At 57.8% G+C, this 99,646-nt stretch carries 91 protein-coding genes, 3 tRNA genes and 2 pseudogenes (1 of these 96 running past the window's edge); 65 read left to right on the forward strand and 31 right to left on the reverse strand.

The features are described 5' to 3' along the window. Positions 1-1,337: the 5' portion of a nucleotide 5'-monophosphate nucleosidase PpnN gene (gene ppnN, locus SK62_RS04005; protein ID WP_003862748.1), read on the reverse strand. Its footprint begins 28 nt before the window's first position; 1,337 of the gene's 1,365 nt are visible here — the first part of the coding sequence; its start codon is at positions 1,335-1,337; its stop codon lies beyond the left edge, outside the window. Between the two features lie 116 nt (positions 1,338-1,453). Further along, positions 1,454-2,296 carry an NADPH-dependent 7-cyano-7-deazaguanine reductase QueF gene (queF, locus tag SK62_RS04010; protein ID WP_015571734.1) on the reverse strand — a complete coding sequence of 281 codons (843 nt, stop codon included), beginning with the start codon at positions 2,294-2,296 and terminating at the stop codon, positions 1,454-1,456. A 69-nt stretch (positions 2,297-2,365) separates the two neighbouring features. On the opposite strand from queF, the gene syd reads away from it, so the two are divergent. From syd to SK62_RS04050, 8 genes are all read left to right on the forward strand, one after another. Next, positions 2,366-2,911, forward strand: a complete 546-nt coding sequence (gene syd, locus SK62_RS04015; RefSeq protein ID WP_017382836.1) for a SecY-interacting protein — start codon at positions 2,366-2,368, stop codon at positions 2,909-2,911. A gap of 632 nt (positions 2,912-3,543) precedes the next feature. Further along, on the forward strand, positions 3,544-3,873 hold the full coding sequence (locus tag SK62_RS04020; RefSeq protein WP_017382834.1) for a YqcC family protein: 330 nt from the start codon (positions 3,544-3,546) through the stop codon (positions 3,871-3,873). Then, positions 3,870-4,655: a tRNA pseudouridine(65) synthase TruC gene (truC, locus tag SK62_RS04025; protein WP_015571733.1), complete on the forward strand. Its 786-nt coding sequence runs from the start codon at positions 3,870-3,872 to the stop codon at positions 4,653-4,655. Before SK62_RS04020 ends, truC begins: the two co-directional genes overlap by 4 nt. 15 nt (positions 4,656-4,670) lie before the next feature. Then, the gene (locus SK62_RS04030) at positions 4,671-5,120 is read left to right on the forward strand and encodes a flavodoxin (protein ID WP_023295346.1); all 450 of its coding nucleotides are present in this window, start codon (positions 4,671-4,673) and stop codon (positions 5,118-5,120) included. A 308-nt stretch (positions 5,121-5,428) separates the two neighbouring features. After that, entirely contained in the window at positions 5,429-6,784 is a 1,356-nt protein-coding gene (gene gudP / locus SK62_RS04035) for a galactarate/glucarate/glycerate transporter GudP (RefSeq protein WP_003862734.1), read from the forward strand. Then, on the forward strand, positions 6,784-8,124 hold the full coding sequence (locus SK62_RS04040) for an enolase C-terminal domain-like protein (RefSeq protein ID WP_045347792.1): 1,341 nt from the start codon (positions 6,784-6,786) through the stop codon (positions 8,122-8,124). Before gudP ends, SK62_RS04040 begins: the two co-directional genes overlap by 1 nt. Before the next feature lie 15 nt (positions 8,125-8,139). After that, on the forward strand, positions 8,140-9,477 hold the full coding sequence (gene gudD, locus SK62_RS04045; protein WP_047719242.1) for a glucarate dehydratase: 1,338 nt from the start codon (positions 8,140-8,142) through the stop codon (positions 9,475-9,477). 77 nt (positions 9,478-9,554) lie between these two features. Continuing rightward, positions 9,555-10,700 (forward strand): glycerate kinase, encoded by a 1,146-nt coding sequence (locus tag SK62_RS04050; RefSeq protein WP_017382830.1) that lies wholly within the window; start codon positions 9,555-9,557, stop codon positions 10,698-10,700. A gap of 50 nt (positions 10,701-10,750) precedes the next feature. Here the strand turns inward: SK62_RS04050 and barA are convergent. Then, positions 10,751-13,508: pseudogene (gene barA, locus SK62_RS04055) on the reverse strand (two-component sensor histidine kinase BarA). A gap of 57 nt (positions 13,509-13,565) precedes the next feature. Here barA and rlmD point away from each other — a divergent pair. From rlmD to eno, 5 genes are all read left to right on the forward strand, one after another. After that, the gene (gene rlmD / locus SK62_RS04060) at positions 13,566-14,864 is read left to right on the forward strand and encodes a 23S rRNA (uracil(1939)-C(5))-methyltransferase RlmD (RefSeq protein ID WP_047719243.1); all 1,299 of its coding nucleotides are present in this window, start codon (positions 13,566-13,568) and stop codon (positions 14,862-14,864) included. Between the two features lie 51 nt (positions 14,865-14,915). Continuing rightward, positions 14,916-17,147 carry a GTP diphosphokinase gene (gene relA / locus SK62_RS04065; protein ID WP_048249297.1) on the forward strand — a complete coding sequence of 744 codons (2,232 nt, stop codon included), beginning with the start codon at positions 14,916-14,918 and terminating at the stop codon, positions 17,145-17,147. 67 nt (positions 17,148-17,214) lie between these two features. Beyond that, positions 17,215-18,006: a nucleoside triphosphate pyrophosphohydrolase gene (gene mazG / locus SK62_RS04070; protein ID WP_017382826.1), complete on the forward strand. Its 792-nt coding sequence runs from the start codon at positions 17,215-17,217 to the stop codon at positions 18,004-18,006. 223 nt (positions 18,007-18,229) lie between these two features. Further along, positions 18,230-19,867 carry a glutamine hydrolyzing CTP synthase gene (pyrG, locus tag SK62_RS04075; RefSeq protein WP_003862718.1) on the forward strand — a complete coding sequence of 546 codons (1,638 nt, stop codon included), beginning with the start codon at positions 18,230-18,232 and terminating at the stop codon, positions 19,865-19,867. Between the two features lie 82 nt (positions 19,868-19,949). Further along, on the forward strand, positions 19,950-21,248 hold the full coding sequence (gene eno / locus SK62_RS04080) for a phosphopyruvate hydratase (protein ID WP_013098515.1): 1,299 nt from the start codon (positions 19,950-19,952) through the stop codon (positions 21,246-21,248). Positions 21,249-21,300: 52 nt separating this feature from the next. Here eno and SK62_RS04085 read toward each other — a convergent pair whose 3' ends face one another. Continuing rightward, on the reverse strand, positions 21,301-22,125 hold the full coding sequence (locus SK62_RS04085; protein WP_015571725.1) for a MurR/RpiR family transcriptional regulator: 825 nt from the start codon (positions 22,123-22,125) through the stop codon (positions 21,301-21,303). Between the two features lie 166 nt (positions 22,126-22,291). Between SK62_RS04085 and SK62_RS04090 the strand changes: the two genes are divergently transcribed. From SK62_RS04090 to queE, 3 genes are read left to right on the forward strand one after another with little or no spacing between them, the layout of a single operon-like run. Continuing rightward, positions 22,292-23,851: a maltose/glucose-specific PTS transporter subunit IIC gene (locus SK62_RS04090; RefSeq protein ID WP_047719255.1), complete on the forward strand. Its 1,560-nt coding sequence runs from the start codon at positions 22,292-22,294 to the stop codon at positions 23,849-23,851. Beyond that, entirely contained in the window at positions 23,851-24,558 is a 708-nt protein-coding gene (locus SK62_RS04095; protein WP_047719244.1) for an N-acetylmannosamine-6-phosphate 2-epimerase, read from the forward strand. Before SK62_RS04090 ends, SK62_RS04095 begins: the two co-directional genes overlap by 1 nt. 54 nt (positions 24,559-24,612) lie before the next feature. Continuing rightward, the gene (queE, locus tag SK62_RS04100; RefSeq protein ID WP_006811780.1) at positions 24,613-25,284 is read left to right on the forward strand and encodes a 7-carboxy-7-deazaguanine synthase QueE; all 672 of its coding nucleotides are present in this window, start codon (positions 24,613-24,615) and stop codon (positions 25,282-25,284) included. 17 nt (positions 25,285-25,301) lie between these two features. On the opposite strand, the gene SK62_RS04105 is transcribed toward queE, so the two are convergent. Next, positions 25,302-26,699: an MFS transporter gene (locus SK62_RS04105; protein WP_047719245.1), complete on the reverse strand. Its 1,398-nt coding sequence runs from the start codon at positions 26,697-26,699 to the stop codon at positions 25,302-25,304. Between the two features lie 27 nt (positions 26,700-26,726). Next, positions 26,727-27,896, reverse strand: coding sequence for a M20 aminoacylase family protein (locus tag SK62_RS04110; protein ID WP_047719246.1), 1,170 nt, complete (start codon positions 27,894-27,896; stop codon positions 26,727-26,729). Positions 27,897-28,067: 171 nt separating this feature from the next. Here SK62_RS04110 and SK62_RS04115 point away from each other — a divergent pair, with 171 nt between their 5' ends. Beyond that, positions 28,068-30,422: a helix-turn-helix domain-containing protein gene (locus tag SK62_RS04115; protein ID WP_017692755.1), complete on the forward strand. Its 2,355-nt coding sequence runs from the start codon at positions 28,068-28,070 to the stop codon at positions 30,420-30,422. On the opposite strand, the gene queD is transcribed toward SK62_RS04115, so the two are convergent. Then, the gene (queD, locus tag SK62_RS04120; protein ID WP_006811776.1) at positions 30,407-30,772 is read right to left on the reverse strand and encodes a 6-carboxytetrahydropterin synthase QueD; all 366 of its coding nucleotides are present in this window, start codon (positions 30,770-30,772) and stop codon (positions 30,407-30,409) included. The genes SK62_RS04115 and queD overlap by 16 nt on opposite strands. A 303-nt stretch (positions 30,773-31,075) precedes the next feature. On the opposite strand from queD, the gene cysJ reads away from it, so the two are divergent. From cysJ to cysH, 3 genes are all read left to right on the forward strand, one after another. Then, positions 31,076-32,881 (forward strand): NADPH-dependent assimilatory sulfite reductase flavoprotein subunit, encoded by a 1,806-nt coding sequence (gene cysJ, locus SK62_RS04125; protein ID WP_032619140.1) that lies wholly within the window; start codon positions 31,076-31,078, stop codon positions 32,879-32,881. Further along, positions 32,881-34,593, forward strand: coding sequence for an assimilatory sulfite reductase (NADPH) hemoprotein subunit (gene cysI / locus SK62_RS04130; RefSeq protein ID WP_045349486.1), 1,713 nt, complete (start codon positions 32,881-32,883; stop codon positions 34,591-34,593). Before cysJ ends, cysI begins: the two co-directional genes overlap by 1 nt. A gap of 99 nt (positions 34,594-34,692) precedes the next feature. Continuing rightward, positions 34,693-35,427, forward strand: coding sequence for a phosphoadenosine phosphosulfate reductase (cysH, locus tag SK62_RS04135; RefSeq protein WP_017382820.1), 735 nt, complete (start codon positions 34,693-34,695; stop codon positions 35,425-35,427). Between the two features lie 93 nt (positions 35,428-35,520). Here cysH and SK62_RS04140 read toward each other — a convergent pair whose 3' ends face one another. Beyond that, positions 35,521-36,564 carry an aminopeptidase gene (locus SK62_RS04140; RefSeq protein WP_015571715.1) on the reverse strand — a complete coding sequence of 348 codons (1,044 nt, stop codon included), beginning with the start codon at positions 36,562-36,564 and terminating at the stop codon, positions 35,521-35,523. Between the two features lie 237 nt (positions 36,565-36,801). Here SK62_RS04140 and cysG point away from each other — a divergent pair, with 237 nt between their 5' ends. The 11 genes from cysG (at position 36,802) to SK62_RS04195 (ending at position 45,510) form a co-directional block, all read left to right on the forward strand. After that, positions 36,802-38,160, forward strand: coding sequence for a siroheme synthase CysG (gene cysG, locus SK62_RS04145; protein WP_047719247.1), 1,359 nt, complete (start codon positions 36,802-36,804; stop codon positions 38,158-38,160). A 9-nt stretch (positions 38,161-38,169) separates the two neighbouring features. Next, a complete protein-coding gene (cysD, locus tag SK62_RS04150) occupies positions 38,170-39,078 on the forward strand; it encodes a sulfate adenylyltransferase subunit CysD (protein WP_006811770.1) in 909 nt (302 codons plus the stop codon). A gap of 9 nt (positions 39,079-39,087) precedes the next feature. Continuing rightward, the gene (gene cysN / locus SK62_RS04155) at positions 39,088-40,512 is read left to right on the forward strand and encodes a sulfate adenylyltransferase subunit CysN (RefSeq protein WP_015571714.1); all 1,425 of its coding nucleotides are present in this window, start codon (positions 39,088-39,090) and stop codon (positions 40,510-40,512) included. Continuing rightward, complete coding sequence (cysC, locus tag SK62_RS04160; RefSeq protein WP_015571713.1) at positions 40,512-41,117, forward strand: adenylyl-sulfate kinase; 606 nt, start codon at positions 40,512-40,514, stop codon at positions 41,115-41,117. The genes cysN and cysC overlap by 1 nt, the downstream gene beginning before the upstream one ends. Before the next feature lie 58 nt (positions 41,118-41,175). Further along, the gene (locus SK62_RS04165; protein WP_023304328.1) at positions 41,176-41,502 is read left to right on the forward strand and encodes a DUF3561 family protein; all 327 of its coding nucleotides are present in this window, start codon (positions 41,176-41,178) and stop codon (positions 41,500-41,502) included. A 79-nt stretch (positions 41,503-41,581) separates the two neighbouring features. Further along, positions 41,582-41,893, forward strand: a complete 312-nt coding sequence (gene ftsB, locus SK62_RS04170) for a cell division protein FtsB (RefSeq protein ID WP_003862095.1) — start codon at positions 41,582-41,584, stop codon at positions 41,891-41,893. Positions 41,894-41,912: 19 nt separating this feature from the next. Then, on the forward strand, positions 41,913-42,623 hold the full coding sequence (gene ispD, locus SK62_RS04175) for a 2-C-methyl-D-erythritol 4-phosphate cytidylyltransferase (RefSeq protein WP_017692759.1): 711 nt from the start codon (positions 41,913-41,915) through the stop codon (positions 42,621-42,623). Beyond that, on the forward strand, positions 42,623-43,102 hold the full coding sequence (gene ispF, locus SK62_RS04180; RefSeq protein ID WP_048249299.1) for a 2-C-methyl-D-erythritol 2,4-cyclodiphosphate synthase: 480 nt from the start codon (positions 42,623-42,625) through the stop codon (positions 43,100-43,102). Before ispD ends, ispF begins: the two co-directional genes overlap by 1 nt. Beyond that, a complete protein-coding gene (gene truD / locus SK62_RS04185) occupies positions 43,099-44,148 on the forward strand; it encodes a tRNA pseudouridine(13) synthase TruD (RefSeq protein ID WP_017382817.1) in 1,050 nt (349 codons plus the stop codon). Before ispF ends, truD begins: the two co-directional genes overlap by 4 nt. After that, positions 44,129-44,890: a 5'/3'-nucleotidase SurE gene (surE, locus tag SK62_RS04190; RefSeq protein WP_017382816.1), complete on the forward strand. Its 762-nt coding sequence runs from the start codon at positions 44,129-44,131 to the stop codon at positions 44,888-44,890. The genes truD and surE overlap by 20 nt, the downstream gene beginning before the upstream one ends. Next, the gene (locus SK62_RS04195; RefSeq protein ID WP_015571709.1) at positions 44,884-45,510 is read left to right on the forward strand and encodes a protein-L-isoaspartate(D-aspartate) O-methyltransferase; all 627 of its coding nucleotides are present in this window, start codon (positions 44,884-44,886) and stop codon (positions 45,508-45,510) included. The genes surE and SK62_RS04195 overlap by 7 nt, the downstream gene beginning before the upstream one ends. A 94-nt stretch (positions 45,511-45,604) precedes the next feature. On the opposite strand, the gene SK62_RS23110 is transcribed toward SK62_RS04195, so the two are convergent. Next, positions 45,605-45,745, reverse strand: coding sequence for a peptidase (locus tag SK62_RS23110; protein ID WP_223230135.1), 141 nt, complete (start codon positions 45,743-45,745; stop codon positions 45,605-45,607). On the opposite strand from SK62_RS23110, the gene nlpD reads away from it, so the two are divergent. Both nlpD and rpoS read left to right on the forward strand, forming a co-directional pair. Further along, positions 45,678-46,751: a murein hydrolase activator NlpD gene (gene nlpD / locus SK62_RS04200; protein ID WP_223259309.1), complete on the forward strand. Its 1,074-nt coding sequence runs from the start codon at positions 45,678-45,680 to the stop codon at positions 46,749-46,751. The two genes, SK62_RS23110 and nlpD, sit on opposite strands and share 68 nt — an antisense overlap. A gap of 59 nt (positions 46,752-46,810) precedes the next feature. Next, complete coding sequence (gene rpoS / locus SK62_RS04205; protein WP_013098493.1) at positions 46,811-47,803, forward strand: RNA polymerase sigma factor RpoS; 993 nt, start codon at positions 46,811-46,813, stop codon at positions 47,801-47,803. Between the two features lie 50 nt (positions 47,804-47,853). Here the strand turns inward: rpoS and SK62_RS04210 are convergent, their stop codons facing one another. Both SK62_RS04210 and SK62_RS04215 read right to left on the reverse strand, forming a co-directional pair. Further along, positions 47,854-48,231, reverse strand: a complete 378-nt coding sequence (locus tag SK62_RS04210; protein ID WP_045331246.1) for a DUF4440 domain-containing protein — start codon at positions 48,229-48,231, stop codon at positions 47,854-47,856. Continuing rightward, positions 48,228-49,430: an MFS transporter gene (locus tag SK62_RS04215; protein WP_045333214.1), complete on the reverse strand. Its 1,203-nt coding sequence runs from the start codon at positions 49,428-49,430 to the stop codon at positions 48,228-48,230. Before SK62_RS04215 ends, SK62_RS04210 begins: the two co-directional genes overlap by 4 nt. Positions 49,431-49,539: 109 nt before the next feature. Between SK62_RS04215 and SK62_RS04220 the strand changes: the two genes are divergently transcribed. After that, positions 49,540-50,427 carry a LysR family transcriptional regulator gene (locus SK62_RS04220; protein WP_047055856.1) on the forward strand — a complete coding sequence of 296 codons (888 nt, stop codon included), beginning with the start codon at positions 49,540-49,542 and terminating at the stop codon, positions 50,425-50,427. On the opposite strand, the gene SK62_RS04225 is transcribed toward SK62_RS04220, so the two are convergent. Next, positions 50,424-50,831, reverse strand: a complete 408-nt coding sequence (locus SK62_RS04225) for a MarR family winged helix-turn-helix transcriptional regulator (protein ID WP_047719248.1) — start codon at positions 50,829-50,831, stop codon at positions 50,424-50,426. The genes SK62_RS04220 and SK62_RS04225 overlap by 4 nt on opposite strands. Before the next feature lie 173 nt (positions 50,832-51,004). Between SK62_RS04225 and SK62_RS04230 the strand changes: the two are divergent. The 3 genes and pseudogenes from SK62_RS04230 (at position 51,005) to SK62_RS04240 (ending at position 53,257) form a co-directional block, all read left to right on the forward strand. After that, a pseudogene (locus SK62_RS04230) lies at positions 51,005-51,608 on the forward strand (non-oxidative hydroxyarylic acid decarboxylases subunit B). Then, positions 51,598-53,025 (forward strand): non-oxidative hydroxyarylic acid decarboxylases subunit C, encoded by a 1,428-nt coding sequence (locus tag SK62_RS04235; protein WP_015571702.1) that lies wholly within the window; start codon positions 51,598-51,600, stop codon positions 53,023-53,025. Before SK62_RS04230 ends, SK62_RS04235 begins: the two are co-directional and overlap by 11 nt. Positions 53,026-53,035: 10 nt before the next feature. Continuing rightward, positions 53,036-53,257: a non-oxidative hydroxyarylic acid decarboxylases subunit D gene (locus tag SK62_RS04240; protein WP_003862116.1), complete on the forward strand. Its 222-nt coding sequence runs from the start codon at positions 53,036-53,038 to the stop codon at positions 53,255-53,257. Between the two features lie 140 nt (positions 53,258-53,397). Here the strand turns inward: SK62_RS04240 and mutS are convergent, their stop codons facing one another. Continuing rightward, positions 53,398-55,959 (reverse strand): DNA mismatch repair protein MutS, encoded by a 2,562-nt coding sequence (mutS, locus tag SK62_RS04245; RefSeq protein ID WP_048249302.1) that lies wholly within the window; start codon positions 55,957-55,959, stop codon positions 53,398-53,400. 113 nt (positions 55,960-56,072) lie between these two features. Further along, positions 56,073-56,303 (reverse strand): SymE family type I addiction module toxin, encoded by a 231-nt coding sequence (locus SK62_RS04250; protein WP_017692767.1) that lies wholly within the window; start codon positions 56,301-56,303, stop codon positions 56,073-56,075. 175 nt (positions 56,304-56,478) lie between these two features. Between SK62_RS04250 and SK62_RS04255 the strand changes: the two genes are divergently transcribed. Continuing rightward, positions 56,479-56,823, forward strand: a complete 345-nt coding sequence (locus tag SK62_RS04255) for a nitrous oxide-stimulated promoter family protein (RefSeq protein ID WP_022649174.1) — start codon at positions 56,479-56,481, stop codon at positions 56,821-56,823. Between the two features lie 61 nt (positions 56,824-56,884). Here the strand turns inward: SK62_RS04255 and flhA are convergent, their stop codons facing one another. The 6 genes from flhA to hypA all read right to left on the reverse strand — a co-directional run bounded on the left by flhA (position 56,885) and on the right by hypA (position 62,632). Then, positions 56,885-58,957 carry a formate hydrogenlyase transcriptional activator FlhA gene (gene flhA, locus SK62_RS04260; protein WP_017382808.1) on the reverse strand — a complete coding sequence of 691 codons (2,073 nt, stop codon included), beginning with the start codon at positions 58,955-58,957 and terminating at the stop codon, positions 56,885-56,887. 62 nt (positions 58,958-59,019) lie between these two features. Beyond that, positions 59,020-60,030, reverse strand: a complete 1,011-nt coding sequence (gene hypE, locus SK62_RS04265) for a hydrogenase expression/formation protein HypE (RefSeq protein WP_047719249.1) — start codon at positions 60,028-60,030, stop codon at positions 59,020-59,022. Further along, positions 60,027-61,148 (reverse strand): hydrogenase formation protein HypD, encoded by a 1,122-nt coding sequence (gene hypD / locus SK62_RS04270; protein ID WP_032671927.1) that lies wholly within the window; start codon positions 61,146-61,148, stop codon positions 60,027-60,029. The genes hypE and hypD overlap by 4 nt, the downstream gene beginning before the upstream one ends. Before the next feature lie 3 nt (positions 61,149-61,151). Beyond that, positions 61,152-61,424 (reverse strand): HypC/HybG/HupF family hydrogenase formation chaperone, encoded by a 273-nt coding sequence (locus SK62_RS04275; protein ID WP_015571696.1) that lies wholly within the window; start codon positions 61,422-61,424, stop codon positions 61,152-61,154. Next, positions 61,415-62,278 (reverse strand): hydrogenase nickel incorporation protein HypB, encoded by an 864-nt coding sequence (gene hypB / locus SK62_RS04280; protein ID WP_017382805.1) that lies wholly within the window; start codon positions 62,276-62,278, stop codon positions 61,415-61,417. The genes SK62_RS04275 and hypB overlap by 10 nt, the downstream gene beginning before the upstream one ends. Positions 62,279-62,281: 3 nt before the next feature. After that, a complete protein-coding gene (gene hypA, locus SK62_RS04285) occupies positions 62,282-62,632 on the reverse strand; it encodes a hydrogenase maturation nickel metallochaperone HypA (RefSeq protein ID WP_006811742.1) in 351 nt (116 codons plus the stop codon). A 210-nt stretch (positions 62,633-62,842) separates the two neighbouring features. Between hypA and hycA the strand changes: the two genes are divergently transcribed. The 10 genes from hycA to SK62_RS04335 all read left to right on the forward strand — a co-directional run bounded on the left by hycA (position 62,843) and on the right by SK62_RS04335 (position 71,918). Then, positions 62,843-63,307, forward strand: coding sequence for a formate hydrogenlyase regulator HycA (gene hycA, locus SK62_RS04290; protein WP_017382804.1), 465 nt, complete (start codon positions 62,843-62,845; stop codon positions 63,305-63,307). A gap of 72 nt (positions 63,308-63,379) precedes the next feature. Continuing rightward, positions 63,380-63,988 (forward strand): 4Fe-4S dicluster domain-containing protein, encoded by a 609-nt coding sequence (locus SK62_RS04295; protein ID WP_017382803.1) that lies wholly within the window; start codon positions 63,380-63,382, stop codon positions 63,986-63,988. Then, the gene (gene hycC, locus SK62_RS04300; protein WP_023304318.1) at positions 63,985-65,799 is read left to right on the forward strand and encodes a formate hydrogenlyase subunit 3; all 1,815 of its coding nucleotides are present in this window, start codon (positions 63,985-63,987) and stop codon (positions 65,797-65,799) included. The genes SK62_RS04295 and hycC overlap by 4 nt, the downstream gene beginning before the upstream one ends. Before the next feature lies 1 nt (position 65,800). After that, the gene (locus tag SK62_RS04305) at positions 65,801-66,724 is read left to right on the forward strand and encodes a respiratory chain complex I subunit 1 family protein (RefSeq protein WP_017382801.1); all 924 of its coding nucleotides are present in this window, start codon (positions 65,801-65,803) and stop codon (positions 66,722-66,724) included. 15 nt (positions 66,725-66,739) lie between these two features. Further along, on the forward strand, positions 66,740-68,449 hold the full coding sequence (locus SK62_RS04310; RefSeq protein ID WP_047719250.1) for a hydrogenase large subunit: 1,710 nt from the start codon (positions 66,740-66,742) through the stop codon (positions 68,447-68,449). A 9-nt stretch (positions 68,450-68,458) separates the two neighbouring features. Then, positions 68,459-69,001: a formate hydrogenlyase complex iron-sulfur subunit gene (locus tag SK62_RS04315; RefSeq protein ID WP_023295328.1), complete on the forward strand. Its 543-nt coding sequence runs from the start codon at positions 68,459-68,461 to the stop codon at positions 68,999-69,001. Beyond that, positions 69,001-69,768 (forward strand): NADH-quinone oxidoreductase subunit B family protein, encoded by a 768-nt coding sequence (locus tag SK62_RS04320; RefSeq protein WP_023295327.1) that lies wholly within the window; start codon positions 69,001-69,003, stop codon positions 69,766-69,768. Before SK62_RS04315 ends, SK62_RS04320 begins: the two co-directional genes overlap by 1 nt. After that, a complete protein-coding gene (locus SK62_RS04325) occupies positions 69,765-70,175 on the forward strand; it encodes a formate hydrogenlyase maturation HycH family protein (protein WP_017382798.1) in 411 nt (136 codons plus the stop codon). The genes SK62_RS04320 and SK62_RS04325 overlap by 4 nt, the downstream gene beginning before the upstream one ends. Beyond that, positions 70,168-70,623 (forward strand): hydrogenase maturation peptidase HycI, encoded by a 456-nt coding sequence (gene hycI / locus SK62_RS04330; protein WP_023295326.1) that lies wholly within the window; start codon positions 70,168-70,170, stop codon positions 70,621-70,623. The genes SK62_RS04325 and hycI overlap by 8 nt, the downstream gene beginning before the upstream one ends. A 140-nt stretch (positions 70,624-70,763) precedes the next feature. Next, positions 70,764-71,918 carry an IS481 family transposase gene (locus SK62_RS04335; RefSeq protein ID WP_080346137.1) on the forward strand — a complete coding sequence of 385 codons (1,155 nt, stop codon included), beginning with the start codon at positions 70,764-70,766 and terminating at the stop codon, positions 71,916-71,918. Between the two features lie 82 nt (positions 71,919-72,000). Here SK62_RS04335 and SK62_RS04340 read toward each other — a convergent pair whose 3' ends face one another. Both SK62_RS04340 and ascF read right to left on the reverse strand, forming a co-directional pair. Continuing rightward, entirely contained in the window at positions 72,001-73,425 is a 1,425-nt protein-coding gene (locus SK62_RS04340; RefSeq protein ID WP_047718556.1) for a 6-phospho-beta-glucosidase, read from the reverse strand. A gap of 18 nt (positions 73,426-73,443) precedes the next feature. Continuing rightward, on the reverse strand, positions 73,444-74,895 hold the full coding sequence (ascF, locus tag SK62_RS04345) for a PTS cellobiose/arbutin/salicin transporter subunit IIBC (RefSeq protein WP_047718551.1): 1,452 nt from the start codon (positions 74,893-74,895) through the stop codon (positions 73,444-73,446). A 189-nt stretch (positions 74,896-75,084) separates the two neighbouring features. Between ascF and SK62_RS04350 the strand changes: the two genes are divergently transcribed. The 4 genes from SK62_RS04350 (at position 75,085) to SK62_RS04365 (ending at position 80,048) form a co-directional block, all read left to right on the forward strand. Beyond that, positions 75,085-76,122 carry a LacI family DNA-binding transcriptional regulator gene (locus SK62_RS04350; RefSeq protein WP_328759124.1) on the forward strand — a complete coding sequence of 346 codons (1,038 nt, stop codon included), beginning with the start codon at positions 75,085-75,087 and terminating at the stop codon, positions 76,120-76,122. A gap of 133 nt (positions 76,123-76,255) precedes the next feature. Further along, entirely contained in the window at positions 76,256-76,801 is a 546-nt protein-coding gene (gene hydN / locus SK62_RS04355; RefSeq protein WP_017382793.1) for an electron transport protein HydN, read from the forward strand. A 6-nt stretch (positions 76,802-76,807) separates the two neighbouring features. Further along, on the forward strand, positions 76,808-79,024 hold the full coding sequence (gene hypF / locus SK62_RS04360; protein WP_047718546.1) for a carbamoyltransferase HypF: 2,217 nt from the start codon (positions 76,808-76,810) through the stop codon (positions 79,022-79,024). 1 nt (position 79,025) lies between these two features. Continuing rightward, a complete protein-coding gene (locus tag SK62_RS04365) occupies positions 79,026-80,048 on the forward strand; it encodes a HoxN/HupN/NixA family nickel/cobalt transporter (protein ID WP_033487574.1) in 1,023 nt (340 codons plus the stop codon). Between the two features lie 126 nt (positions 80,049-80,174). Here SK62_RS04365 and norW read toward each other — a convergent pair whose 3' ends face one another. Together norW and norV are read right to left on the reverse strand one after the other, a co-directional pair. After that, positions 80,175-81,308, reverse strand: a complete 1,134-nt coding sequence (gene norW / locus SK62_RS04370) for an NADH:flavorubredoxin reductase NorW (RefSeq protein ID WP_015571680.1) — start codon at positions 81,306-81,308, stop codon at positions 80,175-80,177. Further along, positions 81,305-82,753, reverse strand: coding sequence for an anaerobic nitric oxide reductase flavorubredoxin (norV, locus tag SK62_RS04375; RefSeq protein WP_015571679.1), 1,449 nt, complete (start codon positions 82,751-82,753; stop codon positions 81,305-81,307). The genes norW and norV overlap by 4 nt, the downstream gene beginning before the upstream one ends. Before the next feature lie 187 nt (positions 82,754-82,940). Between norV and norR the strand changes: the two genes are divergently transcribed. After that, complete coding sequence (gene norR, locus SK62_RS04380; protein ID WP_017382788.1) at positions 82,941-84,455, forward strand: nitric oxide reductase transcriptional regulator NorR; 1,515 nt, start codon at positions 82,941-82,943, stop codon at positions 84,453-84,455. Here the strand turns inward: norR and gutQ are convergent. The 7 genes from gutQ to srlA all read right to left on the reverse strand — a co-directional run bounded on the left by gutQ (position 84,452) and on the right by srlA (position 89,386). After that, positions 84,452-85,417 carry an arabinose-5-phosphate isomerase GutQ gene (gutQ, locus tag SK62_RS04385; RefSeq protein WP_015571677.1) on the reverse strand — a complete coding sequence of 322 codons (966 nt, stop codon included), beginning with the start codon at positions 85,415-85,417 and terminating at the stop codon, positions 84,452-84,454. The two genes, norR and gutQ, sit on opposite strands and share 4 nt — an antisense overlap. Next, complete coding sequence (locus SK62_RS04390; protein ID WP_015571676.1) at positions 85,410-86,183, reverse strand: glucitol operon DNA-binding transcriptional repressor SrlR; 774 nt, start codon at positions 86,181-86,183, stop codon at positions 85,410-85,412. Before SK62_RS04390 ends, gutQ begins: the two co-directional genes overlap by 8 nt. A gap of 63 nt (positions 86,184-86,246) precedes the next feature. Beyond that, positions 86,247-86,606 (reverse strand): transcriptional regulator GutM, encoded by a 360-nt coding sequence (gene gutM / locus SK62_RS04395; RefSeq protein WP_045333224.1) that lies wholly within the window; start codon positions 86,604-86,606, stop codon positions 86,247-86,249. Positions 86,607-86,697: 91 nt separating this feature from the next. Continuing rightward, positions 86,698-87,477 carry a sorbitol-6-phosphate dehydrogenase gene (gene srlD, locus SK62_RS04400; RefSeq protein ID WP_045338371.1) on the reverse strand — a complete coding sequence of 260 codons (780 nt, stop codon included), beginning with the start codon at positions 87,475-87,477 and terminating at the stop codon, positions 86,698-86,700. Between the two features lie 14 nt (positions 87,478-87,491). Beyond that, complete coding sequence (gene srlB / locus SK62_RS04405; protein WP_017692786.1) at positions 87,492-87,854, reverse strand: PTS glucitol/sorbitol transporter subunit IIA; 363 nt, start codon at positions 87,852-87,854, stop codon at positions 87,492-87,494. A 12-nt stretch (positions 87,855-87,866) separates the two neighbouring features. Beyond that, a complete protein-coding gene (locus SK62_RS04410) occupies positions 87,867-88,826 on the reverse strand; it encodes a PTS glucitol/sorbitol transporter subunit IIB (protein WP_023304307.1) in 960 nt (319 codons plus the stop codon). Beyond that, positions 88,823-89,386 carry a PTS glucitol/sorbitol transporter subunit IIC gene (gene srlA, locus SK62_RS04415; RefSeq protein WP_015571673.1) on the reverse strand — a complete coding sequence of 188 codons (564 nt, stop codon included), beginning with the start codon at positions 89,384-89,386 and terminating at the stop codon, positions 88,823-88,825. The genes SK62_RS04410 and srlA overlap by 4 nt, the downstream gene beginning before the upstream one ends. A gap of 251 nt (positions 89,387-89,637) precedes the next feature. On the opposite strand from srlA, the gene mltB reads away from it, so the two are divergent. From mltB to SK62_RS04475, 12 genes are all read left to right on the forward strand, one after another. After that, on the forward strand, positions 89,638-90,738 hold the full coding sequence (gene mltB / locus SK62_RS04420; protein WP_180255630.1) for a lytic murein transglycosylase B: 1,101 nt from the start codon (positions 89,638-89,640) through the stop codon (positions 90,736-90,738). 311 nt (positions 90,739-91,049) lie between these two features. Beyond that, positions 91,050-91,703 (forward strand): metal ABC transporter ATP-binding protein, encoded by a 654-nt coding sequence (locus SK62_RS04425; RefSeq protein WP_017382783.1) that lies wholly within the window; start codon positions 91,050-91,052, stop codon positions 91,701-91,703. Then, the gene (locus SK62_RS04430) at positions 91,700-92,560 is read left to right on the forward strand and encodes a metal ABC transporter permease (protein ID WP_015571669.1); all 861 of its coding nucleotides are present in this window, start codon (positions 91,700-91,702) and stop codon (positions 92,558-92,560) included. Before SK62_RS04425 ends, SK62_RS04430 begins: the two co-directional genes overlap by 4 nt. A gap of 14 nt (positions 92,561-92,574) precedes the next feature. Next, a complete protein-coding gene (locus SK62_RS04435) occupies positions 92,575-93,453 on the forward strand; it encodes a metal ABC transporter substrate-binding protein (protein WP_022649141.1) in 879 nt (292 codons plus the stop codon). A gap of 130 nt (positions 93,454-93,583) precedes the next feature. Continuing rightward, positions 93,584-94,081, forward strand: coding sequence for a nicotinamide-nucleotide amidase (gene pncC, locus SK62_RS04440; protein ID WP_003862172.1), 498 nt, complete (start codon positions 93,584-93,586; stop codon positions 94,079-94,081). An 89-nt stretch (positions 94,082-94,170) separates the two neighbouring features. Then, on the forward strand, positions 94,171-95,229 hold the full coding sequence (recA, locus tag SK62_RS04445; RefSeq protein ID WP_015571667.1) for a recombinase RecA: 1,059 nt from the start codon (positions 94,171-94,173) through the stop codon (positions 95,227-95,229). 68 nt (positions 95,230-95,297) lie between these two features. After that, positions 95,298-95,798: a recombination regulator RecX gene (gene recX, locus SK62_RS04450; RefSeq protein ID WP_047718544.1), complete on the forward strand. Its 501-nt coding sequence runs from the start codon at positions 95,298-95,300 to the stop codon at positions 95,796-95,798. Positions 95,799-95,929: 131 nt separating this feature from the next. After that, positions 95,930-98,557: an alanine--tRNA ligase gene (gene alaS / locus SK62_RS04455; RefSeq protein WP_048249306.1), complete on the forward strand. Its 2,628-nt coding sequence runs from the start codon at positions 95,930-95,932 to the stop codon at positions 98,555-98,557. 241 nt (positions 98,558-98,798) lie between these two features. Further along, positions 98,799-98,984 carry a carbon storage regulator CsrA gene (csrA, locus tag SK62_RS04460; RefSeq protein ID WP_000906486.1) on the forward strand — a complete coding sequence of 62 codons (186 nt, stop codon included), beginning with the start codon at positions 98,799-98,801 and terminating at the stop codon, positions 98,982-98,984. Between the two features lie 342 nt (positions 98,985-99,326). Continuing rightward, positions 99,327-99,419: transfer RNA gene (locus tag SK62_RS04465), tRNA-Ser, on the forward strand. A gap of 4 nt (positions 99,420-99,423) precedes the next feature. Next, positions 99,424-99,500 (forward strand) — tRNA-Arg (locus SK62_RS04470). A gap of 64 nt (positions 99,501-99,564) precedes the next feature. Next, positions 99,565-99,641: transfer RNA gene (locus SK62_RS04475), tRNA-Arg, on the forward strand. Positions 99,642-99,646 lie beyond the last annotated feature (5 nt).

The following is a 99,646-nucleotide window of genomic DNA, read 5'->3' on the forward strand; positions in this document are numbered from 1 at the left end:
TAGGCAGAGCCTGGAAGCTTCATGCGGTGCTGAGCGACAAAGCCCTGCAACATATCATCCATGCGGCGCATCATCTCCGGATCACCGTGGATCTTATACGGGCCAAACTCTTCAATTGCGCGTATCCCCACCTCTTTCACGTTCCCCGCCACGATGCCAGAGAAGGCGCGACGCAGGTCGGCAGCCAGCACTTCCACCGGCTGATCCGGATAGAGTTTGAGGTTCGCCATGTTCTCATGCGACGGCTCGAAGGGGATCTGAAGATCCGGTGCGATACGGATGGACCAGTTAAAGCTGTAGGCATCCCCGGTATCACGACGATTCTCTTTCACCAGCGGCATTGCTTTTTTCATCTGACGGGCCACTTCTGCGGCATCGTCAATAATAATGCGGTAGTGACGGCGCGCGTCTTCGCCCAGCGTATGCACGATAAACTCGTCCAGCACGCGGAAGTAGTCGGCGCTCTCTTTCGGGCCGGTCAGGATCAGCGGCAGAACCTGATCTTTGTTGGCCGGATTCATCAGGATCCCGAGCAGATAAAGCAGCTCTTCCGCCGTACCTACGCCGCCCGGGAAGATGATGATGCCGTGCGCGATACGGACAAACGCCTCAAGACGCTTTTCGATATCCGGCATAATAATCAGTTCGTTAACCAGCGGGTTAGGCGGCTCAGCGGCGATGATCGACGGCTCGGTCATGCCGATAAAACGGCCTTCTTTATAGCGTTGCTGCGCGTGACCTACTGCCGCGCCTTTCATTGGCGCTTCCATCGCGCCAGGACCGCAACCGGTACAGATATTCAGTTCGCGCAGGCCGAGCTGCGTCCCCACGCGGCGGGCATACAGGTATTCGGTTTCGTTAATGGAGTGACCACCCCAGCAGACGACCATGTTCGGCGCTTCGCCCACGTGCAGGGCGCGGGCGTTACGCAGAATGGAGAAGACCAGGTTGGTGATATGAACGGAACTTTCCAGGTCAAGATGCTGGAATCGTCCGGCGTTGCTGATCTGTCCGTTAACAAACAGAATGTCGCGCAGCACGGCAAACAGGTTGGCCTGAAGTGAGCGAATAATACGCCCGTCGACAAAAGCGTCTTCCGGCGGGTTGATCACTTCCAGCTTCACCCCGCGCTCGCGGCGCAGCACGTTGATATCAAAACTTTCGAAGCGGGACAGCAGCTCTTTACTGTTGTCGGTCAGGCTTCCGGAGTTCAGTACGGCAAGTGAACAGTTACGAAACAGTTGATAAAGGTCGCTACTGGCGGTGCGTTTAAGCATGTCCACTTCCAGCTGCGACAACATATCCATAGAGCCAAGCGGGCTAATATGTGTAATCAAGTGAGCTCCTTATGGGACGATTATCGTCTTTCCCTGTTGATTACAATAGCCCTGGCTTATGACGTTTCACAACACTTCGGGCGGAATACCGCCCGCATATTGTGAAAATATTTATCTTACTGGCGCACCAGCCGTCCGGTGGCAGGCACAAAATCGGTATTGGTGCGCCACGGATTGATATCCAGACCGCCGCGACGGGTGTAGCGGGCGTAAACGCTCAGCTTTTCGGGCTGGCAGAAACGCTGGATGTCGTTGAAGATGCGCTCCACGCACTGCTCGTGAAATTCGTTGTGATGACGGAATGACACCAGGTAACGCAGCAGCTTTTCACGGTCAATCTGCGGGCCGCGGTACTGGATCTGTACCGAGCCCCAGTCAGGCTGATGGGTGATAAGGCAGTTGGATTTCAGCAGATGGCTGACCAGCGTCTCGTTGACCACTTTTCCGCCCGCCGCGTTTTCCAGGTAGTCGGTGCTAAATTCATAGCTTTCCACCTCAATGTCCTGATCGTCGATGCAGGTGCCGTGGAAATGGGCGACAGGCTGTCCTTCCAGCTCATGCAGACGGTATAACGAGACGGTTACGTTCCCCTGCGCGCACGCGCTTAAATCACGTTCAAGCGTCTGTTGCACCTCGTCCCAGCTGTTGAATTTGGTCTGGTTAAAGCTGTTGAGATAGAGCTTAAAGCTCTTGGATTCGACCAGGTTTACGCTGGCGTAATCCAGCTCGACGTGGCCCACGGCCACCTGCGGCAGACCGCGCGCATTCAGCCAGGAGAGTTCGTACAGCGTCCAGATGTCGCCGCCGACAAACGGCAGCGCGTCAGCGTGCAGCCCGAGCGGATCGCGGTTCAGACTGCGCGGCACGCCCTGCAACAGGCTTGCATCGTAGGTGTCGCGGTAATCGGTCGATTTACCCAGCGTTAAGCCCGTTAACGCCTGATGATTTTCGTAAGACATGTTTCATAGCCACTTTACAGGTACACTTATGGGCTGAGTTTATCCTGTCTTACAAGAAGAGAGAAATCGGTGGATATCGAAACTGCAAATGCCCTGACGTCCTTCACGACCCGCTATTGCGATGCCTGGCATGAAAAGCGGGGGACGTGGCCGCAAAGTACTGACTTATATGGCGTGCCGTCACCGTGCATTATCGCTTCGCAGGATGATTACGTTATCTGGCAACCGAAACCGTTCACGGGCGAGCAGAATGTAAATGCGGTTGAACGCGCGATGGACCTTGTGATACAACCTGCGCTTCATGCATTTTATACCACGCAGTTTGCCGGGGATATGACTGCATGTATTGCAGGACAGCCGCTGACGCTGCTGCAAACCTGGAGCGAAGACGATCTGCAACGCGTTCAGGAAAACCTCATTGGTCACCTGGTCACGCAAAAACGCCTTAAGCTCTCTCCGACTCTTTTTATTGCGACGCTCGACAGTGAACTGGACGTCATTTCTGTCTGCAACCTGTCTGGCGAGGTCATCAAAGAGACGCTCGGCACCCGCAATCGCGACGTTCTCGCGCCTTCACTTGCGGATTTTCTTACTCAAATTGAGCCGCTTCTGTAATCCATGATGCTACTGGACGTGTGAGAGATCTCTTACACGCTCTGTGAGACATCGCCGAAACAGTTAGCGTTGCCTTAGGAATTTCAGATTAATATTAACTTTTCTTTCAACAGGTTAGTGGTTTTCTGAAAGGGAATCCCCCGTTTCGCCTGGCTTACATTGCTTACAAGGTGGGTTGTAAGACGAAGCAGAATAGCGGATTCTATCTGTGTCGACAGGATGCTGACACGAGAAACGAACATCAGGATGATGGCGTTTCTTACCAGGGACACGTCAGGATGACGCCGCAGGAAGGCTTCAGGATGAAGCAAAGTGGATCACGCAGGATGCGTAAGGGACACCTCCAGGAAGGAGAACGAGAGCCGGTCAGGATGGTCGGTGGGTCAGGATGGCCAGGACGTTTCAGGATGAAACCTACACATCAGGACGATGTGAGCAGGAAGCAAAAGGTAAAGGGATGACCAGGCCTTCGGGCATCAGGAAAAGTTGTCACGGATGAGCAGGGAGCACGTATTGTAGCTGGAATGCTGCGAAACGAACCGGGAGCACTGTTTTTACAGTGCTCCCTTTTTTTATTTCTGTCGTCCGCAATGCTATGCTTCGCGCCATTCCGATTTTCAGTTGAGGTATATATGTCGCATCATGACAACGTTCGTGCGCAGTTGCACGCCATCGAAGCCCTTATGCGCCAGCATCAGCTGTGGCAGGATAACGCGCCGCAGCCAGACGCGTTCGCCAGCACCCAACCGTTTTGTCTGGATACGCTGGCCCCGTTCGAGTGGCTCCAGTGGGTCTTAATTCCGCGTATGCACGCGCTGCTGGAAGGTGGTCACGCGTTGCCCGCGTCTTTTGCCGTCTCTCCCTATTACGAAATGGCGCTGGAAGCGACCCACCCGGCGCGTGCCATGATGCTGGTGGAGCTGGAAAAGCTCGATGCGCTTTTCGCCGGTGACGATGCATGACGCTTGAGATCCTTTATCAGGATGAGTGGTTAGTGGCGGTGAATAAACCGTCCGGCTGGCTGGTGCACCGTAGCTGGCTCGATCGCGATGAGAAAGTGGTGGTCATGCAAACCGTGCGCGATCAGATCGGTCAGCACGTCTTTACTGCTCATCGTCTGGATCGGCCAACCTCTGGCGTTCTGCTGATGGGGCTTTCCAGTGAGGCGGGTCGACTGCTTTCGCAGCAGTTTGAGCAGCACCAGATGCAAAAGCGCTACCACGCCATCGTGCGTGGCTGGCTGACGGATTCCGCCACGCTTGATTATCCGCTGGTGGAGGAACTGGATAAAATCGCCGATAAATTTGCCCGCGAAGATAAAGGCCCGCAGCCTGCGGTGACCGACTATCGCGGTATGGCGACCACAGAACTGCCGGTGGCGACCAGCAAATTTCCGACCACGCGATACAGTCTGGTTGAGCTTTTGCCCAAAACCGGGCGCAAGCACCAGCTTCGCCGCCATCTTGCACATCTGCGCCACCCAATTATCGGCGACAGCAAGCACGGCGATCTGCGCCAGAACCGCAGCGCGGCCGAGCACTTTGGCTGTAACCGGCTGATGCTGCACGCCAGCGAGCTACGCCTGACGCACCCGTTTACCGGCGAACCGCTGACTATTCGCGCGGGGCTGGACGAGGTCTGGATGCAGGCGCTGTCACAGTTTGGCTGGCTGGGACAACTCCCCGAAAATGAAAGGGTTGAGTTTGCCGCAGGCAACGTTCAGGATGAACAGCAAGCGCAATAATTACGGGAGCAAAGCATGGCTGAAGTAGGCATTTTTGTCGGCACGATGTACGGCAACTCGCTGCTGGTGGCGGAGGAAGCGGAAGCAATCCTTGTAAACCAGGGCCATAAAGCAACGGTCTATGAAGATCCGGAGCTGGCGGACTGGGAAAAGTATAAAGATAAATACATTCTGGTGGTGACCTCCACCACCGGGCAGGGCGATCTGCCGGACAGCATCGTCCCGCTTTTCCAGGGCATTAAAGACCAGCTTGGCTATCAGCCAGATGTTCACTATGGCATCATCGCCCTCGGCGATAGCTCTTACGCTAATTTCTGCGGCGGCGGTAAACAGTTCGACGCGCTGTTGCAGGAACAGAGCGCTCAGCGCGTCGGAGAGATGTTGCTGATTGATGCGGGTGAACACCCTGAGCCAGAAAGCGAGTCAAATCCCTGGGTTGAACACTGGGCAACGCTCCTGAACTAACCCTGTACTATACAAACGCCAGGCCGGGTCAGGCGTAGCCGCCACCCGGCATTACACCCCGCCCCAAACGCCATTTCCGTGAACCACCTTCCACTCCTCTGGGCTTATGCCCTAAACAACCTCCCTCACGCCCTTCAATACTGTGTTTTTGCACGGTGAGGTGAAGAGGCACTCCTTCATATACTTTTCCCGTCACTATAAAACGGCTTCTGGCCGTACCAAAACCAAACACAAATCTCTCATTCTGATTACCCTACAGGTGCTGTACAGAATGAACCAGGCGAAAGCTATGTTTCAGGAGTGCAACAATGAGTACATTAAGCCACGCGGCGAGCAGCGCTGAGAAGCGCACCAACGCCCGCTACTGGATAGTGGTGATGCTGTTTATCGTCACCTCTTTCAACTACGGCGACCGTGCCACGTTATCCATTGCCGGCTCTGAGATGGCAAAGGACATCGGACTTGATCCGGTAGGTATGGGTTATGTTTTCTCCGCATTTTCATGGGCCTACGTAATCGGCCAAATCCCTGGCGGCTGGCTGCTGGACCGCTTTGGTTCAAAACGGGTCTATTTCTGGTCCATTTTCATCTGGTCGATGTTTACCCTGTTACAGGGCTTCGTGGATATCTTCAGCGGCTTCGGCATTATCATTGCGCTCTTTACCCTCCGCTTCCTGGTGGGCTTAGCGGAAGCGCCATCATTCCCTGGCAACAGCCGTATTGTGGCCGCCTGGTTCCCGGCGCAGGAGAGGGGAACGGCGGTAGCCATCTTTAACTCGGCGCAATACTTTGCGACGGTTATTTTCGCGCCAATCATGGGCTGGCTGACGCACGAAGTGGGCTGGTCGCACGTCTTCTTCTTCATGGGCGGGCTGGGGATCGTCATCAGCTTCATCTGGCTGAAAGTGATCCACGAACCAAACCAGCATCCGGGCGTGAACAAGAAAGAGCTGGACTACATTGCTGAAGGTGGGGCGCTGATCAACATGGATCAGAAAACCCAGAAAGCTAAAGTTCCGTTCAGCCAGAAATGGGGGCAGATCAAACAGCTCGTCGGCTCACGAATGATGATCGGTATCTATCTCGGCCAGTACTGCATTAACGCCTTAACCTACTTCTTTATCACCTGGTTCCCGGTTTACCTGGTGCAGGCACGCGGGATGTCGATTCTGAAGGCGGGGTTTGTCGCCTCCGTGCCGGCCATCTGCGGCTTCGTGGGTGGGGTGCTTGGCGGGGTCATCTCCGACTGGCTGATGCGTCGTACCGGTTCGCTGAATATTGCGCGTAAAACGCCAATCGTACTCGGCATGCTGCTCTCCATGACCATGGTGTTCTGTAACTACGTCAGCGCGGAGTGGATGATTATCGGCTTTATGGCGATGGCCTTCTTCGGTAAAGGCATTGGCGCACTGGGCTGGGCGGTGATGGCAGATACCGCGCCGAAAGAGATCAGCGGCCTGAGCGGCGGTCTGTTCAACATGTTTGGCAACATTTCCGGCATTGTCACCCCAATCGCTATCGGTTACATCGTCGGCACCACTGGCTCCTTCAACGGCGCGCTGATTTATGTAGGCGTCCATGCGCTGGTGGCGGTACTCAGTTATCTGGTGCTGGTGGGTGACATCAAACGAATCGAACTGAAACCTGTTGGGGAGCGCGGATGATGACAATGCAATCAAGCCCGATCGTGACGGAGATGAAGGTCATTCCGGTGGCGGGGCAGGACAGCATGCTGCTCAACATTGGTGGCGCGCATAACGCCTGGTTCACCCGCAACATTGTGGTGCTGACCGACAGCGCAGGGAATACCGGCGTCGGGGAAGCGCCTGGCGGAGAGGTGATTTACCAGACGCTGGTCGACGCCATCCCGCAGGTGGTTGGGCAGGAGGTCGCCCGCCTGAACAAGGTGGTTCAGCGGGTGCATAAGGGTAACCAGTCGGCGGATTTTGATACCTTCGGCAAAGGCGCCTGGACGTTTGAACTGCGCGTTAACGCGGTGGCGGCGCTGGAGGCGGCCCTCCTCGATTTACTGGGCAAGGCGCTGAACGTGCCGGTCTGCGAACTGCTGGGGCCAGGCAAACAGCGTAATGCGGTAACGGTGCTGGGCTATCTGTTCTACGTTGGCGACCGGACGAAAACCGATCTGCCGTATCTGGAACGCTCGCCGGGCAGCCACGAGTGGTATCACCTGCGTCATCAGGAGGCGCTCTCTGGCGAAGCGGTGGTACGCCTTGCAGAGGCGGCGCAGGATCGCTACGGCTTCAAAGACTTCAAGCTGAAAGGCGGCGTTCTGCCCGGCGAGCAGGAGATTGACAGCGTGCGCGCGTTGAAAAAACGCTTCCCGGAGGCACGCATCACCGTCGATCCGAACGGCGCCTGGCTGCTGGATGAAGCTATCACGCTGTGCAAAGGGCTGGGCGACGTGCTGACCTACGCGGAAGATCCGTGCGGCGCTGAGCAGGGATTTTCTGGCCGCGAGGTGATGGCCGAATTCCGCCGCGCTACCGGGCTGCCGGTTGCGACCAACATGATCGCCACCAACTGGCGCGAAATGGGCCATGCGGTGATGCTGAATGCGGTGGACATACCGCTGGCGGACCCGCACTTCTGGACCCTTTCCGGCGCGGTGCGCGTGGCGCAGCTGTGCGATGACTGGGGGCTCACCTGGGGCTGCCACTCCAATAACCATTTCGACATTTCGCTGGCGATGTTTACCCACGTTGGAGCGGCGGCGCCGGGCAACCCGACCGCCATCGATACGCACTGGATCTGGCAGGAAGGCGAAGCGCGCCTGACCAAAAATCCACTTGAAATCAAAAATGGCACAATTGCCGTACCGGATGCGCCGGGGCTGGGCGTGGAGCTTGACTGGGATCAGATCCACAAGGCGCATGAAGCGTATAAAAAACTGCCGGGCGGCGCGCGCAACGACGCAGGCCCGATGCAGTACCTTATCCCCGGCTGGACATTTGACCGTAAGCGCCCTGTATTTGGACGTCACTGATAAAAGGATCGAACGATGAGCACATTTTCTACCCCTGTAGTCACCTCCATGCAGATCATTCCTGTCGCGGGACATGACAGCATGCTGATGAACCTGAGCGGCGCCCATGCGCCGTTCTTCACCCGTAATATTGTGGTGATCAAGGACAACTCAGGGCATACCGGTGTCGGTGAAATCCCGGGCGGGGAGAAGATCCGTAAAACGCTGGAGGACGCCATTCCGCTGGTGGTGGGTAAAACGCTGGGCGAGTACAAAAATGTGCTGACTCGCGTGCGTACGACCTTTGCCGATCGTGATGCGGGTGGCCGTGGTCTGCAAACGTTTGATCTGCGCACCACTATCCATGTGGTCACGGGCATTGAAGCCGCGATGCTGGATCTGCTGGGCCAGCATCTTGGCGTCAATGTCGCCTCCCTGCTGGGCGACGGCCAACAGCGCAGCGAAGTGGAAATGCTCGGCTACCTGTTCTTTATCGGCAACCGCAAACTCACCCCGCTGCCGTACCAGAGCCAGCCGGACGAAAAATGCGACTGGTATCGTGTGCGTCACGATGAAGCGATGACCCCGGACGCGGTAGTGCGCCTGGCGGAAGCCGCGTATGAAAAATATGGCTTTAATGACTTCAAGCTGAAAGGCGGTGTACTGGCGGGTGAAGAAGAAGCAGAGGCGATCGCCGCGCTGGCGAAGCGCTTCCCGCAGGCGCGCGTCACGCTGGATCCGAACGGTGCCTGGTCGCTTGATGAGGCGATAAAAATCGGTAAGCAGCTTAAAGGCGTGCTGGCCTATGCGGAAGATCCGTGCGGTGCAGAGCAGGGGTTCTCCGGACGTGAAGTGATGGCGGAGTTCCGTCGCGCCACCGGGCTGCCAACCGCCACCAACATGATCGCGACCGACTGGCGTCAGATGGGGCACACGCTCTCGCTGCAATCGGTGGACATTCCGCTGGCAGACCCGCACTTCTGGACGATGCAGGGCTCGGTTCGCGTGGCGCAGATGTGCCATGAGTTCGGCCTGACCTGGGGCTCGCACTCCAACAACCACTTCGACATCTCGCTGGCGATGTTCACCCACGTGGCGGCTGCCGCGCCGGGCAACATTACCGCCATCGACACCCACTGGATCTGGCAGGAGGGCAACCAGCGCCTGACCAAACAGCCGTTTGAAATCAAAGGCGGTATGGTACAGGTTCCTGCTACGCCGGGTCTGGGCGTAGAACTGGATATGGACCAGGTCATGAAAGCGCATGAGATGTACCAGAAACACGGCCTAGGTGCGCGTGATGACGCGCTGGCGATGCAATACCTGATCCCAGAGTGGACATTCGACAATAAACGTCCGTGCATGGTACGATAAGCACATTGGGACCGCTCCCATTAGTGGTCCCTTACGTGGTGTATGCTTAACGTAACTAACATGCGTAAGGATGGCTTATGAAAATTGTTATCGCTCCGGACTCGTATAAGGAAAGCTTGAGCGCGCTGGAGGTGGCGACAGCGATAGAGGTCGGTTTTCGCGACATTTTCCCGTCAGCGGACTATGTCAAATTACCGGTTGCCGATGGTGGCGAAGGGACGGTGGAAGCGATGGTGGCAGCCACGCATGGGCGTCTTGTCCATGTTCCCGTTACCGGGCCTTTGGGTGAACGCGTGGAAGGGTTTTTCGGGTTATCCGGAGACGGGAAAAGCGCCTTTATCGAGATGGCGGCAGCGAGCGGTCTGGAGCTTGTTGCTCCGGCAAAGCGTAACCCGTTAATCACCACCTCCTGGGGAACCGGGGAACTGATCCGTCATGCGCTGGATGCGGGCGTTAAGCATATCATTATTGGCATTGGAGGCAGCGCGACCAATGACGGTGGCGCAGGCATGGTGCAGGCGCTGGGCGTAAAACTGCTGGATGCGAAAGCGCAGCCCGTAGGGCCGGGCGGCGGCGAACTGGCAAGCCTTGCACATATCGATCTTAGCGGGCTGGATAAGCGGCTGGCAGACTGTCGAATTGAAGTGGCCTGCGATGTGACCAACCCCCTGATCGGCGAAGCTGGCGCTTCTGCGGTATTTGGTCCGCAGAAAGGGGCGACGCCGGAGATGGTCAGGACGCTGGACAACGCGCTGGCGCATTACGCAAAAATTATCGCCCGGGATCTGGATATTGACGTCTTAAACCTGGCGGGCGGCGGTGCGGCTGGCGGAATGGGGGCGGCGCTGTATGCATTTTGCGGCGCACAGCTCCGTCAGGGGATTGAGATTGTCACCGATGCCCTGCATCTTGATGAACAGGTCGCGGACGCCGATCTGGTGATCACGGGTGAAGGGCGTATCGACAGCCAGACGATCCACGGCAAAGTGCCCGTTGGCGTGGCGAGAGTCGCGAAACGCTATAACAAGCCGGTTATCGGCATTGCCGGCAGCCTGACGGCGGATGTTGGCGTGGTGCATGAGCATGGACTGGATGCCGTATTCAGCGTGATCTACACCATCTGCTCGCTGGAGGATGCGCTGGAAAATGCGCAACAGAATGTACAGATGGCCGCAAGGAATATTGCGGCGGTGATAAAGATGGGGCAGGGGATGTCGCGTTAACGTTCGTGCTCCTGTAGGCCCGGTAAGCGAAGCGCCACCGGGCTTTGGTCTTAGCTCCCCAACACCTTCATTGCTTCCCGCGTCACGTTGTCCATCTCGTCCAGCAGCTCCAGGAACTCCGGTTCGAGATCGGATTCTGGCGTACCCGCGCGGAGCTGCTGTTCAAGCAACTGGCAGAGATTTTTCAACCGCGGTACGCCGCTGTAGCCGCAGCTGCCATGCAGTTTATGAATGGCTTCCAGCAGTCCTTCGGGGTTTTCACCCACCAGCTGTTCTTCAACCTTGTTACGGATCTCAGGCAGGAAGTCCACCAGCATTTGCAGCATATCGCGGGCCAGATCGGGTTTGCCCGCCGCCTGGCGCAGCGCCAGTTGCCAGTCAAACGTGGCATTCTGGTTAACGCTGATCTCCGGCGATTCAGCTGTAATGGTGTATGTCCCGCCAATGTGCCCCGGCTTGTAGCGCAGCAGCAGGCTGTGCAGCTTCTCTTCGTCGATCGGTTTCGCCAGATAATCGTTCATGCCCGCACCCAGCAGTTTCTCCTTTTGCCCCGCCATCGCGTGCGCCGTCACGGCAATCACCGGCGTCTGCTGCTGGTGCGGAAGCTGGCGAATCAACTCGCAGGCGCGGATGCCATCCATGCCCGGCATCTGAATATCCATCAGGATCAGGTCGAACTGCATCTGTTTGGCTTGTTCCACGGCTTCGGCGCCGCTGGTACACAGCTCAACATGCTGAACCTGATCCTCAAGCAGCACGCCAATCAGCTTCAGGTTCGCCGGGTTATCGTCCACGGCCATCACCGTCATCGGCAGCTTATGTTCGTCGTTTTCCAGCGGCAGGGACTGATGCGTCAGACGGCAATATTCGGTCAGCGCAGGTAACAGCCGTGTGGCGGTGAGGGGTTTCAGCAGACACGCCGCCGCTCCGTCGTTTTTCAGCTCTTCGGCGTTGATTTGGGCGTGGCACGGCAGCGCCAGCAGCAGGTAGTCCGTCATTGAGGCCGCCTTCGCCAGGCGTTCCTGCTGCATGGTCAGTTCTCCGGTAAACGTCACCGGAATCCCCAACAACAGGATATCGTAATGATCGTTAGCCAGCGCGGAGAAGGTCGGGCTGTAGATGACCTCCAGCGGCGTGCTGCTTAATACATCCAGCGTACACTGCGCCGCCGCGGCGTTCGGTTCCACATAGGCCAGACGCATCCCTTTCAGGCAGCCGGTGACCGGGCCGTCGGTCTGCACGTTCGGGTTAAGATCAAGGTTGATATGGAACCAGAAGGTTGAGCCCCGGTTAGGCTGGCTGTGGAAGGAGATATCGCCTCCCATCTCTTTCACCAGCTTTTGGGTGATCACCAGCCCCAGGCCCGTTCCGCCGTGACGACGGGAAATGCTCGCATCGGCCTGGCGGAAAGCCTGGAACAGACGCGTCTGATCGCGCTCCGGAATACCGATGCCGGTATCCCGGATCTGCACTTCAATCTGGACTTTGTTATTACTGAGCGCCCTTTTTTCGACCAGAATGTCGATGTTGCCGCTCTCGGTGAACTTAATCGCGTTGCCCACCAGATTGGTAATGACCTGTTGCAGGCGCAGCGGGTCGCCAATGACGTTATCCGGCACATCATTTTTAATATTGAGCGTCAGTTCCAGACCCTTATCATGCGATGAGTGGGCAAGAAGCGTGACCACGTCATCCAGCGTGCTGCGCAGCGGGAAGGGAATACTCTCCAGAATCAGCTTGCCCGCTTCCAGCTTCGAGAAGTCCAGTACGTCGTTAATAATGGTCAGCAGGTTGTTGGCTGAGCGTTCAATGGTATGCAGATGGTCACGCTGGGTCGGGTTCAGCTCGCTTTTGAGCGTCAGACGGGTGAAGCCAATCACCCCGTTCAGCGGCGTACGCAGCTCGTGCGACATGTTCGCCAGGAACTCAGACTTAATACGTGCCGCCTCCTGCGCACGTTTTTTCGCCAGATCCAGCTCCACGTTTTGGATCTCCATCTGCTCCAGCGTTTCGCGCAGGTCAGAGGTGGCCTGGTCAACGTTGTGCTGCATCTCTTCGTGATAAGCCGCCAGCGACATCGCCATTGAGTTGATGCCATTTTTCAGCATATCCAGCTCGCCGAGCATAAAGCCTTCCACGCGGCTGTCGAGCTGACCCCGGCGGATCCGGTCAACGGTATTCACCATGTTGCGGATAGGCCCCGTGACGTCGCGCATCAGTCGCCAGCCGAAGATCAGCGCGATGCCGATGCAGAACAGCATCATCACGCCGGAGATGAAAATTTCTTTGTACTGCTGGAGCCGCACCGACTTGAGATCCAGCTCCAGCGCCACATATCCCAGCATATTATTGCTGGACTTCGCATCGGACTGGGCGGATTCGTCGGGTGAATAACTTTCGGAGATAATCGGCGTGCGCAGGATCATGATATCGCCGCGCCGCAACACCGTAAGATGACGCGGGAAGGGGGTACCATCCGGGATTTTCAGCGACGTGGGATCCAGATGGAAATTCGAGGTGACGAACAGACGGTTATGCTCATCGTAAACGGAAATAGCGCGCACAATCTCTGAATGACGGCGGTGCAGCACGCTGATTAACTGACCAATGGATTCACGGTTTTGCAGGTTCATACCGTACTCGCTGGAGACGGCCAGCGGTTCGATAATGCTGGCCCCGGCATCTTCAAGCTGTCTCTGCAAATCGTTATAGCGATGCACCACAAAGAAAATGCTCAGCAGCAAACCGATGAGAGCGGTAGGAGCGAGGATCAAAATCATCATGCGCGCGCAGGCTGTAGTTGGTCATGGAGTTCCGTTATGGGACAATCAGGCTAATTATGTTTATTTGAGAACAATCTCGGCGATGGCGCAATTCTACTCTGCAAAACGACGCGTGACGACGCGTCAGATCATAACTGTTGAAGCCACGGACCTCGATCCTTTTGGACAGGGGGTGGCGCGTCACAAGGGTAAGACACTGTTTATCACAGGTTTGCTGCCAGGAGAACGCGCAGATATTACGCTGACGGAAGACAAACGTCAGTATGCGCGCGGTCAGGTCAAGCGCCGTCTTAATGATAGCCCGGAGCGTGTGACGCCTCGCTGCCCCCATTTTGGCGTCTGTGGTGGCTGCCAGCAACAGCATGCCAGCACAGAATTACAGCAAAAAAGTAAAAGCAGCGCGCTGGCTCGCCTGGTCGGACACGACGTGAATGACATCATTGCCGATCGGCCCTGGGGCTACCGTCGCCGCGCTCGCCTGAGCCTCAGCTACCAGCCCAAAACCGAGCGGCTGGAGATGGGTTTTCGCAAAGCCGGCTCCAGCGATATCGTCTCTGTCACGCAGTGCCCTGTTTTGGTGCCCCATCTTGAGGCGTTGCTTCCGGACGTGCACCACTGTCTTGCATCGCTGGATGGCGTGCGTTCGCTGGGCCATGTCGAACTGGTGCTGGCCAACAGTGGCCCGCTGATGGTGCTGCGCCACACCGCGCCGCTGTCAACGGCGGATCGTGAAAAACTGGAACGCTTTTCGCATTCTCATGAGCTTGCGCTTTTCCTCGCGCCGCAAAGCGAGATACTTGAGCAGGTCAGCGGAGAAGCGCCCTGGTATGCGTCAGACGGGCTACGCTTAACGTTCAGCCCGCGGGATTTTATCCAGGTTAACGACGGCGTGAACCAGCAGATGGTAGCGAACGCGCTGGCGTGGCTGGACGTACAGCCCACCGATCGGGTGCTCGATCTGTTCTGCGGTATGGGGAACTTTACCCTGCCGCTGGCCCGCAAAGCAGCAAGCGTGGTCGGGGTGGAAGGCGTTGAGGCGCTGGTGGTGAAAGGCCAGGAAAACGCCCAACAGAACGGCTTGCAAAATGTGACATTCTTTCATCAAAATCTTGAGGATGATGTTACTCAGCAACCGTGGGCTAAGCAGGGCTTTGATAAGATCCTGCTCGACCCGGCGCGCGCAGGTGCGCCGGGCGTGATGCAGCATATAATTAAACTCGCGCCTGAACGCGTGGTCTATGTTTCCTGTAACCCGGCGACGCTTGCCCGTGACAGCGAAGCATTATTGAGCGGGGGTTACCAGATTCGACGTCTGGCAATGCTGGACATGTTCCCGCACACTGGTCATCTGGAATCGATGGTGTTGTTCGAGCACATCTAATGAGTTTGGCTTGTCGACTTCGACAGGCCCTTGTCCCTAAAGGAGAGGACGATGGTTGCGGTAAGAAGTGCACATTTAAATAAAGCTGGTGAGTTTGACCCTCAAAAATGGATCGCAAGTCTGGGGATTTCCAGCCAGCAGTCGTGTGAACGCTTAACCGAAACCTGGGCCTATTGTTTACGCACAACGCAGGGGCATCCGGACGCTGAACTGCTGTTGTGGCGCGGCGTGGAGATGGTTGAAATTCTCTCCATGCTGAACATGGACATCGAAACGCTACAGGCCGCACTGCTGTTCCCCCTGGCGGACGCCGACGTGGTGACGGAAGACGTCCTGCGTGAAAGCGTCGGCCAGTCGGTCGTGGCGCTTATCCACGGCGTGCGTGACATGGCAGCCATTCGTCAGCTTAAAGCCGCGCAAACGGACTCTGTCTCTTCCGAGCAGGTGGATAACGTCCGTCGCATGCTGCTGGCGATGGTAGATGATTTCCGCTGTGTGGTTATCAAGCTGGCCGAACGGGTTGCCCATCTGCGTGAAGTGAAGGATGCGCCGGAAGACGAGCGCGTCCTGGCCGCTAAAGAGTGTACGAATATCTATGCGCCGCTGGCGAACCGTCTCGGTATCGGGCAACTGAAGTGGGAGCTGGAAGATTACTGCTTCCGCTATCTGCATCCGGCGGAATACAAACGCATTGCAAAATTGCTGCACGAACGCCGCATTGACCGCGAGCACTATATCGAGGAATTTGTCAGCGGGCTGCGCCAGTCGATGAAAGAGGAGAATGTGCGCGCCGAGGTCTACGGGCGTCCAAAGCGCATCTACAGCATCTGGCGCAAAATGCAGAAGAAACATCTCGCCTTTGACGAGCTGTTTGACGTGCGCGCCGTACGTATCGTGGCGGAGCGTCTCCAGGACTGCTATGCCGCGCTGGGGATAGTGCATACTCACTTCCGCCATCTGCCGGATGAGTTTGATGACTACGTCGCCAACCCCAAACCAAACGGCTATCAGTCTATTCATACCGTGGTGCTCGGCCCTGGCGGCAAAACGGTGGAAATTCAGATCCGTACCAAACAGATGCACGAAGACGCCGAGCTGGGCGTGGCGGCGCACTGGAAATACAAAGAGGGTACCTCCGGCGGCGGTCGCTCCGGTCACGAGGACCGTATCGCCTGGCTGCGTAAGCTGATTGCGTGGCAGGAAGAGATGGCCGACTCCGGCGAAATGCTCGACGAAGTGCGCAGTCAGGTCTTCGACGATCGCGTCTACGTCTTTACCCCGAAAGGGGATGTTGTTGATTTGCCGGCAGGCTCCACGCCGCTCGATTTCGCCTACCACATCCACAGCGATGTGGGGCACCGTTGCATCGGGGCGAAGATCGGCGGACGTATCGTACCGTTTACCTACCAGCTCCAGATGGGCGATCAGATTGAAATCATCACCCAGAAGCAGCCAAACCCAAGCCGCGACTGGCTGAATCCGAACCTCGGTTACGTTACCACCAGCCGTGGGCGCTCTAAAATCCACGCCTGGTTCCGCAAGCAGGATCGTGACAAGAACATCCTTGCCGGTCGTCAGATCCTGGACGACGAGCTGGAACATATCGGGATAAGCCTGAAAGAGGCGGAGAAATTCCTGCTGCCGCGCTACAACTTCAACGAGCTCGACGAACTGTTAGCGGCGATTGGTGGCGGCGATATCCGCCTGAACCAGATGGTGAACTTCCTGCAAGCGCAGTTCAACAAGCCAAGCGCAGCGGAGCAGGATGCGGCAGCGCTGAAACAACTCCAGCAGAAAACCTACGCTCCGCAGCAGCGCAGCAAGGACAATGGCCGCGTGGTGGTTGAAGGAGTGGGTAACCTCATGCACCATATTGCCCGCTGCTGCCAGCCGATCCCGGGAGACGATATTGTCGGCTTTATCACCCAGGGGCGTGGGATCTCGATTCACCGCTCCGACTGCGATCAGCTTGCAGAGCTGCAATCGCATGCGCCGGAACGTATCGTGGAAGCCGTCTGGGGGGAGAGCTACTCGGCGGGTTACTCGCTGGTGGTGCGCGTCACTGCCAACGACCGCAGCGGCCTGCTGCGCGACATCACCACCATTCTCGCCAACGAGAAGGTCAACGTGCTGGGCGTTGCCAGCCGCAGCGATACCCGCGAGCAGCTTGCCACCATCGATATGACTATCGAAATCTATAACCTTCAGGTGCTGGGCCGCGTACTCGGCAAACTGAACCAGGTGCCGGATGTGATTGACGCGCGTCGTCTGCACGGCGGCTAAACATCCTCTTCTGTAGGCCGGGTAAGGCAACGCCGCCACCCGGCTCAGGCATTTAATGGAATCTGTTATGACTCAAATCGACCGCCTGCTTGGCATCATGAAACGCCTGCGCGATCCGGAAAACGGCTGCCCGTGGGATAAAGAGCAGACTTTCGCCACCATTGCGCCTTACACGCTGGAAGAGACCTACGAAGTGCTGGACGCGATTTCGCGCGAAGATTTCGACGACCTGCGCGGTGAGCTGGGCGACCTGCTGTTCCAGGTGGTGTTCTACGCGCAGATGGCGCAGGAAGAGGGGCGCTTTAACTTTGACGATATCTGCGCCGCTATCAGCGACAAGCTGGAGCGTCGTCATCCGCATATTTTTGGCGATGCCTCCGCAGGCAACAGTGCGGAAGTGCTGGCGCGCTGGGAGCAGATAAAAAGCGCCGAACGCGCTGAAAAATCCCAGCACTCGGCGCTGGACGACATTCCCCTGAACCTTCCCGCGCTGATGCGCGCGCACAAAATTCAAAAGCGCTGCTCGGCGGTAGGGTTTGACTGGAACTCTCTCGGCCCGGTGCTGGAAAAAGTGCACGAAGAGATCGACGAAGTAATGCATGAAGCGCAGCAGGCCGTTGTGGATGAAGCAAAGCTGGAAGAGGAGATGGGCGATCTGTTGTTTGCGACCGTCAACCTTTCGCGCCACCTCGGTGTAAAAGCGGAAACCGCCCTGCAAAAAGCGAACATTAAATTCGAACGACGCTTTCGCGAAGTTGAGCGGATTGTGGCCTCGCGCGGCCTGGAAATGAGCGGGATTGACCTCGACGCGATGGAAGAAGTCTGGCAGGAAGTAAAACGCCAGGAACATGATCTCTAACGAGATTTTGCGATCAAGCGCAATTTGTGTGATTTTTTAAATGACAAGCGCTTGATTTGCGTCAAAAACATTTACCCAAAAGGGGCTATTTTCTCACTCCTTATGTTTGTCATGGCCTGGAGTGGAGACGGAGAATGAAAGTTTGTGGCGCTCGTCGTGTTCGGGTATACTACTTTCCCGTCCTGGTTATTCCATCGTTTCACCCTAACTTCTCAGGTTCAGCATGACAACGAACTATATTTTTGTGACCGGCGGGGTCGTATCCTCTCTGGGTAAAGGCATTGCCGCAGCCTCCCTCGCAGCCATTCTTGAAGCCCGTGGCCTCAATGTGACCATGATGAAACTGGATCCGTACATCAACGTCGATCCTGGCACCATGAGCCCAACCCAACACGGGGAAGTGTTCGTTACTGAAGACGGCGCTGAAACCGATCTGGATCTTGGCCACTACGAGCGTTTCATCCGTACCAAAATGACCCGTCGTAACAACTTTACGACTGGCCGTATCTACTCTGACGTTCTGCGTAAAGAGCGCCGTGGTGACTACCTGGGCGCGACCGTGCAGGTCATCCCACACATCACTAACGCCATCAAAGAACGTGTCCTTGCCGGTGGCGAAGGGCATGACGTTGTGCTGGTTGAAATCGGCGGTACCGTAGGGGATATCGAATCCCTGCCGTTCCTCGAAGCGATTCGTCAGCTGGCGGTAGATATTGGTCGTGAGCACGCGCTGTTCATGCACCTGACGCTGGTGCCTTACATGGCAGCAGCAGGTGAAGTGAAAACCAAACCGACTCAGCACTCTGTTAAAGAGCTGCTCTCCATCGGTATTCAGCCTGACATCCTGGTTTGCCGTTCCGATCGCGCGATTCCGGCGAACGAACGCGCGAAAATTGCATTGTTCTGTAACGTGCCTGAAAAAGCCGTTATTTCAATGAAAGATGTCGATTCCATTTATAAAATCCCGGGCCTGTTGAAATCACAGGGTCTGGACGATTATATTTGTAAACGATTCAGCTTGAACTGTCCGGAAGCTAACCTGTCTGAATGGGAGCAGGTGATTTACGAAGAAGCCAATCCGGGCGGCGAAGTGACTATCGGTATGGTCGGCAAGTACATCGAACTGCCGGATGCCTATAAGTCAGTTATCGAAGCGCTGAAACACGGTGGTCTGAAGAATCGCGTCTCTGTGAACATCAAGCTGATTGATTCACAGGATGTGGAGACGCGCGGCGTTGAAATTCTTAAAGATCTGGATGCTATCCTCATCCCTGGCGGCTTCGGCTACCGTGGTGTTGAAGGCAAGATCGCCACTGCACGCTATGCGCGTGAAAACAATATTCCATACCTCGGTATCTGCCTGGGTATGCAGGTTGCGCTGATTGAATTTGCGCGCAACGTAGCGGGAATGGAAAACGCGAACTCTACGGAATTTGTGCCAGACTGTAAGTACCCTGTTGTGGCGCTGATTACGGAATGGCGCGACGAAGACGGTAACGTCGAAGTCCGTACCGAGAAGAGCGATCTGGGTGGCACCATGCGTCTTGGCGCACAGGCCTGCCAGCTGTCCGACGATAGCGTGGTACGCAAGCTGTACGGCGAGCCGGTCATCACCGAGCGCCATCGTCACCGCTATGAAGTCAACAACATGTTGTTGAAACAAATTGAAGCTGCGGGTCTGCGTGTTGCGGGCCGTTCCGGGGATGATCAGTTAGTCGAGATCATCGAAGTGCCTAACCATCCGTGGTTCGTGGCCTGCCAATTCCACCCGGAATTTACTTCAACGCCGCGTGACGGGCATCCGCTGTTTGCAGGCTTCGTGAAAGCCGCCAGCGAGTACCAGAAGCGTCAGGCGAAGTAAAAAAAGTTAGAACGGCAACGCGTACCTTTGGTACGCGTTGTTTGTCTGGAGTTTTAGTTTAACTTGTACTGAGGAAAATCTAATGTCCAAAATCGTTAAAGTCATCGGTCGTGAAATCATCGACTCCCGTGGTAACCCGACCGTTGAAGCTGAAGTTCATCTGGAAGGTGGTTTCGTCGGTATGGCAGCGGCTCCATCAGGTGCTTCTACAGGTTCCCGCGAAGCGCTGGAACTGCGTGATGGCGACAAATCCCGTTTCATGGGCAAAGGCGTACTGAAAGCGGTTGGCGCTGTTAACGGTCCTATTGCTCAGGCTATCATTGGCAAAGATGCTAAAGATCAGGCTGGCATCGACAAGATCATGATCGATCTGGACGGTACTGAAAACAAATCTAACTTCGGTGCGAACGCAATCCTGGCCGTTTCCCTGGCGAACGCCAAAGCGGCAGCGGCAGCTAAAGGCATGCCACTGTTCGAGCACATCGCTGAACTGAACGGCACCCCAGGCAAATACTCCATGCCTGTACCAATGATGAACATCATCAACGGTGGTGAGCACGCAGACAACAACGTTGATATTCAGGAATTCATGATTCAGCCAGTTGGCGCGAAAACCCTGAAAGAAGCGGTACGTATGGGTTCTGAAGTGTTCCACAACCTGGCTAAAGTTCTGAAAGCTAAAGGCATGAACACGGCTGTTGGTGACGAAGGCGGCTACGCGCCAAACCTGGGTTCTAACGCAGAAGCATTGGCTGTTATCGCTGAAGCAGTTAAAGCAGCAGGCTACGAGCTGGGCAAAGACATCACCCTGGCGATGGACTGCGCAGCATCTGAATTCTACAAAGACGGTAAATACGTTCTGGCCGGCGAAGGCAACAAAGCGTTCACCTCTGAAGAGTTCACCCACTTCCTGGAAGACCTGACCAAACAGTACCCAATCGTTTCTATCGAAGACGGTCTGGACGAGTCTGACTGGGATGGTTTCGCATACCAGACCAAAGTACTGGGCGACAAAATCCAGTTGGTTGGTGACGATCTGTTCGTAACCAACACCAAGATCCTGAAAGAAGGCATCGAGAAAGGCATCGTTAACTCCATCCTGATCAAATTCAACCAGATCGGTTCTCTGACCGAAACGCTGGCTGCGATCAAAATGGCGAAAGACGCTGGCTACACCGCGGTTATCTCTCACCGTTCTGGCGAAACTGAAGACGCTACCATCGCTGACCTGGCTGTTGGTACCGCTGCTGGCCAGATCAAAACCGGTTCTATGAGCCGTTCTGACCGTGTTGCTAAATACAACCAGCTGATTCGTATCGAAGAAGCGCTGGGCGAAAAAGCACCTTACAACGGTCGTAAAGAGATCAAAGGCCAGGCATAAGCCTGAACCTTCGTTCTTATGAAAAAACCCGCTTCGGCGGGTTTTTTGTTTTCTATAGCAGAAGCGGCAACGTGGCGCTTGCCGTTTGCTGGCTAACGTCACCGTAATGGCTGTCTACTGCAATAAGGGAAGTGGTTAGCAGTTCAACCAGTAGCATCACGCCAACCTTGGCGTTGAGCGCACCCGCGCTCAGCGGTCCCTCGGGTTTGGCTGCAACCAGCTGTAAATCGCTCAGGGAGGCCAGCGGGCTGCGAGGCGTATTGCTGAGCGCCAGTACCTTAACGCCCCTCTTGCGGGCGAGTTTCACCACGTGAAGCAGATCCCGTGTAGAGCCGGAACTTGAGATGGCCACCACCAGCGTCTCTTTCGAGAGTGTCGTCGCATTCATGGCGGCGCGATGCATATCGCTAAACAGCTGTGCAGGTTTGCCGAGTCGCAGCAGCTTGTAATGCAAATACTCCCCCAGAATTGCGCTGGCCGCCACCCCGTAAATTTGCACTGACTGCGCCTGATGCAGGGCCAGTGTCGCCTGTTCAAGCTGGGCCCGGTCGAGGAGTTTTGCGGTATCTTGCAGCGCCTGGACAGACTCATCCACCACGTTATCTATTGCATCTCCTGCCTGACGCTCCGGCAAACCCTGCTGAATATCCAGCGCAAGCGCCATTTTAAATTCGTTATATCCCTTACAGCCCAGCGTGCGGCAAAGGCGTGTGACGCTGGCCTCGCTGGTGCCGCTTTCACGCGCCAGCTCGGTGATCGTCAGGTAGAGCACCCTGGCAGGATCGTTGAGGACAAACTCCCCCAGTTTTTGTTGCGTTGGGCTGTACCCGGAAGCCTCCTGGCGTAGCTTCAGCAGCAGGTTTTCATGGTCCGACATGCTAGATCCTTAATGCGTTTCTCTGCCAACTAGTGTGGCGGAAAGCGGGGGAGAGATGCCAGTCATTTCGAAAAAGTATGATCGGTGTCCTGGTTTTTGGTGGTAATTTTCACAATTAAAAATATATATGGTAAAAATTTTCATCAATAACCAGGGGGATAAAAAAATGATGCAAATGTTCAGCGGAGCGTCTTCCGGCGGATGGTTTGAAAAAGCGCAGCGCTTCGGCAAATCCTTTATGTTACCCATCGCCATACTGCCCGCAGCAGGTCTGTTGCTGGGGATCGGCGGGGCGCTATCGAATCCAAATACGCTTACTGCGTATCCATTTTTAGACGTTGGCTGGCTACAGGCCATCTTTACCATCATGAGCAGCGCAGGCTCGATTGTATTTGCAAACCTGTCGGTACTGTTTGCTGTTGGGGTCGCCGTTGGGCTGGCGAAAAATGATAAAGGCACGGCAGGGCTGGCGGCGTTGCTCGCTTATCTGGTGATGAATGCCACTATCAATGCGCTGCTGATCCTGACCGGAAAACTGGCGCATGAGAACCCGGGCGCCGTAGGGCAGGGCATGACGCTGGGTATTCAGACGCTTGAAACGGGCGTGTTTGGTGGGGTAGTTATTGGGCTGGTGACCTGCGCACTGCATCATCGATTTAATAAAATCGCGCTTCCGCAATTCCTGGGCTTTTTTGGCGGCTCACGCTTCGTTCCCATTATCAGCTCACTGGCGGCGATACTCGTCGGCGCGCTGATGACCGTGGTCTGGCCGCATTTTCAGAAGCTGATCTTTGGCCTCGGCGGGCTGGTGGATGCCACCGGCTATCTGGGGACTTTGCTGTACGGCTTCATCCTGCGCATGCTTGGCCCGTTTGGTTTGCACCACATCTTCTATCTTCCGTTCTGGACCACCGCGCTTGGCGGCAGTGAAATTGTTAACGGTCACCTGGTTGAGGGCACGCAGCGGATCTTCTTCGCCCAGCTCGCCGACCCGAACACGCAGCATTTCTATGAGGGCACGTCGCGCTTCATGTCCGGGCGCTTTATTACCATGATGTTTGGTCTGCTCGGCGCCTGCCTTGCGATGTACCACACGGCCAGGCCGGAGAACAAAAAGCGGGTTGCCGGGCTGCTGCTCTCTGCGGCGTTAACCTCATTCCTGACGGGAATTACCGAGCCCATAGAGTTCTCATTCCTGTTTATTGCCCCGGTGCTGTACGTCATTCATGCGCTGTTTGACGGGCTGGCGTTCATGCTCGCGCACATGCTGCATATCACCATCGGACAAACCTTCTCGGGCGGTTTTATTGACTTCGTGCTGTTCGGCATTTTGCAGGGGGAGGCCAAAACCCACTGGATGTTCGTTCCGCTGGTCGGCGTGCCGTGGTTCTTCCTTTACTACTTCACCTTCCGCTACCTGATTAACCGCTTCGATTTTGCCACGCCGGGTCGGGAAAAGGAGGCGATGGCCAATGAAGTGACTTTTTCGCAGAGCGAGCGCGCCGTTGCGGTGAGCGCTGGATTAGGCGGAAAAGAGAATCTGGAAGAGGTGGACTGCTGCGCTACGCGTCTTCGCGTCACGGTGAAGGACGGCAGCAAAGTGAATGACGCGGCGCTGAAAGCCACCGGCGCGCGCGGCGTTATCGTGCGCGGCAACGGGGTTCAGGTCATTTATGGCCCGCACGTCACGATTATCAAAAACGAAGTGGAAGAGATCTTATCGTAATGAAAACTGTACTGGATAACCTGAAGGGAAAACTGGTCGTCTCCTGTCAGGCGCTGGAAAACGAACCGTTACATAGCCCGTTTATTATGTCGCGAATGGCGCTGGCGGCGGCCCAGGGCGGTGCCGCTGCGATCCGCGCCAATAGCGTGGTGGATATCGAGGCTATCAAAGGGCTGGTCTCACTGCCGGTAATCGGCATCATCAAACGAGACTATCCGGACAGCGAGGTGTTCATCACCGCAACGCTCAAAGAAGTGGATGAGTTGATGGCGGTCGGCCCGGAGATCGTTGCGCTGGATGCTACCGCCCGGAAACGGCCCGGTGGCGGATCGCTGGACATGCTGATCGCGCAGATCCGCACCCGTTACCCTTTGCTGCTGCTGATGGCGGATATTGCCACCGTGCAGGAGGCCGTGGCCGCGCAGGTGCTGGGGTTTGATTGCGTCGGAACCACCCTTTACGGTTATACGGCGGAGACTGCGGGCCATTCGCTACCGGAAAATGACTGTGCGTTTTTGAAAGAGGTGCTGTCTGCCGTCACGATCCCCGTGATTGCTGAAGGTAACGTGGATACGCCTGAACGCGCGGCCAGGTGTCTGGCGCTGGGGGGGCACACGGTTGTCGTCGGCGGGGCGATCACCCGACCGCAGCAAATTACGGAACGGTTTATGGCGGCAATTGGCGCGCAAAGCACCGATGGAGCATGATCATCTGACGGGGATCTGCGATACTTATCGTTTATCCCCTTAACAGAGTTGACTATGCAGTACCCGATTAACGAGATGTTCCAGACCCTGCAAGGCGAGGGTTACTTTACCGGCGTTCCCGCTATCTTTATTCGTTTACAGGGATGCCCGGTTGGCTGCGCCTGGTGTGATACCAAACATACGTGGGATAAGCTCGCAGATCGGGAAGTATCGCTGTTCAGCATTCTGGCGAAAACCAAAGAGAGCGATAAATGGGGCGCGGGCAGCGCAGAAGATCTGCTTGCCATTATTGGTCGTCAGGGCTGGACGGCGCGGCACGTGGTGATCACCGGCGGGGAACCCTGCATTCACGATCTGATGCCGCTCACCGAACTGCTCGAGAAGAACGGCTATAGCTGTCAGATCGAAACCAGCGGCACCCATGAAGTGCGCTGCTCCCATTCAACGTGGGTCACGGTTTCACCAAAAGTGAATATGCGCGGCGGGTATGACGTACTTTCGCAGGCGCTTGAGCGTGCTGATGAGATCAAACATCCGGTGGGGCGCGTGCGTGACATCGAAGCGCTGGATGAACTGCTGGCGACGCTGACGGACGAAAAGCAGCGCGTGATCGCGCTACAGCCTATCAGCCAGAAAGACGATGCGACCCGTCTGTGCATTGAAACCTGTATCGCCCGCAACTGGCGGCTGTCGATGCAGACGCACAAATATCTGAACATTGCCTGATACTTTTGTGGCCCCGCTTAACGCGGGGCTTTTGTTGTTGGCAGTAAAGCCCAGGTCACGACTGCCGACCCAAGGCAAATCGCACTGTTGAAAAGCAAGGCATACTGCGCGGCACTGGCCGTTCCCATCGGCAGCCATAGCGCGTACAGCGATGCGGTGACCGCGATACCCATTGCGCCGCCCAGGGAACTGCCCATCTTATAGATCCCAGAAGCCACCCCCACTTTGTTTTCAGGGGCATTCATTACCGCCGTGTCCGTTGAGGGCGTGGCGTAACATCCGAGCCCCAGCCCGAATAAAATATTGCTCAGAAAAACGGTAACAATGTAGACCTCTTTGCTTAAGAAGGTGCATGAAATCAGCGAAATACCTGTAGCGGTCAGCAGCGGGCCGGTCATCATCGGCAGCCTGGCGCCATAGCGCTGAAGCAGTTTTTCACCCACCCGGATCATCGCCAGTACGGTAACCAGATACCCCAGCGTCATCATGCCGGTCTGTAGCGGTGACAAATGATGGCCCTGCTGCAACCAGATGCTGGCGATCATCATGGTGCCAATGCAGCCGTTGAGCAGGAAATTTGAGAATACCGAGGCGCTATAGGCCCGGTTTTTAAACAGGGCGAAATCGATCAGCGCCGCATCGCCTTTCCGCCGCCCGGTAACGATAAAGCACATCAGTGCAATCACGGCTCCACACAGTACAAGAAGCGATAAACTGCTGCTCCAGCCCCAGCGGTGTCCTTTGCTGATAAACAGATTGAACAGCACCAGCATAAGGACAAAACTCACCAGGCCGCTGATATCCAGTTTGTGTCGACACGCATCAGGGCTGCGGCTTTCCGGCGTGGCGCGGATAAGCAATAGCGCGACCAGAGCCACCACCATCGACAGAATAAAAATCCAGCGCCAGCCCAGCGTGGTGGCGATGGCGCCTCCCACAAGCGAGCTCAGGCCACTCCCGCCCCATGAACCGATAACCCAGAAACTGATTGCGCGCTGGCGTGCTTTACCTTCATACCAGGTTTTAATCAGCGCCAGCGTGGCGGGCATAATGCAGGCCGCTGATAGCCCCTGTATCGCTCGTCCCAACAGAAACAGGACGGGCTCCCATGAAATGAACAGCAGACCACTCCCGATCATGCTCAGGATCAGGCCAATCATGGTCAGGCGCATGCGCCCAAACTTATCGGCAAACCCACCGCAGGCGACGACAAAACAGCCGCTGAACAACGCGCTAAGGCTGACGGCCAGCGTAAGGGTTTCGAGGGCAATATCGAGGCTATTCTGCATGGCCGGAACCACGTTGATAACCGACTGGGCAAACAGCCAGAATGTCAGAACGCTCATGACGATACCCGCCAGCAGCCGATCGTTACCGGCGTAGGCGGATGCGCCTGTCAGGGAAACGGTACTCATAGTGCAGCCCTCCCGGGAAGGTGCGAATCAGCGCAGATAGTGTTCGGCCAGTGCGGCCCACAGCGCCGCGCCGGTGAGGAGAATGTTGTCGTTAAAGTCGTAGCCCGGGTTATGTACCATGCAGCGGTCAGGCTCATCCCCGGCGCCAAGCGTGAAATAGCAGCCATTGGGATTTTTCTCGAGCATGAAAGCAAAGTCCTCGCTGCCCATAAACGCATTGACCTCCGCGACGGCATCCTGACCGAACAGATCGGTGGCGACGCTGCGCACCATCTCGTTGGCTTGCGGATTGTTTTTCAGCACCGGGCTGCCGTTAATGTGTCGAATGGTGGCCGTCGCATTGAAACTTTCCGCCTGTGCAACGGCGATATCATGGATACGCTGTAGCACGGTTTGCCGCACGCTTTCATCCAGCGTGCGCACGGTAAGTTTCATCAATACTTTGTCGTTGATAATGTTAGGGGCGTGCCCGGCCTGAATGCTGCCTACGGTAACGACAGCTGGCTGGAAGGGGGTAATGTTGCGCGAAACAATGGACTGCAACGCGATAGTGATATGACAGGCAACCAGGGTGGCGTCAACGGTATGTTCTGGCACCGCGCCGTGCCCCCCCACGCCGTTAACCTCAATATGAAGGGTGTCGGAAGAGGCCATCATGGCGCCATCGCGCAGACCAATTTTTCCGAGGGGCTGTGACGGCATATTGTGCAGACCAAAGATGTGGTCGCAGGGGAACAGGTCAAACAAACCGTCCTCTACCATAACGCGTCCGCCATACAGAAGTTCTTCCGCGGGCTGAAAAATAAGGTGCAGCGTGCCGTTAAAATTGCGGGTGCGTGCCAGGTACTCCGCTGCATACAGGAGCGTTGTGGTGTGGCCGTCATGACCGCAGCCGTGGAATTTACCCTCAACGGTACTGCTCCACGCCTTGCCGTTGTTTTCCTGCATTGGCAGCGCATCCATATCGGCGCGCAGGCCCAGGCGTTTATGCCCGTTACCCACCTTCAGTGTGCCAACCACACCGGTTTTCGCCAGGCCGCGATGAACCTCATATCCCCATTCCTGAAGCAGCGCTGCAACGCGATCGCTCGTGTTGTGCTCCTCAAAACCAATTTCAGGATGCTGATGAAAATAGCGACGTAATTCAGTGAACCGAGCTTCGTTGCCACGCAGAGCTTCGATAATTGGATGTGTCATTTTTGTTATCCTTTTTCTGCCAAACGATGATAATTTCGAGTCTATGACGATCGTCCCGCCTGAAAATGCATTTTTTTGTTGTAAAGCGACGGCTTTATTTTGATTGTTTTTCATACAATTCAGTTATGACAAAAAAGATCAGGTCATTTTTTGTCTTTGGTGAGGGGTAAGATGGCGCAACGGGGAGATGAGTTTTGGATAGAGATTCAGGACATTCGCCACTGCGTGGAGGATGAAGGCGATACGCTAACGTTGCTCTGGGTGCTGGAAGGGCGGGCAGAGCTGAACACCGATGTGGGACATGACATCCTGGAGGCCAATACCCTTGCTATCATCAACCGTCATCGGCGCTGGCAGTTCACGAGCGAAACGGCAAATGTCACCCTGCGCGTAACCCTTTCCGGGCGCTGGGTCGTCCAGCTCTGCAATGATTTTTTTGCCCATGATTATGCTGTACCGGCAGAAGCCGGAGGCGTCTGGCCCCAATGCGATGCGCTTCGCGATCTGCTGCGCCAGCTTCTTGTGGTCACCCTCATCAACGACCCGCACCGCTACCGGCTGGAGGCGTACCGCTGGCTGAGCGAGATATTGCTGTTGCTGACCAGCCGCTTTCAACAGCCCGCCCGTATGCTGTCCCGGGAACTTTCCTCAGCGCACAGCAAACGCATCGCCCGGGTGATAGAGCGGATCAATGCCAGTTATTCCCGCCGTATTACGCTTGCGGAAATCGCCGCGAGTGAATATGTCTCTGAAGCCTGGCTCTCTCGTCTCTTTCGCAAGGAGGTGGGGATCAGTTTCATGCAGTACATCACCCACCTGCGGCTGGAAAAGGCGGCCGACGCTCTCCGGCTGACGAACCGACCGCTGCATCAGATTGCGCTTGAGCAGGGTTTCGCCAGCACGCGTATGATGAGCGATCGGTTCAGGCGTGTTCACAATATGTCTCCGGGTGAGTTTCGTAAGGCCCGGCGCCAGCACCCGGAGGCGGCACGTATTCGGACGGACAGGCGTGAGCAGCGCTATCCTGTCGCCGTGGACAAGCTGTTTAGCCTGCTCAATGAACCGGTGGTGCGCGGTTGGGGAGCCTCGCCGCTCATCGTTCATCCGCAGCAGGAGCAGAGCCTGGATCTTGAGCAGCTCAATCCTCTTTCTGCCTCGCTGCGCCGTATGCGGGTGGTCATTACCCTGCGTGAGCTCGACGATTTGCTGCGTGAGGACGTGCGACAAAATCTGGAGGCGATAAATGAGGCCATTCCCATTGAGGGAATTGATATCGCCGAACCTTTTCTCAGCAGTCGTCTGTTTGCCACCGGGTGGGATGACCCCCAGATGGCGGGCTACGCCTGCTGGTACAATCTGCATCAGCTCTTCACCTGGCTGGCAAAAAAGCAGTGGACGGTGCTACTGCACACCGGCGTAACGACCCGTCGCGATCTTCTTACCCGTTTTTTACAACAGTCGGTTAATCATTTTTCGCCAGAGATCACCGCGGGCTGGCACTTCGTCATGCACTGGTCAACACAGGCAAGTGAGGAGACCCGGGAGCAGGTCTGGCTGGCCCAGCAAAAGGCAATACGAACTTATCTTCCGCAGGCAAAGTTTGGTTTATGGCACCGATTTGCCCCCGTCAGCGCGGGCGTAAGCGAGGATACCCTGTTCAGTTCAGCCATCCTGATGCAGGCCGATTTTCTTGCCTGTTCGGCCGATGCCAATGAGCTTCTCGATCCCGCGCAACTGGAGGCAACCCCTCTCTCCTCAACGGAAAATTATCCGATACTGAAGGTCCGCCAGATCCTCGCTGCCCTTCGCCTGCGAAAAAGTTCGCTTCCCGTCTGGCTTCTCTCCTGGAATACCCTCACCGGCAACACGCGGGCGACAAACGGCTGGTTTTTTCGTGGGGCGCTGCTGATGCAGAACCTGCTCGGGCTTTCGGAGCAGGTCTGGCTGGCGGGATTCTGGCTCAATTCGGGCCTTCAGGGAGAAGCTCGTGCGAACAACACCATCGATACCTCAAGCCTTGCGCTACAGTATAACCATGGTCTGCCGCGTCCGGTTTATTGGGTACTCTGGCTCTGGCAACGTCTGCGGGGCGAGGTGCTGGTCAATGATAAGCGTGTCCTGCTTACGCGCCATCGCAATGGTTATCAGCTGTTGCTGCGTAATGTGGTGGTTTTTAATCCGCTCCTTTCCAGTGAAGAAGCATTCATCCAGCGTTTTCGCCAGCAGTATCATTTACACCTGAAGGGAATGCGCGGTAAATGGCGAATTAAATGTCATCTGTTTGATCAGCACAACGGCGCGCTCTATCCGTTACTTGAAGGGGTTGGCAGCGAAAGCGGCCCTGATGAAGAGATGTGGCGCTGGATAGCGCATAAAGCGCGTCCAACGCTTTCCGTACGCGATGAACGCCTTTATGACGGCTGGCAACTGAGTGAATCACTGGAGAGTAATGCGCTGGTGCTCTACGAGTTTACGCCGCTCGTGCCTCGTGAGACCGCAACGGAGGAGATTCACTCCCCGCGGTAGACGCAGCCTGCCGTGCAGGTCTCTTTGATCATCACCGCGCTCAGCAGCGGGACCAGCGGTTTCATCTGATCCCAAATCCATTTCGCCAGCACTTCGCTGGTCGGGTTTTCAAGGCCCGGAATATCATTCAGATAGTAGTGATCGAGACGATCGTAGGTCGGCTTAAACGCAGCCTTCAGTTCGGCAAAGTCCATGATCCAGCCCGTATGGGGATCGACTTCACCGGTGATTTCAAGACGCACCATAAACGAGTGTCCATGCAGGCGGCCACATTTGTGCCCGGCAGGAACGTGTGGAAGGTGGTGTGCGGCTTCGAAGGTGAAATCTTTAAACAGTGTGGTGGACATCATAGCTCTCAGGAATGCGGAAAAAACCGCCGCATAGTACCGGAAAGCACAATTTTTATCATTAACTAAAACGGCTTTGAACGGTCACCGCCTCGTATTCATGGTGTTTATCGGCCTTTATTGTTTTATTTCAGATAGTTATTTAATCGCTTTTATCGTTAAGAACGATAACTAAAACAGGTTAGTCCATTTGGTTATTTATTATTTCCATCCCTTCTTTAATTGTTATTATCCCCGCCGTTAACCTTATCTTCAGTTTGGATTTATTCGCTTAAAGTCCGCTTTGCTACTGGAACATAACGACGCATGACAACACAGGCCCCACCTTCAAATTTGCTTCCCCTTAACCCGGAGCAACTGGCGCGCCTCCAGGCCGCGACTTCCGATTTTTCACCCACCCAGCTCGCCTGGGTCTCCGGCTATTTCTGGGGAATGCTCAATCAGCAGCCGGGTGCTGTGGCTGGCGTCCCGCCAACGGCCGTTGAAATTCCTGCCATCACGCTTATCTCCGCTTCGCAAACGGGTAATGCCCGTCGTGTGGCCGAAGCGCTGCGTGATGACCTGCTCGCCGCGAAGCTGAACGTTAACCTGGTCAACGCCGGGGATTATAAATTCAAACAGATCGCGTCAGAAAAACTGCTGGTGGTGGTGGCGTCAACGCAGGGGGAAGGTGAGCCTGCGGAAGAAGCCGTCGCGCTGCATAAGTTCCTGTTCTCGAAAAAAGCGCCCAGGCTGGAGGGCACCGCCTTTGCCGTCTTCGGCCTCGGTGATACGTCCTATGAATTTTTCTGCCAGTCCGGTAAAGACTTCGACAGCAAGCTGGCGGAGCTGGGTGCAGAGCGCCTGCTGGATCGCGTAGACGCTGATGTCGAATACCAGGCCGCCGCCGCCGAATGGCGGACGCGCATCGTTGAGGTGCTGAAGGCCCGCGTCCCGAAAGAGACGCCAGCGCAGGCCGCCGTTACCGCAGCGGGCACCGTCAACGAAATCCACACCAGCCCTTACACGAAAGAGGCGCCGCTGACGGCGAGCCTGTCGGTAAACCAGAAAATCACGGGCCGTGATTCGGAAAAAGACGTGCGCCATATCGAAATCGATCTCGGTGACTCCGGCCTGCGTTATCAGCCTGGCGATGCGCTGGGCGTCTGGTATCAGAACGATCCGGCGCTGGTGAAAGAGCTGGTCGAGCTGCTGTGGCTGAAAGGCACGGAGCCGGTCCAGGTGGAAGGTAAAACCTTACCGCTCTCTGAGGCGCTTCAGTGGCATTTCGAGCTGACGGTGAACACCGCCAATATCGTTGAAAACTACGCCACCTTAACGCGCAGCGAGTCCCTTCTGCCGCTGGTGGGGGACAAAGTGAAGTTACAGCATTACGCCGCGACGACGCCGATTGTCGACATGGTGCGTTTCTCCCCGGCACAGCTGGATGCCGACGCGCTGATCGGCCTGCTGCGTCCGCTGACGCCGCGTCTTTACTCCATCGCCTCTTCACAGGCGGAAGTGGAAAACGAAGTCCACATCACCGTTGGCGTGGTGCGTTACGACATCGAAGGCCGCGCGCGCGCGGGCGGGGCGTCGGGCTTCCTGGCCGACCGCGTGGAAGAAGAGGGCGAGGTGCGCGTCTTTATCGAACACAACGACAACTTCCGCCTGCCGGCAAACCCGGAAACGCCGGTGATCATGATTGGCCCGGGCACCGGCATCGCACCGTTCCGCGCCTTTATGCAGCAGCGTGCAGCGGACGAGGCACCGGGTAAAAACTGGCTGTTCTTCGGCAACCCGCATTTTACTGAAGATTTCCTCTACCAGGTTGAATGGCAGCGCTACGTCAAAGAGGGCGTGCTGACCCGCATCGATCTGGCCTGGTCCCGCGATCAGAAAGAAAAAGTATACGTACAAGACAAACTGCGCGAACAGGGCGCAGAGCTGTGGCGCTGGATCAATGACGGCGCCCACATTTATGTCTGCGGCGACGCCAATCGCATGGCGAAAGACGTTGAGCAGGCACTGCTGGAAGTGATTGCCGAATTCGGCGGTATGGATGCCGAAACGGCGGATGAATTTTTAAGTGAGCTGCGCGTAGAGCGCCGTTATCAGCGAGATGTCTACTAATGAGCGAAAAACATCCTGGCCCACTGGTGGTCGAAGGCAAACTGTCTGATGCCGAGCGCATGAAGGTAGAGAGCAACTACCTGCGCGGTACCATTGCCGAAGATTTAAATGACGGCCTGACCGGCGGTTTCAAAGGCGACAACTTCCTGCTGATCCGTTTCCACGGTATGTACCAGCAGGACGACCGCGATATCCGCGCCGAACGTGCCGAACAGAAGCTGGAGCCGCGTCATGCGATGCTGCTGCGCTGCCGCCTGCCGGGTGGCATCATCACCACCAAACAGTGGCAGGCGATCGACAAGTTTGCCGGTGAAAACACGATTTACGGCAGCATCCGTCTGACTAACCGTCAGACCTTCCAGTTCCACGGCATTCTGAAGAAGAACGTCAAGCCGGTGCACCAGATGCTGCACTCCGTGGGGCTGGACGCGCTGGCGACCGCCAACGACATGAACCGTAACGTGCTTTGCACCTCGAACCCGTATGAGTCCGAGCTGCACGCCGAAGCGTACGAGTGGGCGAAGAAGATCTCGGAGCACCTGCTGCCACGCACGCGTGCCTATGCGGAGATCTGGCTCGATCAGGAGAAAGTCGCGACCACGGACGAAGAGCCGATCCTCGGTCAGACCTACCTGCCGCGCAAATTCAAGACCACGGTGGTTATCCCGCCGCAGAACGATATCGACCTGCACGCCAACGACATGAACTTCGTGGCGATTGCCGAAAACGGCAAGCTGGTCGGTTTTAACCTGCTGGTGGGCGGCGGTTTGTCCATCGAGCATGGGAACAAGAAAACCTACGCCCGCACCGCGAGCGAGTTCGGCTTCCTGCCGCTGGAGCACACGCTGGCCGTGGCTGAGGCGGTGGTTACTACCCAGCGCGACTGGGGCAACCGTACCGACCGTAAAAACGCGAAAACCAAATACACCCTGGAGCGTGTAGGCGTCGAGACGTTCAAAGAAGAAGTGGAGCGTCGCGCGGGGATCAAGTTTGAGCCGATCCGCCCTTACGAATTCACCGGTCGCGGCGATCGCATTGGCTGGGTGAAAGGTATCGATAATAAATGGCACCTGACGCTGTTTATTGAAAACGGTCGTATTCTGGATTATCCGGGCCGCCCGCTGAAAACCGGTCTGCTGGAAATCGCGAAGATCCACAAAGGCGAGTTCCGTATTACCGCCAACCAGAACCTGATCGTCGCCAGCGTGCCGGAAAGCGATAAGGCGAGAATTGAAGAGCTGGCGCGCGAGCACGGGTTGATGAATGCGGTGAGCGCGCAGCGTGAAAACTCAATGGCCTGCGTGTCGTTCCCGACCTGTCCGCTGGCGATGGCCGAAGCCGAGCGTTTCCTGCCGTCCTTCACTGATAAGGTGGAAGCGATTCTGGAAAAACACGGAATTCCGGACGAGCATATTGTTATGCGCGTGACAGGCTGCCCGAACGGCTGCGGTCGCGCGATGCTGGCCGAACTCGGTCTGGTAGGGAAAGCGCCGGGTCGTTACAACGTGCACCTTGGCGGCAACCGTATGGGGACGCGCATTCCGCGTATGTACCGTGAAAATATTACGGAACCGGAAATTCTTGATTCCATCGACGAGCTTGTCGGGCGCTGGGCGAAAGAGCGCGAAGCGGGTGAAGGCTTCGGCGACTTTACGGTGCGTGCGGGCATCATTCGCCCGGTGCTCGATCCCGCCAGGGATTTCTGGGAGTAACGCATCCTTTGCCCGGTGGCGCTTCGCTTACCGGGCCTACGGGTTTTGTAGGCCGGGCAAACGCAGTGCCGCCCGGCAAAACAGGCAAACGAGGTTCTTATGTCCGTACTCGATCTAAACGCCCTTAATGACCTGCCAAAAGTCGAACGCATTCTGGCCCTGGCAGAAACCAACGCCCAGCTGGAAAAACTCGACGCCGAAGGGCGCGTGGCGTGGGCGCTGGAAAACCTGCCGGGTGACTATGTGCTGTCGTCAAGCTTTGGCATCCAGGCGGCGGTCAGCCTGCACCTGGTGAATCGGATCCGCCCGGACATACCGGTGATCCTCACCGATACCGGCTATCTGTTCCCGGAGACCTACCAGTTTATTGACGAGCTGACGGACAAGCTCAAGCTGAACCTCAAAGTTTACCGCGCGACGGAAAGCGCGGCCTGGCAGGAGGCGCGCTACGGCAAGCTGTGGGAACAGGGCGTTGAGGGCATTGAGAAATACAATGAGATCAACAAGGTCGAGCCGATGAACCGGGCGCTGAAAGAGTTGAACGCTCAGACCTGGTTCGCGGGCCTGCGCCGCGAGCAGTCCGGGAGCCGGGCAACGCTGCCGGTGCTGGCGGTGCAGCGCGGCGTGTTCAAAGTGCTGCCGATCATCGACTGGGATAACCGCACGGTGTACCAGTATCTGCAAAAGCACGGGCTGAAGTACCATCCGCTGTGGGATCAAGGCTACCTGTCGGTAGGCGACACCCACACCACGCGTAAATGGGAACCGGGAATGGCGGAAGAAGAGACGCGATTCTTTGGGCTGAAGCGCGAGTGCGGGCTGCACGAAGGGTAATGTCGTTTCGCCCGGTGGCGGCTACGCCTTACCGGGCCTACGTTTCGTGCCGTTGTAGGCCCGGTAAGCGCAGCGCCACCGGGCTTAATTGCCTCAGGCTTTCCCCGCTTTCGCCAGCTCCTTCACCAGCGGCAGCATCACCTTCACGACATCCCGGCTGCGGTGCTCAATCCGCTGCGGCAGCGCTTTATCAATGTGCTGCTGATTATCCAGCCGCACATCATGCCAGCTGGTCCCGTCCGGAAAGGCTTTCGATTTGCTGCGCTGCTGATAGCCATCTTTTTTGCCCAGCGCCCAGTTCGTCGCCTCGACGTACAGCACCGGAATGCCCGCCTTATCAAACACTTCACCGTCATTACAGCAGCCTGTGCCTTTAGGATACTGCGGGTTACCGCCCGGATTTGTCGCGGCATAGACGCCATGCGTGCGGGCAAGCGCCAGCGCGCGGTCGCGGGTGAGTTTACGTACGCTGCTCGGCGTGCTCTGTCCGCTATTAAAATAGAGCTTATCCCCCACGATCAGATTATCGAGGTTAATCACCAGCAACGTATTTTTCTTCTCCTCAGCGCTCATGCGCTTAAGGAGATTCTCAGCGCCGAGTTTTCCTTCTTCTTCGCCGCTGGTCGCAACAAAGCGAATGCTGTATTTCGTCGGAATATTCTTCAGGCGTTCGGCCAGCTCAAGCATCACGCCCAGCCCCGCCGCATTGTCATCCAGTCCCTGAAGCGTCAGCCCGCCGAGGTTATTATCGACATCGGCGTCGCTCAACGGCGTGTAGGTATCAAGGTGCGCCATAATAATAATCTGCTCAGCCGCCTTTCCTTCGTGCGCGGCAATGACCGTGCTGCCGGTTACGTTATGCCAGTTTTGCGTTTTATTGCGTGTGGTATAGATGTAGCGGCTGTGGAAAGCGCGAATGTCGCTCTCATAGCCCATATCCGCAAATTGCTGACGGATATAGTCTGCCGAGAGCATCTCGGCTGGGGTTCCGGTCATACGGCCCGGAAAGACCGTCGCAATATGCCGCGCCTGCATACTGGCTATTTCACCGTAAGATTGATTTTTTGCCTGAGCCGGAAGGATAAAGCAAACGCCGAGCGCCAGGGCAACGAATCGGTGGCGCATTGCGGAAAACATAGTGAGTCCTTAAAAACAGAGCAAAATTTTAACCCGCATAGTATGAAACTGTGATCGGGTAGACACAATTTGAATTGCTCCTAAATGCCCGAAATTTCGCGTGTTAAGCACTTTTTGATATTTGCTTTTCCACGGCGTTATTCCATTGAGTAACTACTCATTCCAATTCGTAATTTCATTCGATCTAAGCCGCCCCCTATAGTCCCTTTATTCGTGGTTGTTAGTGAGTTGTTGCCTGTGGACTATCTCCCCCTTTTTGCTGCCTTAAAAGACCGACCGGTACTGGTTGTCGGGACGGGTGAAATTGCCGATCGCAAAATCGCCTTCCTGCAACGCGCCGGGGCGCAGGTGCAGATTGTTGCAGAGGCGGATTTTGCAGAGTCTCAGATCGACAGCGTGGTGCTGGTGATTGCGGCAACCGAAGATCGGGCGCTCAACCGCCGCATCTCCGACGCAGCCCAGGCCCGTCACCGTCTGGTGAACGTGGTAGACGACCAGCCGTTATGCTCATTTATCTTCCCGTCGATTGTCGACCGCTCGCCGCTGCTGGTGGCGATCTCCTCCGGCGGCACCGCCCCGGTGCTGGCGCGCGTGCTGAGAGAAAAAATCGAAGCGCTGCTGCCGACCAGCCTCGGACGCATGGCGGAGAAGGCCAGCTACTGGCGCAACCATTTGAAAACGCGTCTGACCAGCGTGACGGAACGCCGTCGCTTCTGGGAGCGTGTGTTTCGCGGCCGCTTTGCCAGCCTGATGCAGGCCGGTAACGAGACGGCGGCGCAACAAATTCTCGAAGACGAACTGGATAACCCCGGCAGTACGGGCGGAGAGATCATTCTGGTGGGCGCCGGGCCGGGGGATGCCGGGCTGCTCACGCTGCGTGGCCTCCAGGTTCTACAGGATGCGGATGTCGTGTTCTATGACCACCTGGTCACCGACGGTATTCGCGAGCTGATCCGCCGTGACGCGGAGCAAATTTGCGTCGGCAAACGTGCCGGCGAGCACTCCGTGCCCCAGCACGACACCAACCAGATGCTGATTGCCGCTGCGAAAGCGGGCAAGACCGTGGTGCGCCTGAAAGGGGGCGACCCGTTTATCTTCGGTCGTGGTGGCGAGGAGTTGCAGGCGGCAGCCGAAGCGGGCGTCCCGTTCCAGGTGGTTCCCGGTATTACGGCGGCGTCTGCCGTCACGGCCTACGCCGGTATTCCGCTGACCCATCGCGATTACGCCCAGAGCGTGACCTTTGTGACCGGGCACTATAAAGCCGACAGCACGCCGTTTGACTGGTCGCATCTCGCCCAGAGCCGACAAACGCTGGCGATTTATATGGGCACGATGAAAGCGGCTGACATCAGCGAACAGCTTATTCAGCACGGTCGCGATGCGACGACGCCGGTAGCGGTGATCTCCCGCGGGACACGCGTCGATCAGCATGTCGCCATCGGCACCTTACAAGACCTTGCAACCCTGGCGAAAGACGCCCCAATGCCCGCCCTGATCGTGGTGGGCGAAGTGGTGCAGCTGCACAGCACGCTCGCCTGGTTCCAACACACAACCGACACAGAAGGCTTTGGCGCTTCTGTTATAAATTTGGCTTAAGGAACGGTTATGGACCAAAAACGACTTACTCACCTGCGGCAGCTCGAAGCGGAAAGTATCCACATTATCCGCGAAGTGGCCGCCGAGTTTTCTAACCCGGTGATGATGTACTCCATCGGTAAAGATTCCAGCGTCATGCTGCACCTGGCGCGCAAAGCGTTTTATCCGGGTACGCTGCCGTTCCCGCTGTTACACGTGGATACCGGCTGGAAATTCCGCGAGATGTACGAGTTTCGTGACCGTACCGCCAAAGCCTACGGCTGCGAGCTGCTGGTGCACAAAAACCCGGAAGGGGTGGCGATGGGCATCAACCCGTTCGTGCACGGCAGCGCCAAGCATACCGACATCATGAAAACCGAAGGGCTGAAGCAGGCGCTGAATAAATACGGTTTTGATGCGGCCTTCGGCGGCGCGCGACGTGACGAAGAGAAATCCCGCGCCAAAGAGCGTATCTACTCTTTCCGCGACCGCTTCCACCGCTGGGACCCGAAAAACCAGCGTCCGGAGCTGTGGCACAACTACAACGGCCAGATCAACAAGGGCGAAAGCATTCGCGTCTTCCCGCTCTCCAACTGGACCGAGCTGGATATCTGGCAGTACATCTATCTGGAAAATATTGAGATCGTTCCGCTGTATCTGGCGGCCGAGCGCCCGGTGCTGGAGCGCGACGGCATGCTGATGATGATCGACGACGATCGCATTGATTTACAGCCGGGCGAAGTGATCAAAAAACAGATGGTCCGTTTCCGTACTCTCGGCTGCTGGCCGCTGACCGGCGCGGTGGAATCCAGTGCGCAGACGCTGCCCGAGATCATCGAGGAGATGCTGGTGTCGACCACCAGTGAGCGACAGGGCCGCGTGATTGACCGCGACCAGGCAGGCTCCATGGAGCTGAAGAAACGTCAGGGTTATTTCTAAGGAGCCGCCATGAATACGACTATTGCCCAACAAATTGCCGATGAAGGCGGCGTAGAAGCTTATCTGCACGCCCAACAGTACAAAAGCCTGCTGCGTTTCCTGACCTGCGGCAGCGTGGATGACGGGAAAAGTACCCTGATTGGTCGTCTGCTGCACGACACGCGCCAGATCTACGAAGATCAGCTCTCTTCCCTGCACAATGACAGTAAACGCCACGGCACCCAGGGCGAAAAACTCGACCTGGCGCTGCTGGTGGACGGCTTGCAGGCGGAGCGCGAGCAGGGCATTACCATTGATGTCGCCTATCGCTACTTCTCTACCGAAAAGCGCAAATTTATTATCGCCGACACCCCGGGGCACGAGCAGTACACCCGTAACATGGCGACCGGCGCGTCCACCTGTGACCTGGCGATCCTGCTGATCGACGCCCGTAAAGGTGTGCTGGATCAGACTCGTCGTCACAGCTTTATCTCTACGCTGCTGGGGATCAAGCATCTGGTGGTGGCGGTGAACAAAATGGATCTGGTGGACTACAGCGAAGCGCGTTTCGACGAGATCCGCCAGAGCTACCTGACCTTTGCTGAACAGCTGCCGGGCAACCTCGATATTCGCTTTGTGCCGCTGTCGGCGCTGGAAGGGGATAACGTCGCCTCTCAGAGCGCGAACATGCCGTGGTACAGCGGCCCGACGCTGCTGGAAGTGCTGGAAACCGTTGAAATTCAGCGCGTGGTCGATACCCAGCCGATGCGCTTCCCGGTGCAGTACGTGAACCGTCCGAACCTCGATTTCCGCGGCTTCTCCGGTACTCTCGCTTCAGGCTCCGTGAAGGTGGGTCAGCGCGTCAAGGTGCTGCCATCCGGCGTGGAATCGACCATCGCCCGTATCGTCACCTTTGATGGCGATCTGGACGAAGCCGGGGCAGGTGAAGCGGTAACCCTGGTACTGAAAGACGAAATTGATATCAGCCGCGGCGACCTGCTGGTCGACGCTCAGGAAACGCTGGCGGCGGTGCAGGGCGCATCCGTGGATGTAGTGTGGATGGCCGAACAGCCGCTGACCGCAGGCCAGAGCTATGACATTAAAATCGCCGGCAAGAAAACCCGCGCCCGCGTGGACGGCATTCAGTTCCAGGTGGACATCAACAACCTGACCCACCGTGACGTGAGCGAGCTGCCGCTGAACGGCATCGGTCTGGTGGATATGACCTTCGACGAGCCGCTGGTGCTGGATCCGTATCAGCAGAATCCGGTGACGGGCGGGCTGATCTTCATTGACCGCCTGACCAACGTCACCGTCGGTGCCGGCATGGTCCGCGAGCCTGACGCACAGGCGAGCGTGACGTCTGAGTTCAGCGCCTTCGAGCTGGAACTGAACGCGCTGGTGCGTAAGCACTTCCCGCACTGGGGCGCACGCGATCTGCTGGGAGGCAAGTGATGGCCGCCCATGATGAGAACGTCGTCTGGCATCCTCATCCGGTCACCGTCGCCCAGCGCGAACAGCTCCACGGTCACCGTGGGGTTGTGCTGTGGTTTACCGGGCTGTCTGGCTCCGGTAAATCCACGGTGGCAGGCGCACTGGAAGAGGCGCTGCATCAGCAGGGGGTGAGCACCTACTTGCTGGACGGCGACAACGTGCGTCACGGCCTGTGCAGCGATTTAGGGTTCAGCGATGAAGATCGTAAAGAGAACATTCGTCGGGTGGGCGAAGTCGCCAGCCTGATGGCGGACGCCGGGCTGGTGGTGCTGACGGCGTTTATCTCACCGCACCGCGCCGAACGTCAGATGGTGCGCGAGCGCGTGGGGCAGAATCGCTTTATTGAAGTGTTTGTGGATACCCCGCTGGCAATCTGCGAAGCGCGCGATCCGAAAGGGCTGTATAAAAAAGCCCGCGCGGGAGAGCTGCGAAACTTCACCGGCATTGACTCGGTTTACGAAGCGCCTGAATCCCCTGAGATTCATCTGGAAGGTCAACAATTGGTAACAAATTTAGTAAGCCAATTATTAGACCTGCTCAGACGGGACGATATTATCAGATCCTGAGACGGTATCGTTCGGGAGCTGTCTTCCCGAGCGATGAGTCACGGTCACAGGATTAGCTATGCGCAACAGTGAAAACTACATGATTACCACCGGGTCGGAACCGTTAACGACCGACGACGAAACGACCTGGTCCTTCCCTGGGGCGATAGTCGGCTTCGTATCGTGGCTACTGGCGCTGGGTATCCCGTTTTTGATCTACGGTGGTAACACCCTCTTTTTCTTCCTCTATACCTGGCCTTTCTTTCTGGCGCTGATGCCCGTTGCGGTGGTTGTGGGCGTGGCGCTGCACTCCCTTTTCAACGGCAAGCTCCTGTATAGTACTTTCATCACTATCGCCACCGTTGTGGTCATCTTTGGCCTGCTGTTTTTATGGCTGATGGGCTAACTTACGGCATAATTAAAACCCCGCAGTAGAGTCCAGCGGAAAGTTATGGGATGATGATGCCGTTTTTTCAGGGGGCAGGATGGGTAAACTAACGCTGCTGTTGCTGGCTTTGCTGGTCTGGCTGCAATATTCGCTGTGGTTCGGCAAAAACGGACTGCACGACTACAGCCGGGTGAGCGATGACGTCGCGGCACAGCAGGCGACAAACGCCAAACTTAAAGCGCGTAACGATCAACTTTTTGCTGAAATTGATGACCTCAATGGCGGCCAGGAGGCGATTGAGGAGCGCGCACGCAATGAACTCAGTATGACTAAGCCGGGCGAAACGTTTTATCGCCTGGTTCCGGATGCGTCTAAACGCAATCAGGGCTCCGCACAAAACAATCGATAATCAGGCCCAGGATTACGACATGGCAGCAACTTTTTCGGACGTCTGTGCCGTGGTGCCGGCCGCAGGTTTTGGCCGGCGCATGCAGACAGAGTGTCCCAAGCAGTACCTCTCAATTGGTGATAAAACGATCCTCGAGCACGCCGTGGCAGCGCTGCTGGCGCATGCCCGGGTGAAACGCGTGGTTATTGCCATCAGCCCCGGCGATGCGCGTTTTGCGCAACTCCCGCTGGCAAATCATCCTCAGATTACCGTTGTTGACGGCGGCGCCGAGCGGGCCGACTCTGTTCTGGCGGGCATTCAGGCTGCCGGGAACGCGCAGTGGGTGCTGGTGCACGATGCCGCGCGTCCCTGTCTGCATCACGACGATCTGTCACGTCTGCTGGCCCTGAGTGAAACCAGTAACGTGGGCGGCATTTTGGCCGCCCCGGTGCGTGACACCATGAAGCGTGCCGAACCGGGTAAACCGGCGATTGCCCACACCGTCGAGCGCGTCGATCTCTGGCACGCGCTGACGCCACAATTTTTTCCCCGCGAATTACTCCACGACTGCTTAACGCGTGCGCTTAAAGAAGGTGCGACCATTACGGACGAAGCCTCGGCGCTGGAGTATTGCGGTTTCCACCCAACGCTTGTTGAAGGGCGCGCTGATAATATAAAAGTGACGCGCCCGGAAGACTTACAGCTCGCGGAATTTTATCTTACCCGTACGACCCCTCAGGAGAAGGCATAATGCGTATTGGACACGGTTTTGATGTACACGCCTTTGGCGGCGTTGGCCCAATTATCATTGGCGGCGTGCGCATTCCATACGAAAAAGGTTTGCTGGCGCATTCTGATGGCGACGTGGCGCTGCATGCGCTGGCCGACGCGCTGCTGGGTGCCGCCGCGTTGGGCGACATTGGCAAACTGTTCCCGGACACCGATCCTGCTTTTAAAGGCGCAGACAGCCGCGAACTGCTGCGCGAAGCCTGGCGTCGTATTCAGGCCAAAGGCTACACCCTCGGCAACGTTGATGTGACGATTATTGCTCAGGCACCGAAGATGCTGCCGCACATCCCTCAGATGCGCGTGTTTATCGCTGAAGATCTGGGCTGCCATATGGACGACGTCAACGTCAAAGCGACCACCACGGAGAAGCTGGGCTTTACCGGTCGTGGCGAAGGCATTGCCTGTGAAGCCGTGGCGCTGCTGGTGAAGGCGGTCAAATGACGGATTTCGACAACCTGACGTATCTGCACGGTAAACCGCAGGGCAAGGGTCTGCTGAAAGCCAACCCTGAAGATTTCGTGGTAGTGGAAGATCTGGGTTTTGAGCCGGATGGCGAAGGCGAGCACATCCTGGTGCGCATTCTGAAAAACGGCTGCAACACCCGCTTCGTGGCGGACGCGCTGGCAAAATTCCTCAACATTCACGCCCGCGAGGTGAGCTTTGCCGGTCAAAAGGATAAGCATGCCGTGACCGAACAGTGGCTTTGCGCCCGCGTGCCCGGCAATGCTATGCCCGATTTAAGCAAATTTGAGCTTGAGGGCTGTAAGGTACTGGAGTATGCCCGCCACAAACGCAAATTGCGTCCGGGAGCGTTGAAAGGCAACGATTTCACGCTGGTGCTGCGTGAAGTGACCGACCGCGATGACGTTGAAAAACGCCTGAAGGCCATTACCGAACGCGGCGTGCCAAACTATTTTGGCGCACAGCGCTTTGGCATTGGTGGCAGCAACCTGCTGGGCGCGCTGCGCTGGGCGCAAAGCAGCGCGCCGGTGCGCGACAGGAATAAACGCAGTTTTTGGTTGTCGGCAGCCCGCAGTGCGTTGTTTAATCAGATTGTGAGCGAACGGCTGAAAAAACCGGACGCGAATCAAGTTGTTGTCGGCGATGCGCTACAATTAGCGGGACGCGGAAGCTGGTTTGTGGCAACGGCCGATGAGATGGCCGATGCCCAGTCGCGCGTGGACGCTAAAGCGTTGATGATTACCGCCGCCTTGCCGGGCTCAGGCGACTGGGGAACCCAGGGCGAGGCGCTGGCCGCTGAGCAGTCAGCGGTGGCGGATGCGCCAGAATTACAATCATTGCTGGTGCGGGAAAAAGTCGAGGCGGCGCGCCGTGCGATGCTCCTCTACCCGCAACAGCTGAGCTGGAACTGGTGGGATGACGTAACCGTCGAGTTACGCTTCTGGCTGCCGGCAGGTAGCTTTGCCACCAGTGTTGTCAGGGAACTTATCAACACGTCGGGTGATTATGCGAATATTGCTGAGTAACGATGACGGGATCCATGCGCCAGGTATTCAGACGCTGGCGAAACACCTCCGCGAATTTGCGGATGTGCAGGTCGTGGCTCCCGATCGTAACCGCAGTGGCGCGTCTAACTCATTGACGCTGGAGTCTTCACTTCGCACCTTTACCTTTGAGAATGGCGATATTGCCGTCCAGATGGGGACGCCGACCGACTGCGTGTTTCTGGGCGTAAATGCGCTGATGCGCCCGCGGCCGGATGTTGTGGTCTCCGGCATCAATGCCGGGCCGAATCTTGGCGATGATGTGATTTACTCCGGCACCGTGGCCGCGGCGATGGAGGGGCGTCACCTGGGGTTCCCGGCGCTGGCGGTCTCGTTAAACGGCCACACCCACTATGACACTGCCGCCGCGGTAACCTGCTCTATTCTCCGTGCGCTTGGCCGCGAGCCGCTGCGTACCGGACGTATCCTCAATATTAACGTGCCGGATCTCCCGCTGGACGAGATCAAAGGGATCCGCGTGACGCGCTGCGGCAGTCGCCATCCGGCCGATCAGGTTATTCCCCAGCAGGATCCGCGCGGCAATACCCTGTACTGGATCGGCCCGCCGGGAGATAAATGCGATGCCGGGCCAGACACCGACTTCGCTGCGGTGGATGAGGGTTACGTTTCCGTTACGCCGTTGCACGTAGATTTAACCGCTTATAGCGCGCATGATGTGGTGTCGGACTGGTTAGATCGGGTCGGAGTGAACGCGCAATGGTAAGTAAACGTGTACAAACTCTTCTGGAACAATTACGCGCACAGGGGATCGCCAACGAGCAGGTGCTGGATGCGCTTGCCCAGGTTCCCCGTGAGAAGTTTGTAGATGAGGCGTTTGAACACAAAGCGTGGGAAAACGTGGCGCTGCCCATCGGGCAAGGCCAGACGATTTCGCAGCCTTACATGGTGGCGCGTATGACGGAGCTTCTGGAGTTAACGCCAGACTCCCGGGTGCTGGAAATTGGCACCGGTTCAGGGTATCAGACCGCGATCCTGGCCCACCTTGTGCACCATGTCTGTTCCGTGGAACGGATTAAAGGCTTGCAGTGGCAGGCGCGCCGTCGCCTGAAACAGCTTGATTTACATAATGTATCGACACGCCACGGCGATGGATGGCAGGGTTGGCAGGCTCGCGCCCCGTTTGACGCCATAATAGTCACGGCCGCGCCACCTGAAATTCCCGCTGCACTTCTCTCGCAGCTGGACGAGGGCGGCATTCTAGTTTTGCCCGTCGGCGATGAGCAGCAGCTTTTAAAGCGCGTTCGTCGACGCGGCGGCGAGTTTATTATCGATACCGTGGAAGCCGTGCGCTTTGTGCCCCTGGTTAAGGGCGAGCTGGCCTGAGACTCGGATTTTTCCAGGGTTATTGAGGCAAATTCAGCGTATGGTGTGGCGCGATAGGTTCGTGCCATCACGGTTATTTTTAAGTCACTGGTAGTTAACACATTCCTGGGGGATAAATGAGCGCGGGAAGCCCAAAATTCACCATCAGCCGTGTTGCGGCATTATCACTGGTTTCGCTCTGGCTGGCAGGCTGTACAAGTTCTGACAATGCACCTGCGCCCGTCAGTTCCGTCAATGGAACCAGCGGCTCGGGTAACACGTCCAGCGGAATGTTGATTACCCCTCCGCCTAAAATGGGCACGTCCACGGCGCAGCAAACTCCGCAGATCCAGCCGGTCCAGCGTCCAGTTACGCAGCCTTCGCAGATTCAGCCAGTGGATCAGCCTGTTCAGACCGAAAATGGCCGCATAGTGTATAACCGTAAGTATGGGAACATTCCGAAAGGTAGCTATACCGGCGGCAGCACCTATACCGTGAAGCGCGGCGATACGCTGTTCTATATTGCCTGGATCACCGGGAACGATTTCCGCGATCTGGCACAGCGAAACAACGTCCAGGCCCCGTACGCTCTGGAAGTCGGGCAAACGCTTCAGGTTGGCAACGCGACGGGGACACCGCTTACGCCAGGCAACACCGTTTCAGCGGCCGACGTAACTGCGCAAAATAACAGCGTCACCCCTGCACAAAAAACCACCACGGTGGTTGCTTCACAACCTGTAATTACGTATTCTGAGGATTCAGGTGATCAGAGTGCTAACAAAATGTTGCCGAATAATAAAGGTACTGCGACTGTTGTCACAGCACCGACTACGGCACCTGTGGTTAGCTCTACTGTACCGACTGCAAGCAGTCAGAATGCCAGCTCGTCAATCACCACCTGGCGCTGGCCAACTGACGGCAAGATTATCGAGAACTTCGCTACCTCTGAGGGGGGCAACAAAGGGATCGATATCGCAGGCAGTAAAGGACAGGCAATCATCGCGACCGCAGACGGGCGCGTTGTCTATGCCGGTAACGCACTGCGCGGTTACGGTAATCTTATTATCATCAAACATAATGATGATTACCTGAGTGCCTACGCCCATAACGACACTATGCTGGTCCGGGAACAACAAGAAGTTAAGGCGGGGCAAAAAATCGCTACCATGGGTAGCACCGGAACCAGTTCTACACGCTTGCATTTTGAAATTCGTTACAAGGGGAAATCCGTAAACCCGCTGCAATATTTACCGCAGCGATAAATTGACGGAGCATGCCAGCCAGGGTGTCTCGTCCAGGGATCACGGGTAGGAGCCACCTTATGAGTCAGAATACGCTGAAAGTTCATGATTTAAATGAAGACGCGGAATTTGATGAGAACGGAGCAGAGGCTTTTGACGAAAAAGCCTTAGTAGAAGAGGAACCCAGTGATAACGATTTGGCTGAAGAAGAGCTGTTATCGCAGGGTGCCACACAGCGTGTGCTGGACGCGACTCAGCTTTACCTTGGGGAGATTGGTTACTCCCCACTGCTAACGGCCGAAGAAGAAGTCTATTTCGCACGTCGTGCTTTGCGTGGTGATGTTGCCTCGCGTCGTCGCATGATCGAAAGTAACCTGCGACTGGTCGTGAAAATTGCCCGCCGTTACGGCAATCGTGGTCTGGCTCTGCTGGATCTGATTGAAGAGGGCAACTTAGGTCTCATCCGCGCAGTTGAGAAGTTTGACCCGGAACGCGGGTTCCGTTTCTCAACCTACGCGACCTGGTGGATTCGTCAGACCATCGAACGGGCTATTATGAACCAGACCCGTACGATTCGACTGCCGATCCACATCGTCAAAGAGTTGAATGTTTATCTGCGTACCGCGCGCGAGTTGTCCCATAAACTGGACCACGAGCCAAGTGCGGAAGAGATTGCAGAACAACTCGACAAACCGGTTGATGACGTAAGCCGTATGCTGCGTCTCAACGAGCGCATTACCTCGGTTGACACCCCGCTGGGTGGCGACTCCGAAAAAGCGCTGCTGGACATCCTGGCCGATGAAAAAGACAACGGCCCGGAAGACACCACGCAGGACGATGACATGAAACAGAGCATCGTCAAATGGCTGTTCGAACTGAACGCTAAACAGCGTGAAGTGCTGGCACGTCGTTTCGGTTTACTGGGGTATGAAGCTGCGACACTGGAAGACGTCGGCCGTGAGATTGGCCTGACCCGTGAACGTGTTCGTCAGATTCAGGTTGAAGGCCTACGCCGCCTGCGTGAAATCCTGCAAGGGCAAGGTCTGAATATCGAAGCGCTGTTCCGCGAGTAAGCAACCATTCGTCAGAAAAGGCCCGTCGTGAGACGGGCCTTTTTTATGCCTTACGGCTGCGCCGTTTCGTGCAGCAAACGCCAGGTGATGTTATCCCCTTCCTGATTAAGCACCGCGGTTGACCAGCGCACGTTGACGGCCTGGCCTGGCCGGGTTTGCGTCTCCCGGTAATGGAGCACCGCGCCGTTGTCCCATGTCTGAAGCGTTGTTAACGCATCAATGTCGATCCTGAGCCCGGGGCGGGTTCCCCGCTGCGCATATAAAAATTGGGCAAGCGCGTGATGATCTAAAGGGTTGCCACTCGGTGGAACCATCAGAAAATCCGGACGGAAACGGGCGAGCAGGGCGTCCCGATCGCTTTCGCCTGCCCCTAACCAGTTTTCAAGGGCGACGTGAATGTCGAGGATCTCTTGTTCGAAATGGGTCATGGTTGCTCCTGTTGCAGTTGCGCAAGTAACTGCGTGTTGTTAAGACGGTAGACGTACAGTACGGGCAGTAGGGTGATGGCTGCGGCAAAAACAAACATCCCGTGCCAGGCGGCCAGCGGCGCGAGATAATCCTGCATGAAGCTCAGCGCCTGCGCCAGCAGCAGGGCGCCCGCAAAAAAGCTCAACTGACGATTCAGATTCCATAGCGCGCTGGCATCGGGCATATCTTCCGGTCGCATCGTCAAAAACGCGCTGCTCTGAGCCGTACTGCTGCAAAGACTTCCCCCCGCGCCCATCAACGTAAATGCAACGGCAGGTAACAGCATAGCCGGGCCGACGTTAACTAAAAGCAGAATGCCCGTCGCCTGCAAAAGGCAACCGATGATCACCAGCGGCCGGGGGCCGATACGGTTGAAATAGCGTCCTGTCGCGGTGATAGCCAAAAACGAAGCCACAGACCACGGCAGCATAAGCATGCCCGTTGCAGCGGGCGTCATATTGGCCTCGCTCTGGAGGTAAAACATGCCCGTTACGTTCACGCCGATAAAGATGCCGGGTACGCACACATAGATAAGCATGGATAAGCGCAACAGCGGATCCGTCAGCAAAGACAGGTTTACTGCCCTGGTGGTGTTTATCGGCGACGGTTCTGTTTTAAGCCACGCGCAGGCCAAAGCAAAGGTGACAATGGCGACGGGCAGGGTGGCAAAAAATATCCAGCGCCAGCTGAATGTCTGAACCAGCATGCCGCCCACAGCCGGTGAGCAGGCGGGGGCAAGCAGCGCGACCAGCATCACCGCCGAGGAGAGTCTGGCCCGCTCATGAGGCTTAAACTGTTGCCAGGTCAGCGCCTGACCAACCGGGATCAGTAAACCGCCTCCGGCGCCCTGTACGACTCGCCAGGCAATCAGACTTTCCAGCGAAGAGGAGAGACCCGCCGCAACGGAGGCCGCGCTAAAGAGAAGCAGTGAGAGCAGGATAACGCGTTTCGGCCCGACGCGGCGCGTCAGGATACTGCTGAAAGGGATGACTAACGTCAGTCCGGCAATGTATCCGTTACTTACCCAGGTAAGCGCGGAAGGTGTGGTATTGAAAGCGCGAGCCATCGCCGGAAAGGCGACGCTGGCAATAAACATGTTTATCAAATCAAGGAAAAAGCCGAGCAGAAAGACGACGGCGATTTTGCTGCGATACGTCATGGAAGTTCCTCCGGTGAGGTGGCGTATCGTATCGGTCCGCGCGTTACGGATAAACGCGACAAAGCACGATATACTGTCAACATTATTTTGACAGTTAACCAGGCAAGCGATGCTTAATTTACAGCGTACGGCGATGTTTATCGCCGTAGCGGACACCGGCAGTTTCACCGCCGCGGCGGAGGCGATGGGGCTGACAAAAGCGGTGGTCAGCTTTCATATTCGTCAGCTTGAAGAGGAGCTGGGCGTCACCCTGTTGCTGCGAACCACCCGACGCCTGACGCTGACCGAGGCGGGGAAGCTCTTTCATCAACGAAGCGTGATGCTGTTACGGGATGCAGAGCGATTGCAGGATGACGTTCGCGCCAACCACGCCGGGCTGACGGGAGAACTGCGGATCACCACCACGCCCGAATATGGCTCGCAGGTGGTGGTGCCTTTGCTGGCTGAATTTAGCCAGTTGCACCCGGACCTTCGCGTGCGGCATGTCTCGTCCTCTTTGCATGCCGATCTTATCGCCGAGCGCTTCGATGTCGCTATCCGGCTCGGCACGCTTGCAGATTCGCGCTACCACGCCGCGTTGATGACCTCCTTCACCATCCTGCCCGTGGCAACGCCAGGCTGGCTGGCAAACCATCCGGTTAACTCGCTGGAGCAGCTGGCGGAAGCGGACTGGATCATTCACGAGCGTTTAACCTCGCCGCTGCGCTGGCAGATGAGAGGCGTTGATGGGCAGCCGGTTTCCTTTGAGATCAAGAAAGCGCCGCGCCTGTATGCAGACAGCGCCCAGGCGCTGATGGCTTTTGTCCTCGCGGGATGTGGAGTGGCGCTGCTGCCGGAGTGGCTGGTGCGAAACGCACTGGATGCAGGGGAACTGGTCTCGCTGTTACCGGCGTACACGTTCGCTCAGCAGGGCATCTATGCCGTTTATCCTGATGCCCGGCATGTGCCCGCGAAAGTGCGAACATTTATTGATTTTATGCGCGTCAGGGTTACTTAACCCTGCATCATCTTTTTAATGAGCGCTGAAAATTGCTCTCGTTCCGCGCCGTTAAGGCGCCCTAAAAACGTCTCATCCACCTCATTTCCAATCGGTTTACTGCTCTCAAGCAGGGCCTCACCTTCGGCCGTCAGAAAGACAAACCGACGGCGCTTGTCCGCCGGATCGTGCTCGCGCCTGACCAGGCCGCGTGCTTCCATGCGGCTCAGCATTTCTGCCAGCGTCGCTTTGGTGCTCACAGCGACTTCAGTCAGGGCAACCTGCTCAATGCCAGGATTTTCAGCAATTGACCGCATCACCGCATACTGTGGCTTTGTTAGTTCGGGCAATGCGTGCTGCCACTGGGCGGTATGCTGTTGAAAAAGCTGACGTAGCAGGTGAAAAGCTTCTTGTCTTAACTCCATGGACACTCCGACGGAAAAATACTCCCTCTATGATAGCCGCTCTCGGGCTGAATTTTAACGCGAGAGTTTTTTAGCGATTAGTGTGATCGTATACGAACGATATTGTCAGCAGCAGGATCAAGGCGTAGTTTAATTAATATGTTCGTATACGAACAAACCAATTGAGGTGCTGAATGAGATTGATTGTGGGAATGACGGGCGCAACGGGTGCGCCATTAGGCGTGGCGTTGTTGCAGGCGCTGCGGGAAATGCCGGAGGTGGAAACGCATCTGGTGATGTCGAAGTGGGCAAAAACCACGATTGAGCTGGAAACGCCCTTCACTGCGCATGACGTTGCTGCCCTGGCGGATGTCGTCCATAGCCCGGCCGATCAGGCTGCCACCATCTCCTCCGGCTCGTTTCGCACCGACGGCATGATCGTCATCCCGTGCAGCATGAAAACGCTTGCGGGTATCCGCGCGGGCTACGCCGAAGGGCTGGTAGGGGCGTGCGGCAGACGTGGTGCTGAAAGAGGGACGCAAGCTGGTGCTGGTTCCCCGTGAGACGCCGCTCAGCACCATCCATCTCGAGAACATGCTTGCCCTTTCCCGCATGGGCGTGGCGATGGTGCCGCCTATGCCTGCGTACTACAACCACCCGCAAACCGCCGATGACATTACCCATCATATCGTGACCCGCGTTCTCGACCAGTTCGGTCTGGAGCATAAAAAAGCCCGACGCTGGGAAGGTTTGCAGGCAGCGAAACATTTTTCACAGGAGAATAAAGATGGCATTTGATGATTTGAGAAGCTTCTTGCAGGCGCTCGATGAGCAAGGGCAGCTGCTGAAAATTGAGGAAGAGGTAAACGCTGAGCCGGATTTAGCGGCGGCCGCCAACGCTACCGGGCGCATTGGCGATGGCGCGCCTGCGCTGTGGTTCGATAATATTCGCGGTTTCACCGATGCCCGTGTGGTGATGAACACTATCGGCTCGTGGCAAAACCACGCTATTTCGATGGGGCTGCCGGCGAATACCCCGGTGAAAAAACAGATCGACGAGTTTATTCGTCGCTGGGACAAATTTCCCGTCGCGCCAGAGCGTCGTGCAAACCCGGCCTGGGCGCAGAACACGGTGGACGGGGAAGACATTAATCTGTTCGACATTCTGCCGCTGTTCCGCCTGAACGACGGTGACGGGGGCTTTTATCTCGATAAAGCATGCGTTGTCTCCCGCGATCCGCTCGACCCCGATCACTTCGGCAAGCAGAACGTCGGGATCTATCGTATGGAAGTGAAGGGCAAGCGTAAGCTCGGCCTGCAACCGGTGCCGATGCACGATATTGCGTTGCATCTGCATAAGGCAGAAGAGCGCGGCGAAGACCTGCCAATTGCCATTACGCTGGGTAACGATCCGATCATCACCCTGATGGGCGCCACGCCGCTGAAATACGATCAGTCCGAGTATGAGATGGCCGGTGCGCTACGTGAAAGCCCGTATCCGATTGCGACGGCTCCGCTGACCGGTTTCGATGTGCCGTGGGGGTCGGAAGTGATCCTGGAAGGGGTGATTGAAGGCCGGAAACGTGAAATTGAAGGTCCCTTCGGTGAGTTTACCGGTCACTACTCCGGCGGGCGCAACATGACGGTTGTGCGTATCGACAAAGTTTCTTACCGCACTAAACCGATTTTCGAATCTCTCTACCTGGGCATGCCGTGGACCGAAATTGATTATCTGATGGGGCCCGCCACCTGCGTACCGCTCTATCAGCAGCTGAAGGCGGAATTCCCGGAAGTGCAGGCGGTGAACGCCATGTACACCCACGGTCTGCTGGCGATTATCTCCACTAAAAAGCGTTACGGCGGTTTTGCCCGTGCGGTCGGGCTCCGCGCCATGACCACGCCACACGGTCTGGGTTACGTGAAGATGGTGATTATGGTGGATGAAGATGTCGATCCGTTTAACCTGCCACAGGTGATGTGGGCGCTGTCATCGAAGGTCAATCCGGCAGGCGATCTGGTACAGCTACCGAATATGTCTGTGCTCGAGCTTGACCCCGGCTCCAGCCCGGCGGGGATCACTGACAAGCTGATCATTGATGCCACCACCCCTGTTGCCCCGGACAATCGTGGTCACTACAGCCAGCCGGTACAGGATCTCCCTGAAACCAAAGCCTGGGCCGAAAAACTGACCGCGATGCTGGCGGCACGTCAATAAGGAGGAAAAAATGATTTGTCCACGTTGTGCCGATGAACATATTGAAGTGATGGCAACATCACCGGTGAAAGGTGTCTGGACGGTATACCAGTGTCAGCACTGTCTGTATACCTGGCGCGATACCGAACCGCTGCGCCGTACCAGCCGCGAGCATTACCCGGAAGCGTTCCGCATGACGCAGAAGGATATTGATGAGGCGCCGCAGGTGCCGACGATCCCGCCGCTGCTGTAAAAAAAGCCCGGTGGCGGCTGCGCTTACCGGGCGATAATATTGTGCGGTCCTTTGCCCGGTGGCGCTACGCTTACCGGGCCTACGGGTTTTGTAGGCCGGGTAAGGCGAAGCCGCCACCCGGCAAAAAAGACCGCAGAGAACTAAACCAGACTCTTCAACCGATAAATCCACTCCAGCGCCTGTCGCGGCGTCAGGGTATCCGGGTCGAGATTTTCCAGCGCTTCCACGGCCGGAGAGGTCTCTTCCGGGACCGCCAGCAGTGACATCTGCGTACCATCTATCTGCGTCGCCGCCGCATTCGGTGACAAACTTTCCAGTTCACGCAGTTTCTGACGCGCGCGCTTGATCACCTCTTTTGGCACGCCCGCCAGCGCCGCGACGGCCAGGCCATAACTCTTGCTTGCCGCGCCGTCCTGCACCGTGTGCATAAAGGCGATGGTGTCGCCGTGCTCAAGCGCATCAAGGTGGACGTTAGCCACGCCTTCCATTTTCTCTGGCAGCTGTGTCAGTTCGAAATAGTGCGTTGCGAACAGCGTCAGCGCCTTGATTTTATTTGCCAGACTTTCCGCGCACGCCCAGGCCAGGGACAGGCCGTCATAGGTGGAGGTACCGCGTCCTACTTCGTCCATCAACACCAGACTGTTCTCTGTCGCGTTATGCAGAATGTTGGCGGTTTCGGTCATCTCGACCATAAAGGTAGAGCGACCGCTCGCCAGATCGTCCGCAGCACCCACACGGGTGAAGATACGGTCGATAGGGCCAATCTCAACCTTCTGCGCCGGAACGTAGCTGCCGATGTAGGCGAGCAGCGCGATAAGGGCTGTCTGGCGCATATAGGTACTTTTACCGCCCATGTTGGGACCGGTAATGATCAGCATTCTTCGCTGCGGTGACAGGTTCAACGGGTTGGCAATAAACGGCTCGTTCAGCACCTGCTCAACCACCGGGTGGCGGCCTTCGGTAATGCGAATGCCGGGTTTGTCAGTAAAGGTCGGACAGGTGTAGTTCAGCGTATCGGCGCGCTCGGCCAGGTTTACCAGGACATCCAGCTCGGCCAGCGCAGCGGCGCTCAGTTGCAGGTCAGCCAGGTGCGGCATCAGGATGTCAAACAGCTCGTCATACAGCTGTTTCTCCAGCGCCAGCGCTTTACCTTTCGACGTGAGCACTTTGTCTTCGTACTCTTTCAGCTCGGGAATAATGTAGCGCTCGGCATTTTTCAGCGTCTGGCGGCGAACGTAGTGAATCGGCGCCAGGTGACTCTGCCCACGGCTGATCTGGATATAGTAACCGTGTACCGCGTTGTAGCCGACTTTCAGGGTGTCGAGCCCCAGACGTTCACGCTCGCGGATTTCCAGCTTATCCAGATAATCCGTCGCGCCATCGGCCAGCGCACGCCATTCGTCCAGCTCTTCGTTATAACCTGGAGCAATAACCCCGCCATCCCGCACCAGAACAGGCGGCGCATCAATGATGGCGCGTTCCAGCAGTTCGCGAAGCTCGGTAAATTCGCCCATGGTTTCGCGCAGCTTCTGCACTGGCGCGCTGTCGATCTCTCCCAGCTGAGCACGCAGTTCCGGCAACTGCTGGAACGCGTGACGCATACGGGCAAGATCGCGTGGACGCGCGGTGCGCAGTGCCAGGCGCGCCAGGATACGCTCAAGATCACCCACCTGACGCAGCACCGGCTGCAAGTCGGTGTAACGATCCTGCAATGCGGCAATGGTTTGCTGGCGGCCGATCAGCGTGTCGGTATTGCGGATCGGCATATGCAGCCAGCGTTTGAGCATACGGCTGCCCATGGGGGTAACCGTGCTGTCGAGAACCGACGCCAGCGTATTTTCCATGCCGCCAGCGAGGTTCTGAGTGATCTCCAGGTTGCGGCGCGTGGCGGCATCCATGATGATGCTGTCCTGCTGACGCTCCATGGTAATGGAACGGATATGGGGCAGGGCGGTACGCTGCGTATCCTTAACGTACTGCAACAGGCAGCCTGCGGCACACAGCCCGCGCGGGGCGTTTTCTACGCCAAAGCCAATCAAATCTCGCGTGCCAAATTGCAGGTTCAGCTGCTGGCGCGCGGTATCAATTTCGAACTCCCACAGTGGACGACGACGCAGGCCGCGGCGACCTTCAATCAGCGCCGTCTCGGCGAAATCCTCTGCATAAAGCAGTTCTGCCGGATTGGTGCGCTGTAGTTCAGCCGCCATGGTTTCACGGTCAGCCGGTTCACTCAGGCGAAAACGACCGGAGCTGATATCCAGCGTGGCGTAGCCAAACCCTTTACCGTCCTGCCAGATCGCCGCCAGCAGGTTATCCTGGCGCTCCTGAAGCAGGGCCTCATCACTGATGGTTCCCGGCGTCACGATGCGTACGACTTTGCGCTCAACGGGGTCTTTCGACGTGGCCGGGTCGCCAATTTGTTCGCAGATAGCGACAGACTCACCCTGGTTCACCAGCTTCGCCAGATAGTTTTCAACCGCGTGATGCGGGATACCTGCCATCGGGATGGGCTCGCCTGCTGACGCGCCACGTTTCGTCAGGGAAATGTCGAGCAGCTGAGACGCACGTTTCGCATCGTCATAAAAAAGCTCGTAAAAATCGCCCATACGGTAAAACAGCAAAATTTCCGGATGCTGTGCCTTCAGCTTCAGGTACTGCTGCATCATTGGCGTATGCGCGTCGAAATTGTCGATTGTGCTCATGGAGTTATGATATCCATTTCTTTGAAAATATTACGCTTTGAGCGGCTCAATGGCCGATTGTTCCTTCTATTGTCGCATGAAAAAAAGGTGCGGCGCAGAAAAAAGTCACGACTTTACGAGGCATCTTCCACCATTAATTCAATGATGATTTTCCCGTGCTCGACGCCCACCCGAACCTGCGAGTTGGTGGTAAATCCCGCTTGCTCAAGCCAGTCGCCTTTCAGGCTCAGCGCTGCGTGTACGCTGTAGCGTTTTGGAATTTTCGTTTTACGGTCTTCATGACGTTTTCTGAAGTAACCCACTTTCAAGTGACGATAGGGTTTGGCGATCGCGATCTCTTGCATAAGCTCTCCGGTGAATGCGGTCAAAGGTGGTTATTTATGCCTGTATAAAATACCAGTAAAACGCAGCGGGGGGCGGGGTAATTCTGGAAGGGCGCTTCAGAAAATGGAATGCAATGACTGAAAATGTGCGGATAAAAGGGTATTATAAATGCACTTTATTGTTGAGGACGACGTTATGTCCGGTAAACGTATTTCACGAGAAAAAAAGACGATCGCCAGAATGATCGCCCTGTACGAAAACAGGTGTCCGCACGCCATAAAAGAAGAGGGGCACTATTCGGCGCTCAAGGCTTATGCCGATAAGCGGCTGGATAAATGCGTGTTTGGTGAGGAAAAACCTGCCTGCAAACAGTGCCCTGTGCACTGTTATCAGCCCGCCCGACGGGAAGAGATGAAGCAGGTGATGCGCTGGGCAGGGCCACGTATGTTATGGCGCCATCCGATTCTGACCATCCGTCATCTGATCGACGATCGCCGTCCGGTTCCGGAATTACCCGAAAAGTATCGGCCCAAAAAATAACCGGCTCCGCGCCGCAGTGGGCGACAAATTACGCGCAGGGCGACGTCGCCGGAATGACGGGTTAATTCAGGCTCTCTTTATCGATTCCCAGACGCTTCATGCGCGAGAGCAGGGTGGTACGCTTCAGACCCAGCCGTTGCGCCGCACCTTTCGGTCCGGCTACCACGCCGTTGGTCTCCTTCAGCACTCGCATAATGAGCTGATATTCATCTTCTCCCTCTTTCGCAAGCTCGGTTGCGGTCACGGTCGTTTCAGAAGGAGTAACCTCTGGCAGGGAGAGCTGGAGCACGTTCCCGCGGGTCAGCAGGACCGCGCGTTCAATGACGTTTTCCAGCTCGCGCACGTTCCCCGGCCACTCCATCGCCGAGAGTGTGCGTAGCGTTTCGGCAGGAATACTGTCGATATTTCGCCCCATCCGGCGGGCAATCTTCGCGGTAAAGGCTTTCACCAGCAGCGGAATATCTTCCGGGCGCTCGCGCAGCGGCGGCAGGCAGATCGGGAAGACGTTCAGGCGATAGTAAAGATCGCTGCGAAACTCGCGGTCGGCGACCATTTTTTTCAGATCGCGATTGGTGGCGGCAATCAGACGCACGTCGGTCTGGATCAGCTTGTTGCTGCCGAGGCGCTCGAACTCCTGCTCCTGCAAAACGCGCAGCAGCTTGGGCTGAAGCTCCAGCGGCATATCGCCCACTTCGTCGAGGAACAACGAGCTTTTATCCGCCAGTTCAAAACGGCCCAGCCGCTGGCTGCTGGCGCCGGTAAAGGCGCCACGCTCGTGGCCGAACAGGTCGCTTTCCAGTAAGCCCGCAGGCATCGCCGCGCAGTTCATCTTCACCATCCGGCGGCTGTTGCGGTTGCTCAGGTTGTGGATCGCCCGGGCAATCAGCTCTTTCCCGGTGCCGGTTTCACCGAGGATCAGCACCGTGCTGTCGCTCTGCGCCACCATTTCCACCTGCTTAAGGACGCTGTACATGGCATCGCTGCGCCCGATGATTTCGCCAAACTCGCTGTCCACGTTGTTGAGCTGCTCGGTCAGCGCCAGGTTTTCGTCCACCAGCCGCTCCTTCAGGCGATGGATCTCCTGATAGGCGAGGGCGTTATCCAGCGCAATGGAGATACGCTCGGCGATCTGGCGCAGCAGCTTCAGGTTAGCGGTGGTAAATACGGCTTCATCGCACTGCGCCAGTTTAAGCACGCCGAGCATGGTGTTGCCGGACATCAGCGGCAGCAGGCACAGGGTCTGGATCTTGTTGCCCCAGGTGTTGAACAACATCCGCTCGTAGGGGGCTACCGGATCCTGTTCATTGAGATTGAGCAGCAGGATCTCTTTGCTTTTAAATACCCGCTCGGACAGCGTTCCCGCTTCGTCCACTTCGCTCTGCTCGTGCGCCGGGTTGGCTTCATCAAGGTAGTGGGTGGAGTAGATGTTCAGCTTGCCTTTCCGGTTGCCGCGTAGCGCAATGCTGATGGCATCGATTTTAAAATAGTGATGGATCTCTTTTGACACTTCGCTGACCAGCTCATCCATGTCCAGGCGGGAGAGCACGGCGTTGGTGATGGCAACCAGAATGCGGAAGTTATCGCGCTCGCGGCTCAGCAGGTCGTAATCCACGTTATTGGTGACGCGGCTTTGGATCTGCTCCGCGACAACGGCCACAATCTGGGTAAAGGTGTGCAGGCGTTCGTACTCCGCCTCGCTCCAGGGCTGGTCGGTATCGCGGATAAACTCGCAGCCGCCAAAAATTTGCCCTTCCACCGCCAGCGGCAGCATGCTGTAGTGGCCGAACGGGTGGTAAAGATTGCTCTCTGCCAGCTTCGGCCAGGCCTGGCGAAACTGGTCAAAATTGCAGTGCAGCGCTTCCGGGCGGGAGAGGATACGCCGCACCGGGCCGTGGGCCAGAAACGTTTCATCTTCATATTCGAAGATTTTGCCGTTATCACGCGTTGAGAAATAGCTCGCGCGGTGGGTTGCGCTATGCCAGAGCACAATGGCGGCGCTGTCCGCCAGCGCTGATTGCCTGACCAGCCGCGTCAGGGCATCGCTCAGCGCGCCGAGATCGGGCTGTTGTAAAAGTGTGCGCGTGATGTCAAACAGGCCCTGCTGTCCAAGATCGCTCATCGGTGTATACGGCATTGTTGCTTTCCAATAGAAACTGGCAAAAAGAGAAATTCAGCGCTGACCGCTTTTGGCGCGGTCTAGCAAATTCGGGGTAACGGTTCAGCGTGCGGCAGATCCAGCGTGCGCTTCACGCCGTAAAGCCCGGTCAGGCGCACCCCTTTGCGCTCAACCACGTCGCCGATGATGGCCGCGTCTTTCCCTAAAGGATGCGCGCGCAGCTGTGCAAGTACGGCTTCCGCCGCCGCGCGTTCCACGCCGATCACCAGCTTGCCCTCATTGGCAAAGTTAAGCGGGTCTAGCCCTAATAGCTCGCACAGCCCGCGCACGGCGGGCTTAACGGGCAGGCCGCGCTCGGTCAGCTCAATCCCGTAGCCGCAGCTTGCCGCGAACTCGTGCACGACGGCATTCACGCCGCCCCGTGTGGCGTCGCGCAGGGCTTTTACGCCCGGCATGTCGCGCAGCGTCTGGATCAGCGGCGTGAGTACCGCGCAGTCACTGCGAAGTTCCCCGTCCAGCCCCAGGCCTTCACGCAGGTTCAGGATGGTTGCCCCGTGGCAGCCCAGCGTGCCGCTGACAATCAGCACGTCGCCTGCGCAAAGCTGCTGCGCGCCCCAGTGAATGTCGGCAGGGATCGCGCCCATCCCGGCTGTGTTGATGAAGAGCTTATCCGCCGCGCCGCGCTGCACCACCTTGGTATCCCCGGTGACGATGGCGATCCCCGCCTCGCGGGCGGTGTGCGCCATGCTGTTGACCACCGCCGTGAGCGTCTCCATTGGTAACCCTTCTTCGAGGATAAACCCGCAGGAGAGGTAGCGGGGGATCGCGCCGCTGACGGCGACGTCGTTTGCCGTGCCGCAGACGGCGAGCTTGCCGATATCGCCTCCCGGGAAGAACAGCGGGTCAATCACGTAGCTGTCGGTAGAGAACGCCAGCCTGTCACCGTGGGCGGTCAGGGCCGCGAGGTCAATACGCGCCTGATCTTCCTGCTCGGCGAGCCAGGGGTTATTAAAGGCTTCCATAAACAGCCGGTTAATCAGCTGCTGCATCGCCTGTCCACCGCTTCCGTGCGCCATTTCCACCGTGTTCATGCTTCACACTCCTGGTTGCGATAGTGATACCACGCGGCGCATGCCCCTTCGGAAGAGACCATCAGCGCGCCAAACGCGGTTTGCGGGTTACAGGCGTTGCCAAATAACGGGCAGTGATGAGGTTTGCATTTGCCGGTGAGTACGTCGCCACAGCGGGCGCGGGGATCGTCGCACACCTGCTGCGGCTGCGGGCGGAAATGCGCTTCGGCGTCGAAGGCGCGATACGTGGGCGTCAGGTGCACGCCGGATTCGGCAATCAGCCCCAGTCCGCGCCACTCGCTGTCGCCTTCGACGCTAAACACGTCGGCTATGGCCTGCTGTGCCCGTCTGTTACCTGCATCGGGCACCACGCGACGATACTGATTTTCCACCGCACTCAGGGCCGCTATTTTCTGCTCAACCAGCATGGTCACGCCTTGCAGTAGATCAAGTGGCTCGAAACCAGCCACCACTAACGGACGATTGTACTGTTCAGCGATAAAACCGTAGGCTTCTGTGCCGATCACCATGCTGACGTGGCCCGGCGCCAGAAACGCGTCGATACCGTTATCCGGCGCTTCAAGCAGGCTGCGCAGCGTGGGAATAAGCGTGATGTGCTGGCAGAAAAAGTAAAAGTTAGTGACGTTGCGGGCTTTCGCCTGCTGGAGGGTAATGGCGGTGGCGGGCATGGTGGTTTCAAAACCCAGCCCGAAAAAGACGACCTTACGCTCAGGATTAGCCATCGCCAGCGTCAGGGCATCCATCGGTGAGTAGACGATCCGCACGTCCGCGCCGCGCGCCTTCGCCTGGAGCAGCGAGCCATTTTTTCCCGGAACACGCATGGCGTCGCCAAAGGTGCAAAAAATCACACCGGGGCGGCTGGCGATGTCGATACAGCTGTCGATGCGCCCCATCGGCAGCACGCACACCGGGCAGCCGGGGCCGTGGATAAACTCGATGTTCTCCGGCAGCAGCTGGTCGAGGCCAAATTTAAAGATGGCGTGGGTGTGTCCGCCGCACACCTCCATGATCCGCAGCGGTTTTTCTTTCGTGTAGTCCAGCAGCGAGGCGCGGGTTTTCAGGCGATCGATAAGCTGCAACACCTGCTCCGGCGCGCGATATTCATCAACGTAACGCATGTGTTATCGCTCCTCGCCATACAGCAGGGCGCCCACGTCCGGCTCGACGTCAAACATATTCTGTAGCGCATCCAGCGTGTCGCGGGCTTCTTCCTCATTAATCACGCTCATGGCAAAACCCACGTGAACCAGCACCCACTGGCCGAGACGCGTTGCGCCGGTCTCATCGTGGCTGCCTACCAGCGTCAGGTCGACATCGCGCAGGATGCCGCAGACCTCCACTTTGGCCTGATTGCCGTCGAGGGAATGAATTTGTCCGGGGACGCCTATGCACATCGTTCGTTCTCCAGCCAGTTCAGCCAGGCGTCCATCCCGTCGCCGCGCGTGGCGGAAAGCAGCAGGATCTCAATGTCCGGGTTCACTTCCCGGGCGTAAGCCAGGCACTTATCCACGTCGAAATTCAGGTACGGCAGCAGGTCGACCTTGTTCAGCAGCATGAGGGAGGCGGCGGCAAACATATGCGGATATTTCAGCGGCTTGTCTTCTCCTTCGGTCACGGAGAGCACCGCCACTTTATGCCGCTCGCCGAGGTCGAAGCTTGCCGGGCAGACCAGGTTGCCGACGTTTTCAATAAACAGGATACCGTTATCCGCCAGCGGCAGGCGCGGGGCGGCGTCGGCAATCATCTGCGCGTCCAGGTGGCACCCTTTCCCGGTGTTGACCTGAATCGCAGGCGTACCGGTTTCGCGGATGCGCGCGGCGTCGTTTACCGTTTGCTGGTCGCCTTCGATTACGGCGCAGGAGACGTGTTCGTTCAGACGTTTAAGGGTTTCGGTCAGCAGCGTGGTTTTACCGGAGCCGGGGCTGGAGACCAGGTTCAGCACCAGCTGTTCGCGCGCGGCAAAGCGGGCGCGATTGCGGGCGGCGAGCTGGTTATTCTTGTCCAGCACGTTGATCTCCACCTCCAGCATCTGGCGCTGGCTGATGCCCGGCGCGTGCGTACCCGCTTCGCCATGGCCGTAATGGAGGTCGCCCGCGTCGGAACGCTGCGGGGCAAAGGTGATGCCGGTCAGTGCCGCCGCGGGACGCGGGGCAGGGGAAAAGGGCGCGGAGCGAAACGCGGAGTGGGGACGGTGTTCATCCCCTTCTATATACAGGTTGCCTTCAGCGCAACCGCAGGTACTACACATACATTACTCCTTCTCGATTTCGAGGCGTTGGATCTGCATACCGTCATCCGCCACGATGCGCAGCCCGCTGCTCTGGCACTGCGGACAGCGCTGCACCTTCGATGACAGCAGCGTGACGTACTCCTGACACTGCTCGCACCAGCACTCTGCCTGCTGCTCTTCAATATGCAGCTCGCAGCCTTCCGCCAGCGTGCCGCGGCATACCAGCTCAAAACAGAAGGTGAGGGCGCTGGTCTCGACGCAGGAAAACGCCCCGACCTTCAGCCAGACGCCGGTGACGCGTTTCGCGTGGTTTTGCACTGCCTGCTGTTCGATAAGTTCCAGTGCCCGCTGGCAGAGGGTAATTTCGTGCATGACGCCTCCTTAATGAATTGCCCCTTCAATGCAATAACGGTGCCAGCTTGATTTGCGTTATGGCGTGACGATGTCAACGCTGTCGAAATGACACGTCGACACCGCGGCGATGACAGTGCGCTTCTCTTTAAAATCCATTTAAATCAATAAATTAAAAACTGGCACGAAATCTGCTTAACAGCCGCTAACTCCATTAACCGGATACCTTTTATGACTATTTGGGAAATTAGCGAAAAAGCGGATTACATCGCGCAACGTCATCAGCAGCTCCAGGAGCAATGGCACCTGTACTGCAATTCACTGATCCAGGGGATTACGCTGTCGAAGGCCCATCTGCATCACGCCATGAGCTGTGCGGCGCAGGGGGATATGCGTTTTGTCCTGTTCGGTCACTTTACGATTTACGTCACCCTGGCGGAGACCTTCAACAGCCACACGATTGAGTACTACGTCGAGACGAAAGAGGGCGACAGGCACTGCATCGCCCGGGCGCAGCTGATGGCGGACGGCATGGTGGACGGTCATGTCAGCAACCGCGATCGCCAGCAGGTGCTGGAGCACTATCTGGAGAAAATCGCGCCGGTTTATAACGGCCTCTACGCCGCCGTTGAGCACGATCGGCCAGTCAACCTGAAACAGCTGATCGACGGAAAATCCTCCGCGAACGTGGCCTGAAAAGCGAGTGTCGAGAAGTGTCGATAAGACAGTTTTTTTCGTCAAAAATGACTATCACCAGAGGATGACCCGGTGAACCGTTTTGTAATTGCTGACTCGACGGTCTGTATTGGCTGTCGGACCTGTGAGGCGGCGTGCTCGGAAACGCACCGCCTGCACGGGCTACAGTCCATGCCGCGCCTGCGCGTCATGCGTAATGAGAAAGAGTCTGCCCCGCAGCTCTGTCACCACTGTGAAGACGCTCCGTGCGCGGGCGTCTGTCCTGTCAATGCCATCACCCGCGTTGACGGCGCGGTACAGCTGAACGAAAGCCTGTGCGTGAGCTGCAAGCTGTGCGGCATCGCCTGTCCGTTCGGCGCCATTGAGTTTTCAGGCAGCCGCCCGCTGCATATTCCGGCGAATGCTAATACTGCGAAAGCGCCGCCTGCGCCACCGGCTCCGGCACGCGTGAGTACGCTGCTGGACTGGGTGCCGGGCATTCGCGCCGTTGCGGTGAAGTGCGATCTGTGCAGCTTCGATGAGCAGGGTCCGGCCTGCGTGCGGACCTGCCCGACCCGGGCGCTGGTCCTGGTCAACATCCGCGACATCGCTCGCACCAGCAAACGCAAGCGCGAGCTGACCATCAATACCGACGTTGGCGATCTTTCGCTGCTGCGGGCGCTTAACGAGGGGGCGAAATGAACGCGATAGTTATGATGACCAGCGGTGTGGCCTGGTTTGCCGCCGCCGCTGTCCTGGCGCTGCTTCTCTCCTTCCATAAAACGCTGAGCGGGGTGATCGCCGGTATCGGCGGGGCGGTCGGCAGCCTGATGACGCTGGCGGCGGGCGGGGTTGTCCTGATCGACGGCCAGTCTGTTGACACCCTCATCCCGCTGATTCACCACGCCGTTGAGCTTACGCCGCTGAACGCCATCTGGCTGATAACCTTTGGCCTGTGCGGGCTGTTTATCAGCCTGTTTAATATCGACTGGCACCGACATCAGCACACCAAAGCCAACGGCCTGCTGGTTAACCTGTTGATGGCCGCCGCGGTCTGTACCGTTATCGCCAGCAACCTCGGCGCGCTGGTGGTGATGGCAGAAATCATGGCCCTGTGCGGCGTGTTCCTGACCGGATGCAGCGCCTCCGGCAAGCTGTGGTTTGCGCTCGGACGTCTCGGCACGCTGCTGCTGGCGCTGGCCTGCTGGCTGGTGTGGCAGCGTTTCGGCACGCTGGATTTTGCCATGCTTAACGGCCAGCCGCTGGGCAACGACGTCTGGACGTTGGGCGTAGTTGGTTTTGGCCTGCTGGCCGGGATAATCCCGCTGCACGGCTGGGTGCCGCAGGCGCATGCCAATGCCTCAGCCCCGGCCGCTGCGCTGTTCTCCACCGTGGTGATGAAGGTCGGTCTGTTCGGCATCCTGATGATAACCCTGACGGGCGGTCAGCCGCCGCTGTGGTGGGGCGTGGCGCTGCTGATTGCAGGGATGATCACCGCGTTCGTCGGCGGGCTGTACGCGCTGATGGAGCACAACATCCAGCGTCTGCTGGCGTACCACACCCTGGAGAACATCGGGATTATCCTGCTCGGCATGGGCGCGGGCGTCACCGGGCTGGCGCTCAACCAGCCGGCGCTGATTGCCGCCGGGTTTATTGGCGGTCTGTATCACCTTATCAACCACAGTCTGTTTAAAAGCACCCTGTTCCTCGGTGCGGGCAGCGTCTGGTTCCGCACCGGGCACCGCGATATTGAAAAGCTCGGCGGGATTGGCAAAAAAATGCCCGTCATTTCGCTGGCGATGCTGGTCGGGCTGATGGCGATGGCTGCGCTGCCGCCGCTGAACGGCTTTGCCGGCGAGTGGGTGATTTATCAGTCCTTCTTCGCCCTCGGCCAGAGCGAGGCGTTTATCGGGCGTTTACTCGGCCCGCTGCTGGCGGTGGGCCTGGCGATCACCGGCGCGCTGGCGGTGATGTGTATGGCGAAGGTTTACGGCGTCACCTTCCTGGGCGCGCCGCGCACCCGCGAAGCGGAAAACGCCTGCTGCGCACCGCTACTGATGGGCGTAAGCGTGGTCGCACTGGCGCTGTGCTGCATCGCGGGCGGCGTCGCCGCGCCGTGGTTGCTGCCGCTGCTGGGCCACGCCATTCCGCTGCCGCTGGTCACGGCGCATACCGTCGTTTCCCAGCCGATGATGGCGCTGCTGCTGATTGCCGCGCCGCTCCTGCCGTTCGTGCTGATGCTGTTCTTCAGACGCGACCGTCTCGCCTCCCGCTCGCGCGGCGCGGCGTGGGCCTGCGGCTACGAACATGAGCAGTCGATGGTCATCACCGCCCACGGTTTCGCTATGCCGGTGAAGGAGAACTTCGCCGCCGTGCTGAAGCTGCGCCATTGGCTGAACCCGGTGGGCTGGGTGCCAGGCTGGCAGGGTGCCGCCGTGCCCGTGCTGTTCCGCCGCCTGGCGCTGATCGAGCTGGCGGTGCTGGTGGTGATTGTCATTTCACGAGGAGCCTGACATGAGTCTGTTACTGGCAATTCTTCAGGCGCTGGTGCTGTTCGCCGCCGCGCCGCTGCTGTCGGGCATCACGCGCGTGGCGCGCGCCCGGCTGCACAACCGTCGCGGGCCTGGCGTGCTCCAGGAGTACCGCGATCTCTTCAAACTGCTTTCCCGTCAGAGCGTCGCGCCGGACGCCGCAGGCTGGGTGTTCCGCCTGACGCCGTTTGTGATGGTGGGCGTGATGCTGACCATCGCCACCGCGCTGCCGGTAGTGACGGTGGGCTCGCCGCTGCCGGTGCTGGGCGATCTGATTACGCTGATCTACCTCTTCGCCATCGCGCGTTTCTTCTTTGCGATTGCGGGTCTGGATACCGGCAGCCCGTTTACGGGTATCGGCGCCAGCCGCGAGGCGATGCTCGGCGTGCTGGTTGAGCCAATTCTGCTGCTGGGGCTGTGGGTTGCCGCACAGGTTGCAGGCTCGACCCATATCAGTTTTATCACCGACACCGTTTACCACTGGCCGGTTTCACGTTCTCTCCCGCTGGTGCTGGCGCTCTGCGCCTGCGCGTTCGCCACCTTTATCGAGATGGGCAAGTTGCCGTTCGATCTCGCGGAAGCGGAGCAGGAATTACAGGAGGGGCCGCTCACCGAATACAGCGGCTACGGCTTTGCGGTGCTGAAGTGGGGCATCAGCCTCAAGCAGCTGGTGGTGTTGCAGATGTTCGTCGGCGTTTTCTTCCCGTGGGGGCAGATGACGCACTTCTCTGCGGGCGGCCTGCTGCTGGCCGTGGTGGTGGCTGTGCTCAAGCTGCTTATCGGCGTGCTGGTGATTGCCCTGTTTGAAAACAGCATGGCGCGCCTGCGTTTTGTCGAAACGTCACGCATCACCTGGGCCGGTTTTGGTTTTGCATTTTTAGCGTTCGTCTCCTTGCTGGTGGCGTGATTAAAGAGAGTGTTTATGTCTGAAGAAAAGAAAGGTCAGCAGTATCTCGCCGCATTGCATCAGGCTTTCCCGGGCGTGGTGCTCGAGGAGTCCTGGCAAACCAAAGACCAGATCACCGTCACCATTAAGGTGAACTATCTGCCGGAAGTGGTGGAGTTTCTCTACTACCAGCAGGGCGGCTGGCTGTCAGTGCTGTTCGGCAACGACGAGCGTCAGCTGTGTGGCAACTATGCGGTGTACTACGTGATGTCGATGGAGCAGGGGGAGAAGTGCTGGCTCACCGTGCGCGTAGAGGTCGATCCGGCTAAACCGGAATACCCCTCCGTCACGCCGCGCGTGCCTGCCGCCGTCTGGGGCGAGCGCGAAGTGCGCGACATGTATGGTCTGGTGCCGGTTGGCCTGCCTGACGAGCGTCGCCTGGTGCTGCCGGACGACTGGCCGGATGAACTCTATCCGCTGCGCAAGGACAGCATGGACTACCGCCAGCGCCCGGCCCCGACCACCGACAGCGAAACCTACGAGTTCATCAACGAGCTGGGCAGCAAGAAGAATAACGTGGTGCCGATTGGCCCGCTGCACGTTACCTCCGACGAACCGGGCCACTTCCGCCTGTTCGTCGACGGCGAGAACATTATCGACGCCGACTACCGCCTGTTCTACGTCCACCGCGGCATGGAGAAGCTGGCGGAGACCCGCATGGGCTACAACGAAGTCACATTCCTCTCTGACCGCGTGTGCGGCATCTGCGGCTTTGCCCACAGCACCGCCTACACCACCTCGGTGGAAAACGGCATGGGGATCGTGGTGCCGGAACGCGCGCAGATGATCCGCGCCATTCTGCTGGAGGTGGAGCGCCTGCACTCGCACCTGCTGAACCTCGGCCTGGCCTGCCACTTCGTTGGCTTTGACTCCGGGTTTATGCAGTTCTTCCGCGTGCGCGAGGCGTCGATGAAGATGGCGGAGATCCTTACCGGGGCGCGTAAAACCTACGGCCTGAACCTGATCGGCGGGATCCGCCGCGACCTGCTGAAAGACGACATGATTCAGACCCGCCAGCTGGCGCAGCAGATGCGGCGGGACGTGCAGGAGCTGGTGAATATGCTGCTCAGCACGCCCAACATCGAGCAGCGCACCGTCGGCATCGGTCGTCTTGATGCGGAAATCGCCCGCGACTTCAGCAACGTCGGTCCGATGGTGCGCGCCAGCGGCCACGCCCGCGATACCCGCGCCGATCACCCGTTCGTCGGCTACGGCCTGCTGCCGATGACCGTGCACAGCGAGCAGGGCTGCGACGTCATCTCCCGCCTGAAGGTGCGCATCAACGAGGTATTCACCGCGCTGAACATGATCGACTACGGCCTCGATAATCTGCCGGGCGGCCCGCTGATGGTGGAAGGCTTCACCTACATTCCAAACCGCTTTGCCCTCGGCTTTGCCGAAGCGCCGCGCGGGGACGACATCCACTGGAGCATGACCGGCGACAACCAGAAGCTCTACCGCTGGCGCTGCCGCGCGGCCACCTACGCCAACTGGCCAACCCTGCGCTACATGCTGCGCGGCAACACGGTTTCCGATGCGCCGCTGATCATCGGCAGCCTCGACCCGTGCTACTCCTGCACCGACCGCATGACCGTCGTGGACGTGCGCAAGAAGAAAAGCCAGGTGGTGCCGTACAAAGAGCTTGAGCGCTACAGCATTGAGCGTAAAAACTCGCCGCTGAAATAAGGACTCGCCATGTTTACCTTTATCAAAAAAGTGATCAAAACCGGCACGCAGACCAGCAGCTATCCGCTGGAGCCGATGCCGGTGGATAAAAACTTTCGCGGCAAGCCGGAGCACAATCCGCAGCAGTGCATCGGCTGCGCGGCCTGCGTCAACGCCTGCCCGTCGAATGCCTTAACGGTGGAAACGGACCTGAAAACCGGCGAGCTGGCCTGGCAGTTTAACCTCGGGCGCTGCATCTTCTGCGGCCGCTGCGAGGAGGTCTGCCCGACGGTGGCCATTCGCCTGTCTCAGGAGTACGAGCTGGCGGTGTGGAAAAAAGAGGACTTCCTCCAGCAGTCGCGCTTTGCGCTGTGCAACTGCCGCGTCTGCAAGCGTCCGTTCGCCGTGCAAAAAGAGATCGACTACGCCATCGCGCTGCTGAAGCACAACGGCGACGTCCGCGCGGAGCATCACCGCGAAAACTTCGAAACCTGCCCGGAGTGCAAGCGTCAGAAGTGCCTGCTGCCGTCCGACCGTATTGATATCACCCGCCATATGAGAGAGGCCAGCTGATGGAAAACCTACTGGGCCCGCGCGATGCTAACGGCATTCCTGTGCCGATGACGGTGGACGAATCCATCGCCAGCATGAAGGCGTCGCTGCTGAAAAAAATCAAACGCTCGGCCTACGTCTACCGCGTGGACTGCGGCGGCTGCAACGGCTGCGAGATTGAGATCTTCGCCACGCTGTCACCGCTGTTTGACGCCGAGCGCTTCGGCATCAAAGTGGTGCCGTCTCCGCGCCATGCGGACATTCTGCTGTTTACCGGGGCCGTCACCCGCGCCATGCGATCCCCCGCGCTGCGCGCCTGGCAGTCCGCGCCGGACCCGAAAATCTGCATCTCGTACGGTGCCTGCGGCAACAGCGGCGGCATCTTCCACGACCTGTACTGCGTCTGGGGCGGCACCGACAAAATCGTGCCGGTTGATGTTTACATTCCAGGCTGTCCGCCAACGCCTGCCGCGACGCTGTACGGCTTTGCGATGGCGCTCGGCCTGCTGGAGCAAAAAATCCACGCCCGCGAGCCGGGCGAGCTGGACAACCAGCCTGCCGCCATTCTGCACCCGGACATGGTGCAGCCGCTGCGGGTGAAGGTTGACCGCACGGCGCGGAAACTGGCGGGCTATCGCTATGGCCGCCAGATTGCCGACGATTATCTGCGCCTGCTGAGCCAGGGCGACCATCAGGTGGCGCGCTGGCTGGAGGCGGAAAACGATCCGCGACTCAATGAGATCGTGGCGAACCTGAACAGCATCGTGGATGAGGCGCGTATCCGATGAGTGAAACGGTGGTGTTCAGCCAGCTGAGCCGTAAGTTTATTGATGAGAACGATGCCACGCCGGCTGCGGCGCAGCAGGTGGTCTATTACAGCCTGGCGATTGGGCATCACCTAGGGGTGATCGACTGCCTGGAGGCGGCGCTGAGCTGCCCGTGGGCCGATTACCTGGCGTGGATCGCCACGCTGGAGGAGGGCAGCACGGCGCGGCGCAAGATGGAGGGCGTGCCGAAATACGGCGAGATCGTCATCGATGCCAACCACATTGCGATGCTCGCCAACGCCTTTGACGAGGCGCTGAGCAGGCAAACCCCCGAGCAGCAGGCGTGGAGCAAAACGCTGCTTAGCATGCTGCACGATATTCATCAGGAGAGCGCCATCTACCTGATGGTGAGGAGATTACGTGACTGACGTTTTACTGTGTGTCGGCAACAGCATGATGGGCGACGACGGTGCGGGTCCGCTGCTGGCGGAACTGTGCGCCGCAAACCCGCCGGGCAGTTGGGTGGTGATTGACGGCGGCAGCGCGCCGGAAAACGACGTGGTGGCCATTCGCGAGCTGCGCCCGGACAGGCTGTTAATCGTTGATGCCACCGATATGGGGCTCAACCCCGGTGAGATCCGCCTGATTGACCCGGACGACATCGCCGAAATGTTTATGATGACGACGCACAATATGCCGCTGAACTACCTGGTCGATCAGATTAAAGACGACGTGGGTGAGGTGCTGTTTCTGGGGATTCAGCCGGACATTGTCGGGTTCTATTACCCGATGACGCCGCCGGTGAAAGAGGCGGTGGACGTGGTCTATTCACGGCTTGCCGGGTGGGTTGGGGATGGGGGATTTTCTCAGCTCTGAGCAGTGCCGGGTGGCGGCTTCGCCTTACCCGGCCTACCAAACCCATCCCCCTCTCCCTGTGGGTGTACGGTCCGGGGACATAGTGAACACTTGTTCGGGGACATGGTAGACACTTACAACTAAGGCATAAGAACCCGTTTATGGAGTCGCTTATGCCCTGGGATGCGAGAGATACCATGTCATTACGTACCGAGTTTGTTTTGTTCGCCTCGCAGGACGGGGCGAACATCCGTTCCCTCTGCCGTCACTACGGCATTTCCCCTGCCACCGGCTACAAGTGGCTTCAGCGCTGGGTTCAGGAAGGCGCCGCCGGCCTTCAGGACCGCCCGCGCATACCGCACCATTCCCCGAACCGCTCGTCAGACGACATCACTGCCCTGCTGCGCATGGCACATGCCCGTCATGAACGCTGGGGAGCCCGCAAGATTAAGCGCTGGCTCGAAGACCAGGGACACACCATGCCTGCCTTCAGCACCGTCCATAACCTGATGGCCCGCCATGGCCTGCTGCCGGGAACGGCGCCCGGTATTCCGGCTACGGGCCGCTTCGAACACGATGCGCCGAACAGGCTCTGGCAGATGGATTTTAAGGGCCACTTTCCCTTTGGCGGTGGCCGCTGCCATCCGCTCACCCTGCTGGATGACCACTCCCGTTTTTCCCTGTGCCTGGCGCACTGTACCGATGAACGGCGCGAGACCGTGCAGCAGCAACTGGTCAGCGTGTTTGAGCGTTACGGCCTGCCGGACCGGATGACGATGGACAACGGCTCGCCGTGGGGTGACACCACCGGCACCTGGACGGCGCTGGAGCTGTGGCTGATGCGCCACGGTATCCGGGTGGGCCATTCCCGGCCTTACCATCCGCAGACGCAGGGCAAGCTGGAGCGTTTTCACCGCAGCCTGAAGGCGGAAGTGCTACAGGAGAGATGGTTCGCGGACAGCGGTGAGTTGCAGCGCGCTTTCGACCACTGGCGGACGGTGTACAACCTTGAACGGCCACATGAAGCGCTGGACATGGCAGTACCGGCCTCGAGATACCAGCCGTCTGCGCGGCAGTACCGCGCCGGCACACCCCCACCGGAGTACGATGAAGGCGTGGTGGTCAGGAAGGTGGATATCAGCGGGAAGCTGAGCATACAGGGTATCAGTCTGAACGCAGGGAAGGCCTTCAGGGGAGAGCGTGTGGGGCTGAGGGAGACACAGGAGGACGGCTGCTATGAAGTATGGTGGTACAGCACGAAAGTGGGGATGATCGACCTGAAGAAAAAGTCGATCATCATGGGTAAAGGATGTTAAAAAGTGTTCACCATGTCCCCGAACACCTGTCTACCATGTCCCCGGACTGTACATGGGAGAGGGCTGGGGTGAGGGCAACAGGCTACTCCAGATCCCCCCCGTTACTCGCAATCACCTTCTTATACCACCAGAATGATTTCTTGCGCTTGCGGTCCAGCGTGCCGTTCCCGGCGTCGTCCCGTTCGACGTACACAAACCCGTAGCGCTTGCTCATTTCCCCCGTTGAGGCCGAGACAAGGTCAATGCAGCCCCAGGTGGTGTAGCCCAGCAGCGGTACGCCGTCCTCAATCGCATCAGCCATCGCGCGAATATGCTCGCGCAGGTAGCTGATTCGGTAGTCGTCGTTGATCTCGCCGTTTTCATCAATGACGTCCTTCGCTCCAAGGCCGTTTTCCACCAGGAACAGCGGCTTCTGGTAGCGGTCGTACATCATGTTCATGGTGATGCGCAGGCCGAGCGGGTCAATGCCCCAGCCCCATTCGCTCACCTGAATGTGCGGGTTGCGCAGGGACTTCACGATGTTCGCCGCGCTGGTGTTTCCCGCGTTCATGTCCGCCGACGCGCAGCGCGAGGCGTAATAGCTGAACGAGACAAAGTCGACGGTGTTTTTCAGCAGTTCATCGTCGCCCGGGTCTTTCACAATCACCACGCCTTTCTCGCGGAACACGCGGGCAGAGTAAGCCGGATAGCTGCCGCGCGCCTGCACGTCGATAAAGAACAGGTTCTCGCGGTCTTTCTCCAGCGCCATCCACACGTCTTCCGGCTTGCAGGAGTACGGGTAGAAATTGCCGCCCGCCAGCATGCAGCCGACGTGGTTTTCCGGGTTCACCTCGTGGGCGATTTTGGTCGCCAGCGCGCTCGCCACCAGCTCGTGGTGCGCGGCCTGGTATTTCACCTGATCTTCGTTTTCACCTTCTTCAAATACCAGCCCCGCGCCGGAGAACGGGCTGTGCAGCATGATGTTGATTTCGTTGAAGGTCAGCCAGTATTTCACCAGCCCGTTAAACGCCTCGAAGCAGGTGCGGGCGTAGCGGGCGAAGAAATCCACCATCTTACGGTTGCGCCAGGAGCCGTACTCCGTCACCAGGTGCATCGGCACGTCGAAGTGGCAGAGCGTCACCAGCGGCTCGATGTTGTACATTTTACACTCCTCGAACACCGCGCGGTAGAAGGCAATGCCTTCCTGATTCGGCAGCGGTTCGTCGCCGTTCGGGTAGAGGCGGCTCCAGGCAATCGAGGTGCGGAACACCGTAAAGCCCATCTCCGCCATCAGGGCGATGTCTTCTTTGTAGCGATGGTAAAAATCAATCGCCTCGTGGCTCGGGTAGAATTCGTCGTCCCGCAACGAAAACCGTTTTTCCTTGCCGACTTTTACCGCCAGACGGTTTGCGCCGTGGGGGATCATGTCGACCGTCGTCAGTCCTTTGCCGCCTTCACGGTAAGCCCCTTCACTCTGGTTGGCGGCAAGCGCGCCGCCCCATAAAAATCCTTGTGGAAAAACAGACATTCTTACCTCGCTTTCAGTTTATGCTTCTGCTGCTTTGTTCTGTACCGGTGCGGTTTGCAGGGCGCGTGCTTTTTCGGCTTCGTCTTCTACCGGGATATCCTCAAACCCTAACAGCAGGGTTAGCACAAACGACAGCACTACCGCCAGACCCATCACGCCAAACACCCAGACGATGGTCATCGGGTTGGCCGGGTCGAAGAACTGCACGCTGGTAAACAGCCCCGGCGCCGCCATCGAATGGCTGGCAAGGCCTGCCATGCCTACCACCGCGCCGCAGATAAAGCCGCTGATCAGGCTCGCAATCAGCGGACGCTTCAGGCGTACCGCTACGCCGTACAGGGCCGGTTCAGAGATCCCCGCCATGATGGCGGAGGCCGCCGCGGCCAGCGCCGTCTGGCGCAGCTCCGGATTTTTGGTTTTCCACGCCACCGCCAGCGACGAACCGCCGAGCGACAGGTTGGCGCCGATCTCCGACGGCATCACCATCCCTTCTTTGCCCGTTTCGGCAATGGTCTGGATGATGGTCGGCGTAAACACGCGGTGCATCCCGGTCATCACCAGCAGCGGCCACAGCGCGCCCATAATGGCAACGGAGAGCCAGCCCAGATAGCCGTGAATGGTGTAGACCAGCGCGGAGATGGCGCTGCCGATCCAGATCCCGAGCGGGCCAATCAGTACGATGGCGAGCGGGGCGGCAATCAGCACGATCAGCATCGGCTTGAGGAAGTTTTTGGTCACCGCCGGGGTAATGCGATCCACCCAGCGTTCGATGTATGACAGGCACCAGGTCATCACCAGGGCGGGGATCACCGTGTAGGTGTATTTCACCGCCGTCACCGGAATGAAGGCGAACTCAACGTGCTCGCCCTGCGCGGCTTTCGCCATCAGCTCGATAAAGCTCGGGTGAACCAGAACGCCCGCGATGGCGATTGCCAGCGACATGTTGGTTTTGAACTTCACCGCCGCGGACGCCGCCACCATCAGCGGCAGGAAGAAGAACGCGCCATCGCCGATAACGGTCAGGATCGTCAGCGTCGGGTCGCCTTTGCCCAGCACGCCGGTCATCTCAAGGATCATCGCCAGCAGCTTGACCATCGACCCGCCGATGATCGCCGGGATCAGCGGAGACATGGTGCCGATCAGCGCGTCGAGGATCCCGGCGCCAATCCGGCGCAGCGTGAGCTTCTGTGGACCTTCCGCTACGGCAGGTTGCAGGTTAGCGGGCAGCAGGCTCACCACTTCACGGTATGCCTGGGACACGGTGTTGCCGATGATCACCTGACACTGGTTGTCGTTGCGCACCACGCCGAGCACGCCGCTGATGCTTTTCAGGCGTGCGGCGTCGGTAAGGCTTTCGTCTTTAAGAACGAAGCGCAGGCGCGTCATGCAGTGGGTGACGGCGACGATGTTCTCTTTGCCGCCCAGCGCGCTAACGACGTCGGTCGCCAGCGCAGCGTAATTTTTTGCCATCGGATGTGATCCTGTTATCGTTGTGTGAAATGTAGGAAACCGGTTTCACATAATCATCATGAGTTTCTTTTAATGAAACAAGACTACTTTTTATGCATTTTTTCGTTTCGTGATGACGATCACTCGTGGCCGTAAAAAGCGTGATAACGCCGCTGCGACAATTTTTCTGCGGTGCAGTACACTGCGCCCATCAGGTTCAGACGGAATAATAATATGACCACGATGCTGGAAGTGGCGAAGCGGGCAGGCGTATCAAAAGCGACGGTCTCCCGGGTACTGTCGGGGAACGGTTACGTCAGCCAGGAGACGAAAGACCGCGTGTTTCAGGCCATCGAAGAGAGCGGGTATCGCCCCAATCTGCTGGCGCGAAACCTGGCGACCAAACGCACCCAGACCCTGGGGCTGGTGGTGACGAACACCCTGTACCATGGGGTCTACTTTAGCGAGCTGCTGTTTAACGCCGCGCGGATGACGGAAGAGAAGGGGCGTCAGCTGATCCTGGCGGACGGCAAGCACAGCGCCGAAGAGGAGCGCGAGGCGATCCAGTACCTGCTCGACATGCGCTGCGACGCGGTAATCATCTATCCGCGTTTTCTGAGCGTGGAAGCGCTGGACGAGATCATTGAGAAATGCGAGCAGCCGATCATGGTGCTCAACCGCCGTTTGCGGAAAAACAGCAGTCACAGCGTCTGGTCCGATCATAAAGCGTCGTGTCAGGACGCGGTATCGCAGCTGATTGAGAAAGGCCACCGGGAGATTGCGTTTATCACCGGTTCGCTGGATTCCCCCACCGGGGTGGAGCGTCTTTCCGGCTACAAGGACGCGCTGGCGCAGCACGGGATTGCAGTTCGCGACGCGCTGATCGCCGAAGGGAAGTGGAACCCGGCCAGCGGCGCGGCGGCGGTCTCTCAGTTGCTCACCCGCGGCGAAACGTTTACCGCGCTGGTGGCGAGTAACGACGACATGGCGATTGGCGCCATCAGGCAGCTGCACGAGAGCGGCGTCGCCACGCCGGGCGCAGTGTCCGTCATCGGCTTTGACGATGTGGCAATCGCGCCCTATATCGTGCCGTCCCTCTCCAGCGTGCGTATTCCAGTAACGGAGATGATTCAGGAGACCATCAGCCGTCTTATTTTCATGCTCGACGGCGGTGAGTTTAAGCCTCAGCAAACCTTCTCCGGCGAGCTTATCCTGCGCGGCTCCGTCATTGACGGCCCGCATCGCTGACGTCGACATCTGTCATCGTCACTAATGACGATGACAGATCCTTCTCTTTTAAATTTCCCTATAAAATCAATTCATTAAATATTGGCACGGTTTATGAATAGCTTCGCGCATAACAGTTATGCCGGAGAAGCAGATGAACCGTTTTATTATGGCCGATGCCAGCAAATGCATTGGTTGCCGTACCTGTGAAGTGGCGTGCGTGGTGTCCCATCAGGCAGAGCAGGATTGCGCCTCTCTCACCCCTGATACCTTCCTGCCGCGCATCCACGTCATTAAAGGCGTGAATATTTCTACCGCCGCTATCTGTCGCCAGTGCGAAGACGCGCCGTGCGCCAACGTCTGTCCGAACGGGGCGATTAAGCGCGAGAAAGGCTTCGTGCATGTGATGCAGGAGCGCTGCATCGGGTGCAAAACCTGTGTGGTGGCGTGTCCGTATGGCGCGATGGAGGTGGTGGTTCGCCCGGTGGTACGCAACAGCGGTATCGGGCTGAGCGTACGCGCGGAGAAAGCCGAAGCCAATAAATGTGACCTCTGCTACCACCGCGACGCCGGTCCGGCGTGTATGGAAGCCTGTCCGACGCATGCGCTGGTCTGCGTCGATCGCGACAAGCTCGAACAGATGAGTGCCGAAAAACGCCGCCGCGCGGCGTTCGACACCTCGTCATCGCTGCTGTTTTAAATTGCGATGCGCGTTAACGGCGTACAGCTTCGGGTGCGCGGCAAGGTGCAGGGGGTAGGATTTCGTCCCTTCGTCTGGCAGCTTGCGCACCAGCTGGGGCTGGCAGGCGACGTCTGCAACGACGGAGAGGGTGTCCTGGTGCGTCTCGCGGGCAGTGGGGGTGACTTTACCGCGAGACTGCGCCAGGACTGCCCACCGCTGGCGCGCATCGATCGCATTGAAACGCAGCCGTTCAGCTGGAGGACGCTGCCGGACGAGTTTGTCATCCGCCACAGCGAGAGCGGGGCGATGGACACGCAAATCGTCCCGGATGCCGCCACCTGTCCCGCATGCCTGGCGGAGATGCGCGATCCCCGCGAACGTCGCTACCGCTACCCGTTTATCAACTGCACCCACTGCGGGCCGCGGTTTACCATTATCCGCGCCATGCCCTATGACCGCCCGGCCACGTCAATGGCGCCATTCCCGCTCTGTGTGCCCTGTGAAACGGAGTACCGCAACCCGGCTGACCGGCGTTTTCACGCCCAGCCGGTGGCCTGCCCGGATTGCGGACCGCAGCTGGAGTGGCGAGCCGGGGAGGCTGCTGCCACCCGCGAATCGGCGTTAAGCGCGGCGGTGGCGATGCTGAAAGTCGGCGGGATTGTGGCGGTCAAAGGGCTGGGCGGTTTTCACCTGGTCTGCGACGCGCTTAACCCGCAGGCGGTTCGGAAATTACGGGCACGCAAGCAGCGCCCGACCAGGCCGCTGGCGGTGATGATCCCGCATGCGGACGATCTGCCGGAGGCCATCCAGACGCTGTTACGTTCACCCGCTGCGCCGATTGTGCTGACGCCAAAAGCCTGCCTTCCTGCGTTTCCTGAGGAGATTGCGCCGGGGCTGGATACGGTCGGCGTGATGCTGCCTGCGAACCCGCTCCAGCATTTGCTGATGCTGGACTGCCAGCGCCCGCTGGTGATGACCTCCGGCAACCTCAGCGGCCATCCACCCGCCATAAGCAACCAGCAGGCGCTGGAAGAACTCAGTGACATCGCTGACGGCTTCCTGCTGCACAACCGCGACATCCTGCAACGGATGGATGATTCAGTGATGGACCAGGAGGGCACGATGCTGCGTCGCGCACGCGGTTTTGTGCCGGATGCCATCACATTGCCCGCCGGATTCCGCGACATCCCGCCCATGTTATGCACCGGCGCGGAGATGAAAAACACCTTCAGCCTGGTGCGTGGCAACCAGGCGGTGCTGAGCCAGCATTTTGGCGATCTGAGCGACGAGGGGGTAGAGGCGCAGTGGCGCAGTGCGCTCTCGACGATGCAGGACATCTACGCCTTTCAGCCTGAGCGCGTGGTGTGCGATGCCCATCCGGGTTATCACGCACGACTGTGGGCCCGGGCGCAGGCGCTGCCCGTTGAGACCGTGCTGCATCATCATGCGCATGCGGCAGCGTGTCTGGCGGAGAATGGCTGGCCGCTCGACGGCGGGGATGTTATTGCCCTGACCCTGGACGGGATCGGAATGGGCGAGAACGGCGCGCTGTGGGGCGGCGAGTGCCTGCGGGTGAACTATCGCGACTGCGAACGGCTGGGCGGTCTGCCAGCCGTTGCGCTGCCGGGGGGCGATCTGGCGGCAAAACAGCCGTGGCGCAATTTGCTCGCCCACTGTCTGGCGTTCGTACCTGACTGGCAGCAGTACCCGGAAACTGAGGTGGTACAGCGTCAAAACTGGCCGCTGCTGGCAACGGCTGTGTCGCGCGGTATCAATGCGCCGCGGGCCTCCTCCTGTGGTCGTCTGTTCGACGCTGTGGCCTGTGCGTTGGGTATTGAAACGCAACGCTATGAGGGCGAAGCCGCGTGCCGGCTGGAGGCGCTGGCCGAACGCTGCGCAGGGGTTGATCATCCGGTGACGCTCCAGACGGATAACCTTGCGCTGTTCTGGCAACAGTGGCTTACCTGGCGGGCGGAGCCCGGCGAGCGCGCCTGGGCTTTTCACGATGCGCTGGCAAAAGGGCTGAGCGTACTGGCGGCAACGCATGCCCGCCGACGGTCGCTCACGACGGTGTGTTTCAGCGGAGGCGTCCTTCACAACCGCCTGCTGCGCGCGCGCCTTCGTCATTACCTTTCTGATTTCACGCTTCTTTTTCCTTCGCGCCTGCCCGCAGGCGACGGAGCGATCTCCTTCGGGCAGGCGGTGGTTGCTGCCGCCCGATCATGTTCACAAGGGATTTAAAATGTTACGACTTTTACGCAATGAACCTCGTGCAGCGTGCCTGCTGCTGGCTCTCGGGATGGCTAACCTGCTGGCCTGGGGGCTGGCGTGGCACACCTTTAGCGGCAGTACGGCGCTGATGGCCGCCAGCCTGCTGGCCTGGTGTTACGGACTGCGTCATGCGGTGGATGCCGACCATATCGCCGCGATTGATACCGTGACGCGTAAAATGATGCAGCAGGGCAAGCGCCCGTCCGGCGTGGGCGCATGGTTTTCCCTCGGACACTCCACCATCGTGGTGCTGGCCTCCATTGCTATCGCCGCTACCGCCACGGCGTTTCAGAAAAACATGGCATGGTTCCACGAAACCGGCAGCCTGATTGGCACCGCCGTCTCCGCCACCTTCCTGCTGGCGATGGCGCTGGTGAATATGGTGATCCTGCGCGGCGTCTGGCGCAGTTTTCAGGCGCTGAAACACGGCAATCCCGTGCAGGGCGACATCACGCTGCCTGCACAGGGCGGCGTCATGAACTGGCTGTTCGGCAAAACCTTCCGCCTCGTCAATAAAAGCTGGCAGATGTACCTGGTCGGTTTCCTGTTCGGCCTGGGGTTCGACACCGCCACCGAAATCGGCGTGCTGGGGATCTCCGCCGCCAGCGCCTCCAGCGGGATGTCGGTGTGGTCGATCATGATCTTCCCGGCGCTCTTCGCCAGCGGCATGGCGCTGGTGGATACGCTCGATAACCTGCTGATGGTGGGTGCCTACGGCTGGGCGTTTAACAAGCCGCAGCGCAAGCTCTACTACAACATGACCATCACCGGCACTTCGGTGGTGGTGGCGCTGTTTATCGGCGGCCTGGAAGCGCTGGGTCTGCTGATGGACAAGTTCGCCCTCAGCGGCGGCGTGTGGGATCTGATTGGCGCGGTGAACGATAACCTGGGCGATGCCGGATTTGTGGTGGTCGGGCTGTTTGTCGCCTGCTGGCTGATCTCGATGGCGAACTATCGCTGGCGCGGTTATGACGCGCTGGTGGTGCGCTCCTGACGCTGAAAGTGTAGCGATAAAAAAAGCCCCGGGACATCGGGGCGGTGGACAACAAAATCCAAAGGTTAAGTAAGCGTGGCAGTACTGTAGGCCGGGTAAGCGGAGCGCCACCCGGCATGACGAGGGTTAAGCTGGTAGCGATTTCAGCAGCGCGAAGGCCTCCTTCATTCTGTCTTCGCTGACGACAAAGGCGCGCATCTGACCGTCGGTATCGGTGCCGCGCGCCACCATGCCCTGAGGCGAAAGGACAATCTCCCAGTCCAGATCCTGACGCTGCGTTTCACCTGCGAGATGCAGCGGTAGTTCCGGCGTTTTTACCTTCACCAGCATGGCGGGTAATTTCACCGGGGCGTTGCCGCCGAGCAGGTTTTTCGCCAGGAACATGGCGCTTAACTGAATCGGTTGCAGGAACGGCAGCACCTGGCCGTTAATTTCCGCGCAGTCGCCCAGGGCATAAATGTCCGGCTGGGTGGTTTGCAGGTAGCTGTCCACCTTCACGCCGCGATTGATCTCTGCGCCCGCGCGGTGCGCCAGCGCGGTTTCCGGGCGCAACCCCGTCGCCGCAATAACCACATCCACTTCCACGCTGCGGTTGCGGTCGAGCGTCGCACAAATGCCGGTTTCGGTTTTGCTCAGGCTCTGTAACTGCGATTTCAGCAGCAGATGCACGCCCATGTCGGTCAGACGATGCTGTAAGCGACTGCTTACTTCTGCTGGCATCAGCGCTGACAGAATGCTGGCCGCGTGGTCAACCAGGGTAACGGATTTTCCCGCCCGGCAGAAGTCCATCGCCAGCTCGGTGCCAATCAGCCCGCCGCCGACAATCATCACCCGCGTGGCGTCGCGTAACAGGGTCTCGCTGGCCTGATACTCCTGCTGGCTGTTGAGCGTGACCATCAGCTCGCGGCCCTCAACCGGCGGCACAAACGCCGATGCCCCCGTCGCCAGCACCAGTTTGTCGTACTGCCAGGTTTTATCTTTCGCGTTCACCACGTGGGCGTCGGCGTCGATATCGGTGACCCAGGTGTACGGAAACAGACGCAGGTTAAACTGTTCTGCGAACTCCCCCGCCGTCTGGCGGGTGAGATCGTCGGCGCGCTGATTCTGGCTAATGACGTGGCTTAAATCAGGCTTGTTGTACTCATCCATGCTGTCGGCGGCGATCACCGTCAACGGCACGTTAGCATCCTGTTTGCGGATATTTTTCACCAGCTGGCGGGCGGCAAAGCCCGAGCCGATAATGACGATGCCGTGGCTCATTTTGCCTCCGTTGCCAGTTCATCAAAGACGTCTTTCCCGAGGGAACATTCCGGGCAGAGGAAGTTGTCCGGCACCTCGCTCCACGGCGTACCCGGCGCGACATCCTGCAACGGCTCGCCCAGCTCAGGATCGTAAATCCACTGGCAGACGCTGCACTGCATGCAAGGGCCGAGGTCGGCAGCGGCAGGAGCGGCTTCTGCTACAGCTTTCGGCGTAACTGCCGCGGCGGGTGCGGTTTCCGGCAGCGGCGCAAGCGCCCACTGGCGGGCAATGTCGCGACCGTGCTGACGACAGATTTCCAGCGCGTCGAGATCCGGACGCCATTTCGCCTTCAGGCTCAGGGACATCTCAAAACCGGCATCCTGTAAACGGGTGGAGAGACGGTCTACCGCGCCGCCGCTCCAGCCGTGTGAACCAAAGGCGCTGGCGCGTTTGTTACGAAAGCGCAGGCCGGTCATCTCTTCCACCAGTCCGGCAATTTTCGGCATCATCACGTTATTCATGGTGGAGGTACCCACCAGCACGCCTTTGGAGCGGAAGACGTTGGTCAATACCTCATTCTTATCGCTGCGCGCCACGTTGAAGATTTTCACCGCCACGTTCGGGTCAACTTCGTTGATGCCCTGGGCAATGGCGTCCGCCATCATGCGGGTGTTGTTGGACATGGTGTCGTAGAAGATGGTGATGCGATCTTCCTGATAGTCCGCCGCCCACTTCAGGTACAGTTCGACAATCTGGGTTGGATTTTCACGCCATACTACGCCGTGGGAGGTGGCAATCATATCCACCGGCAGGTTGAAGCCGAGGATCTCGGTGATTTTTGGCGTGACCAGACGGCTGAACGGGGTCAGGATGTTGGCGTAGTAGCGCTGGCACTGTTCGAAAAGCTCGGTCTGATCCACTTCGTCGTTGAACAGACGTTCGTCGCAGTAGTGCTGGCCGAAGGCGTCGTTACTGAACAGCACCGCGTCACCGGTCATGTAGGTCATCATGCTGTCCGGCCAGTGCAGCATTGGGGTTTCCACGAAGATCAGCTGTTTGCCATTGCCAATATCCAGCGTGTCGCCGGTTTTCACGGTGTGGAAGTTCCACTCCGGATGGTGGTGGTGGCCGTTGATGGAGTCAATGGCGTTGGTGGTGCAGTAGATCGGGGTATCCGGAATGTGGGACATCAGCTCGGTCAGCGCCCCGGCATGATCCTCTTCCGCGTGGTTGATGATAATGTAGTCGATGTCGTTCAGATCGATTTCGCTGCGCAGGTTCTGCACGAACTCGCGGCTGAATTTGTGATCGACGGTATCGATCAGGACGTTTTTACCTTCACGAATGAGATAGCTGTTGTAGCTGCTGCCGCGCAGCGTTTTGTATTCCGTCCCGTGAAAATCACGTACTTCCCAGTCACGTTGACCCACCCAATGAATGTTATTTTTAACCAGAATAGACATAGCAACCTCAACTTAATACGGCGTTTTCAAATAAGATGACTGTCATATATCAAGTTGCGTGCCAACTTTTTAACTTGTTGAAAATAATGTGTTTTCGTTTCGATGCCCCCTAATGGGTAGTCATTTTGACTATCTTAAAAATTGTCAATATGACACTATGTATTGTCAAAATGACAGTGAGGCAGAGATGAGCTTTTCCGTAGATGTGCTGGCGAAGATCGCCATAGAACTGCAAACCGGTATTGGTCATCAGGACCGCTTTCAGCGGCTGATCTCCACGTTGCGCCACGTGCTGGATTGCGATGCGTCGGCGCTGCTGCGTTACGAAGGGCGGCAGTTTATTCCGCTGGCTATCGACGGTCTGGCGAAGGACGTACTCGGGCGGCGCTTTACCCTGGAGGGCCACCCGCGTCTGGAAACCATCGCCCGCGCGGGTGACGTGGTGCGTTTCCCGGCAGACAGCGATCTGCCCGATCCGTACGACGGCCTGATCCCCGGACAGGAGAGCCTGAAGGTGCACGCCTGTATCGGCCTGCCGCTGTTTGCCGGGCAGAACCTGATTGGCGCGTTAACCCTCGACGGCATGTCGCCGGATCAGTTCGATACCTTCAGCGACGAAGAGCTACGGCTGATTGCCGCGCTGGCGGCCGGGGCGCTGAACAACGCCCTGCTGATAGAACAGCTGGAGAGCCAGAATATTCTTCCGGGTAGCCCGACGGCGTTTGAGCAGGTGGCGCACACCGAAATGATCGGCCTTTCGCCGGGCATGGCGCAGCTCAAAAAAGAGATTGAGATTGTCGCCGCGTCTGATTTGAACGTGCTGATCTTCGGGGAGACCGGCACCGGTAAAGAGCTGGTGGCAAAAGCGATCCACGAAGCCTCGCCCCGTGCGGTGAATCCGCTGGTCTATCTCAACTGCGCGGCGTTGCCGGAAAGCGTGGCGGAAAGCGAGCTGTTCGGACACGTCAAAGGGGCCTTTACCGGGGCGATCAGCAACCGCAGCGGCAAGTTCGAAATGGCTGATAACGGCACGCTGTTCCTCGATGAAATTGGCGAACTCTCCCTTTCGCTCCAGGCCAAACTGCTGCGGGTGTTGCAGTATGGCGATATTCAACGTGTGGGAGACGATCGCAGCTTACGCGTGGATGTGCGCGTGCTGGCGGCGACGAACCGCGATCTGCGCGAAGAGGTGCTGGCGGGGAATTTCCGCGCCGATCTGTTCCACCGTCTGAGCGTGTTCCCGCTCACGGTGCCGCCGCTGCGCGAGCGGGGCGAGGATGTGGTTCTGCTGGCGGGCTTTTTCTGCGAACAGTGTCGGCTCAAAATGGGGCTTTCCCGCGTGGTGCTAAGTCCCGGCGCGAGGACGCACCTGCTGAGCTACGGCTGGCCGGGTAACGTGCGTGAACTGGAACATGCGATCCACCGCGCGGTGGTGCTGGCGCGGGCAACGCGTTCGGGGGATGAAGTGGTTATTCATGCGCGCCATTTCGCGCTGCATGAGGAAACGATGCCGCCCGTGAAGCCGGTGATACCTGAGAGCGTGAACGAAAACCTGCGCGAGGCGACGGATGCGTTCCAGCGTCAGATGATCGCCCGCGCGCTGGAGCAGAATAACCGCAGCTGGGCGGCGTGCGCGCGGGCGCTGGAGATGGACGTCGCCAACCTTCACAGGCTGGCGAAACGTCTGGGGCTGAAGGGTTAAATAATCCCCGCCTGGTAGAAGTCTTGCAGGTTGATCGCGCCGCACAGCCTGCCGTGCTCGTCCACCACCGGCGCGGCGGTGATTTTGCGCTTCATCAGCACCTCTTTGGCTTCAATCGCGCGGCTGTCGGCATTCAGCGTCAGCCCGCCCTGGGTCATTGCTTCGGATACCCGCGCCTCCAGCTTGCCGCCGCCCACCAGCCAGCGGCGCAGGTCGCCGTCGGTGAAGACGCCCTTCACCTGGCGGTCATTGTCGCATACCGCAACCAGCCCCAGCCCGGTGCGGCTCAGCTCCAGCATGGCGTCCATCACGCTGGTGTCGAGTTTGACCTGAGGAATGGCATCGTCCGTGCGCATCAGGTGGTGAACTTTGTTGAGCAGACGAGCCCCAAGCGCGCCCGCAGGATGGGAGCGGGCGAAATCTTCCTCATTAAAACCGCGCGCCTGCATCACCGCCATCGCCAGGGCGTCGCCCATCATCAGCGTGTTGACGGTGCTGGAGGTCGGTGCCAGGTGCATCGGACAGGCTTCGCGCTCAACGGAAATATCCAGGGTTGCTTTCGCGGCCAGCGCCAGCGGCGAACGGGATTTGCCGGTCATCGCTAACAGGGCCACCGATTTTTCTTGCAGGCGAGGGATGATGAGATCCAGCTCTTTGGCTGAACCGGAGTAGGAGATAAACAGCATCACGTCGCGGCTTTCGATCATCCCCAGATCGCCGTGCAGCGCTTCGGCAGGATGCACGAAGAACGCCGGGGTGCCGGTGCTGGCAAGCGTCGCGGCAATCTTCTTGCCGATATGACCGGATTTACCGATACCCGCCACGATCACTTTGCCCTCGCAGTGGATAATGGTGTTGGCTGCACGAACAAAATCCTCACCCAGACGTTCCGGCAGGCGGCTGGCTTCCTGTAGCTCCAGCAGCAGGGTCTGACGGCCTGCGTTTAACAGAAAATCACTCATTTTTCTCTCCGGTTACGATCACGTCGATGCCCTTCGCTTCCAGCGCTTTTTTAAATGCCGGATCGATACCTGCGTCGGTAATCAGCTTATCGACGCTTTCAAGGCTACAGACAATGTTGGGGCTTTTACGGCCAAACTTCGACGAGTCCGCCATCAAAATCACTTCCCGCGCGGCGTTGCACATCGCTTTGCTGACGCTGAACACCTCGTTGAAGGTGGTCACGCCCGCGTTGAGGTCGATGCCGTCCGTGCCCATAAACAGCTTATCGAAGCTGAAGTGGTCGAAGGCATTCTCCGCCAGCTGCCCGTGAAACGACGCGGATTTTTTACGGAAGGTGCCACCGGGCATCAGGATGGTCTGCTCGCTGTCGAACTCTGACAGGGCATTGACGATGTGCAGGCTGTTGGTCATCACGGTGATGTTATTAAAGCGGCTGAGCAGCGGGATCATCTGTAGGACGGTACTGCCTGCGTCGAGGATAATGGAATCGCCGTCCTGGATAAATTTGACGGCGGCTTCGGCAATCAGCGCTTTCTGGTGGGTATTGATCAGTGTTTTGTGGTCGATAGGCGGGTCGGCTTCGTCTTTATTGAGCACCACGCCGCCGTAGGTACGAATGACGGCGCCGGAGTTTTCGAGCAACACCAGGTCCTTGCGTATTGTCGTGCCGGTGGTGTCAAAGTAGTGGGCCAGATCCTCTACCGAGCACTTTCCCTGCTTTTGCAGATGCTCAAGTATGGCCGCCTGCCGCTGACGTGGTTTCATAGGCGCTTCGTTCCTTACGTTGCGAAATGATAATTCCGCAAGTTTATAACTTTCACAACGAAATTATCCATGTTTCAGATTAAGCGCTAATGATAGTGCATTCTGACAGAGTGAATCATGGGGGAAGATCACATCAGGTTGTAATTCATGCAGCGAAATGCCGTCGATCGCCTGGATTTTGGTCGGACGGGCAAACACCGTTACGCCGCGCATGATGAGGGAATCGCAAACCATATTGTTTTCATCCAGCGCAACAGCGACGACAACCCGCGGTTTAAAGCGGCCGCCGGAACGCCCGACGCCCACGCGGCCTTTCTGGCACAGGGCATCAAAGGCGCGGTTAAACTGATGGATTTGCCAGCCGCCAAACGCCATCTGGCAAAGCCAGGAGAGGGCGGCGACGGTGATGAGTGCGGTGACCATATCGGCTCCTTAACTGCCGGGTGGCGGCTGCGCCTTACCCGGCCTACGGGGATTGTAGCCCCGGTAAGCGCAGCGCCACCGGGGAATGAACTCAGAACATCACCTGCCCACCGGTGACGTTAATCGACTGCCCGGTGCAGTACGAGGCTTTCGGGCTGGCGTAAAACAGCAGCATGTTCAGCACGTCCTGATAATCGCACCCGCGCTTCAGCGGCACTTTGTCGATGTAGTACTGTTCGACGTCCTCCGCTTTGATGCCAAGTTTGGCGGCATACTGCGGCAGCAGGGACTGGAACATCGGGGATTTCAGCAGGTTACCCAGCATCAGCGCGTGAACGGTTATGCCGTATTCGGCCAGATCCAGCGCCAGAGACTGCGTCAGCCCGACGCCGCCAAACTTCGCCGCGCTGTAGCCGGAGTTGTGCTTGCTGCCCACTTTCCCCGATTTTGAGTTGATCTGAATGATGCGACCCTGAATACCGTCGCGGATCATCAGACGGGAAAATTCGCGGGCGCAGAGGAAATAGCCCACCAGATTCACCTGCAACGAGCGGTCAAAATCCCCCAGTTCGAAATCGCTGATAAAGGCCGCTTTCGCAATCCCCGCGCTGTAGACCAGCAGATCGGTGCGACCAAAAATCTCATCCACGCCGCGGGCCAGCGCCATCACGCTCTGCTCGCTGGTGGCGTCGGCGCCAAATCCATACGCCATCCCTTCGCCAAATTCGATGTTGATGGCGTCCGCTACGCGGGCGGCTTTCTCACTCTGAATATCCACGACCGCCACGCGGTAGCCCTCTGCGGCAAGCCCATGGCAGAGGAACTCGCCTAAGGTTTGTCCCCCACCAATGACAACGGCAACCTGACTCATGTGTCTCTCCTTTATTACGAAATAAATTTTAACGTGCAGCCTGGGGTGACAGCCTGCGGAACCGGCCCCTCAACGTGAACCGTGCCGGGATACTCCGCCCGCGGCTGGCCGTCGAAACGCAAGGTGATGTGCCCCAGCTCGCGCAGGTTTTGCTCGGCGACGTCACCGACGGCGGTTACGGCATAGCGCGCCTTGCCCAGTTCCAGCTGGCCACCGGCCTTCAGCTCGCCGTTTAACTCGCCGTGGCAGTGGATGAAGCAAAACTCTTCGATATCTGCCGGGGCCCCTTCGCGGAAGGTGATCAGCATCTGGTCGCTCAGCGCATCGGCTGCGCTCTGGCCGATGCGGGTAATGGTGGTCTGGTAAATCACGGTCATGGCAGGAACCTCTTATTGATAAATAAAGCCGGAGACAAACCAGGCAATTAGCACCGTTGGCGCGCCCGTCAGGAAGCGGCTCACCAGCACGGAGGGGACGCCCACGCGCACGGTCTCCTGGCGCGCTTCCGCCAGCGACAGCCCGACGGGGATGAAGTCGCACGCCGCCTGAGCGTTAATGGCAAACAGGGCGGGCAGGGCGAGATGCGGAGGGATGTTCCCCAGACCAATCTGCACGCCAATCAGCACGCCGATGACCTGGGCAATCACCGCGCCCGGGCCGAGGAACGGCGACAGCAGCGGGAAGGAGCAGATCAGCGCCAGCGTCACCAGGCCGAGCGGGTGGCTGGCGAGCGGGGCGAGGCCGTGGGCAATCCAGTCGCCGAGGCCGGAGGCCATGATGATGCCGATCAGCGCCGAGACGAACGCCATAAACGGCAGAATGGTTTTCAGCACCGTGTCGATGGTGTCGCGCCCGGACTGAAACAGCACCGCCACGGCGGACCCCATCCCCATCCCGACCTTCGCCAGCAGGCCGTCGCTCTGCTCGGTGATTTTTTTGCTGGTGTCGTAGTCGCGCGGGGATGCTTTTTGCGGCGCGGGTGTGCCATTCACCAGCGTGATGTTGTCCTCCTTCACGCCCGAGACATAAATGTCCTCAAGGATGTACTGCGCCAGCGGGCCTGATTTGCCCGTGGAGTGAATATTCACCGTCGGAATGCGGCGCTTCGGGTAGATGCCGCAGCGCAGGGTGCCGCCGCAGTCGATTACCGCCACGCCGATTTCCGCTTCCGGCGGCTCGCCTTCCTTGAAGCCGTCGACCGCTTCCCAGCCGGTCAGCTCGCGCAGCCTGTCGACGATCGCCGGGCGCGTGCCCGCGGTGATGTAGACGATCTTTTTGCCTTCGGTGGCGTCGAACTCCAGCGGGCCGCCCCAGCCGCCCGTGCCTTTATCTATGCGGATCCGGTTCATACTGTGGCTCCCGAAAGCTGGACTTTCTCATCAAGCTGAATGCCCATTTTTTTCTCAAAAATGGCGGTAGTGAGGTCCGTTACCCAGCCGCGGAAGAAGTTGGTCACCAGGCCGACCAGCAGATAGCTCACCGCCAGCGGGCCGAGCGGCAGTCCCAGCGTAGTGAGACCGCTGGCAATCCCGAGGTAAACAAACAGCTCGCCGGGGTTAATGTGCGGGAACAGGCCGTTCATTGAATGGCAGCTGTAGGAGGCGGCGGCGTAATAACTCGGCTTGTACTTCTCTGGCATAAAGCGGCCGAGGCTTAAGGTCATCGGGTTGCAGAACACAAAGGTGCCGATGAAGGGCAGGATCAGGTAGCGGGACAGCGGATTGCCGGCACAGCGCTGGGCGAAGCGTTCAATACGCTGCTGGCCGATAAAGTTAATCAGGGCGTTCATGATCACCAGCAGGCTGATCAGCAGGGGCAGGATCCCGGTCACCATGCCGGTGAATACCTCGCCGCCTTTCTGAAACAGCCCGATGAACCACTCGGCGCCGTGGGTGATGGTTTCTATCATTCTTCTCTCCTGTAGGGCGTTTGTTTTTGTCTATCTGCGGCTAATAATAATCACTTTGAAAGGTTTTAAAGTGTTAATCAGATCTCACAATGAAAGAAAAATGTATTATTTTGAAAGTTTATTGGTGAGGTGAATAATTTTTGGTGGAAAAAAGCGCGGATTTGCGTCGGGGAGGTGTGTACCGCTTCCTTGAGGAGTTGGGGATGCTTTACCATACTGGGTTCTTACCGAACTCGTTAAATGGATGCCACATGTTCAAGCGTCGTTATGCAGCGCTGTTGCCTGCGCTTATTCTCCTGTCCGCCTGTAGTAGCAAACCCAAGACCGAAGCCGCTCAGCCAACGGCGGGCGCGCCTTCCGGAGGATTCCTGCTGGAGCCGCAGCACAATATGATGCAGATGGGCGGCGACTTCGCGAATAACCCTGCGGCCGAACAGTTCATCGATAAAATGGTGAGCAAGCACGGTTTTGACCGCCAGCAGCTGCATGCCATTTTGTCTCAGGCGAAGCGTCTGGACTATGTGCTGCGCCTGATGGACAGGCAGGCGCCGACAGCCCAGGTGCCGACCGGGCCAAACGGCGCGTGGCTGCGCTATCGCAAACAGTTTATTACCCCGGACAACGTGCAGAATGGCGTGGTGTTCTGGAATCAGTATGAAGACGCCCTGAACCGTGCGTGGCAGGTCTATGGCGTGCCGCCGGAGATCATCGTCGGTATTATTGGGGTCGAGACCCGCTGGGGACGCATTATGGGTAAAACCCGCATCCTCGATGCGCTGGCGACGCTCTCCTTCAACTACCCGCGCCGCGCCGACTATTTCTCTTCCGAGCTGGAAACCTTCCTGCTGATGGCGCGAGACGAACAGGACGATCCGCTCGATCTGAAAGGGTCGTTCGCCGGGGCAATGGGCTACGGCCAGTTTATGCCGTCCTCCTATAAGCAGTACGCGGTAGATTTTAACGGGGATGGTCACATCAACCTGTGGGATCCCGAAGACGCCATTGGCAGCGTGGCCAACTACTTCAAAGCGCATGGCTGGACGCCGGGCGGCCAGGTGGCGGTGCAGGCGAACGGCGAGGCGTTTGGTCTGGAAAACGGATTTAAAACCAAATACAGCGTAGCGCAGCTGGCAGCGGCAGGCTTAACGCCGTCTCAGCCGCTGGGCAATGTTGACCAGGTGAGCCTGCTGCGCCTGGATGTCGGAACCGGTTATCAGTACTGGTTCGGGCTGCCGAACTTCTACACCATTACCCGCTACAACCACAGCACGCACTATGCGATGGCGGTGTGGCAGCTGGGGCTGGCGGTGTCTCAGGCGCGTGTGCCGGCAGCGTCACCGTTTAGCCAGTAAGTTACCCTGACGGTTAGGCCGGTTAAGGCAACGCCGCCACCCGGCATGGCTGCATGCACGGTGCGGCCTGATGCCCTCACCCTGACCCTCTCCCACGGGAGAGGGAAGTTTGCAGAAACATTTCGCCACACTCCCATTTCACTCCCACCGTTTACATCTTAATCGACTTTCATTATCGTTATGTTATAACATTATTTTTGAATTGAGATATCCATGTCCCTGTTTTCTCTCTCATCCCCGGTTCGGCTGCTGCTGGCGCTGGTGCTCATTCTGTTTCTCGGCCTGGCCGTGCGCTGGGCGGTGGCGTTGCCATGATCGTGATGAACGACCTGGTGGCGGGTTACGATCGCCAGCCCGTTACGCGCGCGCTGTCCGGCGTGATTGAACGCGGGAGCATGACCGCTATCGTCGGGGCCAACGGCTGCGGTAAATCCACGCTGCTGAAAACGCTCGCCGGCTTTATTCCGCCCGTCAGCGGTACGTTTCGCTGGCAGGGAAGACGTCCGGTGGTGGGCTGGCTGGCGCAGCGTCACGCGCTGGAGGCGCAATTTCCTCTGACCGTGCAGGACGTGGTGAGTATGGGCTGCTGGCCAGCAATCTCACTGTTTGCCGGTTTTCGTCGGGATACCCGCATGCGCATTGCCGGCGCGCTGGAGCGCGTGGGGCTGGAGTCCATGGCGTTCTCTACCATAGATGAACTTTCCGGCGGCCAGTTTCAGCGCATGCTGTTTGCCCGCGTTTTGGTGCAGCAGGCGCCGCTGGTGATGCTGGATGAGCCTTTCACCGGCGTCGATGAAGCGACCTGCAACGTGCTGATGGATCTGATGCTGGAGATGTATATGCAGGGGCAGACCCTGCTGGCGGTCCTGCACGACAGCGAACGCGTCTCGCGCCACTTCCCACAAACGTTGCGGCTGGATGCTGATACGCCGCACTGGAAAACCGAGCGGGTGAGGGTGGCATGATCTGGCATCTCTTCTTCCAGCCGTTTATTGAGTACGGCTTTATGCGGCGCGCGCTGGTGGTTTGCCTGGCGCTCTCCGTCAGCACCACTGCGCTGGGCGTATTTCTTCAACTGCGTCGGATGAGCCTGATGGGGGACGCCCTTTCTCACGCCATTTTGCCGGGTGTCGCGGTGGGCTATCTGCTCAGCGGGATGTCGCTGCTGGCAATGACTGTCGGCGGGTTTATTGCCGGGATCGCCGTTGCGCTGGTGGCCGGGCTGGTCAGCCGCCGCACGCCGCTTAAAGAGGATGCCAGCTTCGCGGGGTTTTACCTGGGCTCGCTGGCGCTGGGCGTCACGCTGGTGTCGCTGCGCGGTTCAAATGTCGATCTGCTTCATCTTCTGTTTGGCTCCATTCTCGCCGTGGATAGCGCGTCAGCCCTGTTCGTGACGGGCGTTTGCATGTTCACGCTCCTCACGCTGGCGATTTTTTATCGGGGGCTGGTCAGCGAAGCGTTTGATACCGCGTGGTTGCAGGTGAACGCGCGCTGGCTGCCCGGGATGTTACACGGTCTGTTTCTGGCGCTGCTGGTGCTCAACCTGGTAGCCGGTTTTCAGGTGCTCGGCACGCTGATGGCCGTCGGGCTGATGATGTTACCCGCCGTGGCGGCACGCTGCTGGGTGCGCACACTGCCAGGGTTACTTTTGATGGCGGGTATCAGCGGTATTTTTTGCGCGTGGCTGGGCTTAAGCCTTTCCTGGGCAGTGAGTCTGCCCGCCGGGCCCTCCATTGTGCTGACCGCCAGCGCATTGTTCTTTATTTCAGTTTTATTTGGCACGCGCAGCAGGCTGGCGGATAGCCTGCGGGCGCTTTTTTAACGCAAGGGGAAACGATGAAACGTACAGGATTAGCCGTGGCGCTCGCGCTCGGCATGATGACGCACGGCGTAATGGCGAAAACGCTTAATGTGGTGACCAGCTTTTCCATCCTGGGAGACATCACGCAGCAGGTTGGCGGCGATCGTGTGAAGGTGACGACGCTGGTGGGGCCGGACGGTGATCCCCATACTTTCGAACCTTCGCCCAAAGACAGCGCGGCGCTGAGTAAAGCTGACGTGGTGGTGGTCAATGGGCTGGGGCTGGAGGGCTGGCTCGACCGTCTGGTGAAAGCCTCCGGATTCAAAGGCCAACTGGTGGTTGCTTCGGACGGCGTGAAAACGCACACGCTGGAAGAGGACGGTAAAACCGTGACCGATCCGCACGCGTGGAACAGCGCGGCGAACGGCGCGCTGTATGCGCAAAATATTCTCTCAGGGCTGGTGAAGGCCGATCCTGAAGATACGGCGGCGCTTGAAGCTACCGGTAAACCCTATATTGCGCAGCTCTCTCAACTGGACGGTTGGGCTAAAAAGCGTTTCAGCGACATCCCACAGGCGAAGCGCAAAGTGCTGACCAGCCACGACGCCTTCGGCTATTTCAGCCGCGCCTACGGCGTGACGTTTATGGCGCCGCAGGGGCTGTCGTCTGAGAGTGAAGCCAGCGCGGCGCAGGTAGCGGAGATCATCAATCAGATTAAAGCTGACGGCGTGAAAACCTGGTTTATGGAAAACCAGCTTGACCCACGCCTGGTGAAGCAGATTGCGACCGCCACGGGCGCCCAGCCGGGTGGTGAACTTTACCCGGAAGCGCTGTCCGCGAAGGGCGGCGTGGCGGACACCTACGTCAAGGCATTTCGCCACAATGTGGACACCCTCGCTAACAGCATGAAATAAGCGTCTCTCTGGCCGATGCGCCCGCATCGGCTTTTTTCTGAAGCCCCCTCGTAAAACCCGACGCGCATCCCCATATTTGATGAGAAAGTGCTATCTTGTGCTGCATGTTTTTCTAAGGCCTGGAGCGAGAATGACTGACCATGAATTGATGCAGCTAAGCGAAGTGGTGGGGCTGGCGCTGAAACAGCGCGGCGCGACTCTCACGACCGCAGAATCCTGCACCGGCGGCTGGGTGGCGAAAGCAATTACCGATATTGCTGGCAGTTCCGCCTGGTTTGAACGCGGCTTTGTGACCTACAGTAACGAGGCGAAAGCGCAGATGATCGGCGTGCGTGAAGCCACGCTTGAGCAGCATGGCGCGGTCAGCGAGCCGGTGGTGATCGAGATGGCGATTGGCGCGCTGAAAGAGGCGCGCGCAGATTACGCTATCTCCATCAGCGGTATCGCGGGGCCGGACGGCGGCAGCGACGTGAAGCCTGTCGGCACCGTCTGGTTTGGCTTTGCCACCTCAAAAGGTGAAGGGATCACCCGCCGGGAATGCTTCAGCGGCGATCGCGAAAGCGTGCGTCGTCAGGCAACGGAATACGCGTTAAAAACGCTCTGGCAACAATTTCTACAAAATACTTGATACTGTATGACTATACAGTATAATTGCCTCAACAGAACAGAAGTCCATGGTGAAGCGCAGTTGCTTCTCCCGGCATGACAGGAGTAATAATGGCTATCGACGAAAACAAACAGAAAGCGTTGGCGGCAGCACTGGGCCAGATCGAAAAGCAATTCGGTAAAGGCTCCATCATGCGCCTGGGTGAAGACCGTTCCATGGATGTGGAAACTATCTCCACTGGTTCGCTTTCTCTTGATATCGCACTGGGCGCTGGCGGTTTGCCGATGGGCCGTATCGTAGAAATCTACGGTCCGGAATCCTCGGGTAAAACCACCCTGACGTTGCAGGTTGTTGCGGCGGCACAGCGCGAAGGTAAAACCTGTGCGTTTATCGATGCCGAGCACGCGCTGGACCCGGTCTATGCCCGTAAACTGGGCGTTGATATCGACAACCTGCTGTGCTCCCAGCCGGACACCGGCGAGCAGGCACTGGAAATCTGTGACGCGCTGGCGCGCTCAGGTGCGGTTGACGTAATCATCGTCGACTCCGTTGCGGCGCTGACGCCAAAAGCGGAAATTGAAGGTGAAATCGGTGACTCTCACATGGGCCTCGCGGCACGTATGATGAGCCAGGCGATGCGTAAGCTGGCGGGTAACCTGAAGCAGTCCAATACGCTGCTGATCTTCATCAACCAGATCCGTATGAAAATTGGTGTAATGTTCGGTAACCCGGAAACCACCACCGGCGGTAACGCTCTGAAATTCTACGCTTCTGTCCGTCTGGATATCCGCCGTATCGGTGCGGTGAAAGAGGGGGATAACGTAGTCGGTAGCGAAACCCGCGTGAAGGTTGTGAAGAACAAAATCGCAGCACCGTTCAAACAGGCTGAGTTCCAGATCCTCTACGGCGAAGGTATCAACTTCCTCGGCGAGCTGGTTGACCTGGGCGTGAAAGAGAAGCTGATTGAAAAAGCGGGCGCATGGTACAGCTACAACGGTGACAAGATTGGTCAGGGTAAAGCGAATGCTATCTCCTGGCTGAAAGAGAACCCGGCGGCGGCGAAAGAGATTGAGAAGAAGGTGCGTGAACTCCTGCTGAACAACCAGGACTCTAAACCTGATTTCGTGGTCGACGGCGCGGATGCTGAAGAAACCAACGAAGACTTTTAATCCTCTCGGATAAAAATGAAGGGCTGCTGATGCGGCCCTTTTTGCATTTCTGAATCGACAGGTTTTTTATGAGTGAATCGACATCACGCCGACCAGCCTACTCACGCTTGCTGGATCGGGCCGTGCGTATTCTTGCCGTGCGTGACCATAGCGAACAGGAGCTGCGGCGGAAACTGTCAGCGCCCGTCATGAGCAAAAACGGTCCGGAAGACATTGATGCCACCGCGGAAGATTATGACCGCGTGGTTGCCTGGTGCTACGAGCATCACTATCTGGATGACGGCCGTTTTGCCGCTCGCTTTCTTGCCAGCCGTGGTCGTAAAGGCTATGGGCCAGCGCGTATCCGCCAGGAGCTGAACCAGAAAGGGGTAGCCCGTGAATCGATTGAAAAAGCCATGCGCGAAAGTGAAATTGACTGGTGCGAACTGGCGCGTGAGCAGGCGGTACGAAAGTACGGTGAGCCGCTGCCGCGTGAATTTTCAGAAAAAGTTAAAATCCAGCGCTTTTTGCTCTACCGCGGCTTCCTGATGGAAGATATTCAGGATATCTGGCGTAATTTTACCGATTGAACGCATGCGGGATTTTACTTCCCACTAAAGAAAACTTATCTTATTCCCACTTTTTCCAGTAGCTGGTCCGTCCAACTGTTTACAGATACAGATCTGCTGCGACATTTCGTTAGCTTGATTTCAGGATAATTATGAGCAAGAGCACCGCTGAGATCCGTCAGGCGTTTCTCGATTTTTTCCATAGTAAGGGACACCAGGTTGTTGCCAGCAGCTCCCTGGTACCGAACAATGACCCGACTCTGCTGTTTACCAACGCCGGGATGAACCAGTTCAAGGATGTGTTCCTTGGTCTCGACAAGCGTAATTATTCCCGCGCCACAACCTCACAGCGTTGCGTGCGTGCGGGCGGTAAACACAACGATCTGGAAAACGTCGGTTACACCGCGCGCCACCACACCTTCTTCGAAATGCTGGGTAACTTCAGCTTCGGCGACTATTTCAAACACGACGCCATTCAATACGCGTGGGAACTGCTGACCGGTGAAAACTGGTTCAATCTGCCGAAAGAGCGTCTGTGGGTGACCGTGTATGAGACCGATGACGAAGCGTTCGACATCTGGGAAAAAGAAGTGGGTATCCCGCGCGAACGTATCATCCGTATCGGTGACAACAAAGGCGCGCCTTACGCGTCTGATAACTTCTGGCAGATGGGCGACACCGGCCCTTGCGGTCCGTGCACCGAGATCTTCTACGATCATGGCGACCACATCTGGGGTGGCCCTCCGGGAAGCGCGGAAGAAGATGGCGATCGCTACATTGAGATCTGGAACATCGTCTTCATGCAGTTCAACCGTCAGGCCGACGGCACCATGGAGCCGCTGCCAAAACCGTCCGTAGATACCGGTATGGGCCTTGAGCGTATCGCGGCCGTTCTGCAACACGTTAACTCCAACTATGAGATTGACCTGTTCAGCACCCTGATCAAAGCCGTTGCTGAGGTAACGGGCGCAACCGATCTGAGCAACAAATCACTGCGCGTTATCGCAGACCATATTCGTTCCTGTGCGTTCCTGATTGCTGACGGCGTTATCCCGTCGAATGAAAACCGTGGCTATGTGCTGCGTCGTATCATTCGTCGTGCGATCCGCCATGGCAACATGCTGGGCGCGAAGGACACCTTCTTCTATAAACTCGTTGGGCCACTGATTGGCGTGATGGGCTCTGCCGGTGACGAGCTGAAACGCCAGCAGGCGCAGGTTGAACAGGTTCTGAAAACCGAAGAAGAGCAGTTTGCCCGTACGCTGGAACGCGGTCTGGCGCTGCTGGACGACGAGCTGGCGAAACTCAAGGGCGACACGCTGGATGGCGAAACCGCTTTCCGCCTGTACGACACCTACGGCTTCCCGGTTGACCTGACCGCGGACGTTTGCCGCGAGCGCAACATCAAAGTTGACGAAGCAGGCTTTGAAGCCGCAATGGAAGAACAGCGTCGTCGTGCGCGTGAATCCAGCGGTTTTGGCGCGGACTACAACGCGATGATCCGCGTTGATAGCGCGTCTGAATTTAAAGGCTACGAAGAGCTGGCCCTGACCAGCAACGTGACCGCGCTGTTTGTTGACGGTAAAGCCGTAGACAGCATTAGCGCGGGCCAGAACGCGGTTGTTATCCTGGATAAAACGCCGTTCTATGCGGAATCGGGCGGCCAGGTTGGCGATAAAGGCGAACTGAAAGGCAATGGCTTCAGCTTCAGCGTAAGCGATACCCAGAAATACGGTCAGGCGATTGGTCACCAGGGCAAACTGGTTTCCGGCTCTCTGAAAGTGGGCGAGGGCGTTCAGGCCAACGTTGACGAAGCTCGCCGCGCGCGCATTCGTCTGAACCACTCGGCAACCCACCTGATGCACGCAGCCCTGCGCGAAGTGCTGGGTACGCACGTTGCACAGAAAGGTTCTCTGGTTAATGACAAAGTGCTGCGTTTCGACTTCTCGCATTTTGAAGCGATGAAGCCGTCTGAAATTCGTGCGGTGGAAGACCTGGTGAATGCCCAGATCCGCCGTAACCTGCCAATCGAAACCCACATCATGGATCTCGAGGCAGCGAAGAAGAAAGGTGCGATGGCGCTGTTTGGCGAGAAATATGACGACCGCGTTCGCGTGCTGAGCATGGGCGACTTCTCTACCGAACTGTGTGGCGGTACTCACGCATCCCGCACCGGTGACATCGGCTTGTTCCGCATCGTTTCCGAGTCGGGGACGGCGGCAGGCGTGCGTCGTATTGAGGCGGTGACCGGGGAAGGCGCAATTGCCAGCCTGCATGCGCAGAGCGACCAGCTGCACGAGATCGCGCAGCTGCTGAAAGGCGATAGTCAAAACCTGGGCGAAAAAGTGCGTGTCGCGCTGGATCGTACCCGTCAGCTGGAAAAAGAACTCCAGCAGCTGAAAGAACAGGCTGCGGCGCAGGAGAGCGCAAACCTCTCCAGCAAAGCGGTAGACATTAAGGGCGTCAAACTGCTGGTCAGCGATCTGGCGGGCGTTGAGCCTAAGATGCTGCGTACCATGGTCGACGATCTGAAGAACCAGCTTGGTTCGACGGTTATCGTGCTGGCAACGGTCGCAGAGGGTAAGGTTTCTCTGATTGCGGGCGTCTCTAAGGATGTGACGGATCGTGTTAAAGCAGGGGAACTGATTGGCATGGTCGCCCAGCAGGTGGGTGGCAAAGGTGGCGGTCGTCCGGACATGGCGCAAGCCGGTGGTACGGATGCGGCGGCACTTCCCGCGGCATTAGCCAGCGTTGAAAGCTGGGTAAGCGCGAAACTGTAATAACTACAAAGCACAAGCAGACGCCATAGCGGTAACGTTATGGCGTCTTGCTCACTGCGCTATCGATAACGATAAAGTCAGGTTGAGTTTGTGTATATCGGCTAAACTTACGTTTAACAGAATGTGATGCCGTGACTGCTTACACTTTACGTGTTTGTCATCGCTTACTTTTTGGCGTTATATGATGGATAATGCCGGGATACAAGAGACCCGACTCTTTTAATCTTTCAAGGAGCAAAGAATGCTGATTCTGACTCGTCGAGTTGGTGAGACCCTCATGATTGGGGATGAGGTCACCGTGACAGTTTTAGGGGTAAAGGGTAACCAGGTACGTATTGGTGTTAACGCTCCTAAAGAAGTATCTGTCCACCGTGAAGAGATCTACCAGCGTATCCAGGCTGAAAAATCCCAGCAGTCCAGTTACTGATATTGTCGCGTCTCGCTGTCGGGCGAGACGCAACCCTCCTGCTATTTTTCCTGCATAAAGTTACCGTTCTATTTCAAACGCTTCGTTTTTGACCACTCTCATAATCTTATCTCATCCAAAAGACGCGCTTCTCTCAACACAATTCTGTGAAGATGCCTGCAAAATCCGCTTATAAAACACTCTCTTTGCGGCTTTTACATGCGAATTGGGTGCGAATTGTGCAAACGAAAAAAGCATGTGGAAAATTGTTTGACTTATAAGTCCCAGAAAGTAATATATGCGCCACGCAGCGACGAGAAGCTCTTAACGAGTTGCTCGAAGCACTCGAAAGAGGCGTTGTGTGGTGAGGTGGCCGAGAGGCTGAAGGCGCTCCCCTGCTAAGGGAGTATGCGGTCAAAAGCTGCATCCGGGGTTCGAATCCCCGCCTCACCGCCATTTTGCATCCGTAGCTCAGCTGGATAGAGTACTCGGCTACGAACCGAGCGGTCGGAGGTTCGAATCCTCCCGGATGCACCATCTATTACTTCATATTGCTTTCGAAGTGATATGAATATCGAGCAGTACAGTAGTAAATCCCGATGCATCCGTAGCTCAGCTGGATAGAGTACTCGGCTACGAACCGAGCGGTCGGAGGTTCGAATCCTCCCGGATGCACCATTTTT

This window comes from Enterobacter sp. BIDMC109, from assembly GCF_001037885.1.
Taxonomy (GTDB): Bacteria; Pseudomonadota; Gammaproteobacteria; order Enterobacterales; family Enterobacteriaceae; genus Enterobacter; species Enterobacter hormaechei_C.

Bases quoted from the DNA above. Each gene is read 5' to 3' on its own strand.
- norW (WP_015571680.1), bottom strand. From the start codon at position 81,308: ATGAGCCACGGCATCGTCATTATCGGCTCGGGCTTTGCCGCCCGCCAG.
- hypA (WP_006811742.1), bottom strand. From the start codon at position 62,632: ATGCACGAAATTACCCTCTGCCAGCGGGCACTGGAACTTATCGAACAG.
- gudP (WP_003862734.1), top strand. From the start codon at position 5,429: ATGAGTACATTAAGCCACGCGGCGAGCAGCGCTGAGAAGCGCACCAAC.
- gutM (WP_045333224.1), bottom strand. From the start codon at position 86,606: ATGGTCACCGCACTCATCACCGTCGCCGCCCTCTCCTGGCTTTGCCAG.
- SK62_RS04085 (WP_015571725.1), bottom strand. From the start codon at position 22,125: ATGTCGGACCATGAAAACCTGCTGCTGAAGCTACGCCAGGAGGCTTCC.
- recA (WP_015571667.1), top strand. From the start codon at position 94,171: ATGGCTATCGACGAAAACAAACAGAAAGCGTTGGCGGCAGCACTGGGC.
- SK62_RS04195 (WP_015571709.1), top strand. From the start codon at position 44,884: ATGGTAAGTAAACGTGTACAAACTCTTCTGGAACAATTACGCGCACAG.
- hypF (WP_047718546.1), top strand. From the start codon at position 76,808: ATGCGCGTTAACGGCGTACAGCTTCGGGTGCGCGGCAAGGTGCAGGGG.
- SK62_RS04140 (WP_015571715.1), bottom strand. From the start codon at position 36,564: ATGTTTTCCGCAATGCGCCACCGATTCGTTGCCCTGGCGCTCGGCGTT.
- SK62_RS04215 (WP_045333214.1), bottom strand. From the start codon at position 49,430: ATGACGTATCGCAGCAAAATCGCCGTCGTCTTTCTGCTCGGCTTTTTC.
- gutQ (WP_015571677.1), bottom strand. From the start codon at position 85,417: ATGAGTGATTTTCTGTTAAACGCAGGCCGTCAGACCCTGCTGCTGGAG.
- SK62_RS04305 (WP_017382801.1), top strand. From the start codon at position 65,801: ATGAGTCTGTTACTGGCAATTCTTCAGGCGCTGGTGCTGTTCGCCGCC.
- cysI (WP_045349486.1), top strand. From the start codon at position 32,881: ATGAGCGAAAAACATCCTGGCCCACTGGTGGTCGAAGGCAAACTGTCT.
- mazG (WP_017382826.1), top strand. From the start codon at position 17,215: ATGACTCAAATCGACCGCCTGCTTGGCATCATGAAACGCCTGCGCGAT.
- SK62_RS04320 (WP_023295327.1), top strand. From the start codon at position 69,001: ATGGAAAACCTACTGGGCCCGCGCGATGCTAACGGCATTCCTGTGCCG.
- SK62_RS04105 (WP_047719245.1), bottom strand. From the start codon at position 26,699: ATGAGTACCGTTTCCCTGACAGGCGCATCCGCCTACGCCGGTAACGAT.
- surE (WP_017382816.1), top strand. From the start codon at position 44,129: ATGCGAATATTGCTGAGTAACGATGACGGGATCCATGCGCCAGGTATT.
- eno (WP_013098515.1), top strand. From the start codon at position 19,950: ATGTCCAAAATCGTTAAAGTCATCGGTCGTGAAATCATCGACTCCCGT.
- SK62_RS04410 (WP_023304307.1), bottom strand. From the start codon at position 88,826: ATGAACCGGATCCGCATAGATAAAGGCACGGGCGGCTGGGGCGGCCCG.
- SK62_RS04315 (WP_023295328.1), top strand. From the start codon at position 68,459: ATGTTTACCTTTATCAAAAAAGTGATCAAAACCGGCACGCAGACCAGC.
- truC (WP_015571733.1), top strand. From the start codon at position 3,870: ATGACGCTTGAGATCCTTTATCAGGATGAGTGGTTAGTGGCGGTGAAT.
- cysN (WP_015571714.1), top strand. From the start codon at position 39,088: ATGAATACGACTATTGCCCAACAAATTGCCGATGAAGGCGGCGTAGAA.
- queE (WP_006811780.1), top strand. From the start codon at position 24,613: ATGCAGTACCCGATTAACGAGATGTTCCAGACCCTGCAAGGCGAGGGT.
- hycC (WP_023304318.1), top strand. From the start codon at position 63,985: ATGAACGCGATAGTTATGATGACCAGCGGTGTGGCCTGGTTTGCCGCC.
- ispD (WP_017692759.1), top strand. From the start codon at position 41,913: ATGGCAGCAACTTTTTCGGACGTCTGTGCCGTGGTGCCGGCCGCAGGT.
- pncC (WP_003862172.1), top strand. From the start codon at position 93,584: ATGACTGACCATGAATTGATGCAGCTAAGCGAAGTGGTGGGGCTGGCG.
- hypB (WP_017382805.1), bottom strand. From the start codon at position 62,278: ATGTGTAGTACCTGCGGTTGCGCTGAAGGCAACCTGTATATAGAAGGG.
- SK62_RS04220 (WP_047055856.1), top strand. From the start codon at position 49,540: ATGCTTAATTTACAGCGTACGGCGATGTTTATCGCCGTAGCGGACACC.
- hydN (WP_017382793.1), top strand. From the start codon at position 76,256: ATGAACCGTTTTATTATGGCCGATGCCAGCAAATGCATTGGTTGCCGT.
- hypD (WP_032671927.1), bottom strand. From the start codon at position 61,148: ATGCGTTACGTTGATGAATATCGCGCGCCGGAGCAGGTGTTGCAGCTT.
- SK62_RS04255 (WP_022649174.1), top strand. From the start codon at position 56,479: ATGTCCGGTAAACGTATTTCACGAGAAAAAAAGACGATCGCCAGAATG.
- hypE (WP_047719249.1), bottom strand. From the start codon at position 60,030: ATGAACACGGTGGAAATGGCGCACGGAAGCGGTGGACAGGCGATGCAG.
- SK62_RS04115 (WP_017692755.1), top strand. From the start codon at position 28,068: ATGGCGCAACGGGGAGATGAGTTTTGGATAGAGATTCAGGACATTCGC.
- SK62_RS04165 (WP_023304328.1), top strand. From the start codon at position 41,176: ATGCGCAACAGTGAAAACTACATGATTACCACCGGGTCGGAACCGTTA.
- pyrG (WP_003862718.1), top strand. From the start codon at position 18,230: ATGACAACGAACTATATTTTTGTGACCGGCGGGGTCGTATCCTCTCTG.
- SK62_RS04250 (WP_017692767.1), bottom strand. From the start codon at position 56,303: ATGCAAGAGATCGCGATCGCCAAACCCTATCGTCACTTGAAAGTGGGT.
- SK62_RS04090 (WP_047719255.1), top strand. From the start codon at position 22,292: ATGATGCAAATGTTCAGCGGAGCGTCTTCCGGCGGATGGTTTGAAAAA.
- hycA (WP_017382804.1), top strand. From the start codon at position 62,843: ATGACTATTTGGGAAATTAGCGAAAAAGCGGATTACATCGCGCAACGT.
- srlD (WP_045338371.1), bottom strand. From the start codon at position 87,477: ATGAGTCAGGTTGCCGTTGTCATTGGTGGGGGACAAACCTTAGGCGAG.
- cysJ (WP_032619140.1), top strand. From the start codon at position 31,076: ATGACAACACAGGCCCCACCTTCAAATTTGCTTCCCCTTAACCCGGAG.
- SK62_RS04240 (WP_003862116.1), top strand. From the start codon at position 53,036: ATGATTTGTCCACGTTGTGCCGATGAACATATTGAAGTGATGGCAACA.
- mltB (WP_180255630.1), top strand. From the start codon at position 89,638: ATGTTCAAGCGTCGTTATGCAGCGCTGTTGCCTGCGCTTATTCTCCTG.
- queD (WP_006811776.1), bottom strand. From the start codon at position 30,772: ATGATGTCCACCACACTGTTTAAAGATTTCACCTTCGAAGCCGCACAC.
- SK62_RS04235 (WP_015571702.1), top strand. From the start codon at position 51,598: ATGGCATTTGATGATTTGAGAAGCTTCTTGCAGGCGCTCGATGAGCAA.
- norR (WP_017382788.1), top strand. From the start codon at position 82,941: ATGAGCTTTTCCGTAGATGTGCTGGCGAAGATCGCCATAGAACTGCAA.
- SK62_RS04030 (WP_023295346.1), top strand. From the start codon at position 4,671: ATGGCTGAAGTAGGCATTTTTGTCGGCACGATGTACGGCAACTCGCTG.
- SK62_RS04225 (WP_047719248.1), bottom strand. From the start codon at position 50,831: ATGGAGTTAAGACAAGAAGCTTTTCACCTGCTACGTCAGCTTTTTCAA.
- SK62_RS04275 (WP_015571696.1), bottom strand. From the start codon at position 61,424: ATGTGCATAGGCGTCCCCGGACAAATTCATTCCCTCGACGGCAATCAG.
- ascF (WP_047718551.1), bottom strand. From the start codon at position 74,895: ATGGCAAAAAATTACGCTGCGCTGGCGACCGACGTCGTTAGCGCGCTG.
- SK62_RS04430 (WP_015571669.1), top strand. From the start codon at position 91,700: ATGATCTGGCATCTCTTCTTCCAGCCGTTTATTGAGTACGGCTTTATG.
- SK62_RS04020 (WP_017382834.1), top strand. From the start codon at position 3,544: ATGTCGCATCATGACAACGTTCGTGCGCAGTTGCACGCCATCGAAGCC.
- rlmD (WP_047719243.1), top strand. From the start codon at position 13,566: ATGGCGCAATTCTACTCTGCAAAACGACGCGTGACGACGCGTCAGATC.
- srlB (WP_017692786.1), bottom strand. From the start codon at position 87,854: ATGACCGTGATTTACCAGACCACCATTACCCGCATCGGCCAGAGCGCA.
- cysH (WP_017382820.1), top strand. From the start codon at position 34,693: ATGTCCGTACTCGATCTAAACGCCCTTAATGACCTGCCAAAAGTCGAA.
- alaS (WP_048249306.1), top strand. From the start codon at position 95,930: ATGAGCAAGAGCACCGCTGAGATCCGTCAGGCGTTTCTCGATTTTTTC.
- SK62_RS04110 (WP_047719246.1), bottom strand. From the start codon at position 27,896: ATGACACATCCAATTATCGAAGCTCTGCGTGGCAACGAAGCTCGGTTC.
- SK62_RS04040 (WP_045347792.1), top strand. From the start codon at position 6,784: ATGACAATGCAATCAAGCCCGATCGTGACGGAGATGAAGGTCATTCCG.
- cysD (WP_006811770.1), top strand. From the start codon at position 38,170: ATGGACCAAAAACGACTTACTCACCTGCGGCAGCTCGAAGCGGAAAGT.
- SK62_RS04325 (WP_017382798.1), top strand. From the start codon at position 69,765: ATGAGTGAAACGGTGGTGTTCAGCCAGCTGAGCCGTAAGTTTATTGAT.
- csrA (WP_000906486.1), top strand. From the start codon at position 98,799: ATGCTGATTCTGACTCGTCGAGTTGGTGAGACCCTCATGATTGGGGAT.
- truD (WP_017382817.1), top strand. From the start codon at position 43,099: ATGACGGATTTCGACAACCTGACGTATCTGCACGGTAAACCGCAGGGC.
- mutS (WP_048249302.1), bottom strand. From the start codon at position 55,959: ATGAGCACAATCGACAATTTCGACGCGCATACGCCAATGATGCAGCAG.
- relA (WP_048249297.1), top strand. From the start codon at position 14,916: ATGGTTGCGGTAAGAAGTGCACATTTAAATAAAGCTGGTGAGTTTGAC.
- SK62_RS04310 (WP_047719250.1), top strand. From the start codon at position 66,740: ATGTCTGAAGAAAAGAAAGGTCAGCAGTATCTCGCCGCATTGCATCAG.
- gudD (WP_047719242.1), top strand. From the start codon at position 8,140: ATGAGCACATTTTCTACCCCTGTAGTCACCTCCATGCAGATCATTCCT.
- cysC (WP_015571713.1), top strand. From the start codon at position 40,512: ATGGCCGCCCATGATGAGAACGTCGTCTGGCATCCTCATCCGGTCACC.
- recX (WP_047718544.1), top strand. From the start codon at position 95,298: ATGAGTGAATCGACATCACGCCGACCAGCCTACTCACGCTTGCTGGAT.
- ispF (WP_048249299.1), top strand. From the start codon at position 42,623: ATGCGTATTGGACACGGTTTTGATGTACACGCCTTTGGCGGCGTTGGC.
- SK62_RS04435 (WP_022649141.1), top strand. From the start codon at position 92,575: ATGAAACGTACAGGATTAGCCGTGGCGCTCGCGCTCGGCATGATGACG.
- SK62_RS04095 (WP_047719244.1), top strand. From the start codon at position 23,851: ATGAAAACTGTACTGGATAACCTGAAGGGAAAACTGGTCGTCTCCTGT.
- srlA (WP_015571673.1), bottom strand. From the start codon at position 89,386: ATGATAGAAACCATCACCCACGGCGCCGAGTGGTTCATCGGGCTGTTT.
- SK62_RS04390 (WP_015571676.1), bottom strand. From the start codon at position 86,183: ATGAAACCACGTCAGCGGCAGGCGGCCATACTTGAGCATCTGCAAAAG.
- queF (WP_015571734.1), bottom strand. From the start codon at position 2,296: ATGTCTTACGAAAATCATCAGGCGTTAACGGGCTTAACGCTGGGTAAA.
- norV (WP_015571679.1), bottom strand. From the start codon at position 82,753: ATGTCTATTCTGGTTAAAAATAACATTCATTGGGTGGGTCAACGTGAC.
- SK62_RS04340 (WP_047718556.1), bottom strand. From the start codon at position 73,425: ATGTCTGTTTTTCCACAAGGATTTTTATGGGGCGGCGCGCTTGCCGCC.
- flhA (WP_017382808.1), bottom strand. From the start codon at position 58,957: ATGCCGTATACACCGATGAGCGATCTTGGACAGCAGGGCCTGTTTGAC.
- rpoS (WP_013098493.1), top strand. From the start codon at position 46,811: ATGAGTCAGAATACGCTGAAAGTTCATGATTTAAATGAAGACGCGGAA.
- ftsB (WP_003862095.1), top strand. From the start codon at position 41,582: ATGGGTAAACTAACGCTGCTGTTGCTGGCTTTGCTGGTCTGGCTGCAA.
- SK62_RS04425 (WP_017382783.1), top strand. From the start codon at position 91,050: ATGATCGTGATGAACGACCTGGTGGCGGGTTACGATCGCCAGCCCGTT.
- SK62_RS04335 (WP_080346137.1), top strand. From the start codon at position 70,764: ATGGAGTCGCTTATGCCCTGGGATGCGAGAGATACCATGTCATTACGT.
- SK62_RS04365 (WP_033487574.1), top strand. From the start codon at position 79,026: ATGTTACGACTTTTACGCAATGAACCTCGTGCAGCGTGCCTGCTGCTG.
- SK62_RS04050 (WP_017382830.1), top strand. From the start codon at position 9,555: ATGAAAATTGTTATCGCTCCGGACTCGTATAAGGAAAGCTTGAGCGCG.
- SK62_RS04210 (WP_045331246.1), bottom strand. From the start codon at position 48,231: ATGACCCATTTCGAACAAGAGATCCTCGACATTCACGTCGCCCTTGAA.